Raw genomic sequence first — 115,343 nt, 5'->3', positions numbered from 1 at the left:
GCCAGGGACCCAACCTGGCCGATCTGATCGCCCAGCCGAATACCACTCGGGCCCAAGGTGATTCCGACACGGTGGACGTCCTCGGCTCCGCCTACGCGGCCACCGACGGCGATCCGGCCACCTCCTGGACGGCGCCGCAGCGGGTCGTGCAGCACCGGAGCGCGCCGACGCTGACGCTGGTCCTGCCCCGGCCCAGCGAAGTCGCCGGTTTGCGGCTGCTGCCCAGCCGCTCGACATTGCCCGCCCGGCCGACGGTGGTGGCGGTCAATCTCGGCGACGGTCCACAGATCCGGGAATTCAAGCCGACAGACAGTGGTGCCGCCCAGCCGCAGACCTTGTCGCTGAAACCCCGGGTAACCGACACCGTCACCGTCAGCCTGCTGGACTGGCAAGACGTCATCGACCGCAACGCACTGGGTTTCGACCAGCTCAAGCCGCCGGGGCTGGCCGAGGTCGCGGTGCTCGGCACCGACGGCAACCCGATCGCCCCCGCCGACGCGGCCCGCAACCGGTCGCGCGAGATCGTCGTCGACTGCGACCACGGCCCGGTCATCGCGGTCGCGGGCCGCTTCGTGCACACCTCGATCCGGACCACGGCCGGTGCGCTGCTGGACGGCGAGCCGGTTCCGGTCGGCGCCTGTGATCCCAATCCGATCGCGCTGCCGGTGGGTCAACAGGAATTGTTGGTCAGCCCCGGCGCCCAGTTCATCGTGGACGGGGCGCAGCTGTCGACCACGAACACCGCCGAATTGCCCAGCGCCGCTGGTCTTTCGCCGGTGCCTGCCGTGACAGGAGCCTGGAGTCCCGACCGTCGCGAGGTCCGGGCACCGGCATCGCCCAGCGAGCGGGTGCTGGTCATTCCCGAAAGCATCAATCCGGGCTGGGTGGCGCGCACCGGTACCGGGGCCCGACTGACGCCAGTGACCGTTAACGGGTGGCAGCAGGGCTGGGTGGTGCCCGCCGGCAATCCCGGCACGATCACGCTGACGTTCGCGTCCAATTCGCTGTACCGGGTCGGCCTGGCTGCGGGCCTGGCGTTGCTGCCGCTGTTGGCCATGCTGGCGTGGTGGCGTCGGCTTGGGCGGTCGGATGACCCGGCCGCACCACCGTGGTCGCCCGGGCCCTGGGCGGCGGTGCCGATGCTCGCGGCCGGGGCGGTGATCGCCGGTGTGGCGGGGCTCGTCGTGATCGGCGGCGCCCTAGGCCTGCGGTACGCGCTGCGCCATAGACAGCGGCTCCTCGACCGGGTCACCGTCGCTGCGAGTGCGGGCGGACTGATCCTGGCCGGGGCGGCGCTGTCCCGCCACCCCTGGCGGTCAGTCGACGGGTACGCCGGCCATTCCGCGAATGTTCAAGTGCTGGCGTTGATTTCGCTTGCCGCGGTCACCGTCTCGGTGATGACGCCCGATCTCTTGCGACGAGGCCGCGCGGGATAACTTGGGCCGGCCGCTTATCGGCTGGTTGACTGGATACGCGCAGTGGTGTGACAGTCACCATCCGAGGAGCTATGGCCATGGAATGGTTTTCTGCAGCCGACTACTGGTTGGGCAGATTCGTGCTCGAGCACGGCGTGGCGGCCATCTACCTGATCGCGTTCATCGCGGCCGCGCTGCAGTTCCGCGCCCTGATCGGCGAGCACGGAATCCTGCCGGTGCCGCGGTATTTGGCGCAGCAGTCGGTGTGGAGATCGCCGAGCATCTTTCATCTGGGCTATTCCGATCGGCTGTTCGCCGGCGTCGCGGGGTTCGGTGCGGCGCTGTCGGCAGCCGTCGTCGCCGGCGCCGCCGACCTGGTGCCGCTATGGGCCGCGATGGCGATGTGGCTGACGTTGTGGGCGCTTTACCTTTCGATCGTCAATGTCGGACAAGCGTGGTACTCGTTCGGCTGGGAATCCCTGCTGCTGGAAACCGGATTCCTGATGATCTTCCTCGGCAACGATCGCGTCACACCCCCGGTGCTGACGTTATGGATGGCGCGACTGCTGCTGTTCCGGGTCGAGTTCGGCGCCGGCCTGATCAAGATGCGCGGCGACCCGTGCTGGCGCGACCTGACCTGCCTGTACTACCACCACGAAACCCAACCGATGCCGGGGCCGCTGAGCTGGTTCTTCCATCATCTACCCAAGCCGCTGCATCGAATTGAGGTGGCGGGCAACCACTTCGCGCAGCTCGTGGTGCCGTTCGGGCTATTCGCACCGCAACCGGTGGCCAGTGCGGCCGCGGCGACCATCGTGGTCACCCAGCTCTGGCTGGTGGCCTCCGGCAATTTCGCCTGGCTCAACTGGGTGACGATCGTTCTGGCGTTCAGTGCCATCGACGACTCCGCGGCGGCGCTGCTGCTGCCGATTCCCGGACACCCCGCCCCGTCCCCGTCGCCGCTGTGGTTCGCCGGCCTGGTGGTGGCGGTCGCGGGCGGGGTGCTGTTCCTGACTTACTGGCCGGTGCGCAACATGATGTCGTCGCGCCAGCGAATGAACATGTCGTTCAACCCATTTCACTTGGTGAATACCTACGGCGCGTTCGGCAGCATCGGGCGTACCCGCCGGGAAGTGGTCATCGAAGGCACCGACGACCCGAGGATCACCCCGCAAACGGTCTGGAAGGAATACGAATTCAAGGGCAAGCCTGGCGCGCTGCGCCGGTTGCCACGCCAATGGGCCCCTTATCATCTGCGGCTGGACTGGCTGATGTGGTTCGCCGCGATCTCACCGGGCTACGCCCAGCCGTGGCTGACGCCGTTCTTGCGACGGCTGCTGACTGGCGATCGGGCCGCGCTGCGGCTGTTGCGGCACAACCCTTTCCCGGACTCGCCACCGCGGTATGTGCGGGCACAGCTCTACCAGTACCGCTTCACCACACCGGCGGAGTTGCGGCACGATCGGGCGTGGTGGCATCGCACACTGGTGGGTCAGTATGTCTCGCCGATGACGGAACCGGAGGCAACGTCACCACCCGCCGGCTGAACAGCGACCTCAGGTAAGCCTGCTGATGTCCGTAATGAGCTGGGAAACCACCGTGACCGTGGCGATACGCCGCCCCGTGTCGTCGTCGAGGTCCGCGCCCAGAACGGCGTTCGCCTTCGTCAGCTTCAGCACTCGGCCCGTCACCACATAGGAGTTCGCCGTCCCGGCGCGCAGGATCGTCACCGTCATACTCAGCGTCGGGCACGGACAACCCGTCACCAACGAGCCGCAATGCGTGGCCGTCTGATCCAGCATCTCGGCCATGGACCCGCCGCTGAGCTGGGTGAAATTGAAAGCGCCAGGACCCGGTTCGTACGACATGCGCAGCCAGCGCTCTTCGCGACAACCGTCGAGGTACCTCGCGTTCAGCGTCGCGAGGTTGGGGGCCAGGTACTGGTTCGCGTGGGCGACCCATTCCGCATCGGACAAGGCTGCTCCGGCTTCTCCGAACAGGCCCAGGTATCCAGTGACGTCCACGTCTCTCAGGTTAGGACGACTGGGCGTTGCGCCGCGGTGGGTGCGTTTGACGTATCGACTCCTGCGTGTTCTGTCCACGTTTGTGGCCGTATCGCCGGGCCCACCGCACCATCGACTCAGATGCGGGCGCGTCCCGCTAATCGAGAGGTCGGTCGATGACACGTACACATTCAGGTTCGCTGGTTGCCGGTGGGCTCAACTGGGATAGCTTGCCACTGCGGCTCTTCGCCGGGGGCAATGCCAAGTTCTGGGATCCCGCCGATATCGACTTGTCCCGCGACCGCGCGGACTGGGAACGGCTGACCGACGGCGAACGCGACCTGGCCCTGCAGTTGTGCGCTCAGTTCGTTGCCGGCGAGGAAGCGGTGACCGAGGACATTCAGCCGTTCCTGGCGGCCATGCGGGCCGAAGGCCGGCTCGGTGACGAGATGTATCTGACGCAGTTCGCTTTCGAGGAGGCCAAGCACACCCAGGTGTTCCGCATGTGGCTCGACGCCGTGGGGGAGACCGGAGATCTGCAGAGTTACCTCGACCCCCTGTCGGCCTACCGGAGGATCTTCTACCAAGAACTTCCGGATTGCCTCAACGCATTGTCGTGCGATCCCTCTCCGGTCGCCCAGATCCGGGCATCCGTGACCTACAACCATGTGGTCGAGGGCATGATGGCGCTGACCGGCTACCGCGCCTGGCACAAAATCTGTGCCGGCCGCAACATTCTTCCCGGCATGCAGGAGTTGATCCGGCGCATCGGCGACGATGAACGACGCCACATGGCGTGGGGCACCTTCACGTGCCGGCGCCATGTCGCGGCCGACGACGCCAATTGGACCGTCTTCGAAACCCGGATGAACGAACTCATCCCGCTGGTCCTGCAAGCCACCGAACAGAGTTATTCGATGTTCAGCGACCCCGTCCCGTTCGACCTGGACATGGAAGAGTCACGGCAGTACGCCTCCGACAGGGGCATGCGACGGTTCGGCACCATTTCCAGCGCCCGCGGGCGTCCGCTCGGCGAGATCGACGTCGATTACTCGCCGGTGCAGCTCGAGGATGCCTTCGCCGATGAGGACGAGAAGGCCATGGCCGCAACGGCATTAGCGAGATGAAAGCACTACGGATTGCGGCGGCAGCCGCGATAGCACTCGCGCCGTTCGCTGTGGTAGCAGCCACACCCGCTGTGGCACAGGCGGCGCCGTTTCCCGCCGCTGTAGCGGTCCCCAAGGGCTGCCAGCAATGCCCGTCTTTGGTTGCGCAATATCGTATTCAGGCGGGACCCGCTCTGCCGGAGCCCGCTGACGACCGCGACGCCGATGCAGATCCTACAAGTCGTTCCGCCGAGTCCTCCGCGCCCGAGCACGATTCCGTCAGGGCCGCTGACGAGGATCCGCCCCGACCCTGGTGGCACTCGGCGCTGCACTACGTGGTGTTGGTGACAGCAGTGGGCCTCGTCGCCTGGACCGTCGGATTGTCTACGCGTCGCGCCAGTGGTACACCTTCAATCCCGCCCCGGCCGGCACCTCGCCGGGCCGACAGCGGTGCGCTAGCCGTCAAATCCCCGCTCACGTTTCCGACGATCGATCATCGCGGCTCACAGGTAAAAAGACATCCGGGCTCAGAGGTAAAGAGACGGGTGCTAGTCGAGGCGGCCCATAGATGCGCCGTCCCCACCTGCCGGAACCCAACGACCGAGATAGCTCACATCGTGCCCGAGTCACAAAGCCATGACGACTCGTTCGAAAACCTCATCGCGCTATGCCCGGACTGCCAAAAGAAACAAATCGATCGGCAGTCGATCCGCATGTACAAGCGCAATCTCGGGATCTTGAACAGCCGCTACTCTGATTTCGAGCGCCGGGTTTTCGATCAGATCGCCGAGACGGACCGCAGATCATTCATCGTCGAGGCGGGATTTGAGATCCCGCTGCTCCACGCCGTCAATGATGGGCTTTTGAAACGAGTCGAACCATCGTCGATGGCGATCCAACGCGGTGAACCAACCCATTACAAATACGAAGTCGCCGATGCTGGGCTGGAATTCGTCAGCCGATACATCCAGGGTGAAGACATATCGTGAGGTCACGCGACCAAGTCACCTAATCCGCGGCCTCATCGGTCCCACATCGCCACCGCCGCAAACGTCAGCAGTGCCAAGTTCAATATGATCATTCCCGGTTCACGCCGACGCGCGTGCACCACTGCTGCACCTAACATCACAAGAATCAAGCCCGCTGTCCCAACCATTACCGCTAATCGGGACGAAATCTCGAGCACCGCCGGTAAGAACATCGCCAGACCGCCCGCAATCTCTGTTAATCCCACGAATATCACTGTGCCCGGGCTGAAGTCGTCGACCCAACTCGAACCCCACAGTGCCAGATGTTTTTTGGGGATGACCAACTTCATGGCTCCGGAGGCGGCGAAAAACACGCCCATCCCAGTACCCACGACCCACAAAGCCACGTTCACTTCCACGGTCGCGGCGGTCGTGCCGTTCATTCCCGGTCAAGGAGCCTGGTGACGGCCTGGTCACCCGCTCGGCGAGATCGACGTCACCACCCGCCGGCTGATGCGGTGCTGTCAGATCAGCCTGCTGAGATCGGTAATCAGCTGGGACACCACCGTGACCGTGGCGATTCGGCGGCCCGTGTCGTCGTCGAGGTCGGCGCCCAGGACGGCGTTCGTCTTCGTCAGCTTGAGAACTCGCCCGGTCGCCACATAGCTTTTCGCCGTTCCGGCCCGCAGGATCGTCACGGTCATGCTCAGCGTCGGGCAGGGGCAACCCGTCACCAGCGAGCCGCAGTGGGTGGCCGCCTGGTCCAGCATCTCGGCCATGGATCCACCGCTGAGCTGGGCGAAGTTGAAAGCACCGGGACCCGGTTCATACGACATGCGCAGCCATCGCTGCTCGCGATTGCCATCGAGGTATTTCGCGTTCAATGCCGAAAGGTTCGGTGTCAGGTGTTTGTTCGCGTGTGCAACCCATCGCGTATCGGACAGCGCCGCCCCGGGCTCGCCGAAAAGGCCAAGGTATCCGCTGACATCCATCTCTCTAAATCCCTCGCGTTAGGTCGTTGCGCTGGCCTACAAGTCGGAACTTACGATCAGCCGTGTCGGGCTGCGGCCAAGGACTCGCCGCCAGGGGATGTCGCGGGGATCCTCGGCCAGTCGAAACGGTGGAACCCTCGCGAGTACAGCTCGTAGGCACTCTTCGACAGCGAGCTTGGCGAGTGGGGTGCCCACGCAATAATGCGTGCCGGCACCGAAGTTCAGCAATCTGGGTGTTTCTTGCCGGATGAAGCGGTCGGGGTCGAAGCGGTCGGGATCTGCCCACGCCGACTCATCGCGGCAGGCCGCGGCAATGCAGAGCAACACCATTGAGCCGGCAGGGATCGTCGTGTCGTGCAACTCGATCGACACGTTCGCGGTGCGCGGAATAATGGGAATGCTGGGCTCGAGCCTCATCGTCTCCGCGGCCATCCTGGCCAGGCTGGCCGGGTCACGGTCGACCTCGCCGAGTTCCTCGCGGTGCGCAAGGGCGACCAAAATGCTGCACGGAATTTGACTTCCAGTCGTATCATGTCCTGCCACAAGCAGATTGGCGATCATGACGACCGTCTCCTGGTGAGATAGCCGGTCGCCGTCGGCCTCGGCGGCCAGCAGGTCGGTGATCAGATCTGATCCCGGACTCCGCCGTCGTCGCCACGTCAGTTCGTCGACATAGCTTTGTAGCTCCGTGATGGCAGCGGTCGCGTCCCCGACTTGTTCGGTTGTCATCACGTAGAAGACAGGGCTCAGGACATCTGCCCATCGCGCGAATCGCGAAACGTCGCCGTCCGGAACGCCAAGTAGACGACAGGTCAACCGGGCGGCCAACGCCGAGCAGGCCGCCACCAGGTCCCCACTGCGCCCGATCGACGCGATTGCCGCGGCGGCCATTTCGGCTGCCGTCCGCTGAAGGGCGGCGACAGACCGGGGCGTGGGCTCGGCCGGGCAGATCGGGAATGCCCAGGGCCCGAGCAACGGTGGCTGCCACGATGTCGGCTGCGCCGATCGGCGCCAGGTCCACATACCATGCCCCGTCGCCGAATTCACTACCCAGTTGCCGTAAAAGTTCCTGGGCCAAACGGGTTTTACCGATACCGCCGGCGCCCGTTAAGGTGACGAGCCGGTTGGTGGTCAGTAGCCGGTGTACCTCGGTCAGTTCCGTGGTCCGGCCGATGAAACTCGTGAGCTGCACGGGAACGTTATGGGATACTCCGCCAGTCGCCGTACGCAGCGGCGGGAACCGGTTGCGAAGATCCGGATGGCACAGTTGCACAATCCGCTCGGAGCGCGCCAGACCGCACAACTGGTGTCGGCCAAGGTCGGTCAGCCATGCGTCGTCGGGAAGGAGGTCGATGACGAGATCTGCTGCGGTGCCTGACAACACGGTCTGGCCCCCATGCGCCAAATCACGTACCCGCGCCGCCCGGTTGATCGTGGTGCCGACATAGTTGGCTTCATCGCGAAGCTGCACTTCACCCGTGTACGCCGATGCGTAACCGTATTGGGGCCAGCGGCGCCCGCTGCAACGCTAGCGCGCACGCGACTGCATCGCTGGCGCGCTCGAAGGCCGCCACAAAGCCGTCGCCCTCACCTTGTTCGATCGGGCGAAAGCCGCGATGCGAGCCGATCGCGTCCCGCACGGCACGATCGAGCGCGGCGACCGCGCCCGTCATCTCGTTCGCATCGGATTCCCACAGTCGGGTCGATGCCTCGACGTCTCCCAAAAGCAGCGTCACCGTACCGGTCGGGACCAACGCATTCACCCCAAGATCGCTGCACCCTGACGGGGGCGCGAGGATGGACTCGCCATTGACGCTCATGCTCCCCACGATGCGGGCGGCGCGCCTGCCCGAACATCAGCCGAAAGGCGTATATTCCGGTTTCCGCCCTCGGACAGCCGCCCGCCGCATCCTCTGTTCATAACATTTGCAGCCTGCTACTTCTGGTAGGACAGGGCTCCCGTTCCGGCGAGCTTGCCGCCCTCCACGATCAGGTACTCCGGGCGGATGGGCTTGCCGGCGAACCAGCTTTCCAGGATTTCCCTGGTGCCGGCGGCATACCGGGCTTGGGCCGACAACGTGGTTCCCGAAACATGGGGCGTCATCGCGTTATTCGGCATGGTCCGCCACGGGTGGTCGGCCGGTGGCGGTTGCGGGAACCAGACGTCGCCGGCGTAACCCGCGAGCTGACCGCTGCGCAATGCGGCCGCGATCGCCTCGGGCACGGTCTCCTCGCCGCGGGCGGTGTTGACGATATAGGAGCCGCGCCGCATCGTGCCCAGCAACCGCTCGTTGAACATCCGACGGGTGGCTTCGTAGAGCGGCGAGTGGATGGACACGATATCGACCGAGCGGACCAAAGACTCGACGTCGGGGTGGAACGTGACGTTGAGTTCCTTCTCGACTTCCGGCGACAGCCGTCGTGTGTCGGTGTAGTGCAGGTTGACGTCGAACGGTGCCAGCCGGCGCAACACCGCACGCCCGATCCGGCCGGCGGCAATCAGCCCGACGTCCATGCCTTCCAAGTCGTAGGCACGCTCCACGCAATCGGCGATGTTCCATCCGCCTTCGCTGGCCCACCGGTGCGACGGGACGAAGTTACGCACCAGCGTCAGGATCTGCATGACCGTGTGCTCGGCGACACTGATGCTGTTGCTGTAGGTCTCCTCGGCGACGGTGATGCCGTGCTCCTTCGCCGCCTCGAGGTCCACGTGGTCGGAGCCGATGCCCGCGGTCAGCGCCAGCTTGAGTTTGGGCGCCTTCGCGATGCGCTCCTTGGTCAGGTAGGCCGGCCAAAACGGCTGGGAAATCACGATATCGGCATCGACCAGCTCGCGCTCGAACTCCGAATCCGGCCCGTCCTTGTCCGACGTCACCACCAACTCGTGGCCGCCGTCTTCGAAGAACTTGCGCAACCCGAGCGCACCCGAGACGCAGCCGAGTAGCTCACCCGGGGTGAAGTCGATGTTTGCCGGGGTCGGCACGGTGCTGCCGTCGGGGTAGCTCCGGATCGTCGGGATGCTGTCCCGGGCGTATTTCGGCGGGTATCCATTGACGGGGTCCGGGTAGAGCACCATCACACATTTGGCCATCGGTTTCTCCTCTTCCTGGGTAACTGCATCCCAGCTTTCGCCGGCGGCATCGACGTGTCCAAGACGCGTTTCCGACCGGCCGATAGGCCGCGCCGATCAGGCCTGGTGAGATCGGCCGAACACGCCATCGGTGCTCGCGTCCCGCGCGGTCTGCACGAGCGCGCGGGTCACCACCGAGCCGGGTTCCGCCGCGTTGGTGACGAGCGCCATCGCGGCGGTGACCGACGGATCGTGCAGCCGCAGCACGGAAGCCCCGGCCGGCACGCCAAGTGCGCGAATCCAGGTGTGCGGCACGATGCTCGCCCAGCGGCCGGTGCCCACATGCGCGAATAGCGTTGCAACGGAGTCGGTTTCGAGTTGCGGGGACACCGCAAGACCCACGGTCTCCAGTGCGTCGTCGATGACGCGGCGCCCACGCATCCCGACGGCGAGTAGGCACAACGGCAATGCCAGCGCATCCGACCAGCTGATGGAATCGGACTTCCCGGCGAGCAGTTCACCACCCACGATGAGCACCTGCTGCTCCTGGTACAGCGGGGTGACCAGCAGTTCGTCGGTGTCGTGGCGGTCCGGATACAGAATCCCCGCGTCCAATTCAAACCGGCGAATTCGTTCGATGATCCCCGCCGAGCGCAGATTGGTCTCCAGCTGTACCCGCACCAACGGGTGCGCGGCACAAAACAGATCAGTCAGCAGCGCGACGGTGGTGGCGGCATTCGGAACCACACCCAACCGCAGCTCGCCGACGAGGCCGGTCTGCAATGCCGCGACTTCAAGGGTGAGAGCGTCGCGATCGGCCAGGATGCGCCGCGCCCAATGCACGAGCCGCTCGCCTTCGGGCGTGAGGCCTTCGAACTTCTGGCCGCGGCGGACCAGCGGGACCTTCAGCTCGTGTTCGAGCTTGCGAATGGCTTCCGACAGCGCCGGCTGCGATACATGACAGGTTTCCGCGGCGTGAGCGAAATGACGCTCCCGGGCAAGCGCTACGAAGTACTCCAGCTGGCGAAACAGCATGGACGTTACAGGGTTTCGTCCAGCTCGCCGAGCCGGTCGGTCAACCGCAGGTTTTCCGAGTAGTCGACCGGGCAGCAGATCAGCGAAACCCCGTCGTCGTCGAGTGCGGCGCGCAGCGTCGGCAACAGCTCGTCGGCACTGTTGATCTGATACCCTTTTGCGCCAAAGCTTTCGGCGTACTTCACGATGTCGGGGTTGCCGAACCTCACGTAGTAATTGGCACCGAGTTCGAGATCCATCTTCCATTCGATGAGGCCGTACCCGCCGTCCTCCCAGATCAATACCACCAGCGGTATCTTCTCCCGCACGGCGGTTTCGATTTCCTGGGAGTTCATCAGGAATGCGCCGTCGCCCACCACCGCCAGCACTTTGACGTCCGGTAGCGCCAGCTTCACCCCTAGCGCACCTGGCAAGGCAAACCCCATCGTGGACAACCCGTTTGAGATCAGGCACGTGTTGCGTTCGAAGGTCGGATACAGCCGCGCCATCCACATCTTGGTGGCCCCGGTGTCGACCAGCACCACGTCGGAGCGGCCCAGCGCCTCCCTGGTGTCGGCAACCACCCGCTGTGGGGCTAACGGAAATCTCGAATCTTGTTGTCCTCGAGCGAATTCCTCGGCCAACAACCCGGACCCGGGTACGTCGGCATCGTCGAAGCGGTGGCCGGAGAGTGCGTCGGCGAGCTCATTCAGCGAGCCGCTGATGTCGCCGATGATGCCGACGTCAACCGAGTAGTGCGCGTCGACCTCGGCCGGGAAGCGATGGATGTGGATGATCTTCTTGTCGGCCTGCGGATTGATCCGGACCGGGTCGAATTCCTGCAACTCGTAGCCGACCGCGATGACGACGTCGGCGTGGTCGAACCCGAAGTTGACGTAGTCGTGCCGCATGAACCCGATGGTCCCGATGCTGTTGGGGTGGTCGTCGGGCATCACACCCTTGCCGTGGAAGGTGTTGGCCACCCGGATCCCGAGTTGCTCGGAGAAGCGGACCAGGGCCGCGGTCGCGTCGCTGCGGGCGGCCCCGTGCCCGGCCAACATCACCGGCCGCTGCGCGTGGCGCAGGATGTCGACCGCCCGCGCCACCTGCCCGGGCGCCGGCGCGTCGGCGCGGACCACGTTGCGCGGCAATGGCCCCAGGTCGTAGTCGGTCTCGTCTTCGTCGATCTGTTCCGGCACGGCGAGATAGACCGCCGCGGGTCGTTCGGTCTCGGCGGTTTTGAACGCCTTGCGGACCATCTCCGGGATGGCGTGCGGAGTGGGTACGCTGGCCGACCACCGGGTGATCGGCGCGAACATCGACACCAGGTCGACGTACTGGTGAGATTCCTTGTATTCGCGGTCCTGACCGACCTGTGCCGAGATCGCGACCACCGGGGTGCTGTTGGTGGTGGCGTCGGCGACACCGAGTTGCATGTTGATCGCACCCGGGCCCAGCGTGGCGGACACCACGCCGGCACGTCCGGTGACGCGGCCGTACATCTCGGCCATGAAGGCCGCCGCCTGTTCGTGCCGGGTGAGCACATAGCGGATATCGGAGTGCGCCAGCGCCTGAGTAAACCGAATGTTCTCCTCACCCGGTATCCCGAAGACGACGGCAACCCCCTCGTTCTCCAGGCACTTGACGATCAATTGAGCCGCAGTGCTCATCCGCCACCTCCCTCTGGAACGATAGTGGCAGGCTAGATGTTGGACGTTTACGCAAGCACCAATTACGCAGATGAAGGAGGCCCACCGTGGCCATCGCCACTATCAACCCGGCCACCGGCGAGACAGTAAAGACCTTCACCCCCGCGACAGACGACGACGTCGATGCGGCGATCGCGCGCGCGCACGCCCGGTTCCTCGACTACCGCCGCAACACCACCTTCGCCCAGCGCGCCGAATGGGCCAACGCGACCGCTGACCTGCTGGAGGCCGAGGCCGACGAGGTCGGGGCGATGATGACCCTCGAGATGGGCAAGACCCTGAAATCGGCCAAGGCCGAAGCGATCAAGTGCGCCAAGGGTTTTCGCTACTACGCCGAGAATGCCGAGCGGCTGCTGGCCGACGAGCCGGCCGAGGCCGGCAAGGTCGGCGCGACGAAGGCATACATCCGTTACCAGCCGCTCGGGGTGGTGCTGGCGGTGATGCCGTGGAACTTCCCGCTCTGGCAGGCCGTGCGGTTCGCCGCACCGGCGTTGATGGCCGGCAACGTCGGCCTGCTCAAGCACGCGTCGAACGTGCCGCAGTCGGCGCTGTATCTCTCCGACGTCATCGCCCGCGGCGGATTCCCGGCCGACTGCTTCCAGACGCTGCTGGTGTCGTCCAGCGCCGTCGAGCGCATCCTGCGTGACCCCCGGGTCGCGGCGGCCACCCTCACCGGCAGTGAGCCGGCCGGTCAATCGGTCGCCGCCATCTGCGGCGACGAGATCAAGCCCACCGTGCTCGAGCTCGGCGGCAGCGACCCGTTCATCGTGATGCCGTCGGTGGACCTCGACGAGGCGGTCAAGACCGCCGTCACCGGGCGGGTGCAGAACAATGGCCAGTCCTGTATCGCCGCCAAGCGCTTCATCGTCCACACCGACATCTACGACGCGTTCGTCGACAAGTTCGTCGAGCGCATGCAGGCGCTGAAGGTCGGCGACCCGACCGACCCGGACACCGACGTGGGCCCGCTGGCCACCGAGTCGGGCCGCGACGAGATCGCCAAGCAGGTCGACGACGCCGTCGCGGCCGGCGCCAAGGTCCGCCTCGGCGGCGAGACTCCCGACCAGCCGGGATGGTTCTACCCGCCGACGGTGGTCACCGACATCACCAAGGACATGGCGCTCTACACCGAAGAGGTCTTCGGTCCGGTTGCCTCGATGTACCGCGCCGAGAACATCGACGAGGCCATCGAGATCGCCAACGCCACCACGTTCGGGCTGGGCTCCAACGCCTGGACCAATGACGAGGCCGAGCAGCAGCGCTTCATCGACGACATCGAGGCCGGCCAGGTCTTCATCAACGGGATGACGGTGTCCTACCCGCAGCTGGGATTCGGTGGCATCAAGCGCTCCGGCTACGGCCGCGAGTTGGCCGGCCTGGGCATCCGCGAATTCTGCAACGCCAAGACCGTCTGGGTCGGCTAGACGCCGCGGCGGGCCGCCGCCATCAAACGGACGCCAGGGCCAGCTCGTCCTCCTCGGCGAAGGTGTCCTCGAGCTGCAGCGGCGAGTAGTCGAGGTCGATCTCGCCGAGCGGACGCCCGCGGGCGCTCGAGATGGTGCCGAACCGTCGCATGCCTTTGTCTGAGGCGTACTGCATGAATTCGTCCACCGACAGGCCGAAGGGCATCGGGTCGTACAGGGCGAAACCCTCTTCGATCAGGCGCAGCCCGAGCGGCATCAGCTCGTTCATCCGCGTTTCGAAGACGTCCCAGTTGGCGTCGTCGGCGGCGACGTGGCGCCGGCACGTGAAGGTGCCCCAGGCCATGTGACGTCGCTCGTCGTCGCCGATGCGCCGGACCAGCTCCTGCATGCCGGGCAGGATGCCGCGGTCCACGCAGATCTTGTGCCAGCCGAAGTAACCGGTCAGCGCCAGCATGCCCTCGACCATGTGGTTGTAGGTGACCGACGCCCGGACCTGGGCGGCCGGCGACGGGTCGACCGACAACGCGCTCAGACAGTCCGGCAGCTCCTCGTAGAAAATCGTGCGGTAGGTCGGGACGTCGTCGAGGTAGTAATGCAGGTCCTCGGTGATGCCGACGGCGTCGAGCCACATCCGGAACACCTGGACGTGCTTGGCTTCCTCGAAGGCGAACTGCGTCAGGTACATCTCGTCGCCAAGCCGCCCCTCGGCCCGCATCGCGGCCATGAACGGCTGGATGTCCTGGGTCACGGATTCCTCGCCGGCGATGAACTCGGCGCACAACCGGGTCGCGTAACTGCGCTCGTCGTCGGTCAGGTGTTCCCAGTCCTCTCGATCCCGGGAGAAGTCGATGTCGGCCGGATTCCAGAATTTCGCATTGCCGCCCGCAAACAGCTTGAGCGGCAAGCTATCCCAGTTGAGACCGCCCTCGGCCATGGAGGCAATTCGGGTGCGGTGATTCATGTGACCTCCTCAGATCGCATTGGGGCTGGGTTATTGGAGGCATTCGGTGTGGCGAACGCGGCGATCAGCACCGCGACCAACCTGCGCACGGCCAGTGCCGGCTGCTCGGGGCTGGGCTCGTCGAGGCCGAGAATGGGGTCCAGGCCGCGCATGTACGGCGCCAGCGCCAGGTGCGGAAAGATCAGCAACAGCAGCGACAGCAGCGCGTCGGTGTCGGCGTCGGCGCGCAGATCGCCGCGGGTCTGAGCGCCGTGCACCAGTGGCCGCAGCACCTCCAGGTAGTGCCGGTGGATGACGCTGCGCACGCTGATGCGGGCGTCGGTGTCGACCTCCAGGGTCGCCGCGGCGTGCAGCGATCGTTCCCGCGGATGCTCGGCGAAGTAGGCGACCCAGCCGTCGAGCAGCTCGGTGAGAAATTCGAAGAACGGCCGGTTGGGGTCGAGCTCACGGATCAGGTCTTCCATGTAGCCGCGCACTCGCTGGCTGCCGATGTCGGCGATGAATGCGAACAAGTCGCGCTTGTCCGCGAAATACTGGAACAGGCTTCCCTTGGCGACCCCGGCCCGGCGCGCGATCACGTTCAGGCTGCCGCCGGAAAACCCGTGCGTCCCGAACTCGGCCTCGGCAGCGTCGATGATCGCCGTGCGCCGAGCGGGATCGACGCGTGCCCATGTCACTGTCGGCATGACTCACCTCGCTTCAATGACCATTGGTCATGTTACGGTGAGCTACGTCACAGTCAAGGGGGTTCGCACCTCGCGTGTGCGGCGGCCGCACGGTGGCGCTCGAGGGTGCGGCCAGCCGCCCGTTCGGCGGACGCTGCCGGTCTAGGGCCGCATCTGATAGGCACCGTTGATCGGCTGGATGTGTTCCTTCCACACCTGGTCGTAGCGCGCCTGGTCGAACACCGGCCGACGGATCATCCGCATCGCGAAGCGGGCCTGCGCGTCGGTCGTGGCGTGCTTGTCGCCCAGCTCGATGGCGTAGCTGTTGAAGTCGCGGACCAGCACGGCGAAGATCTCGTCGATCAACGCCTCGTCTAAGCCGGACGGCCCAGAAATCACCGCCTCTTCCAGGATCAACTGGGCGTAGGGCACCGTGGCAAACAGCTGACCCACCCCGAAGGCGAAGTCAATATCCTTCTGCTGCACCGCGTCCGGGGTGGCACTGGCCAGCATGTCCGCCAGCACGTCGATCTGCTCACGCAGCAGGGCGACGTTGGGCAGATGCGCATAGCTTTCGAACGGCGCGCGCCAATCGTGGAAACGCACCTTGCCCAATCCCCCGGTCGGACCCTGGTTGAACAGGAACGCGTCGTCGGCCGCGTCGTCGCGGCGGCCGATCACCGGCAGCTCGCCACTCGGCGCGAACAAGTAGTTGGGCATGAACTTGGCCAACAACCCGATGTTGATGTGAACGGTGCCTTCCAGCCTTGGCAGCAAACCGATCTCGCGGGCCATGGCCTCGAAGATGGTGTCCTTCTCGACGCCCTTGGCGGCGATGACATCCCATAGGGCGGTGATCACGCGCTCGCCTTCGCCGGTGATCTTGGCCTTGGTGAGCGGGCTGTAGAGCAGGTAGCGGCGGTCGGTCGCCGACGCGCTGCGCATGTAGTCGCAGGCGCGGGTGGCGACCAGCTTCATCGCGATCAGCCGCGCGTAGGCGTCGGTGAGCAGCCGCCGCACGTGGGTGAAGTCGGTGACGACCGTGCCGTACAGGTAGCGGTTGGACGCGTGGGTGACGGCCTCGTACATGGCGTGGGTACACATGCCGACCGCACCCCAGCCGAGGTTGTACTTGCACACGTTGACGGTGTTCAGCGCGGCGTGGAAGGCGCCGGCGCCGCGGTGCAGGATGTCGGCCTCGGTGACCGGATAGTCGCGCAGCGCGTAGTTGGCGACGTAGTTCTGCGAGTTGACGACGTTCTTGATCAGCTCGTAGCGGTCGTGCTGGGAGTCGGCAACGAAGAACACGTACTCGTCGGTATCGGCGATCTTGCCGAAGGTGGAGACCATCCGGGCGGCGTTGGCGTTGCCGATGTAGTACTTCTCGCCGTTGGCCGTCCAGCCGTGCTCGGACGGCGTCAGGATCATGTCGGTCTGGTAGACGTCGGCGCCGTGCGTCTGCTCCGACAATCCGAAGCCGAACACCTCACCGGATTCCAGCTGGGCCGCGGCCTTACGCTTGGCGTCCTCGTTGTCGCTCATCCAGATCGGGCCCAGGCCCAGGGCCGTGACCTGGAATGGATACCAGTAGTTCAACCCGTAGAAGCCGACGATCTCGGCGAACTCGCTGATTCGATAGGTATCCCAGCGACAGGCAGCGGCTGGGTCCGAGGCGCCGTACTCGGACGGGGTGAGCAGGGAGGCGAAGATGCGCTCCCGGCCGACGTGGTCCAGGAAGTCGGAGTACCAGACCCGGGCGTGGTCGTCGGCCTTCAGCCGGGCTTTGCCCCGGGACTCGAAGAAGTCGACGGTGGCGGCCATGATCTCCCCCGAGCGACGGTCTGGGTAGCGGCGTTGCAGGTGATTGGGATTGAGCAACATGGCGGGGCTCCGGTCAAACGGTTGGCGAAACGGACGCGGCCGACGGTACGCCATTAACCGGCCAGCTGGGCCTCATCCGCTGGTTGCCGGCGGAAATCCCGGATTGTCGCCGCAATTGCCTCTGTTGATTGACCACCGGCCCGGCCTAGCATCAGCGAGGTGTCCGAACTCAATACCGCGCGCGGATCCATCGATACCGCTGATCTCGGCGTGACGCTCATGCACGAGCACGTGTTCATCATGACCACGGAAATCGCCGAGAACTACCCCGATGCGTGGGGCGACGAAGACAAACGGGTGGCCGATGCGATCACCAGACTCAACGAGCTCAAGGCCCGCGGCGTGGACACCATCGTCGACCTCACCGTGATCGGCCTGGGCCGTTACATCCCGCGGATTGCCCGCGTCGCGGCGGCCACCGAGCTGAATATCGTTGTGGCGACCGGACTTTACACCTATAACGAGGTGCCGTTCCGGTTCCACTACGAGGGCCCGGGCGGCATGCTGGGCGGCCCGGAGATCATGGTCGACATGTTCGTCCGCGACATCGAGCAGGGCATCGCCGACACCGGCGTCAAGGCCGGAATCCTCAAGTGCGCCACCGACGAGCCGGGCATCACCCCGGGTGTCGAGCGGGTGCTGCGCGCCGTCGCCCAGGCGCACAAGCGCACCGGCGTGCCGATCTCCACGCACACCCATGCCGGGCTGCGCCGCGGCCTCGAGCAGCAACGCATCTTCGAGGAAGAGGGCGTCGACCTGACCCGCGTGGTCATCGGCCATTCCGGCGACAGCACCGACGTCGGCTACCTCGAGGAGCTCATCGCCGCGGGCTCGTATCTGGGGATGGACCGATTCGGCCTCGACGTGCTTTTACCGTTCGAGGAGCGGGTGGGCATCGTGGCGCGGATGTGCGAGCGGGGGCACGCCGACAAGATGGTGCTCTCGCACGACGCCAACTGCTACTTCGACGCGCTGCCCGAAGAGCTGATGCCGCAGATGGCACCGAACTGGCACTACCTGCACATCCACAACGACGTAATCCCGGCGCTCAAAGAGCGCGGGGTCACCGACGAGCAACTGCACACCATGCTGGTGGACAACCCGCGGCGCATCTTCGAGCGGCAGGGCGCTTATGAGTGAGCAGATCCCGCCCATCGGTACGCAGATTTCGGCGCTTGCCGAACTCGCCCCCGACGAGCCCGCGGTCACCTGCGACGGCGTGACCATCACCCGCGCCGAACTCGACCGGTCGACAAACCGGTTGGCCCGCGCCTATGCCGAGCGCGGCGTCGGCGTCGGCGACTACGTGACGATGGTGCTGCCCAACTCGATCGAGTGGATTCAGGCCGCGGTGGCGTGCTGGAAGCTTGGCGCGGTGCCCCAGCCACTGTCGGCACGGTTGCCGGCCGCCGAGCTGCAGGGGCTGCTGGAGTTACGTCCACCGGCCTTACTGGTCGGGCAGGAACACCCCGACATACCAAGTGTGCCAATTAATTTCGCCCCCAAGCCGGCGCTGTCGGACGCCGGTCTGCCCGAAGCGGTGTCGCCGGTATGGAAGGCGATGGGATCCGGCGGCAGCACCGGGCGGCCCAAGCTCATCGAATCCGGCGGCGACAGCCGGATACCGGCCGCGATCGGCTATCCGCTGGGCGCCCAGGAGGGCGACACCACGTTGGTGCCGGTGCCGCTATCCCACAACACCGGTTTCACCGCGGCGACGATCGCGTTGCTGATGCGCCACCACCTGGTGCTGATGAGCCGGTTCGACCCGCACGGGTTCCTGCGGCTGATCACCGACCATCGCGTCACGTTCCTGACGACGGTGCCGACGATCATGCAGCGGACGCTGCCGGTCTACCAGGCCGACCCTTCGGCCTACGACCTGTCGTCGATCCGGCGCTTCTGGCATCTGGCGGCGCCATGCCCGCCGGCCGTCAAGCAGGCGTGGATCGACCTGCTGGGTCCGGAGAAGGTCTGGGAACTCTACGGCGGCACCGAATTACAGGCGCTGACCTTCATCTCCGGTGACCAGTGGCTGACCCACCGCGGCTCGGTGGGCGTGGTCGTCGCCGGTGAGATGAAGGTGCTCGACGACGACGGCAATCCCTGTCCGCCCGGTGTGGTGGGCGAGATCTACATGCGGCCCAGTCCGGGCAGCGCGCCCACCTATCGCTACATCGGGGCCACGGCGAAAAACCGGGACGGGTGGGATTCGCTGGGAGATCTCGGCTATTTCGACGCCGACGGGTTTCTGTATCTGTCGGACCGGCGGGTCGACATGTTCACGGTGGGCGGCCGGAACGTCTATCCCGCGGAGATCGAGAGCGCGCTGTCGGCACACCCGGATGTGTTGTCCTGCTTGGTCGTTGGCGTGCCCGATCCGAACGCCGGCGATCTGGGCCAGGTGCCCTACGCGCTGGTGCAGACGATCGACGGCTCCACCCTGGACGCCGCGGGCGTGCAGCAGTTCCTGCGCGAACACGTCGCGGGCTACAAAGTGCCGCACACCGTCGAATTCGTCGACGCTCCGCTGCGCGACGACGCCGGCAAGGCGCGGCGCTCGGCGGTCAGGGCCGAGATCATGGCGCGGCAGGCAACCGCAGAAGCGGGCTAATCAGAAAGCACCAAGAATCCTCCAAGGCCCCGGCACAACCATCGGGGCCATGCAGATCGAGCCCTTGAGTACCGAGCTGATCGAACGCTATCTGCGATCGCGTCACTTGCGATTTTTCCGCGGCGACGACGGCGAAGAATTCCTGATGGTGCTGTCCAACATCGAGCGGGGCAAGCTGCACGTGAACCTGCGGATCAACGGATTGCGGCCCGACATCTTCGAGATCTCGGTCAGCCCCGCCGGGTACTACCAAGCCAGCGAGCGCCCGCGCCTGATGGAGCTGGTGAACGACTGGAATCGCGACAACCATTGGCCCAAGGCGTTTGTCCGCGAGACGGCGCAGCCGAGCCACGTCAGCCTGGTCGGTGAGAGTGCCTATCTGCTGACCGACGGCATCCATCTGGCGGCGTTGGGGAACTTCATCAAGTCCACCGTCGAGTACGGCGCCGACCTGATCGAGAAGATCGAGCGGGCCGTCTGCCTGCCGTCCGCGGGCGCGCTGGAACAGTGGATGGACCGCACCGGCTAGGGCGCTATCGCGTCCGCTTCGGCGTCGATCACCTCAGCCTCGGGCTGCTCGCGTTTCTCCCAGCGGCGCAACGCCTCCCGGCAGGGTGACTCGACCAGGGCATAGCTCACCGCCGCGATCGAAAAGCCGAAGATCAGCGTCAGCACCAGCACCGTCGGCATGTTGCCGGTGAACGGAAACGTCCCGACCACCGGGAACACCATCGCCAGGGCGGCCAGGTGCCAGATGAACAGGCCGTAGGACCAGCGACCCAGGGTGACCATGCCGGCATTGCCCAGCAGCCGGTGCGGGGTATCGGCCCGATCCAGCACCAACGGCGCGACCAACGCGAACGCGACCACCGAGCCCATCGAGGTCTTTACCGCGAACTGTGTCGCCGTACCCGGAATCAGCCCCTCCGGACCCGCCAGTGGAGAAGCGGCGACCAGAAACGCCAGCAACGCGATGACGGCCATCAGCACCCGGCCCGCTTTTTTCTGGACCACGCGCGCTGCCAGCCCGTTCGGGCTGTGCACCCACTCGGCCAGCAGCATGCCCGCGGCGAACCAGGAGAAGAACGCCGGCGGCCAGTTCAGCGGGTTGCCGGATCCCGTATGCAAAGGCACCCAGCCCCATGCCCAGCTGAGCACCCCCAGCGCGGCGATCACCGGCACCCGGGCGCCAACCGGAACGCGACGGGCCAGTAGCGCGAGAATCGGCAACGCCAGATAGAAACTGACCTCGACCGACAGGCTCCACATCTGAGTCAGGCCGCCGGTCAGGGTGAGCGGCACATAGATCTGGGTGAGCGTCAGGTTTGCCAGCCACACCGTCGGGCTGGCGTGATCCGCATCGGGCAGCAGGGTAAGAATCACGACGACGGCCACCAGATAGGCCGGCATGATGCGGACCACCCGCGACCGCAGGTAGTGGCCGGTCGGCGGCCTCCGGAATAAACCACGCCCCAGATCCCTCGCCGCTGCCGCATGGCCGCGCCACAGCAGGAACCCCGACAACGCGAAGAACACCGCGACAGCCAGGTCGAAACGGCCGAACAGCCGGCCGTCGACACCGGTGGAGTGCCCGGTCTGAAAAGCCACATGCGTAATGACCACGCCCATGGCCGCGCAGGCGCGCATACCCTCGACGGCGGGGAGGAAGCTGCGGACTCCACCCACCTGCTGGCTATCGGTCACGATCCCAGTCTGCCCGCGCTGTGTTGCCAGCCGAACCGGGTACTGCTGTTAGGGTCAAACGGATTTGCCTAGAGCATTTAGGAGGGCACGGCAACGTGAACCGAGCGGTTATGTTGCGGTTCGCCGCGTGCGGAATCATCGGACTCGGAGCCGCCCTGCTGATCGCCGCGCTGCTGCTGTCGACGTACACGAGCAGCAGGATCACCAAGATTCCGCTCAACCTCGACACCACGCTGGTCAGCGACGGCAGCGGGACCGCGCTCGACTCGGCGTCGCTGTCCAGTGACCACGTCGTCGTCAACCAGAATGTGCCGCTGGTTTCCCAGCAGCAGATCAGCGTCGAGTCGCCGGCCAACGCCGACGTGGTCACCCTGCAGGTCGGCACCTCGCTTCGGCGCACCGATAAGCAAAAGGACACCGGGCTGCTGCTCGCGATCGTCGACACCGTCACGCTCAACCGCAAGACCGCGATGGCCGTCTCCGACGACACCCACACCGGCGGCGCCGTCCAGAAGCCGCGCACCTTCAATGACGACAACCCGCCCACTACGATCCCGGTGCGGCACGACGGCCTGTCCTACCGATTCCCCTTCGACACCGAGAAGAAGACCTACCCGTACTTCGACGCGGTCGCGCAGAAGACCTACGACGTCAACTACGACAGCCAAGAGGACGTCAACGGCCTGAGCACCTACAAATTCACCCAGAACATCGGTTACAGCGCGGACGGCAAGCTGGTGGCACCGGTGAAATACCCGTCGCTGTACGCCGGCGACGAGGACGGCAAGGTGACGACGTCCGCGGCGATGTGGGGTTTGCAGGGTGTCGATCCGGCCGAGCAGATCACGATGACCCGTTACTACGCGGCGCAGCGGACCTTCTGGGTGGACCCGGTTTCGGGCACCATCGTCAAGGAGACCGAGCGTGCCAACCACTTCTTCGCCCGGGATCCGCTGAAGCCGGAGTTGACGCTGGCCGACTACAAGATCACCTCCAACGAAGACACCGTGGAGTCTCAGGTGAACGCGGCCCGCGACGAGCGTGACCGGCTCGCGTTGTGGTCGCGGGTTTTGCCGATCACGTTCACCGCGGTCGGCCTGATCGCGCTGATCTGCGGCGCCGTGCTGGCGTCGTTCAGCCTCCGGACCGAGAGCGCGCTGACCGATCCCGGCCTGGACCGCGGGGACGAGGAGTTCTTCGGCCGCAGCGGTCTCGAGGAACGGGTGCCCGGCGCCGAAGCCGAGACCGAGAAGCTGCCCACACAGCGTTCCGAACACGACGATCCGCCCGAGTCCGACTCGCCGCCCGGCGAGCCGCCCGAGCCGGGCCCATCCGAACCGAGTCCGCCCGGCCCGCCCGATCGGGACTAGCCCGCGGCGGAGCCGACGGTGAGCGCACCCTGGCGCCGAGCGGCGGTGCAGTGGTCTCTTCCCGGCTATGCCTTGGTCTTGGCGTTGCTGGTGGTCGCGCCGGTGCTGCGGCCGGGCTATCTGCTGTTGCGCGACGCCGTGTCCACGCCGCGCTCGTACCTGTCCGATACCGCGCTGGGCTTGACCATGCCGCCGCGAGCGACGCCGCAAGACTTCGCGGTGGCGCTGGCCTCGCACCTGATCGACGGCGGCGTCGTGGTGAAGGCGCTGCTCGTCGCCGGGCTGTGGCTGGCGGGCTGGGGTGCGGCGCGACTCGTCGCGGCCGCTCTGCCCTGTGCCGGTAGGTCCGGCCAGTGTGTCGCGATCACGCTGGCGATCTGGAATCCCTATGTCGCCGAACGACTTCTGCAGGGGCATTGGAGCCTGCTGGTCGGCTACGGCTGCCTGCCCTGGGTGGCGACGACGGTGCTGCGGCTGCGTTCGGGTCAAGCCGCCGACTTTTTCGCGTTGGTGTTCTGGATCGCCCTGGCCGGCCTGACCCCGACCGGGTTGATGCTGGCCGCGACGGTGGCGCTGGTCTGCGTGGCTGTACCCGGTGCGGGCCGGCCCCGCTGGCTGTGCGCCGTGGCGGCGTTGGGCGCGGCGCTGGTGGCGGCGCTGCCGTGGCTGACGGCCGCGGTGATGGGCTCGTCGCTGTCCACCCCCAAGGCGACCAGCACGCTGGGGGTTTTCGCGTTCGCGCCGCGCGCCGAGCCGGGCCTGGGCACGCTGGCCAGCCTGGCCAGCCTCGGCGGTATCTGGAACGGCGAAGCCGTACCCAGTTCGCGGGCAACACTTTTCGCGGTGGTGTCGGCGCTGGTGCTACTGGGTGTGGTTGCGGCCGGGTTGCCGACCGTGACGCGCCGCCCGGCAGTGGTCCCACTGCTGGTGCTGGCGGCGGTGTCGGTGGTGATACCGGCCGCGCTGGCCACCGGGCCCGGATTGCACGCACTGTCCGCGGTGATCGACGCCGCGCCCGGCCTTGGTGTGCTGCGCGACGGGCAGAAGTGGGTGGCGCTGGCGGTGCCGGGATACGCGGTCGCCGGTGCCGGCGCGGTGGTGTCGCTGCGCAGGTGGCTCCCGCCCTCGGCAGACTTCGCCACGGCGCTGGTCGGCTGTCTGGCGCTGATCGCGGTGTTGCCCGACTTGGCGTGGGGCGTGGGGGGCAAGGTCGCGCCGGTGCGTTACCCGCCGGGGTGGACGGCGGTGGCGACGACGATCAACGGTGCGCCCGCCCCGGTCGCGGTGTTGCCCGCGGGGTCGATGCGGCGCTTCGGCTGGTCGGGCCCGGCGCCGGTGCTGGATCCGCTGCCCCGCTGGCTGCGCGCCGACGTGCTGAGCACCGGCGACTTGGCGATTTCCGGGCAGGTCGTGCCCGGGGAGGGCACCCGCGCCCGGGCGGTCCAGAAGTTGCTGCTGTCCGGGCCCGAACCGTCCGCATTGGCCCCGGCCGGCGTGGGGTGGCTCGTCGTCGAATCGGATAGTGCCGGTGACATGGGCTCGGCCGCGGCCACCCTGGGCGCACTCACGCCGGTGTTCCGCGACCAGGAAATGACGCTGTACTGGATCGGCGGAAACACCGCCGGGGTGTCGCCGGGCCGGCGGCAGTCGACGGTGATCGCGCACCTGGCGTGGCTGAGCCTGCTGACCGTGGGCGGCAGCGGTGCACTGGTTGCCGGAGTTCGGCGCCGGGTTAGACCACGCCGCTGACGAACGTGCCGGCTTGCACGGCTTCCAGTACGGCGCGCATCGCGTCGGCGCTTTGGGTCCAGGAGAACTCGCCGCTGCGCGTCTGCGCCTTGGCGCCCAATTCGTCGCGCAGCACCGGATCGCACAGCAGTTGTTCGAGGCGATCCAGCAGCTCGGCGCGGTTGTCGACCAATATCCCGGTCACCCCGTCGACGATCGAGTCGGACAGGCCGCCCGAGGATCGGTAGCCGATCGTCGGCACCCGGTGCTGTGCGGCCTCGACGACCGCCAGCCCCCAGCCCTCCTTGCGCGACGGCAGCACATGCACCCAAGCTCCCTGCAGCACATGGTGTTTGGTCACGTCGTCGACATGGCCATGGAAGGTCACCGCATCGTCGATGCCCAGGCGCTGGACATGGTCGACCAGTCGCCGGCGCCACCAGCCGTCGCCCACGATGTCGAGATGCAGATCGCCCAGCCGCGGCCGCAGTGCGGCAACGGTTTCCAGGGCGTCCTCGATCTGCTTGTGCGGCACCAGCCGCGAGAGCACTACCACCCGCGGCACGGCCGAACGCGGCCCGGACAGCGACCGCTGCGGCGCCTCGTCGAGGCCGTTGCGCACCACCGCGATCCGCTCGTTGGCCACGCCCAGGGCGACCAGGTCACGCGCCGACGGCAGCGACACCGTCAGGTACTGATTGCGGCGGTGCAGCCGCGGCGAGAGCCACGACTCGACAAACCAGCCCAGCCGGCCCAGCACCGGCCCAGCGACCGGCCACTGCTCGCGGTGGCAGTGGTGGACCAGCACCAGCACGCGGCGGCCGTAGAGCAGCCGGGCGCAAAACGGCAAACCGTTCTGCGCGTCGACCACGACGTCGGGGCGCACTCGCCGCAGCGGACCGAGCCCCAACCGGGCGGCGGCGATCGCCAGCAACGCCAACACGTACACCGAATAGCGGCCGCCGGAACGGCTGATCCGCACACCGTCGACGACCTCGCGCCGCGGTGCGCCGGAGTAGCGGGCGGTGCGCAGGGTGACGGCGATGCCGGTCGCGGCCAGTTGCGTGCCGATGCGCTGTAAATAGGCTTCGCTGCCGCCGCCCTGCGGGTGGCCGGTGTCGCGCCAGCACAGCAGCAGGACGGATCGCAGGTCAGACATCTTGGTCAGCCTAGCGGGAGCGTCCGTAGGGTTGCCCGTTGTGGCGGTGACTGACGTGTTCGGGCGACGGGCCACGCTGTCGCGCTCGGTGCGGCTGCTGTCGGAGTTTCGCTACGAGCAGCGGGACCCCGCCCGGTTCTACGGCGCGCTGGCGGCCGATACCGTGGCGTTGATCGGCGATCTCTGGCTGGCCGCCCGCGGCCAACCGCTGACCGGCCGCCTCGTCCTCGACGTCGGGGGCGGGCCGGGATATTTCGCGGCGGCCTTCGCCGAGGCCGGTGCCCGCTACCTCGGTGTCGAACCCGACCCGAACGAAATGCACGCGGCCGGCCCCGCCCTGGCGCGACCGACTGACTCGTTTGTGCGGGCGTCGGGCATGGCGTTGCCCTTCGCCGACGACTCCGTGGACATCTGCCTGTCGTCCAACGTCGCCGAACACGTGCCGCGGCCGTGGCAGCTCGGCGCCGAGATGCTGCGGGTCACCAAGCCGGGCGGGCTGGCCGTGCTGTCCTACACCGTCTGGCTGGGCCCGTTCGGTGGGCACGAGATGGGGCTGACGCACTACCTGGGCGGCCAGCGCGCCGCCGCACGTTATGCCCGCAAACACGGCCACCGCGCGAAAAACGACTACGGCTCGTCGTTGTTCGCGGTATCGGCGGCGGAAGGGCTGAGCTGGGCCGAGAACACCGGGGCGCTGCTGGCCGCATTCCCGCGCTACCACCCGCGATGGGCGTGGCGGCTGACGTCGGTGCCGGTGCTGCGCGAGTTCCTGGTCAGCAATCTCGTGCTGGTGCTGTCGCCCCGAGAATGAAACATGTTCTCGTTTTGCTCCGGCTTGGGTAGGGTGGCGCCATGGGCGACATCAAGACCGAATACGACAAGCTTTTCATCGGCGGCAAATGGACCGAACCGTCGAGTTCCGAAGTCATCGAGGTGCGCTGTCCGGCGACCGGTGAGTACTTCGGCAAGACGCCGCTAGCCGTGGCCGCCGACGTCGACGCCGCGGTGGCCGCGGCCCGCGCCGCGTTCGACAGCGGCCCGTGGCCGACGACGCCGCCGAAAGAGCGGGCGGCCGTCATCGCCAACGTGGTCAAGCTGATGGAGGAGCGCAAGGAGTTGCTGAGCGCGCTGCTCGCCGGTGAGACCGGCCAGCCGCCGACCACTATCGAGACGATGCACTGGATGGGCTCGATGGGCTCGATGAACTTCTTCGCCGGCCCGGCCGTCGACCAGGTCAAGTGGCGCGAGATCCGCAACGGCTCCTACGGGCAGACCATCGTGCATCGCGAGCCGATCGGCGTCGTCGGCGCAATCGTCGCCTGGAACGTGCCGCTGTTCCTGGCGGTCAACAAGCTCGGTCCCGCGCTGCTGGCCGGGTGCACCGTCGTGCTCAAGCCGGCCGCCGAAACCCCCTTGACCACAAACGCTTTGGCGGAGATCTTCGCCGAGGCCGGCCTGCCCGAGGGCGTGCTGTCGGTGGTGCCGGGTGGTATCGAGACCGGCCAGGCCCTGACGTCCAACGCGGGAGTCGACCTGTTCACCTTCACCGGCAGCTCGGGTGTCGGCAAGGAGATCGGCCGGCGGGCCGCCGAGCTGCTCAAGCCGTGCACGCTGGAGCTGGGCGGGAAGTCGGCAGCGATCCTGCTCGAGGACGTCGACCTGGCGTCGGCGATCCCGATGCTGGTGTTCTCCGGAATCATGAACACCGGGCAGGCCTGCGTGGGCCAGACCCGCATCCTGGCGCCGCGCTCACGCTACGACGAAATCGTCGATGCGGTAAGCACATTCGTGCAGGCGCTGCCGGTGGGGCCGCCGTCGGACCCGGCCGCTCAGATCGGGTCGCTGATCTCGGAGAAGCAGCGTGCCCGGGTGGAGGGCTACATCGCCAAGGGCATCGAGGAGGGCGCCCGGCTAGTGTGCGGCGGCGGCCGTCCCGAAGGCCTGGACAACGGCTTCTTCGTCCAGCCCACGGTGTTCGCCGACGTCGACAACAAGATGACGATCGCCCAGGAGGAGATCTTCGGGCCGGTACTCGCGGTCATCCCCTACGACACCGTGGACGACGCGATCAAGATCGCCAACGACTCGGCGTATGGCCTGGCCGGCAGCGTGTGGACGACCGATATCCCCAAGGGCATCGAGATTTCGGAGCAGATTCGCACCGGGACCTACGCGATCAACTGGTACGCCTTCGACCCCGGGGCTCCGTTCGGCGGCTACAAGAACTCCGGCATCGGCCGCGAGAACGGGCCCGAAGGTGTCGAGCACTTCACCCAGCAGAAGAGCGTGCTGATGCCGATGGGCTACACCGTCGACGCCTGAGTTCTCTGCGCCGAGCGTCCGGCTGGCCGTACGCTCGGGCTCGAATGCCCGGCTGGCCGGGCATTCGACGGGCTAACGGCCCTGGAAGTGGGCCTCGCGCCGCTCGACGAACGACTGCACGCCCTCGGCGGCGTCCTCGCTGGCGAACAGCTCGGCGACGGCGGGCCGCAGGCGTTCGATCGCGGCCGCCTCACCCTGGGTGCGGGCCAGGTGTGCCGACGCCAGCGTGGCCCGCACCCCCAGCGGCGCCGCGCGTTCGGCGATCGTGTGCGCGATGTCGCGTGCTCGGGCCAGGGCCGCGGCCGCATCGTCGGCCACCTCCTGGACCAGCCCGATGCGGTGCGCTTCGGCCGCGTCGAACTCGTCGCCCGTAAGTAGCCAGCGCATCGCGTTGCCCCAGCCGGCCTCGCGCGGCAGCCGGATCGTCGCGCCGCCGAACGGGTAGATTCCCCGCCGCACCTCGAGCTGGGTGAATCTGGCGTCTGCGGCGGCGACCCGGATGTCGGCGGCCAACAGCAACTCGATGCCCAGCGTCATGCACCAACCGTGCGCGACGGCGACCAGCGGTGTGGTCCAGGTGTCCTCGAGCCGCCACGGGTCCCGGCCGTCGTCGGGGAAGGGGTTCTCCCCCGAGGCGATGCCGGGGCCGACGTCGGCGAGATCCAAACCCGCGGTCAAGTGGTCGCCGTGCGCGAACAACACGCCGGCCCGCACCGAGGTGTCGGACTCCAGCACCGCGTACGCGCGGGACAGATCGGCGAGCATCGCGCGGTCGAACGCGTTGCGTTTGTGCGGTCGATTCAGACCGATCAGCAAAACGTGTCCGTCGCGCTCCAGGGATACGGTGTCCAGGACGGGAAGGATCTGACCGGCGGGGCTGTTGGACATCTGTGCCATCGTCACAGTGAAGCCCACAACCCCAAATTATGCAATAAGGCATAATCTTTACGGTTTACTCAGTGTTGAGTTAGACAACAACAATGACCTACGTCACACAACTGCCTGGTCTGCGCGTTTAGTACGCCTAACAAGTTGCCTAGTAGACCAATGCCTTATATGATTCTCAGCATAATCATGAGCCGCCGGCTTCGGCGCATGAACGCAGCACAAAGGCCGGGAGAAATATCATGTGGATCATCGAACTCAACGTCGCCGGCTATCACTACACCCGCCAGGTACCCGACCTGAAACGTCCGTCTTTCCGGTTCAGCCCGCGTAATATGCACTGGCCGGTATCGCGGCATTCGCACGCTGCATGACGTCCGCCCCAGGAGGTACGACAGTGCCGACCACCACCGACGTTGCGCCGGAAGCCGCGTCGACGAAGCGCGGCGGCACCCGCACCAGGATGCTCGTCAGCGCCGCCGAAGTGATGCGTGAGCGCGGGGCCGCCGGCGTCACCATCGACGCCGTGCTGGCGCGCAGCGGCGCCCCGCGCGGTTCGGTCTACTACCACTTTCCCGACGGGCGCAATCAGATCCTGAGCGAGGCGCTGCGGTATTCGGGGGATTCCATCACCGCCACGATCGACGCCGCCGCCGACCACGGCGCCAGGGCATTGCTGCGCGAGTTCATCGAACTCTGGGAGCGGCTGCTGACCGATGGCGACTTCCTCGCCGGCTGCCCGGTGGTCGCCGCCGCGATCAGCTCGGACGAAAACGATCAGGACCTGACCATCGAAGCCGGCGTGATCCTGGGCCGGTGGTGCACGGCATTGACCCAGGCATTCATGAAGGACGGGTTCGACGACGACGACGCGGCCTCGCTGGCGGTGACGTCGATCTCGGCGCTAGAGGGCGCGATCGTGCTGGCTCGCTCGAGTCGCTGCGTGCGCCCGCTCAGCCAGGTTGGCGAACAGCTCGAATTCCTGATCAAGGCAAGGGAATTCGTTACCCGCAATGGGATTCCCAAGCAGGACGGCTCGTAGCTCGGCCGGGAAATCTCAGTCGCTTGCCGGAAGCGGCTTGACCTCTTTGAGCGCAAGTGCGGTCGCACCGATGCTGAGGCTCCCCGCGCCCGGCTTGGTCACCAGCACCTCGGCGCCTGTCTCGTCGACATAACGCTTGCCCATCACGGTGCCGTCGGAGAAGGCCGGGTCGAGCTCCCCCGAGCGCTCGCCGCCGATCGGCACCATCGGCACACCACCGCAGCGCAGGTCGTCGAGGCTATCGGAGCTCCTGACGACGATGACCTGCGTGTCGCACACCTGGCTGGTGAGGCGGGTTCCGTTCTTGATCATGATCTTTCGTCCTCTGCTTACTGCTCGACCGGTGCGGCCTGCAACCCTGCTAAGTCTTCGATGATTTCCCGCCGCAGCACCTTGCCCGTGGGTGTGGTCGGCAGCTCGTCGCGAAACACTACGCGGTCGGGGGTACGAGAACCGCGCAAAGTCTTGCGGACGTGCTCCCGTAATTCCTCGGGATCGGGATCGGAGCCGGGCCGCGGTACCACCACGGCCACGATGGCTTGTCCCCACTGCGGGTCTTCGACGCCGACGACGGCGACGTCACGCACGTGCGGATGCTCGACCAGCACCTCCTCCAGCTCGGCGGGCGCGATGTTCTCGCCGCCGCGGATGATGGTGTCGTCACTGCGTCCGCCGATGAACAGGTAGCCTTCTTCATCCAGCATCGCGATGTCTTTGGTTGGGAACCAACCGTTTTCGTCGAGCACCGAGCCGAGTCCGGTATAGCGGCCGGAGACCTGCTCGCCGCGCACGAAGAGCTCGCCGGTCTGACCGGGCGGCAGCGCCTTGCCCTCGTCATCGCGGATCTCGACCTCGATGCCGGGCACCGGGCGACCGACCGAGCCCAGCCGCTTGACCGCGGCGGAGTCGGCCGCGGCCAATGCCGCTTGCGCCGCGCGGTGGTCGTCGGGAGTCAACACCGCGATCGTCGAGCTCGTCTCGGTCAGCCCATAGGCGTTGACGAAGCCCACGCCCGGCAACAGCTCGAGCGCCCGGCGCACCAACGGGAGGCTGACCTTCGAGCCGCCGTAGGCCAGGTTGCGCAGCGACGTCAGGTCGCGGGAAGCGTCGTCACCCGCCTCGAGCACGCTGACGACACGATCCAGCATGGTGGGCACCAGCGTCGCGGTGGTCACATGCTCGGCGCCGATCAGCCGCACCCATTCGCCTGCGTCGAAGTTCGGCAGGTAGACCATCTTGCGGCCGGCGTACAGATTCGACAGCGCGGCGCCGACCCCGGCGATGTGATACGGCGGCACGCAGATCAGGGCCGCGTCCTGCGCACCGGCCGAGTCGAATTCGACGGTTCCGGTGACATAGCTGGTCAGGTTGTTGTGCGAGAGTTCGACGGCCTTGGGCTGCGACGTGGTGCCCGAGGTGAACAGCACGATCGCGACCGACTCCGGGTCGGCAAACACGGGAATGTCTGAAGCGGGTTCGGCGCCGCGGGCGGCCGCCAGGAAGTCGTCGGAAAGCATTACCTGTTTCGACGAATCGCCCAGCATGTCCCGGTAGCGGCTGTCGACGACGACCACAGGTTCGGGCAGCCGCTCGATCAGCGTCTGAATGCCCTCGGCGGACAGCCGGTAGTTGAGCGGGGTGAAGGGCAGACCGGCGCGCGCCGCCGCGAAGATCAGCACCGGCAGCATCGCGCCGCCAATGCCCACGTAGGCCACGTGCTGAGCGCCCGACTCCGCGATGACACCCGCGCCGCCATCGGCCAGATCACTGAGCTGCTGCGTCGTCAACCGCAGGTCACCCGAGACCACGGCGGTGCGATCGGGGTTGCTCGACGCAGCCATCTCAAGAAGCAAAGAAATGCTCACGCTTGAAGTTTCTCCGGTATCGACACGTTACAAAGCTGGCCAGAAGTGTCATGCTCGACTGTAGTTTAGATCACGCCAGGATCCTCCAGCCCAGCGCCGTCGTCCTAGGCGATCGCCTGTGTGCGCCGACACGGTTTATCCGCAGCTGGCGATGGGTTACACCACGGCGAACTTCTAGTGGGGGAAACACGTGGAATCGACATCGACAGCTGTCCGGCTGCGCGCGGGATTGCCCGGCATGATGCTCGCCGAATTCTTCGGCACGTTCGTGCTGCTTCTGCTGGGCCTTGGCACCTGCGCGCTCAACGTCGTCGGCTTGTCCGGGTCGGGCCGGCAAAGCGTCGCGTTCGGCCCGGCGAACTGGCTGATCATCGTCTTCGGCTGGGCGTTCGCCGTGACGCTCGCGACCTACATCGCCGGCGGCATCAGCGGCGCGCACCTGAACCCGGCGATCACGCTGGCCTTCGCGATCGCGCGTAAGTTCAGCTGGCGCAACGTCGTCCCGTACTCGGTCGCACAGTTGGTGGGGGCGTTCAGTGCGGCAGCGGTGGTGTACGGCGTCTACCGCCCCGCGATCGACTACTACAACGCGGCCAATCACCTCGCCAGGCCCGATTCGCCGGACACCTATTCCATCTTCGCGACGTCCCCGGCCGTGTATTTTCACGGCGGCTACCTGGGACCGCTCGTCGACCAGCTCGTCGGTACCGCCATCCTGATGGCGCTGATCGCCGCATTGATCGACCACCGCAACCAGGCCCCGGCGGGCAACACCGCGCCGCTGACCATCGGCCTCATCGTCGCCGTGATCGGCTGCTCCTTCGGCACCAATGCCGGCTACGCGCTCAACCCGGCCCGCGATCTGGGACCGCGCTTGTTCACCTACTTGATGGGGTGGGGGAAGCTGGCCTTTTCGGGTGATTACGGCAGCACGACGCAGTATTGGTGGATCCCGATCGTCGGTCCGCTGATCGGCTCGGTCGTCGGCATCTTCCTGTACGACTTCTTCATCGGCCGCGCGCTCGATGCGCGCGCGACGCTGCTACTGACCCCGGAGCCGGGTCTGGCGCCGTTGCCCACCACCGATGGTGCGTCAAAGGTGGCCGGTCCCGTCACCGCCGAGGACAGTGCCGGCGCCGAGGACCACGCCGCCTAGTCGTGCCTAGGTGCCCGTCCACTGGGGCGCGCGCTTCTCGGCGAACGCGATCGCGCCTTCCTTGGCGTCGCTGGATCCGAACACCGGCGCCAGCAGCTTGCCCTGCTTGGCGAAAAAGTCATCGGGGCTCCAGCCGCGCGACTCGACGATGATCTGCTTGGTGACGGCCACCGCGAGCGGCCCATTGGCGGCGATCTTCTCGGCCAGCGTGATGGCCGCGTCCAGTGCCGTTCCGGGCTCGGCCAACACGTTCACCATCCCCAGCGCGTGGGCACGCTCCGCGCTCAGGTTTTCACCGGTCAGCGCCAGCTCCATCGCGATCGCCGACGGGATGCGCTGCGGCAGCCGCAGCAGTCCTCCGCCACCGGCGACCAGGCCGCGCCTCACCTCGGGGATGCCGAAGGCGGAGTCCTTGGACGCCACGATCAGATCGGTGGCCAGCGCCAGCTCGGTGCCACCGGCCAGGGCGTAGCCCTCGACCGCCGCGATCAGTGGTTTGGTCGGCGGACGCTCGGTGAAGCCCATGCCGCGGCCCTCGACGATCGGAAACTCTCCGCGCGCAAACGCTTTGAGGTCCATGCCCGCGCAGAACGACCCACCGGCGCCGGTCAGGATGCCCACGGAAAGACCCGCGTCGCCGTCGAGCCGGTCGACCGCCTCGGCCAGGCCCTTGGCTACCGCGAGGTTGACCGCGTTCTTGGCCTTCGGACGATTGATCGTGATGATCAGGATCCGATCCCGTTGTTCGACCAGAACCTCGGGCTCGTTGGCTTCTTCGTTTCCAGTGCTCACGGTGCTACGAAGCTCCTTTGCAGTCGGTGCAAACCAGTGGCTGTTTGAAAACTGATGGTAGCCGCCGATGGAAATGGCATTGGCACCAGGAAAGAGTCGCGTTACCGCGAAGCGGCGTCGCCGCACGGGGGTGGCCGGTCAGGCCGGCGCCATCGCGGCTTCGACGGGCGTCAGCTCCTCGGAAAGTCCTGCCGCCCTGCGTAATTCGATGAAGTCGGCGACCATGGCCTCGGTCACCTCATGCGGGTCTTTGACGGTGGCGCCGTCGGACAGCACCGAGATGTTGAGCTGATCGGCGTAACTCCACACGGTGATGTTGAGGCCGCTGCCGGCGGTCAGCGGCCCCACCGAATAGATTTCGGTGACCTGGGCACCGCCGACCCGGCCGCGCTCGCGTGGCCCGGGCACATTCGAGATCGGAATGTTGAGCACCTTGTTCTGGCCGTCGCGGCTGGACGCCCACCGGAAAAACGACTCGGTGGCCAGCGGCGGCATGTAGTTCGACCACCGGCTGATCAGTTCGGGACCGACCAGGTGGAACGCCTCCTTGGCGGAGTTGGCGTTGTCGTGGCAGACCTGCAGCCGGGCCAACGGGTCATCGAGATCGGCCGGCAGCGCCACCATCATCCCGGTGAAGTAGTTGCCCGAGATCCGTTCCGGGGAGAAGTCGAAACTCGCCGGGACGGAGGCCAGCAGCGGCTCGGCGGTGCCGTCATAGCGCAACAGCAAGGTACGCAATGCTCCGGTGGAGATGGCCAGCACCACGTCGTTGATCTTGACACCTCGCTTTTTGCCGGTCTCCTTGACATCGGCGAGCGCCAGGGTGGCGGTGGCGAAACGGCGGTCCGGGGTGAGTCGGTGGTTGAGGAAGGTGGGTGGCGGGGTGAAGGGCATGGTCAGCTCCGGCGAGAGCTTTCGCGAACTGCGCCGGACCCGGCCAACCCCCTGCGCGGTATAGCGGATGGTGCCCGGCAGTTTCGCGAACTGCCGGAGGTGATCGGTGAACGCCGAGCGCACCAATTGCGGTTTGCTGGGCGCGGGGTCGGTGAGCTGGGGGCCGCTCTCGGGGGTGGGCAGCAGGTCCATCCCCCGGGCCATCAGATTGGCCGATGCGACGCCGTCGGCGAGCGCGTGGTGGATCTTGCCGACTACCGCGACCCGGTTGTTGGCCAGGCCCTCGACGAAGTACATCTCCCACAACGGGCGGTCGCGGTCCAGCGGGGTGCTGGCGATGCGTCCGATCGCGTCGTCCAGCTCACGGCGACCGCCGGGCTCGGGCAGCCGCATCGGTCGGATGTGGTAGTCGAGGTCCACCTCGCAGTGTTCCCGCCACATCGGATGGTGGAACTTCCACGGGATGTCGACAAGCTGATAGGTGAAGGGCTCGAGTTTGTTCAGTCTGGCCCCGATGACCTGGCGAAACGAGTCGAGGTCGAAGCCGCGGCGATCCGGGTCGAGCTCGATCACGGCGACCTTGATGGTGTGCATGTGCACGTTCGGGGTCTCGCTGTACAGCAGTACCGAGTCCCAGCCGCTCAGCCGTTTCATCGCTGCCCCTTCCCCTCAGCAGCGACCTTACTCAGCGGCGAAGCTAGATAACCTCTTTTGACCTGATCTGCAATTTGCTGCGGTAGATCTGGTTGAGGAACAGCGAAGTCGCGTGCGCCGCCACGCCGGCGCGCTCGCCGTCGATCATGTCGAAACCGTGCCCCGCCCCGGGCAACTCCACGTAGCCGACCATCGAATGCGAGACCGCGCGCAGCCGCTCGACGAAGCTGCGCGCCTGCTCGACGGGGATGACGCTGTCCTTACTGCCGTGAATCACCAAGAACGGCGGCGCATTCCGGCGCACGCGCGCGATAGGCGATGCGTCGCGGTACACCTCGGGGTGGCGGGCGATGGACTTTTTGACCACCACGCGCTCCAGGAATTCGACGAAGCGGTCCCGCTCGGGGGTGGAGCGGTCCTCCCAGTCGTAGCGACCGTAGATACCGACCACCGCGTCGACCGAGCTGTCCGCACCCTCGGGCAGCTTGCGCTCGAACTGCGGGTCGTCGGGGGTGAGTCCGGCAAGGGCGGACAGGTGGCCACCCGCCGAACAGCCTGCGACCGCAACGAAATCGCGGTCGCCACCGAACTTGTCGACGTTGGCGCGGGCCCAGGCGATAGCGGTCTTGACGTCGGTGATGTGGCGCGGCCAGCGGTGGTAAGGCGCGACGCGGTAGTCGATCGCCAGGCACACCCAGCCCTGCTCGGCCAGTCGCGACATCAGGGCGGTGCCCTGCATCATGCTGCGGCCATGCACCCAGGCGCCGCCGGGAACGAAGATCAGCACCGGCGCGGGCTGGGCCGGCAGATCCTTGCGCCGCCAGACGTCGAGCACCTGCGCCGGGTGATCCCCGTAGTGGACCGCCCTGCGGTACAGATAGCGACGCTGCCGCAACGCTTCCCAGATCGGCGGTGTCCTGCCGGGCACCGGCCATTCGAGATCCAGGTCCGCGGCCGATACGACACCGCGCAAGGCGGCGACGGAGACCTCGTGTGTGCTTTCCCGGTCCCGTCGACGGACATCGTTGATCCCCGGCGTCAGCCAGTCCTTCTTCAGAGCCGCGAAAGCCTCTGGTGCGTGTCGCGCGCCCCAGACGCCCATCGCGGTCACGCCGCCCAGCGGTTCCAGGTGCTTGCCCACCACCGGTAGCGAAGCCCCGGCAACACTTAATGCCAGCGCATAGTCCGCGGGACGGGCCCGCAGCAACCATTTAACACACGGGGCCATGCGCGGTACCTTCGCCGTCATGTAGGCGACTGTACCCCCATCGCGTCAGGGGAAACTGACGTTTGCGTAGAAGTCCGGGAGACGAGGCAGAATCCGCCGGACAAATGTTTGCTACATTACCGGATTTGCTGTTCTAGACACGATGTTGGCCTTCGCTGAGCGCGGCGGCCCGGTGCGGCGCGGCCCGCCGGATCGCGTAGCAGATAGCGCTCGCCCCGAACATCGCCGCGGACAGCAGCAACCACCTGCCCAGAAAGGGCTGCTGGGTTTGGCCGGTCGCCGCCTGGTAGGTCGGCCCGCCCTGCTCGATGATGCCGGGCCCGAAGATCAGCAACGTCAGTCCAGCCCCTAAAGCCGGTACTCGAATATAGTTGCGCGCCAGTATTTTTGGATGTCCACCTGCCGGCCGCCGGCGCACCGACAGCACCCGGTCGGCGAGCGCATAGAGCGGGAAGAACAGCAGATCGTGGATGACCACGGCGGCGGCGAACCAGACGGCGATCGACTGCCACCAAACGCCGGGGTTCCACAACGTCGCCGGCCTGAAGGTGACCAGGATGTAGCCCAACAGCGCGAAACCGGCCAGCATCGTCAGCAGATGCAGCGGATTCGAACCGTAAACCGTGGCGAAACGCATTGAGAATCTTTGCATCTCAACCGCCTTCGAATTCGATGGCGGCCACCCATTTGGTGTTGTGCACACCCGGCAGCGCGGGAACGACGATGCGGGCCGGATAGCCGTGGTCCAGGGACAGATCGGCGCCGTTGACCCGCAACGCCAGCAGCGCGTCGGAATCGCCAATCTGATTGGCTTGCAACGTCGCTTGCGCAAACGCACCGCCGCGCTGCAGCGATACCACCCGTGCCGAGCGCGGCGCGGGTACGCCCGCTGCGCGAGCCAGGTCGGCCAGCCGTACTCCGCTCCAGGTCTGCACCGTCGACCATCCTTCGACACAGGCGATCGGCAGGCGCGCGGTGCTTTGCCGCATACCGGCCAGCGCGGCGCGGTCCAGCATGACATCGGCGGGACCGCCGCGCAGGACCAACGACCAACTCGCACCGACACTTTCGCGCGTGATCCCCGCGGCGACGGCGGTCTTGTTGACCGGGAAGGCACCCCGGCCCCGCCCCCGCGGCAGCAGCAGAGCGGCACCACGGGCGGCGCCGCCGACGGTCTGTCCGACGGTGAGAGCCGCGATCAGCACCACACCACTGCCGACCAACGCCAGGGCGCCGCGCCTGCTCATCGTCGGTTCGGCCGGGTCCATCGCCACCAGGCCATCGGGATCGGGGGGCTGGGGACGGGTGTTGGCGCGTCCGGTGCGCACCACGTCGCGCAGCGACAACGACCGCAACCCGGAAACCATGCGCGGCAACTTGACCGCGACGTGCATCAGGAATCCGGTGATGAAGACCCACGCTCCGAAGTAGTGCGCGTCGTAGAAGCTGAACCCGAAAATGTAGTCGTACTGGATGTTGAGCACCCCGGTGACGATCTCGAACAGGATCCCGCCGACGAGCATCGCCAACGACAATCGCTCCAGCAGCTGGGCGATCGAGCGCGCCGGCGGCCAGACGAACAGTCGCGGGATGACCGACCACAACTTGGCCAGCACCACCGGGATGATGACCAGCCCGAGCCCCACATGAATGCCCTGAGTCAGCCGGTACAGCCACGACGGGCGGGTGGGCCAGACGAAGAAAGGCAGTCGCAGCCAACCGACATTCGCGGGGAAGGCCTGACCGAACTGCGGCGCATAGGCGATATAGGAAAGCAGCCCCGTGATCGTGATGACCGGCAGTGCCGCCAACAGCACCAGCCCGAACACCGATGTCAGCCACGGACCGCGCAGCGGGCTGCGAAACCGGGCAAGCAAGCCGATCACGGCGCGGCCAGGCTCGCGATCACCCGGCCGCTGATCAGGCTGACGCTGGTCAGCGTCAGACCGACTTGCGTCGCAAGGGCTGCGGCGCTGTCTACGCCGACCGATGCCCACCGGAACCACGGCCCGACATCGCAGCCCGATTCCAGGCGCACCCAGCGCGCGCGGATGCCGACGGCGTCGGCCTCGAACTCGGCCACGCAGCGACCGCCGCAGCGCAACAGTTCGGCGGCGCGCTCCAGGATCCGTCGCGGATCACCGCCGAGGCCGACATTGCCGTCGACCAAAAGCACCGTCTGCCACCGGCCCATTCCGGGCAGCGGCTCGAATACGTCACTCAGCAGGGCCGGTGCGCCGCCGCGGCCGGCCAACCGGATCGCGGTCGCGGACCGGTCGATGCCAAGCGCCGGTATCCCACGCTCAAATAGTCGTGCGACCAACCGACCCGGCCCGCAGCCGAGCTCGATCGTCGGCCCGCTGCACATCCGTGTGACGGCCTCGTCGAAGACCTCGTCGAGTGCGTCGCCGCCATCTGCGGAGCGTCGGGCACCTAACCAGCGGTGCGCCGGCAGCACCCGAACCTCGCCGTCGTCATGCCGAATCCAACATCGCTCGCCACCGAGTGCCCGATCGTAGAGATGACCCAGCAATTCACGCCCCTCGCCTTATGCCTGACCAGACGACCCCAGCCCGCTCAGTCCCGTGGGGACGGCGCGGCATCTCCGATAAGCAGAGCTCCACTCGTTACGCCAGCCTTTTGATCATTCGGATCGATACCCCGATCCTGGGTCGGCTAATCCGGCCGGTCAAGGTCGGCCGACCGCAGCGGTGCATTGGTTCATCGGAGTGATTCGGAGCCGCCGCAGGCCCGGACGGCTATGGCGGATGCGGCCGCCGACGCGAGCGTTCGGTGCGTTTGGTGTCAGCCGGCGCCGTCGAACAAGAACTGGTCGAGCAACGCGTTCACGCGGGCCGGATCCTCCAGCGCCACAAGGTGGGCGACTCCGTCGAGAACAGTGAAGGACGAATGGGGAATGGAGCCGGCCATGGCCCGAGTTTCGGCGACCGGGAAGGTGGCGTCTTCGGCGCCGGCTACCACTAGCACCGGGGCGGCGATGCGACCGAGGAGTTCGTGCTGATCCGGTCGGGCGGGTACCACGCTGCGGACCGCCCAGCTGGCTGAATCGAGGTCCAGACCGCGCAGGCTCGCACGGACGGTCTCGACGACGTCGGGTCGGGTGCGCAGTGTCGTGGGCCCGAGGAAGCCACGGATCACCGACCGCGTCAGCGGCGGCCGCACACCCCCGAGGATGCGCGCCAACCGCAACATGGCCGCATACTTCACCTTCTGGGGGACGCCGGCTTTCGATGCGGTGCAATTCATCAGCACGGCACGCTCGAGACGGCCTGGATGCTGAGCGGCGAACGTGGCCCCGATCATCCCGCCCCAGGAATTGCCGACGAAGTGCGCCTTGTCGATGCCGAGCCCGTCCAACAGGTCGACGACGCAGCGCGCGCATTCGGGAAAGCTGAACATCGCGGTGAGCCGCTCGCTGCCACCGTGGCCAGGAGGGTCGATGAGCACCAGCCGGTGGTGCGCACCGAAACGGGCTGCTTGGCCGGCCCACAAGTCGCCGGTCATCAACAGGCTGGGCCACATCAGTACCGCGGGCCCGCCTCCTGAACTGACCTGAACACGGATCTTGCCGAGGACGGTGTCGACAAACCGCGGAACCAGCGTGGTCACTTCGCCTCCATATCCATCGACAAGCCTAGGCACCCGCCGCGGCGCTGGCCTCGCCGTACTGGTCGGCGACAACACCTGCTTTCCCTTCGGCAATACTGATCCGGTGCCGAACAGCGACGTTCACCCAGATTTGCGCCGAGTTTCCCGCATCGCCCCACGGCGACTGCTCACACCCCGGACTTTGCCGATCATCCGCTCTTTGCTCGCCTTGAGAGCTCGTCGCGCATCCGGCAATGCCGAGGTCATCACCCTGGGTTCCGGAGCCGGCGTTCGGCTGTTCCGGCCCGTCGGCGTCACCGAACCGATGCCGGCGCTGCTGTGGATACACGGTGGCGGCTACGTGATGGGCAACGCGCAGCAGGACGATCGGGTGTGTCGCGGGTTCAGCAGCAGGTTGGGCGTCACCGTGGCGTCCGTGGACTACCGGTTAGCGCCCGAACATCCCTATCCCGCGCCGCTCGAAGACTGCTACACGGCATTGACCTGGTTGGCCGGGCTTCCCGCGGTGGACGGGGAACGCATCGCGATCGCGGGCGCCAGTGCCGGCGGCGGTCTGGCCGCGGCACTGGCGTTGCTGGCGCGCGACCGCGGCGAGGTCGCGCCCCTTTTCCAGCTGTTGGCCTACCCGATGCTCGACGATCGCAGTTCCCTGACCGCCGAGAATCCGAACTATCGACTGTGGAACACCCGTAGTAATCAGTTCGGCTGGACGGCGTATCTGGGTGACGCCGATCCACAGGTCGCCGTCCCATCCCGCCGCGACGACCTCAGCGGGTTGGCGCCCGCGTGGATTGGCGTAGGCACCAACGACCTGTTCCACGACGAAGACCTCGCCTACGCCGAGCGCCTGCGCGCGGCCGGCGTGCCGTGCGAGGTCGAGATCATCCCCGGCGCCTTCCACGGCTTCGACCTGGTAGCACCGAAAGTGCAAGTGTCACAGCGCTTTTTCGACAGTCAATGCGAGATCTTAAGGGCCGCGCTGGCCGCGCCGGCACGCTAGTTCGCCATGTAGGCGATTGCGCCGCCGATAATGGTGGCGGCCACCAGCCCGGCGTCCAGCTCGGCCAGCACCGCCGCGGGTGGCTCGGTCAACACGCATAGGTCACCCGGCTGTCCACGGTCGACGGCCCTGGTGCGGCTCGGCTGATCGGCGCGGCCCAGAAACATCGTCAAAGCTTCTGTCGCCGAGACGCGTTCGTCAACGCCCAGCACGGCTCCGACCTCAGTGGTGCGATGCACCGCGGCTCGCATCGCCGCCCACGGGTCACCGCGACCGAATGGCATGTCTGTCGACAGTGCCACGCGCACTTTGGCTTTCCGCAGTGACGCGACCCGCCACAGCGCGGGGTGCTCGGCGGCGGGAACCTCGGCGAGGTACTGATCGCCGCGCTCGGCGATGAAGTTGGGCTGGGTCACCACCGTGAGGCCATTGGACTCGGACAGGTCGGCGAGGTCGGCCAGATTGTCGTCGTCGACGACCGCGGCATGCTCGATGCGGTCCCGCGGATGGCTACCGGCGGCGCGCAGGGCCGCAATGGTCACCACCAGTTGGGCCGCGGTCACGCAGTGCACGGCAACGGGTTGTCCGTCGGCGTGTTGATCGGCGATCCAGCCGATCAGCGCATCCACATCCAGACGGTCGTCGTGCAGGATTATCTTGCCGGGGGCCAGGAAGGACAGCTGCGGCCGGAACTCGCCACGCCGATGCGCCACCAACAGTGACACCATGTCGTCGGCGTCGAGATCCGGTGTGGCGTCGGTGACTCCGGTGACGCCGACCGCGGTGAAGCGCCGACCGAGTTCGGTGAGGTCGGTGTGCTCACGCGGCAAAGCCGCGGACCAACGGTCGGTGGCACGCAGCCGTCCGTCGGGGTGTTCGGTCATGCCAAGCAGGCGCAGTGCCGGCGAATTAAGGATCCACAAGGCGCCGCTGCGGTGCTGGACGCGAACCGGAATGTCGGGCAGCACCGCGTCGAGCGCGGCACGGTCCAACTCGCCGGCGACGGATTGGTGGTAGCCGATCGCCCGGATCCATCCGTCGGCACTCGGCGCGGCATTCGACAGTGCCTGTGCCAGTTGATCTTTAGTTCGTACGCGGGGCGGGCCAAGCATGAGCGAGTCCAACGCGGAAGCGGCCGACCGCAGGTGCACATGGTGGTCGTGCAGGCCGGGTAGCACCGTTCCGCCGCGCGCGTCGAGCACGGTCTCTCCGCGCCTGCGTGCCAGGCGTTCGCCCATCTCGTCGATCTGCGCGCCGACCCGGATGTCGGTCAGCGTGCCGTCCAGCAAGGTTGCTCGCTGAATCAGCACGATGGAAGCCGTCTTTCGGCGACCAAGTGGCGAACGGCGTCGTTGTCGGCGCCCAACTCGGCGGCCTGGCGATGCGACGGCGGAGCCTGCGGCGGCGACGCCGCGCATGCTGGGATCGGCGCCGTGGCGGGCAGGGCGGCGTAGCCCGCGGCGATTCCCGCCATCGACACGTGGATCAGCTCGCCGCCACCCCGGGCGAGCGATTCGGCCACGGCCGATGCCGCCTCCAGACCCGTGAGCGGGTCGGCGATGGCGTCCCCGCAGAACACCGGCGCTGCAAAGCCTGCGCCGCCGCCGGCACCGACCAGGCCGCCGGCTACCGCTGCATCGTCACCGAACGCTGGCCGTGTCGAGCCTGGACCATACCCGTTGATACGCAGCCAGATTCGGCCCGGCCGCGGCGCGATGTGCTCCGGGCCCAGCCGGCGCCGGGCCAGCGCCGCGGGCCGCGAGCCCTCGATCACGATGTCGGCGACCGAGAGCAACTCGCGCAGCTCTTCGACCTGGCCGTCGAAATCGACACAGTAGGAGAGCTTTTCACCGTTCAGCCAGTCGAAGAATCTGCGATTGCCTGCCCGGGTGCCGTCCGGCCGCCGTGGGCTTTCCACTTTGACGACGGTGGCCCCGGCACGGGCCAGCAGCTGCCCGCACAGCGGGCCGGCCCACATCGATGACAGGTCGGCCACCAACAGGCCCGCATAGGCGCGGGCCGCGGCCGACGGACCCGTTCGGTCTACCCGCGGCGGCGTGGCCGCAACCTCGCCCAGCCGGGCCGCCGGCATATCGAGCAGACCGGCCCGCTCGATGATCGCGGATACGGGACGTGTTGCGGCCCAATGCCCCAGCATCGGCCAGGGGTCGGCAGGCACCCCCTCGACCTCCAGCAGCGCGGGGACGGCAGCGACGTCGTCGGGGCGCGACAGGGTGAGCGCGCACCAGCCGTCTCGGGCCGAGAGCAGCCGGGTGCCACCCCCGGCCGAAATCCGACCGCCCCGGGTCAATCCCAACAATCCGGCCCGCCCGACCAGCAGGGCACACGCGTCAACGGTGATACCGAGATGACGGCTAACCGTCGCGGCGACCTGTTCGGCGCGGGCCAGCACCTCGGCGCGGGAGAAGTCGGGCCGCCCGTCGGGCAGGCCGGTCAGGTAGGCCAGCCCGCTGCTCCCCCACCGGGACGCCGCGTTGCTCACCTGGATCATTGTCCTCTGGGTCAAAAGTGCAGCGCGCTGAATCGCCAGTCCAGCACCGCCCGGTCGGGTGCGTCGACACCGACCGCGTAGACCAACGACCGCAACCCCAGCACGCCGCCGTCGCCGGTGGGCTCGGCCGACTCGACGTGCAGCTCGCTGTACAAAGTGTCACCCTCATAGACGGGCCCGGTGTGATCGCAAGACTCCCAGCCCAGCACCGTCCCCAGATTCGGCAGCAGCCTGTTGACCTGAGCGAGCGCCAGCCCGATGGTGTGCCCGCCATACACCAGCCGCCGCCCGCCGGCCCGCGAATCATGGTGCACCGCAGCGATGTTCAGGGTGATCCTGGCCAGTTCGGGCGCACTGCTGACGACGTCGCCGGTGCTGTGCAGCACCGCGGGAGCCATGGCGGTATCGAAATGCGGTCCGGGAACTCGCTTTCGAAAGACCTCGCCGTCCCAGTGTGCGGCCGGCGCAACGGCGGGGGGCGTCGCCTCGGCGCCGACCGTGGCGAGATCGTCGGCGGGCGCGTCATCGGGATTGAAGTGCGGACTCGCGGGCAACATGGCGCAGCGGTAGAAATCGAGAACCAATTGGTCGGCCTGGTCGATCGTGGTCATCCGCAGCGCCGCAAGTCCCGTCGGCGGGCGGCCGGGCTTGACCGAGTTGGCGCGCAGCCCAACGACTTCGGTCCGGGTGTAGAGCGAATCACCGATAGCCGGGAATCGATGGAACGTCAGGCCGCGGTAGAACAGGTTGGCTTTGACTCGCGCAGTGGCCAGCGTGCTCTGCCCGATCGCGACATCGCAGACCAGACCCGGATGCGCAAGCGGCCCCGGAGTGCCGGTCACCGCGGCACACAGGTCCGCGTCCAGGGCCAGTCGCAACCGGTCCCCCACGATGGCCTGATGAGCGGCGGCCATTCCCGCGGAGAGCGTCGCCACCGGCGCCCAGTCAAAGACCTGGCCCATCGAGAGATCGTCGAAGTACGGCCCACCTTCGCGGATCCCCGCATACCCGTTACTCGTCACAACGCCACATGCTGGCAGGCTGTCGAATCGGAACGCAACGCCGGAGGTGCTAAAAGGATGGGTCACAGGTGAGCGACGAAGAAGACATGCTGGTCGCCACGGTGCGGGAGTTCATCGACCGCGAGGTCAAACCGACGGTCCGCGAGGTCGAGCACGCCAACGCCTATCCCGAGGCGTGGATCGAACAGATGAAGCGGATCGGCATCTACGGCCTGGCCATCGGTGAGGAATACGGCGGCTCGCCGATCTCGATGCCGGGTTATGTGCGGGTCACCCAGGAGCTGGCCCGTGGCTGGATGAGCCTGGCCGGCGCGATGGGTGGGCACACCGTGGTCGCCAAGCTGCTGACACTGTTCGGCACCGAGGAACAGAAGCAGACCTACCTGCCGCCGATGGCCACCGGCGAGGTACGGGCCACCATGGCATTAACCGAGCCCGGCGGCGGCTCCGACCTGCAGAACATGTCGACCACCGCGCTGCCGGACGGCTCCGGGGGCTTGCTGATCAACGGCGCCAAAACCTGGATCAGCAACGCGCGCCATTCCGGACTGATCGCGCTGCTGTGCAAGACGGACCCGAATGCCACACCGCGCCATAAGGGCATCTCGATTGTGCTCGTCGAGCAGGGGCCGGGACTGACGATATCGCGAGATCTCCCCAAGCTGGGCTACAAGGGCGTCGAATCCTGCGAACTGTCCTTCGACAACTTTCCCGTGCCCACGAAGGCGGTCCTGGGAAACCTTGTGGGCGAGGGCTTTTCGCAAATGATGAAGGGACTCGAGACGGGCCGCATCCAAGTGGCGTCTCGAGCCCTGGGCGTGGCGACCGCGGCGCTCGAGGACGCGCTGGCGTACGCCCAGCAGCGGGAGAGTTTCGGCAAGCCCATTTGGAAGCATCAGGCCGTCGGCAACTACCTGGCCGACATGGCCACCAAGCTCACCGCCGCGCGCCAACTCACCCGGTACGCCGCCGAACGTTACGACAGCGGCGAGCGCTGCGACATGGAGGCCGGAATGGCCAAACTGTTCGCCTCCGAGATCGCGATGGAGATCGCCCTGAACGCGGTCCGCATCCACGGCGGCTACGGCTACTCCACCGAATACGACGTCGAGCGCTACTTTCGCGACGCGCCCCTGATGATCGTCGGCGAGGGTACGAATGAGATCCAGCGCAATGTGATTGCCGGACAGCTGGTGGCTCGGGGCGGGATCTGAGCGCAGCTGAATCTCACGCCCGGCCTTACGCTGGTGCGCTATATTTGCTTGACTTGCGCGCCAGCAAAGCGGCGCGGGAGTAAACGTGTTTGGACCGGAGGAACCCCCAGGAAGGCAGCTGCCATGAGTTATCCCCCAGGGCCGTACGAAGGTTCCCCCGAATGGCAGGGCCAGCAACCGGAATGGCAGGGTCAACCACAGCAGCCGGAGTGGCAGGGTCAACCGCAGCCGGGCTGGCAGCAACCGCCACAGCCAGGCGGTTGGCCGGGCCAGCAGCCGGTGGGTTGGCAGGGCCAGCAGGAACCGGATAACTACCTGGTCTGGGCGATTTTGTGCACGGTGCTGTGCTGCCTCCCGTTCGGGATCGTGTCGCTGGTCTACTCCAACAAGGTCGCCGGATTGTGGGCTCAAGGCCGGGCCGCCGAGGCGCAGGAGGCGTCCAGCAACGCCAAGAAGTGGGCGATCATCGGCGCCATCGCGGGTGCCGTCACGTATGCGATCATCGCCATCTTGTACATCGTCATCGCCGTGGTCGCGGTGTCGAGCATCCCGTCGACGACCACTACCACGTTCGGTGGCTACTGAGTAACCCGTTGCACAGCAATGGAAGTCGCGTCGACTAGCCCCCAGCGCAGCGCGGTATCGACGCCGACCGTACGGCCGGATAGCACCAGATAGGCAGTACGCCAGCGGCCGATCCGGCGCGTGACGCTGACGGTGCCGCCGGCACCCGGGATCAAACCCAGATTCAGTTCCGGTAGCCCGAAGAGCGAATCCTGCTGAGCCTCAACCCATCCACAAAATGCGGCCATCTCCAAACCGCTGCCCAGTACCCGGCCGTGTACTTGGGCGCGACATGACCGGCCGAGCCGGGCGGTCAGCGCGTCGAGCGCCAGCGCCGGGCTGTGACGGGTGCGGGCCAGATGCGCGCTCGTGGGATCGGCGAGGGTCCCGAATTCGGCGAGATCTCCACCACTGCAAAATGATGGGCCGTTGCCGCTCAACACAATCCCGCTCACCGACGGGTCCAGCTGCCCGACGGTCAGCGCCTCCAGTAGCGCACCGCGCGCATCGGTGGAAAACGCGTTGTGTCGTTGCGGCCGGTTGAACCTGATCCGGAGCGTGTCGCCGTCGCGCTCCGCCTGCACCGGGTCGGCGATCTCGGGCATCCGGGCCGGGCCGCGTTCGTCGAGCCAGCGCGCAAACTCCGGACCGGCCTGCAAGGTGGAGTAGGCCAGCGATTCGGTTACCACACCGGTCAGCGTCGAGCCACCGGCCGCCACGGCGCGCAGCACGTCGTCGCAGACGCTGCTGGCCTGTGGCCAGTGTTCACACCGCTTGCGCAGCTCGGCAAGCGTCTCGGCAACCGAATCGACGGTGATGACCCGCCGATCGGCGCAAGGGTCTTCGGTCAGTGTGAAAGTCGCTGCGTCCAACCAGAATTGGTGCTGGGCAAGCTCAGCAGCCGAGCCGATGCCGACGATCACACCCGGGGGCGACACCGGGCCGGCCTCCGGCGCGCTTGTTACGTCGACCACTCGGAGCATGGCTCACACCGAGTACTTCTCGATCAGCCCATTCTTGTAGAGCTTGCCGGTATCGGTGCGCGGCAGCTGCGCTTCGAATGCGATCGAGCGCGGACACTTGAAGTGCGACAAGCGGTCTCGCAGCCACGTCATCAGCTCCTCGCCGAACAGGTCGGTGGCGTCGGCCTCCTCGGCGGTCTGCACGGCAGCCACGACCCGCTGGCCCATCTCGGCGTCAGGCACCCCAAACACCGCCGCGTCCACCACCTTCGGGTGGGTGACCAGAAGGTTCTCTGCTTCTTGCGGGTAGATGTTCACCCCGCCGGAGATGATCATGTGGTGGCGCCGGTCGGTCAGATAGAGATAGCCCTCGTCGTCGAGGTAACCGATGTCTCCAACGGTCGCCCAACCGTGTTTGTCCCGGGATGCAGCGGTTTTCGTGGGGTCGTTGAGGTATTCGAACGAGTATCCGCCCTCGAAGTAGATCTCGCCGACGGTACCGGGCGGCAGCTCGTTGCCGTCCGGGTCGAGGATGTGTACGCCGCCCACCATGGGTTTGCCGACCGAACCCGGATGGGTCAGCCAGTCTTCGGCGAAGATCAGCGTCGACCCGTGTGCTTCCGAGGATGCGTAATACTCGTCGACGATCGGCCCCCACCAGTCGATCATCTGCTTCTTGATCTCGACGGGGCACGGTGCGGCGGCGTGCATCACCCGCTTGAGGCTGGACAGGTCGTACGAATCACGAACGGCTTGAGGCAGTTTCAGCATCCGGATGAACATGGCCGGCACGAACTGGCCGTGCGTTACCCGGTGCCGCTGGATCGCGTCCAGCGCCCCCTCGGCATCGAACTTCTCCATGACGACAGTGGTGATACCGCCGGCCTGGACGGTCATCGACCAGACCGACGGCGCGGTGTGATAGAGCGGCGCCGGACTGAGGTACACCGCGTCAGGGTCTAGCCAGAATCCAACCAGCTCTGACATCATGCCCGGCGCGTCCTGCGGCGGGACGTGCGGCAATTCGCGTTTGATTCCCTTGGGCCGGCCGGTTGTGCCCGACGAGTACTGCAGCAGGTCGCCCTCGATTTCGTCGTCGATGGGCGTGTCCGGTTGGCTCGCAACGCATTCCGGGTACCGCTCCCAGCCGGGGAGGTCGCCGTCCGCGATCAGCAGTAGCTCCGGCAATCCGTCCGGTAACTGCTCGGCCAGGCCCGTGAGGGTTTCCTGCAGCGCCGCCGAGCCTACGATCGCCTTGGCGTTGCTGTTGTCGATGATGTAGGCCGCCTCCGCCGCGGTCAGGTGAGTGTTGATCGGTACGTAGTACAAACCGCTGCGCCGGGCCGCCCACATGACCGCGTGGAAGTGCTGGTTGTTCTCCATCAGAATCGCGACGCTGTCGCCCTCGCGCAGACCGGCCTGACGGAACCGGTGCGCGAGCCGATTCGCGCGCGCCTCAAGGTCATCGAAGGTGACGACCGTTCCCGAGGGGTAGAGGACGATCGCCGGTTTGTTCGCGCCGAGATAGGGGCGGATCTGCATGCGCCGACTGTACCGCCGCCGAATTTGACGGGTGTTAAGTGGCCCGCAGACAGGCTAGGGCATCAGCCGTGCGGTGCCTCAGAGATCTTGCTGTCCGGCTTGCCCAACGTTTGGCAGTACGTCTGTGCGGACAGTCGCGTCGCGGAGATCTCCAAATTGGTCGGGTCTTGGCCGCTCTTGTCCTTCAGCATTTTGCTGACCTCGTCGTTCTGCTTCTTCTCGTCCTGGGTGGTGAAGTCCTTGCATTTGGTGTCACCGCCGGTGTTGATCACCTGCGACGCCGAGCATCCACTGAACAGAATTCCCGCCGCTGCAACCACAATCGTGAGCGCGGAGGTTGTCGTTGACTTCATTGTCGGCCTTCCAGGATTCCAGTGTTAGCTATCTATACACCGATGCTTGCGGTTCCAAACAACCGAACTGGAATCGGCGCCCTGTGTTTGCCGTACCACGGCCTGACGAAAAGCGAATCGGGCCGACGCGTCCTGCGCGCCAGCCCGATTCAACGTTTCCCGCGGGTTTTAGTCAAGCCCTAGTCGGACTCCGCCAGCCGCTGCTTGAGCGCCTCGAACTCGTCCTTGACGCCGGTGGGCAGCTTGTCGCCGACGAAATCGAACCACTCTTCGATCAGGGACAGTTCCTCGCGCCACTCGGCCGGGTTCACCGCCAACGCCTTGGACACGTCGCCGCCGTCGATGTCGAGCCCGTCCAGGTCCAGGTCGTCGGCCGTCGGCACAATGCCGATCGGGGTGTCCTGGCCACCGGCCTGATGCTCGATGCGGTCGACGATCCACTTCAGCACCCGGCTGTTCTCGCCGAAGCCCGGCCACAGGAAGCCGCCGTCTTCGTCGCGACGGAACCAGTTTACGAAGAACACCTTTGGCAGCTTGGACTCGTCGGAGTTCTTGCCCAGGTCGATCCAGTGCTGGAAGTAGTCACCGACGTGGTAGCCCAGGAACGGCAGCATGGCCATCGGGTCGCGGCGAACGGTACCGACCTTGCCCTCGGCGGCGGCGGTCTGCTCACTGCCCATCGTGGCGCCCATGAACACGCCGTGCTGCCAGTCGCGGGCCTGCGTCACCAGCGGCACCGTCGTCTTGCGGCGGGCGCCGAACAGAATTCCGGAAATCGGCACACCCTGCGGGTCGTCCCACTCGGGCGCCAGGATCGGGCACTGCGACATGGGGGTGCAGTACCGCGAATTCGGGTGCGCCGCTTTGGTATCCGACTCGCGCAGGATCCAGTCGTTGCCCTTCCAGTCGATCAGGTGATCGGGCTCGCCTTCGAGACCCTCCCACCACACGTCGTTGTCGTCGGTCAGCGCGACGTTGGTGAATACGGTGTTGCCCGCCTCCATGGTGCGCATCGCGTTCGGGTTGGACTTCCAGTTGGTGCCGGGCGCGACGCCGAAGAAACCGAACTCGGGATTGACCGCGTAGAGCCGGCCGTCCTTACCGAACCGCATCCAGGCGATGTCGTCACCGAGCGTTTCGGCGCGCCAGCCCGGGATGGTCGGCTGCAGCATCGCGAGGTTGGTCTTGCCGCACGCCGACGGGAAGGCGGCCGCGAAGTAGTAGGCCTTGTTCTCCGGGGAGATCAGCTTGAGGATCAGCATGTGCTCGGCGAGCCAGCCCTCGTCGCGCGCCATCGCCGAGGCGATACGCAGCGAGTAGCACTTCTTGCCCAACAGCGCGTTACCGCCGTAGCCCGAGCCGTAACTCATGATCTCGCGGGTCTCCGGGAAGTGGGTGATGTACTTGGTGTCATTGCACGGCCACGGCACGTCCTTCTGGCCCGGCTCCAGGGGGGCGCCCACCGAGTGCATCGCCTTGACGAAGAATCCGTCGTCGCCGATCTTCGCGAGGGCCGCCTTGCCCATCCGGGTCATCACCTTCATCGAGATGACGACGTACTCGGAGTCGGTGATCTCCACGCCCAGCTTGGGGTCGTCGGCACCGAGCGGACCCATGCAGAACGGCACCACCCACATGGTGCGACCGCGCATGCAGCCGCGGTACAGCTCGGTCATCGTGGACCGCATCTCGGACGGGTCCATCCAGTTGTTGGTCGGGCCGGCGTCGATCTCACGCTCGGAACAGATGAAGGTCCGGGACTCCACCCGCGCCACGTCGGACGGGTCCGACAGCGCCAGGTAGGAGTTGGGGCGCTTCTCCTCGTTCAGCTTCTTCAACGTGCCGGCCTCGACCAGCTGAGCGGCCAGCCGATTGAACTCCTCGTCGGAGCCGTCAGCGAACACAACCCGGTCGGGCTGGGTGAGCTCGGCAACCTCCTCTACCCACGCCAGCAGCCCCTGATGATTTGTGGGCGCGGTGTCCAGGCCGGGAATGGTCGCTGAGGTCATCGAACTCTCCTGAATTCATCGACGTACGTGTGGGCATATTGTGATTGCGTATGCAGTCGCCCACACAAATATTGACATGGTGGCGTTAGCTACAGGTTATCGCGATCCCCTTGCTGGGGAAGGCCCGGGCAGGTATAAGCCTTCTCACAACAACGATTCAGAAGGGCCTAAACGGCCAGAAATCGTCCTCATCCGCACTCCTCGACGCCAATTTGGGTGATTTCAGGTCCCGCCGGCGCCCGTGGCGGGGCCGTCGGGAGGGGGATACCCGGGTGTCCGAGTTCTGCACGCACCGCGTCGAGCGCGGCCTGGACCGTGGGCATCTCCCGGTCCCGGGCCGCTGCCGCCTGCGCCGCCGCGAGGGCGTGCTCGCGCAGCTCGGTGTCGATGACGCTGACCTGCTCCGACACCCGAGCGTTCTCGACCTCGTCGCGCGCCAGGAGCGCGGTGCTCAGCAGCGACTCGGCGGCCAGCACGCGGGTCGCGACCAATTCCTCGGTCGCCGACCGCAGCGACGACGTCAGCTCGCCGGCCCACCGGTCCAGCAACGAGCGGTCGTGGAGCAAGGCGCGCAGGTTGACCACCAGGACCGTGACCGCCAGACCGACGGCCACGCAGGCCGCGGCACCGGCGATCTCCACCGCGGGGTTCAGCCGCCGGGCCACGCCGGCCACCAGCCGGGACAGCGTCAGCGCGACGCCCACCCCGAACCCGACTCCCAGCAGCACCATCAGCCAGGTCTCCTGGCGCCGCGATTTCAACGGCGGGGGCGCGACGTCGACGGTCGGCAGCTGCTCGACGGGCGGTAGCTCCATCGGCACATCCAGCTCGCGCGCGACGTCGTCGAGCTGTGTGGTGGTGCTTTCGTACACCTCGCCGACTGTCTCCGCGGCCCGGGCCCGCGCGTGCGCCTCGAACCCGGCCATGCTTCGCCGGGGCAGGCGCGCGGCGTCGGATTGCAGTTCGCCGCGAACCGCCGAGCACCGGTTGAGCGCCAGGTGCGAGAGCTGGACCCGCGCCTGCTGGATCTGGCCGCGCAGCGTGATGGTGCGCTCGGATTTCGATTGACGGCGCTCGCGCAGGGCAGTGCCGCGCTCCTCGCGCAGCGCGTCGACGCGGGCCCGCCGGCCGGCACTGTCCGCGTCGCGGTCGAAGCGTTGCGCGGCGGTATTGAGCCGAGATTCCCAGGCCCGCAACCAATTTCGTCTCTCAATGTCCGAAACGCCAAGTTGCGCCGCGACGGCGTCGACCAGTTCGTCCAGCTGCGGATTACCCAGCTCGGGCGCGGCGGCCGCTCCGATCCACGGCACCTGCGTGTAGCGCGGCGCATGCGCGGCCAGCACGTCGCGGTCGGCGCTCAAGACGTCGCGCCAGGCGCGGTGCACGTCGATCTTGGACACCACCCCGACCACCACGTCGGTGTGCTCGCAGGCGGCGTCGAGCAGGGCACAGTCCGATCCCGTGAGCTCGGCGGCCGCGGAGACAACGAACACCACCGCCATCGGCGCCTCGCCGGGCCGCAGATCCGCTGACTCGACGAATTTGTACTCGGGCAGCCGCTCGCCCAGCGCGATCGCGACTCCGGTCACACCGGCCATCCACGGGCCGGTCACCAGCACGACGTCGCGGCGGCCGATGACGGGCGATTCCAGCCGCGGCCCGATCGCCGCCACGAGTTCATCGACCTGGGCCTGCGCCCCGCCGGACGCCGTATCGCTCACCATGGCTCCCGGGCCTGCGACCACAGCCGCAGCGATCCGCGGGCGATGTCCGCACCGCAGGCGCGGTGCAGGTCGTTGGCCGATGCGCGGGCGTAGCGCTGCCACCGCGTCGCCCGGCGCAGGTGTTCGTCCGGGTCGTCGCAGTCACCGACGTCGTGCCCCGCCGCCTCGACCACCTCCACGGCGGCGGCCATCCGCGCGATCACCGTGTCGTCGCGGGACAGGAACGCGGTGACCTGCCCGCCGACCGGAGCAGGGCCTACGGCCAGGGCCTGCAGCTCCGCGGTGGCCTCCAGCGCCCGCCGGTAGCGCACCTCGGAGCCCAGGGCCGCAATCCGGGCGATGACGGCATCGACACCGCTGATGCGGCGTAGCAGGGCCCGGAGCTGGGCCGGCGTGCCGCCCCGGCGGACCGCGGCAACGCCCAGCGCCGTGCCGAACAGGTCCAGGGTGTCCAGCAGCCGCAGCCGTGCCTGCCTCGGCACGGGGTTGTCGGCGGCAAGGAACGCCTCGAAGGAGCCGTCCAGGCCGGCGGGGTGAGCGACCAGCGTCCGCAATGCAGCCCAGGACGTGGTGTCCACTCCCTCGAGCGCGGTAACGGCCAGCAAAGCGATCATCGGTTCGACGGGCGCCCGGGTGACCTCGGCGAGCTGCGCGCACCTGGCCCGGGCGGCCGCGAGCGGGCCGTCGCCGGTGCGGCCGGAAAGCGAGCCGAGGAGGTCGGTCTTGTTGAGCACCGTCAGCACCGGGCCGCCGGCGGCCGCGATCACGTCGACGTCCTCGGGTTTGGCCACTTCAGCGACCACCCGGACAACGACGTCGGCCTCGCCCTCGGATGGCATCACCGTGATGTCCGCGGCGGTCCCGGCGTGAGCCAGGGCACGCGTCACGGTGCCGCGTCCCACTCCGGCGCGTCCACTCACCGCGGCCCGCAGCGGTGTGGCGGCCTTCTCGGCGATCGCCCTCACGCGCGGGTCCGCACATCCGGCAGCAAATTCCGCCAGCTCGTCGACGAAAACTTGATTCCCCCGTGCCTGCATTTCTTGCCTGCTCGATCCGATCGGCCGGCTCCCCAGCGCCGGCGTTGCTCCGGTCCCATGCCGGGCCGTCGCCGGCGCCAGGCCCGTTTGCCGGACAGCCGACTCCGCCCCACCGCATAGTGGCACTTGCGTCTTCGAGTTGCGAGCCACCGCTTATCTGTTACCAGTTGAAGGCAACTGTTGGGTATCAATCTGGTCCAGGGGCGGCTACATCGGAGGTTCATGGGCCACCATGGACAAATGCATGCGCAATCCGGAGTCGGGATGTGTCCGGATGCTCCGGTGGAGGTGGGGGCCGGCCTGGATACCGAAGAAGGCGTGACGCCAGCGTCGGAGCCGCAGCGTTCGAGCGTCCCGGAACGGGGCTATCTGCCGGCCACGAGTTTCCGCTCCAGGCGTTCGACCCTGTCCGGCGCCCAGCACGAGACCTGGGAGCGGCGCTGGCCGACCGTGGGCCGGTCCGAAATACCGCGCCGCTTCGAACCGCTGGACGCCCGTGCCTGGTTTGGCCGCGAAGCGCCGCTGGTGCTCGAAATCGGCTGCGGCAGCGGCATATCGACACTGGCGATGGCCCGCGAAGAACCTGAAATCGACGTGATAGCGGTGGAGGTCTACCGGCGGGGACTGGCCCAGCTGCTGTGCGCGATCGACCGCGAGCAGGTGAGCAATATCCGGCTGATCCGCGGCAATGGCATCGACGTGCTGCAGCACCTGATCGCGCCGGGTTCGCTGACCGGGTTTCGGCTGTTCTTCCCCGACCCGTGGCCGAAGGCACGGCACCACAAGCGCCGCTTCCTGCAGCCGGCCACGGTCGGCCTGATCGCGGACCGATTACTCCCCGGTGGTGTGCTGCACGCCGCGACGGACCACCCCGGTTATGCCGAGCAGATGGCGGAGGTCGGCGATGGCGAACCGCGGCTGAGTCGGGCCGATCCCGGCAGCCGGTTGCCGATCTCGATCGTGCGCCCGACCACCAAGTACGAGCGGAAAGCCCAAGAATTGGGCAGCTCCGTATCCGAGTTCATCTGGAAAAGACGATGAGTATGAGCCTCACAGAAGAAGCGACCGCCGCCGCTGAAACCGGCGAAACCGCCACGCCGTCCGGCGACGACCCGGGAAGCATCGATACGCCGCGGCGCGTGCTGCTGATCTGGGACGCGCCCAACCTCGATATGGGCCTGGGCTCGATCCTGGGCCGCCGCCCGACGGCGCTGGAACGCCCGCGCTTCGACGCTCTCGGTCGTTGGCTGCTGGCCCGCACTGCCGAGGTCAGCGCCGCCCGGCCGGGCGTCGTCGTCGAACCCGAGGCCACCGTGTTCACCAACATCGCCCCGGGCAGCGCCGACGTCGTTCGACCGTGGGTGGACGCCCTGCGTAACGTCGGATTTGCGGTCTTCGCCAAGCCGAAAATAGATGAAGACAGCGATGTCGACCGGGACATGCTCCAGCACATCGAACTGCGGCGTCAAGAAGGACTCGCGGCGCTGGTCGTAGCCTCCGCTGACGGTCAAGCGTTTCGTCAGCCGCTGGAAGAAATCGCACGCACCGGGGTCGGCGGCGCGACCCCCGTCCAAGTGATCGGATTTCGCGAACATGCGAGTTGGGCACTAGCGTCGGATACCTTGGACTTCGTTGACCTGGAAGACATCGAGGGCGTTTTCCGGGAACCGTTGCCGCGGATCGGCCTAGATTCGCTGCCCGATCGGGGGGCGTGGCTGCAGCCGTTCCGGCCGCTGTCCGCGCTACTGACCACGCGTGTGTGACACTGGAAAACCAATGCGCGGGTCGCTGTTAGTGATCCAGTAAGGAGCTTACGTGTTCGCCTGGTGGGGTCGAACCGTGTACCGCTACCGGTACATCGTGATCGGGGTCATGGTGGCTCTGTGCCTTGGCGGCGGCATCTTCGGGCTGAGCCTCGGTAAACACGTCACGCAGAGCGGGTTTTACGACGATGGCAGCCAGTCCGTCACGGCTTCGATTCTGGGCGACAAGACCTACGGCCGGGACCGCACCAGCCAGATCGTGGCGACCTTCACCGCTCCCGATGGCAAGTCCGTCGATGACCCGGCTTGGCGACAGCAAACCGTCGACGAATTGAACAAGTTCGTCAAGGACCATCCCAGCGAGGTGCTCGGTTGGGCCGGTTATCTGGCGTTGGCCCCCGGCGTCGAGGCCCCTAACGCCCAGATCAAGGGGATGGCGACCGAGGACAGGAAGCACACCTTCGTCACCGTTCCGCTGAAGGGCGATGACGACGACACCATCCTGAACAACTACAAGGCCATCGCCCCCGACCTACAGAAGCTCAACGGCGGCAAGATCGAACTCGCCGGCTTGGAGCCGATCGCCAATGCCCTGACCGGCACCATTGCCACCGACCAGAAGCTCCTGGAATTTTTCGGGCTACCGGTCGTCGCTGTGGTCCTGTTCTTCGTGTTCGGCGGGGTGATCGCCGCCGGCCTGCCCGTCATGGTGGGCGGGCTCAGCATCGCCGGGGCTACCGGCATCCTGCGGCTGGTCGCCATGTTCGGCCCGGTGCACTTTTTCGCCCAACCGGTGATCTCGCTAATCGGCTTCGGCATCGCGATCGACTACGGGCTGTTCATCGTGAGCCGATTCCGCGAGGAGATCGCCGAGGGCTACGACACCGAGGCCGCCGTGCGGCGCACGGTGATGACGGCGGGGCGCACCATCGCGTTCTCCGCGGTGCTGATCATCGCCTCCAGCGCCGCACTGCTCGTGCTGCCGCAGGGCTTCGTGCATTCGCTGACCTATGCGATCTTCGCCGCGGTCGGGCTCGCGGCAATACTGTCCATCACCCTGCTGCCGGCCTGCCTGGCGGTCCTGGGCACTAACGTCGACGCGCTCGGCGTGCGGACCCTCTTCCGGGTGTCCTTCCTTCGCAATTGGGAGGTATCGCGGGCCGTCATCAACTGGTTCGCCGAGCGGTTGCAGAAGACCAAGACCCGCGAAGAGGTCGAGGCCGGCTTCTGGGGCAAGCTCGTCAACCGCGTGATGAAACGGCCGCTGGTCTTCGCCATTCCGATCGCCGTCGGCATGATTTTGCTGTGGATTCCGCTGGGCAACCTGTCCCTTGGCGGTATGAGCGAGAAGTACCTGCCGCCGGACAATGCAGTGCGCCTGGCACAGGAGCACTTCGACAAACAGTTCCCCGGGTACCGGACCGAGCAGCTGACCGTGGTGATCGAGAGCAACAACCACAGCAAGGTCACCGACCAGCAGGTTGCCGACATCCGCAACAGGATCTCGGGGATCACCGGGTTTACCGACAAGACGTGGGAGGAGCGGCCCTGCCCGGACATCGCCGGCAACCCCTGCGCCCCCGGTCCGAACGGAACGACGCGGCCCAAGGACGACTCGGTGCGGGTGATCCAGAACGGCCTGGTCAACAAGAACGATGCCGCCAAGAAGATCCATGAGCTGCGGGCGATCAACCCACCGAAGGGCATCTCGCTGCTGGTCGGCGGTACGCCGGCCCTGGAGCAAGACAGCATCCAAGCCTTGATCGACAGGGCCCCGCTGATGGTGGTGGTCTTGCTCAGCGCCACCCTGGTGCTGATGTTCTTGGCGTTCGGATCGGTGGTGTTGCCGATCAAGGCAGTGCTGATGAGTGCGCTGACGCTTGGCTCCACCATGGGCATCCTGACCTGGATCTTCGTCGACGGGCACTTCTCGAAGTGGCTGAATTTCACGCCGACGCCCCTGATGGTCGTGCTGATCGCGCTGGTCGTGTGCGTGGGCTTCGGCCTGGCCACCGACTACGAGGTGTTCCTGGTGTCCCGGATGGTGGAAGCCCGCGAACGCGGCATGTCGACCGCCGAGGCCATCCGGATCGGGACGGCGACCACCGGACGTTTGATCACTGCCGCCGCGCTGATCCTGGCCGTGGTTGCCGGCTCGTTCGTGTTCTCCGATCTGGTGATGATGAAAACCCTGGCCTTCGGGCTGATGGCGGCGCTGCTGCTGGACGCGACCGTGGTCCGGATGTTCCTGGTGCCGTCGGTGATGAAGCTGTTGGGTGACGACTGCTGGTGGGCGCCGCGCTGGGCCCGTCGCCTGCAGAACAGCATCGGGCTGGGCGAGATCGACCTGCCCGACGAGCGCAAGCGGACCGGTGTCAATGGCCGGGCGATCCGGCCGCCGGTCGCGGCCAGCCTGGTCGCCGCGAAACCGCGTTCGCCGCACGACCCCACGCACCCCGGCGGGCCCCCGGAGCCGTCCCGCGCGATCCGTCCGGGTCCGTCGGACCCGTCTGAGCCACGGCCCACCCCCGAATTGCCGCCGGGTCCCAACGCCGCCCGCACCCAGTCCCGACCCAGCCAGCCGACGGAAGCCAAGACCACCCGCTTCTCGGCGCAGGCAAACCCCGAATCCAACCCGGCGCGACCGCCGGCGCCCACCACGCCGACGCCGCCCGCGCCACCGCCATCGGCCGGTCAGACCCGGGCCATGCCGGTCCCCGGCAACCACGAGAGCAAGGCCGACCCGGCCGACCCCACCACCGCGCTTCCGGCCATGCGGCCCGAAGGCACCGACGCCGACGCCGCCACCGAGAAGATGAACGCCCGCAGCCCGGGCGACAACGGCGATAATTCCCGTCCGCGACGTCGCGCCGGCGGCGGGTTGTCCGCGCAGGATCTGCTGCGCCGCGAGGGACGGTTGTAGATCCGCTCGAGTCCTTAGTCGGACCCCTGGTGCGGATGGTCCGGCTCTGCCTGCATAACCGCCGTATGCTCGGCGCCCTCGGACAGCTTTGCGGCTTCGGCCTCCGGATCCGGCGCGAGCAGCACCTGGATCGCGTTGTTGAGGAACGCCACCGTCGGGACCGCCAGCAGGGCACCGACGATCCCGGCGAGCACACCGCCGGTGGAGATCGCCAGCACCACCCCGAGCGGGTGAATCGAGACCGCGCGCCCCATCACCAGCGGCTGCAGCAGATGCGACTCGATTTGGTTGATCACGACCAGCAAGCCCAGCGTGAGCAGCGCGTAGACAATCCCCTTGGCCAGCAGTGCGACGACCACGGCCACCAACCCCGAGATTAGGGCACCGATCAGCGGGATGAAGGCACCGAGAAACACCAGCGACGCCAACGGCAGCGCGAGCGGCACGCCCATGATGGCCAATCCGGTCCCGACCCCGGCCGCATCGGTGAAGGCCACCAGGAAGGTGGCCCGGACGTAGGCGATCAGCGACCCGTATCCGGCGCGGCCAGCGTCCAGAACCCGCTCGCGAACGCCGATCGGGACGATCTTGGCCACGTATTGCCAGATGTTGCGGCCGCCGTAGAGGAAGAAAATCAAGGTGAACAGCACCAGGACCGCGGCCGTGAGCATTTCGGTGAGCGTGGCCGCGGTCGACAGCGCCCCGCTGGTCAGTTTCGACTGGTTGTTGTGCAGCGCCTGGATCGCGGCATTGCCCGCGTTGGTGATCTGTTCGCTGCGCAGATGCGCCGGCCCTTCGATCAGCCACCGTCGCGTGGACTCGATGCTGCGGGTGACCTGCTCGGTCAGATCGGGCAAACCCACGACGAATTGGGTGATGACGAATGTGAGGATGCCGCCCAGCAGCGCGAACCCGCCCAGCAACACCAGCGCGACGGCGCCGCCACGCGGCAAGCCCCGCCGGTCCAGCCAGTCCACGACCGGTACCAGCAGCGCGCTGATCATCAAAGCCAGCAGCACTGGGACGACGATGATCTCGAGCTTGGCCACCACCCAGAAGAAGGCGACCGCCGCGGCCAAGATGACCAGCAAACGCCACGCCCAGGCTGCGGTCTTGCGGACAAGGGGCTCGACCGAGGCGTCGTCTGAGTTTGCCAGCATCCGGCCAGCCTATCCGGCGGGCCCCTGTTGAGTGGTGACGCCAGCACGATCCGGTTACGACGGCGACACGCTCGGAGTTGCGACTCGATCGCGGTGCCACCAGCACGGTTACCCTAAATCACGTGTCGCACGACGCACCCATCCGCAACCTCCGCTTCCCGGGCGGCGGCGCATTCGCCCATCAGGGTGAGCCACTGGCCCCCGCGCGCGGGGGCCAGACGCCGCGGGGCAAGTACTGGTGGGTGCGATGGGTAGTGCTGGGCCTGGTCGCGATCGTGCTCGGCGTCGAGGTCGCACTGGGCTGGGATCAGCTGGCCAAGGCCTGGACGAGCCTGTTCCAGGCCAACTGGTGGTGGTTGCTCGCGGCGGTGGCCGCGGCGGCCGCGTCGATGCACAGCTTCGCCCAGATCCAGCGCACATTGCTGAAGTCCGCCGGGGTGCACGTGAAGCAGCTGCGGTCCGAGGCCGCCTTCTACGCCGCCAACTCGCTGAGCACCACGCTGCCCGGCGGCCCGGTGCTATCGGCGACGTTTTTGCTTCGCCAGCAACGTATTTGGGGCGCCTCGACCGTGGTGGCGTCCTGGCAGTTGGTGATGTCGGGCGTGCTGCAGGCGGTGGGTCTGGCCCTGCTCGGGTTGGGCGGCGCTTTCTTCCTGGGCGCCAAGAACAACCCCTTCTCGTTGTTGTTCACGCTCGGCGGCTTCATCGCGTTGCTGCTGCTTTCCCAGGCGGTGGCATCCCGGCCGGAACTGATCGAGGGCATCGGCACCCGCGTCTTGGCGTGGTTCAACTCGGTTCGCGGCAAGCCGATTGACACCGGGCTGGCGAAGTGGCGAGAGATCCTCATGCAGCTCGAATCGGTCAGCCTGGGGCGGCGCGACCTGGGGGTGGCGTTCAGCTGGTCGATGTTCAACTGGATTGCCGACGTCGCCTGCCTCGCGTTCGCCGCGTACGCGGCCGGCGACCACGCGTCCGTCGCCGGGCTGACCGTGGCCTACGCGGCCGCGCGTGCCGTCGGCACGATTCCGCTGATGCCGGGTGGGCTGTTGGTCGTCGAGGCGGTGCTGGTACCCGGCCTGGTGTCCAGCGGTATGTCGTTGCCCAACGCGATCTCGGCCATGCTGCTCTATCGGCTGATCAGCTGGCTGCTCATCTCCGCCGTCGGCTGGGTGGTGTTCTTCTTCGTGTTCCGCACCGAAAAGCCGGGCGGCTCCGACGACGACCCGCCGACCGGTCCGCTGCCCGTGCTCGAGCCGCAGCTGCGGCACTGGAACGATGTCACCGCCGACGACGCCGCGCTGCAGGGTCCGTTACCGCCACCCGAACCGGGGAAAGGCGCCGGCTAACCGACGTTGTTCTGCCGCGACGGGCCGGGAAGCGTGCCGCCCGCCCCCGGCGGGGCCGGCGCGGTCGCTGCGGGCGGGAACGGCGCCGGGGCCGGCGAATTCCCCAATCCTGCGCCGGCCGGCGCCGTCGCCGCCGACGAGGCCCCCGGCGCTGCATTCACCGGCAGCGTGCCCAGGCCAGCGGCGGGCGAGGCGGGCAACCCGCCCGGCAGGCCGGCGCCGCCACCGGGCGCCTGCTGCATCATCACCCCCATCGCCTGCGGGATGCCGATCGGCAACTTGCACTGCGTCGAAAGGCTGGTCAGCGGCTGCGCGACCCCAGCCATATCGGCAGCCACCTTGGGGTTGGCTTCGAAGTAGGACTTCAGCGAGGTGACCGACTGCGAGCCGCCCTGCTGCCGCAGCATCGTGGTCATCGTCTGGTTGGTTTCGGGATGGGAGTCCAGGTAGTCGCCCATCAACTTGGAGACCGAGCCGATCGTCCGGGCGACTTGGCTGGCCGCGCACGGGTCGGTGGCGCCGGTCGCCGGCGGGCCGGCCATCAGTGCAACGGCGGTGGCGGGCCCTGCGGCGGCGATCAACCCCGCAACGAGCGTGCGCCGTCTGGTCTTGAAGGGTGTCTTCATGCCTGAACTCCTCACGGTTTGCCGATGCTGCCGAGAGGCGGCGCAGTACAAACTGTTGCGATAGACCGGCCACATTCAGTGCGGAGCTCCCCAGCGCCCCGCGCGGCCCAGCGACATCCTGCCATCCGGGTCCATGCCCTGCCACCTGGTGTGACCCAGGTGCCACTTGATCACCGGTTCGCAACGAGTCGGCGGCGACTTGGCTACGGAGCCGTCTGCGCAGCTCACGAATTCGTTAAGCCGAACTAATGCACAGGCCTCTGCGGTATCGTCGCCAGCACGCGGAAGCGAGATACTCGGGGAGCCTGAAATCCAGCAGTTTATGATGCGCCTCAGCCGCAGCCTGCGCAGATACCGCTGGCTGGTCTTCGCAGGCTGGTTGCTGGCATTGGTCCCGGCGGTCTACTTGGCCCTGACGCAGTCCGGAAATCTCACCGGCGGTGGTTTCGAAGTGGCCGGCTCCCAGTCGTTGAAGGTCCACGACCAACTCGAGGAGCAGTACCACGACCTCGGAGCGTCGTCGTTGGCGCTGGTGGCAGCCCCGCGCCCGGATGCCAGCTATGAGGACATGAACAAGGCCGTGGCGCAGCTGCGGCAGATCGCCGGCGAATTCCCCGGCGTCACGGAGAAACCCAACCCCGTGCAGCGCCCGCCGCAACCCGACCGACCGTATGTGCTGACGCTGCGCCTCGACTCCCGCAACTCCGGCACCAGCGACATCGCCAAGCGGCTACGGCAAGAGGTGGGCGTCAAGGGCGACCAGTCCGGGCAGACCGCGGACGGCCGGGTGCGGCTTTACGTCATCGGTCAGGGCGCGCTGAGCGCGGCCGCGGCGGCGAACACCAAACATGACATCGCCGCGGCCGAACGCTGGAACCTGCCGATCATCCTGATCGTCTTGCTCGCGGTGTTCGGCTCGCTGGCCGCCGCGGCCATACCGCTGGCGCTGGGCGTCTGCACGGTCGTGGTGACCATGGGACTGGTCTACTTTCTGTCGGCCTACACCACGATGTCGGTGTTCGTGACCTCGACGGTGTCGATGTTCGGCATCGCGCTGGCCGTGGACTATTCGCTGTTTATCCTGATGCGGTTCCGGGAGGAGCTGCGGGCCGGGCGCCAGCATCGCGAAGCGGTCGACGCCGCGATGGCCACCTCCGGGCTGGCGGTGGTGCTGTCCGGATTGACGGTTGTCGCGTCGCTCACCGGGATCTACCTGATCAACACGCCGGCGCTGAAATCGATGGCTACCGGGGCGATCATGGCCGTCGCGGTCGCCATGCTGACATCGACGACCTTGACGCCCGCGGCGCTGGCCACGTTCGGCCGGGCGGCCGCCAAGAGGTCGGTGCTGCTGCACTGGTCGCGCCGCCCGGAAAGCACACAGTCCCGGTTCTGGAACCGCTGGGTCGGATCGGTGATGCGCCGGCCGTGGATATCATCGCTCGCCGCGGCTACGGTGCTGCTCGTCATGGCGGCACCGGCGGCCTCGATGGTGCTGGGCAACAGCTTGCTGCGCCAGTTCGACTCCTCGCACGAGATCCGCGCCGGGGTCGCCGGGGCATCCCAAGCCCTCGGACCCGGCGCGCTGGGCCCCATCCAGGTGCTGGTCAGCTTTCCCGACGGCGGCGCGTCCGCCCCCGAACACAGCCAGACGCTGGCCGCCGTCCGCGAGCGAATGACGCAGGCCCCCAACATCGTCTCGGTGACCCCGCCGCAATTCGCCGACGACAACAGCAGTGCTTTGCTGTCGGCGGTGTTGTCGGTCGATCCCGAGGACATGGGTGCCCGTCGCTCCGTCGACTGGATGCGCGCCCAGCTACCCACGGTTCCCAGTGAGGGAACGGCGCGCGTCGATGTCGGCGGCCCGACCGCGTTGATCAAGGATTTCGACGACCGGGTGTCGGCGACGGAGCCGCTGGTGTTGCTCTTCGTCGCGCTGATCGCCTTCGTGATGCTGTTGCTGTCGATCCACTCGGTGTTCTTGGCGCTCAAGGGCGTGCTGATGACGCTGCTGTCGGTTGCCGCCGCCTACGGGAGCCTGGTGATGGTGTTCCAGTGGGGCTGGTTGAAGGATCTCGGCTTCGCCCACATCATTTCGATCGACAGCACCGTTCCGCCGCTGGTGCTGGCGATGACGTTCGGCTTGTCGATGGACTACGAGATCTTCCTGCTCACCCGCATCCGGGAACGCTTCCTGCACACCGGGAACACCCGCGATGCGGTCGCCTACGGCGTGAGCACCAGCGCCCGCACGATCACCAGCGCCGCCCTGATCATGATCGCCGTGTTCATCGGTTTCGCGTTCGCCGGCATGCCACTGGTCGCCGAGATCGGGGTGGCGTGCGCGGTCGCGATCGCGGTCGACGCCACCGTGGTGCGGCTGGTGCTGGTCCCGGCGCTGATGGCGATGTTCGCCCAGTGGAACTGGTGGCTGCCGGGGTGGCTGCGCCGAGTCTTGCCGTCGGTCGACTTCGACAGGCCGCTGCCCGAGGTCGACCTCGGCGACGTCGTCGTCATTCCCGACGACATCTCGGCGCTGACCGCGCCCAGCGCAGACCTGCGGATGGTGCTCAAGTCGGCAGCGAAGCTCAAGCACCTGGCGCCCGACGCCATCACCGTGGCCGATCCGCTGGCCTTCACCGGTTGCGGGCGCAACTGCAAGGACACCGAGGAAACCCGCGGGCAGGGCCCGGGACAGATTCCGCACCAGGTCAACATCGGCGAGGACAGCGTCGCGATCACGGTGGGCGCCAACGGCAGCAACGGTCACCCCCGGGGTCAGTCCGGGGCCAAGAAGCTGGTCGACAACCTGGCGTCGCGCAACGGCATCGGCCGAGCCATGCCGTGGGGCGACCGGCCGGTGCATCCGGTCACCCTTTGGCGAGGGCGATTGTCGGTTGCCATCGACGCGCTCGAGGCCGGCGCTCGCACCTCGGACCGGCCGCACTACGCGCGTCGCAGCCCGGTGGAAACCACCCACGTGCAATTGCCCACCGGCGATCGGCTGCAGGTCCCGACCGGTGCCGAGACGCTGCGCCTCAAGGGCTACCTGATCATGTGTCGTAACAGCAGCCGCGATTTTGCCGAATTTGCTGACATGGTCGACACATTAGAACCGGAAACGGCTGCGGTGGTGCTCGCCGGAATGGACAGGTATTACTGTTGTCAACCGCCCAGGCCGCAATGCATCGCCTCCGAGTTGGTCCGCCAACTCGCGGATCCGAATCCTTCCGATTTGCCTGCCGACGATTTGTCGGAACCCGACGCCAAGGCAGACTGGGATGAGGTCAGGCAGCGCTGCCTGTCGGTGGCCGTCGCGATGCTGGAGGAGGCGAGGTGACGTTGGCAGCCGACCGACGACGCGTTCCGCCGCCCCAGCAGCCCGCGGAGCCTCGTTCCCACGACTTCGATCAGCCGGTCGAGTTCTGGCCGACCGCCGCGATCCGCTCGGCGCTGCAAGGCGGTGACATCGACACCTGGAAGCGGATAGCCGCCGCGCTGAAGCGCGACCCGTTCGGCCGCACCGCCCGCCAGGTCGAGGAAGTCCTCGAGGGCACGCGCCCGTATGGCATCTCCAAAGCGATGTGGGAGGTGCTGGAGCGGGCCCGCACCCACCTGGAGGCCAACGAACGCGCCGAGGTGGCTCGCCACGTGGCGCTGCTGATCGAGCGGTCCGGCCTGGCGCAGCAGGAATTCGCGGCCCGCATCGGGGTGGCATCCGAGGAGCTGGCCACCTACCTCGACGGCAGTGTCAGCCCGTCGGCCTCGCTGATGATCCGGATACGCCGACTGTCGGACCGGTTCGTGAAGGTGAAGTCGTCCCCCTCGGCCGACGCCGACTGATTCAGCGGGCGTTGATCGGCAGCACGTCGGTCACCAGCCAGCCGCCGCCCCGCTTGACCAGTGCCACCCGCAACGCCGGTGCCGCCCGACTGGGCGGCTGACCGGGAATGTTCTGAGTTACCCGCAGGATGACCGCAACACTGGCCGCCGCCGGTCCGATCGCCTCGACTCCGGCCGCCAGCGTCGAGGCCTGCGCCGTGACATTGCGCTTCGCGAGATCGCCGCTGGACTTCTGATACTCCTGCCTGAACGCGTCCGCGCGCTCCGGCACCATCATCGCCGCGGCCCGGTCGATCGAGTTGGCCGGGGCGCTCGGGGTGAACGACGCCATCGCCTCGGCCATCCCGGTGGCGACCTGGACCGCGTCGCGGGAATCGTTTTTGAAGTCGCGGTCGATGCTCGTCCAGTGCGTGTAGCCGGTCAGCACGGCGGCCGCCACGGCGGCCGTGCACAGGACGACAACGGCCAGCCGCAGCCCCGGTGCGTCGTCGTCGGTGCCGACGCTGACCGAGTCACGGCGCAGCAGCCAGAAATTGACCGCCACGCCCTCGGCGATGAGCACCAGCAGCACCGAGCACGCCGACACCCACCACAGCGGCCAGTCGAGGATGACGCCGATCATCAGCAGCGCGCCGACGGTGGCCAACGGCGCCAGGACGTCGAAGGCCAGCAGCCGCCACAGGTTCCTCATCGGATCGACTCCAGGTGAGAGATCATCAACTTTCCGTCGACGTTGGAGACGTCGAGGCGCAGACTCCAGTGCACCGTCTGCGGTTTGGCGCCGACGTTCTCGCTGACCGATGTCGCGACCAGCATCACCGAGTCCGTCCGGGTGGCGAATGGCGGCAGCTTGGTGGTGACCACCGGCCGCGCCACACCGGGTTGGGTGTCCAGGTCGTGGTGCACCGTCTCGATCGCCACCGACTCGATCCGCCCGCTGCTTTGCGACTGCAGCTTCTCGACCACCTGCCGATAGGGCTGCACCGTCGCGTCGAAGTCGGTGTTGAGCTCGCCGACCGTCCCGTCGTGCAGGTGCTGCAGACTGGCGTCGACGTTGGTGCTGTTCATGTTGATCAGCACGCCGGTCCAGTCGGACGCGGTCTGCATGACACGGCTCAGGTAGGTGCGTTCGGCTGCCTCGTCGCGGTGGTCGGACCAGATGATCGCGACGAGCACGATCGCGGCGACCGACAGCACGCCCAGCACCGCCGAGGCGATCCCGTAGGGGGAAAAGATCGCGGCATCCGCGTCGTCGGGTCCTGGGGCATCGGCTTCGCCGTCCGGCGCGCCCACGGGATCTTCGTCGGCCCCCGCCTCGGTCTGTTCGCCCTCCGGCATGGGCGCGAGGTTACCCCGCCGCCGCTTGCCGTCAGCGCAGCAGGAGCCCGGCACGCGGGAGATGGAAGGATGGTGGGGTGACTTATGCGGCCATCCGCTCGGGCCTCGACCTGAGCTACATCGACGAAAATGCCCGTCCCCAAGACGACCTGTTCGGTTACGTGAACGGTCGCTGGCTCGCCGACTACGAGATCCCGCCGGACCGGGCCACCGACGGCGCCTTCCGTACCCTGTTCGACCAGGCCGAGGAGCAGGTCCGCGACCTGATCATCGAAGCGAGCAACAGCGGCGCCGCACCCGGCAGCGACAAGCAGCGCATCGGCGACCTGTACGCCAGCTTCCTCGACGAGGACGCCGTCGAGCGCCGGGGCACCCAACCCCTGCTCGACGAGCTGGCCACCATCGACGGCGCCGCCGACTCGGCGGCCTTGGCCGCTGTCATCGGTGCGCTGCAGCGCACCGGGATGGGCGGCGGCGTGGGCGTCTATGTCGACACCGACTCCAAGAACTCGACCCGCTACCTGGTGCACGTCAACCAATCCGGCATCGGATTGCCCGACGAGTCCTACTATCGCGACGAGCGGCACGCCCAGGTGCTCGCGGCCTACCCGGGGCACATCGCGCGGATGTTCAGCCTGGTGTATGGCGGGGAGCCCGAAGACCACGCCGAGACCGCGGCCCGCATCGTGGCGCTGGAGACCAAACTTGCGGCCGCGCACTGGGATGTGGTCAAACGCCGCGACGCCGATCTGACCTACAACCTGCGTACCTTCGCGCAGTTGCAGACCGAAGCAGCGGGTTTCGACTGGGCCGGCTGGGTCACCGCGCTGGGCGGCACTCCGCAAACCATCGCGGAAGTCGTTGTGCGCCAGCCTGATTACCTCACCGCCTTTGCGGAGCTATGGGATGGCGAAGACCTCGACGACTGGAAGCGCTGGGCGCGCTGGCGGTTGATCCGCGCCCGCGCCTCGTGGCTGACCGACGCCCTGGTCGCGGCGGACTTCGACTTCTACGGCCGCTTGCTGACCGGGACGGAGCAAATCCGGGACCGCTGGAAGCGCGGGGTTTCGCTGGTCGAGAATTTGATGGGCGACTCCGTCGGAAAGCTTTACGTCCAACGGCATTTCCCACCGGACGCCAAGGCCCGCATCGACGCGCTGGTGGACAACCTGCAAGAGGCCTACCGGATCAGCATCAGCAACCTGGACTGGATGACGCCGCAGACCAGGGAGCGCGCGCTGACCAAGCTGCGTAAGTTCACCGCCAAGGTCGGCTACCCGGCGAAGTGGCGCGACTACTCCGCGCTGGTGGTCGACCGCGACGACCTGTACGGCAACTACCGGCGTGGGTATGCGGTCAATCACGACCGCGAACTGGCCAAACTGGGCGGACCGGTGGACCGTGACGAGTGGTTCATGACCCCGCAGACCGTCAACGCGTACTACAACCCGGGGATGAACGAGATCGTCTTCCCCGCAGCTATTTTGCAGCCACCGTTCTTCGACGCCCACGCCGACGATGCCGCAAACTACGGTGGGATCGGAGCGGTGATCGGACACGAGATCGGACACGGCTTCGACGATCAGGGCGCCAAGTACGACGGCGACGGCAACCTGGTCGACTGGTGGACCGACGACGACCGCAGCGAGTTCGGTTCCCGCACCAAGGCGCTGATCGAGCAGTACGAGTCCTACATCCCCCGCGAACTCGACGGCACCCACCACGTCAACGGTGCCTTCACCGTCGGTGAGAACATCGGCGACCTGGGTGGGCTGTCCATCGCCCTGCTGGCCTATCAGCTGTCGCTGGGCGGCGAGCCCGCTCCGGTGATCGACGGCCTGACCGGCGTGCAGCGGGTGTTCTATGGCTGGGCTCAGGTGTGGCGTACCAAATCCCGTGCGGCAGAAGCTATCCGGCGACTCGCCGTGGACCCGCACTCGCCGCCGGAGTTCCGGTGCAACGGTGTCATCCGTAACCTCGACGCCTTCTACGAGGCCTTCGACGTGTCCGAGGACGACGCCTTGTTCCTGGCGCCCCAGCGCCGGGTCAGGATCTGGAACTGACCCCGACAGGGGCCAACGCCTCGATGCGGGCCGGCACGTGCTTGTGCCACGGCGTTCCGGCGTAGGAGTCACGCCACCCGGTCGACGTCAGCGCATTCGGGGCGACACCCGGAACGACGGTGCGCCCGTCGGTGTCGATGTAGTCGAGCCCAAAACCGTTGGGCAGGGCGGCATGTCCGGGAAGCATGGTCTCGGTGATCTCGACGCTCGCCTCGGCGCTGCCCGCCGCGGTGGTGATGCGCACCCGACAGCCGTCGACGAGGCCGAGATCCTGGGCATCTTCGACACTGACGCGCAGAGCTCCGTCGGCGTCGCGTTTGCGCCAGGACGGGTCGCGGAATATGTCGTTGGCGGTGTAGGCGCGCCGCTCGCCCACCGACAACACGATGGGCAATTCCGACGTGGTCAGTTGCGGCCGCGCCGCGGCCAGCGCCCGCAAATCGCGTAGCATTTCCGGGATTTCCAGCGCGATCTTGTGGTCGGAGTGGCTGATCAGCGCGAAGTCGTCCTCGTAGTTGTGCGAGGTGAACGTGACGCCCGACGGGCTGTTCAAAATAGCGTCGAACAGCGCGTTGCCGTCCGCGTGCCCGGCCCGCCGCACCGCGTCGGGGTAAGTCATCGCGGTCTTCTGGGCCAGCCCCCACACCGCGGCGGCCCCGGCCATACCGTCGGGCAGCGTCGGCCCGAGTGTTTCGTACAGGACGTACGGAACCAGCCGCGCCATCGTCGGGTTGGCCGACACGGCCGTGAGAAACGCTTCGGCATACGCCTCGCGGCCCCGTTCGGCGGCCTCACGCAGCGGCCGCAGGTCCGCCTCGTCGACGACGCCGAGTGCGCGCACCAGCCGGGCCCAGATCTCCGGCTCGGGCAGCGTTCCCGGCAGCGGTTTGAGCAGCGGTCGGCGCAAGTGAAAGCCGTTGTGCGGGAACTCGAAATTGAAGAACGTGGCCTCGGTCTTCTCGTATTGGGAAGCCGCGGGCAACACGTAGTGGGCCAGGCGGGCCGTCTCGGTCATCGCGACGTCGACGACCACCATCAGTTCCAGCGACTGAAAGGCTTCCCGGCAGGCCGTCGAGTCGGCAAGCGAGTGCGCGGGGTTGCCGCTTTCGACGATCATCGCCCGGAATCGGTCGGGGTGGTCGGTGAGGATCTCCTCGGGCACGACGTTGGACGGCACCAGGCCGGCGATGATGGGAGCACCGGTGACGGGGGTGCGGCCCGAAACGGTGCTGAACAGTGACGCCAGCGACGAATGCAGGTGCTGGCCGCCCTTTTTCGCGAAGTTGCCGGTGAGAATCCAGAGCAGCTTGTTCAAGTAGGAACTCAGGGTGCTGTTCGGCGCCTGCTGGATTCCGAGGTCTTCGAACACCGAGACGCTCTGCGCGGTGCCGATACGCCGCGCCGCGGTACGCAGTAACTCTTCGTCCACCCCGCAGCGCCGCGCGTAGCCGGCGACCGAGACGTCGCGCAGCGCAGCGCGTACGGTGTCGACACCATGTACGTGCTCGGCGAGAAATGCTTCGTTGCAAAGGTCTTCCTGAACCAGGACCGCCGCCAGGGCGGCCAGGCACCACGCGTCGGTGCCCGGTCGCACCCGCAGGTGGAAGTCGGACATCTTCGCTGTGTCGGTGACGACGGGGTCGATCACGATCAACGATCGGTTGAGATCCTTGGCGATCTCGTTGAGTACCACCCGAGCCCGGGGAAAGCTCTGTGACATCCACGGGTTCTTCCCGACGAACACTGAGACTTCGGCGTGCTCGAACTCGCCTCGGGTATGCCCGCCGTACAGATGGCCGTCGACCCAGGCTTCGCCGGTCTTCTCCTGCGCCAACGCATTTGACCGATATTTCGACCCCAGGGCCTTGAGGAAGGCGCCGCTGTATGCCCCGCCCAGATGGTTGCCCTGCCCGCCGCCGCCGTAGTAGAAGATCTTGTCGCCGCCGTAGGTGTCACGGATGGACTTGAATCCCTCGGCGATCTCGACAATCGCGGTGTCCCAATCGATTTCTTCGTAGCTGCCGTCGGCACGGCGGCGCATCGGGGAGGTCAGCCGGGCGCGGTTGTTCTGGTAGTGGTCCAGCCGCAGCGCCTTGTTGCACGTGTAGCCCTGCGACGCCGGATGGTTCTTGTCGCCGCGGATTCGCGACAGCGTGCGATCTTCGACTTGTACGACGATGCCGCAGTTGCATTCACAGAGGATGCATGCGGTGGACTGCCAGTCTGCGGTCATCGCGAGACTTCCCTTCGTACTACTTTTGCGGAGCATTCTTCGAAGCGGCCAGCAGCGAATTGCGCAGCTGCCGGTGGATGAGATCCAGCGGCGCCACGTCGCGCCGCACTCGGGCCAGCACGATGGCACCCTCGAGCGCCGAGGTCGTCAGCACCGATAGTTCGCCGGCCTGCTCGGTCGGTATGCCGTCGGCAATGAGGCGCTGCGTGATCTGGCCGGTCCAGCGGTCGAACACCGCTGCCGCGCGCGCGATCACGGGGCCCATCCGTTCGCGGTCCTCGTTGTCCCCGGACTCCACGGAGACTGCCACGACCGGGCAGCCTGCACGGAAATCGCTGTCCAACAACTGGCGGCGGTACCTGGCGATCAGCGTGTCCAGCAATTCGAGGCCGCTGTCGGCCTCGGCGATGACGGCGGCGACGTGCTCGCCGGCGTAGTCGACCGCCTCGCAGAGTAGTTGGGTTCGCCCGCCCGGAAAGTGGTGATACGCCGACCCGCGCGGCGCGCCGCTGTGCTGCAGAACGTCCGAAATCGCGGTCGCGTGGGCGCCGCGTTCCCGGATCAACAGTGCGGCGGAAACCACCATCCGTTCGCGTGGACTGCGCATCGCCACCCCTCTCAGCTTATGTATGATGCTATACATAATCGTTGCGTCGGCGAAAGTTCTCGGGGCGGATTCGCGGTCCCGAGCGGGAACCCGCGGCTAGCCGAGCACTCCGGGCTGACCAGCGGCGACGGCCCAAAGGACCTCGAACAAGTTGTGCTGCATCTCGACGTATTCGAGGCTCTCGACTACCAGAGCAAAGTTCTCGCGCTTGGACGAAATCATCGCCGCCGACACGTCGCCGATGATCATCGACATCGTGAAGACGTATTCGGCGGGTACATAGCGGGTGCGGCGATAGTCGTCATGGCTGGTGGGCCAGCCACCGGGCAGATCCTTTTCGGGCGACCTCAGCACATGCAGCCACAACTGACGCTCACGGCGCCCGGCGATGTATTCCTGCATCGCCTCGACCCCCGGCACGCTCAACAAATCGCGCATCGACAGAACGCCGCGTAGCGGCGACGGCCAGTCCAAGGTCTCGAACAACGCCGTCCTGATGCCACTCGTGCCCTCTAGATACCGCACCCGGGGCGCGGTGCCGGCCTTGGCATGAAAGGCGCGCAGTTGTGGCACCACCGATTCCAGGACCCGGCGACGCTGACTCCATTCGTCCAGCAGACGTTGCGGATCAGCAGCTTGCACAATGGTTTTGGGGCGTCCGCTGGCTTTCGGATCATCGCGATGGCTGCCACCTTCGATCAGCGAGAGCAGCCCACGTTGGGCAAGCCGTTTGGCGATGTCGTAGGCGTTGGTGCGGCCGATCCGCGACGCCTCGGCGAGCTGGGCAATGGTTGCCGAGTCCATGTTGAGCGCAGCCAGATAGAACCGGGCCTCCTTCGGTTCCAGCCCGGCCTCAACGAGCTCTGCCCACATTGCTTCTGTCTCCCATCAGGGTCTGGGGAGCATCCCTCGGCGAAGCCACAGCGTTCGCCGCGGCAACCGTGTCAATGGGCGAGGGCCTTTTCCACGCCGACGCCGGTGAGAGATCGAACCTCCATTTCTGCTTGCTTGGCCGGGTCCTCGGGCCGGCGTCGCCCGAGGTAGGTCCCGGCGATGCCGAGCGCGAACGCCAGCGGAATGCTGACAATGCCCGGGTTCGCAAGCGGAAACCAGGCGAAGTCGGTGTGCGGGAACATCGCCGAGCGATTTCCGGAAACCGCGGGCGAGAAAACGATGAGCACCAGACAACTGAGCAGCCCGCCATAGATGCTGAACAAGGCGCCGACGGTGTTGAAGCTCTTCCAGAACAACGAATACAGCAGGGTTGGCAGGTTCGCCGAGGCGGCGACGGCAAATGCCAGAGCTACCAGGAACGCGACATTCTGGCCCATCGCAAGGATGCCGAGCACGATGGCCAGGATGCCGATCACCACGACCATGATCCGCGATACCCGAACCTGTTGCTCCTCGGAGGCCGCCCCGCGTTTGATCACGCCGGCGTAGATGTCGTGCGCGAACGACGTGGCCGCGGTGATCGCCAGGCCGGCCACCACCGCGAGGATCGTGGCGAATGCGACGGCGGCGATCACACCGAGGAATACGGTTCCGCCCAGCTTGAACGCGAGCAACGGCGCAGCGGAGTTCTCTTTTCCGGCGGTCGCGAGTATCACGTCGGGGCCGACCAACCAAGCCGCGCCGTAGCCGATGGCCAGTGAGAACAGGTAGAAAAGTCCGATCAAGCCGATCGCCCACGTGACAGAGCGGCGGGCCTGGATGGCGGTGGGAACCGTGTAGAAGCGCATCAGCACATGGGGCAAACCGGCGGTTCCCAGCACCAGGGCGATACCCAACGACAGGAAGTCCAGCTTGGTGATGTGAGTCGCGCCGTACTTGGCGCCCGGTTCCAGGATGTCGCGACCGGCGACGGCATCGTTGGTCGAATGGTCAACCACCGCTTGGGCATTGGCGAGCAGCTGGGAGAAATCGCCGCGCACCGCGATCACGACCAGTGCAAACATGATCGCCGCACCCGTCACCAGCAAAACGGCCTTCACCATCTGCACGTAAGTGGTGCCCTTCATCCCGCCGATGAGCACATACGCGATCATCAACACGCCGACAACGGCGACCACAGTCGACTGGCCAACCCGGCTTCGGACGTCGAGCAACAACGCGACGAGTCCACCGGCTCCGGCCATCTGGGCGAGCAGATAGAACAGCGAGACCGTCAGGGTCGACAAGGCGGCGGCCATGCGGACGGGACGCTGGCTGAGCCGGAAGCTCAACACATCGGCCATCGTGAAGCGACCCGTATTCCGCAGCATCTCCGCGACCAGGAGCAGGGCTACCAGCCACGCCACCAAAAAGCCGATCGAATAAAGGAATCCGTCGTAGCCGTAAATCGCGATGGCTCCGGACACACCAAGGAACGACGCAGCCGACAGGTAGTCACCGGCGATCGCTAATCCGTTTTGCGCGCCGGAGAACTCACCTCCGCCGGTGTAGAAATCGGTTGCCCTCTTGGTGGTTCGACCGGCCCGGATCACCAACGCCATCGAGCCCGCGACGAAGACAGCGAAGACAGCGATGTTGATCAGTGGATTTCCGACGTTGCCAGCAGCCGCAAGGGTAGCCGTCACTCGCCCGCTCCTTCGAGGTCGCTGCGGATCTTCGCGGCCCGCGGATCGAGCGTTCGGCCGGCGAACCTCACGTAGAGCACGGTGATCCCGAAGGTCGTGACGAATTGGCCGAAGCCAAGCACCACACCGAGATTGACGTTGTCGAACACCTTTATCGCCATGAACGCGTGCGCATACGTGGCGAGCAACATGTAGGCCAGATACCACGCGAGGAAGAACGCCGTCATCGGAAAGACAAATCGGCGCACTCGGTAGCGCAGCTCTTGGAACTCCGGGTCGGCTTGCACGCGCACGAAGTCATCGGGCTTCGGCATTGTTCTCGCCGCGTGCTGTTCTTCTGTCCCGTCGGAATCGAGGCCTACCGAACTCGAATTGTCCACTGAATGGCCATTATTAAGCGACTGCGGCACGGTGATAGGCGCGGTAGGACCGCCTTGTTGTTGGCCACTCGTTGTTGGCTGTGACACACCGAACCTCCGAATTCAGCGAAAAGCAGCGTGTCGAACAACGTCGACTTCAAGATGAGCCGCGCCTCGAATAGTGTTGTGCATCACTATAAGCGGCAATACACCGTCGGCAACTCCGCAGTGGAAGCCTTTTCCTCCTACGCTGTCGACTGATTTCGACAACCTCCTACCGCCACGATAGTTGTCGAGAAATGTCGACAATCATGTCGGAATCGATGGCAGGACAACCTGATTGACAGTCAATCAGCATTGAATAGAGTGGGATTCGCCGATCAACCAGAACCCGAAACATTGTCGATGGATCAGAACAATCTCGAGAAGGGCAACGACATGTCATCACTCGACCTCCCGAAGGTGGCCGTCGCCGCCGTCAACGCGGCGCCCGTCTTTCTCGACCTGCAGGCCAGCCTCGACAAGGTGGACGACCTCGTCGCAACCGCCGCTCGAGACGGTGCGCAGTTGGTCGTCTTCGGTGAGGCGTTTCTCGCCGGATTCCCGGTCTGGAATGCTGTTCTTGCTCCGATCGATCAACATGATTGGCACGAGCGGCTCGTTGCCGAGTCGATCGTGGTGCCCAGTCCCCAGACAGAGCGTCTCGGCCGCATTGCCCGTGCGCACGGGGTGACACTGTCCGTAGGGGTCAACGAACGCAACCCTGACAGCCTGGGCCAACTCTGGAACTCGAACCTGGTGTTCGACCCGAGCGGCCGGCTGGTGAATCACCGTCGCAAGCTCGTGGCCACCTGGTACGAACGCCTGACCTGGTCACACGGAGACGCTCACGACCTGCGGCCGGTCGAGCTCGGCGGATGGCACCTCGGCGCGCTCATCTGCGGCGAAAACACAAACACGCTGGCGAGATTCACCCTGCTCGCTCAGGGTGAACGGCTGCATATCGCGACCTACCCGCCGGCTTGGCCGTTCGACGGCCGGTCCGAGGACTTCGACTACGACCTCGCCGAGTTCATCCGGCTCCGCAGCGCCGCCCACGCGTTCGAGGGCAAGGTGTTCGTCGTTGTCGCGGCGACGACGCTGGACGCGACTGCCATCCGTGAGGTGGCACGCGGTGACGCCCGCATCGAAAAGGCCTTGACGGCAACACCTCCCGCCGCGATGGTGATCGGCCCCGACGGCCAGGTCGTCGCCGGACCGATGACCGAGCCGGAAGGAATACTGCACGCCGAGGTCGACCTACGCAAGGAAGTCATCGCCAAGCAGGCCCACGACATCGTCGGCACCTACAACCGTGCGGACATCTTCAGCCTGTCGGTCGACATGAGCCGGCCCGCGATTCTGCGTGCGAATCACTCTGTGAGCGAACCGAATCACGGATCAATCGAACAGCGGTCTTGGGCCCGGGCCGACGCACCCGTTTCGACCACCGACGACCACGTCGTCGTCACGAACAATCTGGGCCCGGGCTCGGCATAGCCGCCGTCTGACTAGTTCATCCAGTCGGCGGAGCCGTCGTTCTTCTTGTAGTTCCCACCGGTGGAGTTCTTCACGATGATCGGATCACCCGTCCCGAAGTTGTCGAAGAACCACTTCGCGTTGCTGGGGCTGATGTTGATGCAGCCGTGGCTGACGTCGCGCTTGCCCTGGTCGTCCACCGACCACGGGGCGCTGTGCACGAAGTCGCCGACGTTGTCGAACCGGACGGCCAGCTCGACGGTCACCTTGTAGCCGTACGTCGAGTTGACCGGGACCCCGTAGGTCGAGGAGTCCATCACCACCGAGGGCATCTTTTCTTGCACGTAGTACGTGCCGTTGGGGGTTTGGTGGTTGCCCGACGTCATGCCCATCGACATCGGGATGGTCTTCTCCACGGTGCCGTTGCGCGTGACGGTGAGTTGATGCGTGGCATCGTCGGCCGTGGCGATCAGCTGGTCTCCGGTCCGGAAGCTCGACCTGGTGCCGCCGGCGTCGATGTTCACCGCGGTGTTGGCGGGCCAGAAGTTCAGCGGGCGCCAGCGCAATTGGGTCGGGGTCATCCAGTAGAACTTGCCCGGCACCGGCGGGATCGACGAGACGTGCACGGCGGCTTGGGCCGCACCGGCGTCGTCGACCCGGCCGGGGAAGTTGATGATCACCGGCTGCCCCACGCCCACCATCGAGCCGGTTTTCGGGACGAACGAGGGAGTCCCGAACGGCGCCGTGCCGGTGAACGGGGTCGGGTCCTGCCCGTCGGCGGCCGGCATGGCCACCGGCGGAGCCCACGGCGGCGGAGGCGGAGCCTGCGGGTCACCCGGCGGAGGCGGCAACCCCGGCAACGGCGGCAGCTGGAAGGGCGGCGGCGCAGGAGCGGGGGGTGCGGCGACCACATTGGGGTCGGCGGGAACCGGGTCCGGATCCGCCACTGCGGGGCCGGTGCCCAGCACCAGCACAGCGGTGGCACCGGCTGCGTTCAGAGCCGCGAAGAGGCTTGCCCTCGTCCAGCCCGACATATGCATCCCCTCCAGTAAGTTACTGGACCCAGTGTGGCATAGCGGCGCGACCAGCTATCTAATCTGCGCCCGGCGCAGCGCCGCTCAGGCGGGCAATTAGGGGGTCTGAACTGCTACGTTATGAATCGCGTGAGCTTGGTGGAGCAACGTCCAGCATCCGCTTGTTGGCCGCAATGCCGGCCAGCGCGATGCCCATCAAACCCGCCGACGCGGTGAGCATCGTCGCCACGCTGTGCTCGTAGAACAACCCACCGGCCAGTGAGCCGGCCATGATGCCCACCTGGAACGCCGTCACGTACAGACCGGACGCCCCGTCGGGGTCGTCGGCCCCGTTGCGCATCGCGGCGGATTGCATCATCGGCGACACCGCGGTGGCCATGGCACCCCACAGCACGATCGCGGCGGTCCCGATCAGCGCGGTGGCCGCGGTGGTGCGGTCCCCGAACGACAGCGCGCTCAGCACCACGAACGCGGCGGTCAATCCCGCCATGCACAGGATGACGGCACCCCGGGGCCGACGGTCGAGCGGGCGCGCCACCAGGGACACCGACAGCAGGCCCGCCACGCCATAGGCGGCCAGCAACCAGGCCTGATTCGGCCCACGTACGCCGACGACGTCGCGGATGACCACCGAGATGTAGGTGTACGAGACGAAATGGCCGGTGACCGCGACCATCGCGAGCAAACTCACCGTGATCAACCGCGGATTGCGGTGGTGGCGCGACCGGGGGCCAACGCAGGCGAGCTGGCCCTCGGTGAGCACCATTTCGGGCAGCATCGCGCGGGCGGCGACCGTGACGATGACCGCCGCGGCCAAGACACATACGACCGCCAGCCGCCAGCCCCACATCAGGCTCAACGCCGCGGTGAGTGGGCTACCGATCACCAGGGCGAGGCTGGTCCCGACATAGATCGACGTCGTCGCGCGTCCCGCATGGCTGGCCGGTACCAGCCGGGTGGCGATCGGGGCGATCACCGCCCACAGCAGGCCGTGCGTGAATGCGCACAGCACCCGGCCGGCGGCCAGCACCGCGAAGTTGGGCGCCAACGCCGAGATCACCTGCGAAGCGGTCAGGCAGGTCAGGCTGAGCATCAGCGCGCGCCGGCGCGGCCAGTGCGCCGTCCAGCGCACCAGCGGCACCGTCGTCAGGGCGGCGACCAGGGCATACCAGGTCAGCAGGGTGCCGACGTAGACGACGCTGACGTGCAGATCGCGGGAGATCGCGGACAGCGCGCCGACCGGCAGGATCTCGGCCGTGACATAGATGAAGGCCGCCGCGGCCAGCACTGCGAGCTGCGCCGCGATCCGTGGTGTCCACGTTCGCGCCGCAGCTGCGGCTGTTCCGGTTTCGGCAGTCATGGCGTGGGATACGGTATCGGCCGGGCTCCCCAATTCCTGGGTTGTCGTGCCTAATGCGATCACACTGCCTTACCGTACGCACCGCAACAACGGGTTCGGCCAACTAAGCGACGCAACATCGTCTCAACTAGGTCACCGATCAGGAACGAACCAGACGCGCAATGGCGGCCGATGCTTCGGCCAGCTTGGCTTGGGCCCTTTCCGGGGCCTCTGGCCCCTCCTCGGCGACGGCTCGGGCCACGCAGTGGCCGAGGTGCTCGTCGAGCAGGTTCAGCGCCACCGACCGCAGCGCGCTGTTCACGGCGCTGATCTGAGTGAGGACGTCGATGCAGTACTTGTCTTCCTCGATCATCCGCGCGATGCCGCGCACCTGCCCCTCGATGCGCCGCAGCCGCTTGGCGTAATTGTCTTTCTGCTGCGAATATCCGTGTGGAGTCGTCATCTCGACCTCAAAACCCTCCCGGCTACGCACCCAACTTCTCCGGTGTGTCGACCCTCCACGATACCCTATACCCCAGCGGGGTATGACCGATGAAAATTGGCTTGTCAGGGCCGCGCATACTGGATCAATGGCCCTGCACACCGACGCGGCAACCGCCGACATCAAACCTCGCAGTCGTGACGTCACCGACGGTCTGGAGAAGACCGCCGCGCGAGGGATGTTGCGCGCCGTAGGCATGGACGACGAGGACTTCGCCAAGCCGCAGATCGGCGTGGCCTCGTCATGGAACGAGATCACGCCGTGCAACCTCTCGTTGGACCGGCTGGCCAAGGCGGTCAAAGAAGGGGTGTTCTCCGCCGGCGGCTACCCGTTGGAGTTTGGGACGATCTCGGTCTCCGACGGCATCTCGATGGGCCACGAGGGCATGCACTTCTCGCTGGTGTCCCGCGAGGTGATCGCCGACAGCGTAGAGACCGTGATGATGGCCGAGCGCCTCGACGGCTCGGTGCTGTTGGCCGGCTGCGACAAGTCGCTGCCCGGCATGCTGATGGCCGCCGCTCGCCTGGACCTGGCGTCGGTGTTCCTCTACGCGGGCTCGATCCTGCCGGGAGTTGCCAAGCTCTCCGACGGCAGCGAGCGCGAGGTGACGATCATCGACGCGTTCGAGGCCGTGGGCGCCTGCTCGCGTGGGTTGATGTCGCGCGTGGATGTCGACGCCATCGAGCGGGCGATCTGCCCCGGGGAGGGGGCGTGCGGCGGCATGTACACCGCCAACACGATGGCCAGTGCCGCCGAGGCGCTGGGCATGTCGCTGCCGGGCAGCGCGGCGCCTCCGGCCACCGACCGCCGCCGCGACGGGTTCGCCCGCCGCAGCGGCCAGGCTGTCATCGAACTGCTGCGCCGCGGGATCACCGCCCGTGACATCCTCACCAAAGAGGCGTTTGAGAACGCGATCGCGGTGGTGATGGCGTTCGGCGGTTCGACCAACGCGGTGCTGCACCTGCTGGCCATCGCGCACGAGGCCGAGGTGTCGTTGTCGCTCGACGACTTCAGCCGGATCGGCTCGAAGGTGCCGCACCTTGCCGACGTCAAGCCGTTCGGCCGGCACGTGATGTCGCATGTCGACCACGTCGGCGGCGTGCCGGTGGTGATGAAGGCATTGCTGGATGCGGGGCTGATGCACGGAGACTGCCTCACGGTGACGGGCAAGACGGTGGCCGAGAACCTGGCCGCCCTCGCGCCGCCGGACCCGGACGGCAAGGTGTTGCGGGCGCTGGATCACCCGATTCACGTGACCGGCGGGATCACCATTCTGCGCGGATCACTTGCACCCGACGGCGCGGTGGTCAAGTCCGCTGGGTTCGATTCCGACGTGTTCGAAGGCACCGCAAGGGTTTTCGACGGAGAGCGGGCCGCGCTGGACGCCCTCGAGGACGGCACCATCACCAAGGGCGACGCGGTGGTGATCCGGTACGAGGGCCCCAAGGGCGGGCCGGGCATGCGCGAGATGCTCGCCATCACGGGCGCCATCAAGGGCGCCGGGCTGGGCAAGGACGTGCTGCTGCTGACCGACGGCCGGTTCTCCGGTGGGACCACTGGCCTGTGCGTGGGACATATCGCGCCGGAGGCGGTCGACGCCGGACCCATCGCGTTCCTGCGCGACGGCGACCGGATTCGGCTCGACGTCAAGGGCGCGACGCTCGACGTGCTGGCCGATAAGGGCGAATTCGACTCGCGACGAAAGGATTTCACTCCTCCCCCGCCGCGCTACAAGACCGGCGTACTGGCCAAGTACGTCAAGCTGGTCAGCTCGGCGGCAATCGGCGCGGTCTGCGGCTAGTCCGGCCGCACTCGGCCCGGGCCGAATCGATCGGCCGGGCAGGTTGAATCGCTGCCCGGCTCAGCGGGTTTCGCCGCTACGTGTCGCTAACCGCGGCGCGGGTGCGCATGCCGAAGTAGGTGGCGTTGAGACCCACGAACGTCATCAACGCACCCGCGACGACATTCGACCAGACCATGGCAGCCGTCAGCGCGACGCCCGGAACGACCCACGGCGACACCATGACCCACCCGCCCAGCACCGGGAGCGTCCAGGTCATCCCGTGCGCGCGGTCCAGCATCGTCGCAAACCCATATGCGAGGAACGCCACCGCGATCCCGACGATGAAGTCGGACGTGGCAAGCGATGCCGTCCCGCTGAATCCGACGATCCACGGTGACGCGGCAACGAATAGGCCCGTCAGCAGGGCCAGACCGAAGGTGAAATGCGCACTCGTCGACTCGGCGACGCGTTCATAGCGTGCCCGCAGGGCCAACAGATCCGGGTGGTGATCGATTGATGAATGGACTGTACTCATATCGCAACCTTTCTGTTATGCAGCAAGCCCGTTATGCAACAAGCACTCTGGGCCCGCCGCCAACCATCCATCTTTTTCCAGATTACGCCCGATCACGCGGTGCCAGCAACGAAATTCGGTGCCGCCGAACAGCCCTGAACCGGCCCATTTCGCCGGCTTATACGGACTTCACCAACGCGATCGCGAAGCCGTCCCAGTGCTTGGCGCCGACCGTCTGAATCACAGCGGTGTCCAGCTGTGCATGGTCGCCCATCACCTGCAACGTCTCTCGTGTCGCGGCCACCTTGGCATCTTTGGACTCCGGCGACAGGATCTCGCCTTCGCGAATAACGTTGTCCACCACAATGAGTGTGCCGGGGCGGGCCAGCCTGACCGCCCACTGCAGATATTCGACATAGTGCTCTTTGTCCGCATCGATGAACACCAAATCGAACGGATCACCGGTCACGGTACGCAAGGTTTCCAGCGCCGCGCCGACCACCACCTGTACCCGATCGGCGACACCGGCCCGCTGCAGGTTCGCCCGAGCGACCTGGGCGTGGTTGGGCTCGTACTCCAATGTCACGACTTGTCCGTTCGGACCCACCCCGCGCGCCAGCCAAATGGTGCTGAAACCGCCGAGGGTGCCGATCTCGAGAACACGCCGCGCCGCAATAGCGCCGGCCAGCAGGGACAAAAACTTGCCCTGCTGCCACGACACGGCGATCTGAGGTAGCCCCGCCGCGTTACTGGCCTCCAGCGCGGCGGCCAACGCCGGATCGTCACCGATGACTGTGCTGTCCAAAAAGGCATCGACGTCTTGCGGGGTGGGTTTGTCGGTCATGCGGTCAACGCTAGCCGGGACCGGTTCACCTGGCCGCGGCACCTGGTCAGGCATCCGATCGAGAGCCGACACCGCGCCGATGCTTTACCAGGTACCCGTATGGGGTATACATTGCGTGTGGCGGTCCGCTCGGCGGGCAACCACGGGAAAGTAACCACCGGATTCCGCTGCATCTCACCGGAATCCCATAACGACAAGGGTGATTCACATGGTGCATTACGACGAGGGGACCCTGCTGACTTGCGGTCACGATGGATGCGGGTGTCGCGTCCGCATCGAGGTCGGATGCCACTGCTCCGGCGCAGACGAAGATTACCGCTGCACCTGCGGCGAAGCATTGGTGCCCGTCACGTAACGCCCGCCGGCCCGGTCGTTGCGTTCGGATCGCCAATCAGCACCCGAACGCACGACCGGTCAGCTCGGCCTCCGCCGTCAGCCGGAACGCGACCGCCGAGGCGCCGACCGCCACCGCGTGGCAGCCCGGCGTGATCCGCCAGCACCCGCCCTCATAACGGGCGAGCAGGCGCGGGTCGGCCGCTATCGTTACCCGGCGCGTCGCGCCCGGGTCCAGCTCGATCCGTTCGAATCCCAGCAACCGCAGCCGTTGCTCACCGCCGGCATCGGTCAGATACAGCTGCGGGACATCGGCCCCGCGACGATCGCCGGTGTTGATGACGGTGAAGCTCGCCGTCACGGTGTCACCGCCGGTGACCATCAAGTCACGGTACTCAAAGCTGGTGTAAGACAAGCCATGACCGAACGCGAACAACGGCGTCAGGCCCCGGCCGGCGAACCACCGGTACCCGACCTCGGCTCCTTCGAAATAATCGATCGTGGTCGGTGTCCCCCACGCGGCCCCGAAGCAAGTCAGCTCCGGGCGCGGCGTCTGGTCAAGTTCGACCGGAAACGTGATCGGCAGCCGTCCGGACGGATTCACTTGCCCGGCAACGATCTCCGCGATCGCTTGGCCACCGGCCTGGCCGGGATACCAGGCCTGGACGATGGCGTTCACCGAATCTCGCCACGGCATGACCACGGGGTTACCGGTCTGCAGCACCACCACGGTGTTCGGGTTTGCGGCCGCAACCGCCGCGATGACCGCGTCCTGGCCCCACGGCAGCGACAAGTCGGCGCTATCGAAGCCCTCGCCTTCGACGCGGACCGCGAACACGATCGCGACGTCGGTGCGCCGTGCGGCCAGCACCGCCTCCGCCGGGCTGAGTCCCGGATCAAACTCGATCTGCGCGTTGGGAAATTGCTTCCTGAGCTCGTCGAGTGGGCTGGACGGCAGCAGGTACAGATTTCGGGTACCTCCCGTCAGGCCCGGGCCGCCGATCGGGACCACGTGCGCGTAGCCACCCGGGGGTAGGACGGCACTCGACCCACAGCCCGTCGGCACCCCGAGTTGTGCGTAGCCGCCGATCACGGCGATGCGGGCACCGGCTGCCAGCGGCAGTAGCCCGCGATTCTGTAACAACACGATTCCCTGCCGCGCGATCTGCAACGCAACCTGGTTGTGCGCGTTCATATCCGGCTTCGGTGCTGGCCCACCCACATCGATACCGACCGCGAACATCGAACGCAGAATCCGTCGAACCATGTCGGAAAGACGCTCTTTGGACAACCTGCCGTCGGCGTAGGCGGACCGCAGCGGCTCGGTGAACGCCTCCGCACCCCAGAACACCGTGTCAATCTGGGCACCACACTCCTGGTCCAGGCCGTGCAGCGCGCACTCCCAGCTCGGTGTGGCGCCCCAGTCGGACATGACCCAACCACGGTATCCCCAAACATCTTTCAGCACGTCGTGGATCAACACCCGGTTCGCCGAGGCATAGTCACCATTGACCTTGTTGTAGGCCGTCATCACGGCGCCGGGCTGCGACCGCTCGATCGCGATCTCGAAGGCCAGCAAGTCGGATTCGCGGTGTGCGTCGGGGTCGATGACCGCGTTCAGCCAGTGCCGGTTGGTCTCGTTGCAGTTCAGCGAATAATGCTTGACCGTCGAGATGACACCCTGTCGCTGTATCCCGTTGACCGACTCGGCGGCGATGGTGGCGGTCAAAAGCGGGTCCTCCGAGACGTATTCGAAGTTTCGCCCATTGCGTGGGTCGCGCGCCAGGTTCATCGCGCCCGCCAGTTGCACGTTGAATCCGCGGCTGCGCGCCTCCCGGCCGATCACCTGGCCCGCGGTGCGGGCGAGGGCGGGATCGAAACCGGCGGCCAGCGCCAAGCCGGCCGGTAACGCGGTAGCGGTGTCACCCGGCCGGTAGCCGGGATTGGTGACTCCGAGACCGGCATCGCTCATCCGCAGCGCCGGGACGCCGAGCCGGGGGATCCCGGGCACGTATCCGGCACTCATCGGGGTGCCGGGCGGAATGCGGTCATCCGGCAGCGGCCACAGTTCCGATACCCCCATCACGGCGACCAGCAGCGAGAACCGCTCGTCGTCGGTCATCCGGCTTTCGACGTCGCGCGCCCGGACGTCCGGGTCCCCTAATCCGTCCACCGCACACCCTCTTTGGCGTAGACCACCCGCAACACGTGCCCCAGCTCCGGTCCCATCACCAGCTCCGCCAATGTGCAGATAGTGTCGACGAACTCCGGGCCGTGCGGGGGCTGTGCCTGGCACAGGTGATGCGCCACCTCGTGCAGCAGCACCAGCTCGCGCAGCGCCCAGTCGGCGGTGTCACGATCCGGAACCGCGATAACGCCTGCGCCGTCATAGTTTTCGTAGTGCGCCGCGGTTGCGGCCCGCCGTGGCCGCACCCTCGACGGCGACACTTCGGACCAGCGTTCCCGCACCGCCGGTAGCGCAAGCACCTGGTCAACATAGCGCTGCGCCGCCGCCACGGAGCCGAATCGCGCTTCCGGCGGAAGCGTCAACTGTGTGCCGAAAAACTCCACCACCGAAGAGCCGTGCTCAGCGGCGCGGTCGAACAGCGTACGGACGAACTCCTCGGCCGCATACACCTTGGAGCGTTGGGAATCCCGCTTCGGCGCATCCCCCGCGGTCACGTCCCCAGCGCGCTCCGCGCTCCGGGCAGCTCGGGACTGTTGCCGAGCCGCGCCCGCTTGCCGGCCCGGTCACCCGCACGCCGCGCCGCCGACGAATACCCCGCCGTCGCTCGGCTGGCCTGCCACGTGCCGCGCGCCCTGGACGCCCTGCGGTAATGGTCATGCAGCTCGACATCCTTGTCCCGCAGCGCGATAGCGGTACCGGGCCGGCGGCTGCGGTCCTTGGTCGCCTCGCGCCGGGTCTCCTCACGCGCCTCGCTCAGCCGCTGACCGACCCGGGCACCGAACGCCAGCTGGAAGTTGAGCCGGGCAGTGATCGTCGGGGTGGGCCGGTGCGCGCCCGAGGCGAGGTAGGCATCCGATGCCCGCACCATCTGAACGACCAGACTCGCGTACAGCGCGTGGCTGGCGTCGATGTCCTCGGCGAATCCGTAGGCGTAAACGAACGTCGAATTCGACGCCACGTCGCAGCGCACGTCGTTGGCCAATGCGATCAGCACAAAGAGCTGTACGTATGTCCGCAACCCCTTGGTGCCCGCCGTCCCGATCGTGACGGTCCGCTGGATCGGCGCTTGGGCCGCCGAGCGGTGGGACGCATGGGACCGGGCGACCGCCAAGTCGATGGACGCCGCCGTCGCCAACCGCTGCGCGGCGGTCATGAAGGCGTCCGCCTCATGCGTGTTGTCGGTGCCTTCGGCCTGACGCAGCAGCGCGGCGATGCGCGCCAACATCTTGTCATCAGCCATAGCGCCGCTCCTCTTCATCGCTGCGTCCACCCCGGCAAGCGGGACATGCCCCCACTGCATCGTCGCCGGCGCGGGTCATAGCGCCAAAATACGGGAGTGCCCTGACATCTGGCGGCAGCGCCTAGAGCCGGGCGGTGATCCACGAGACGACATCGTCGAGCACCTGATCGCGCTCGGGCTCGTTGAAGACCTCGTGGTAAAGCCCTGGGTAGACCTTCAGCGTTACGTCGGTCGATCCCACACATTCCACCAGCCGGCGACTACCCGCGACCGGCACCAGCCGGTCCTTTTCGCCGTGCACCACCAGCAGCGGCGCGGTCAGGGCCGGTGCCCGCCCCGGCATCGTCTCGCCGACCTCCAGCATCGCCCGCCCGACCCCGAACGGGACCTTGCCGTGGTAGACGAGCGGGTCGGCCTTGTAGGCCGCGACCACCGCGGGATCACGGGAGATGGCGTCGACGTCGAGCTCCTGTACCGGCACCCCGGGCAGCACGGCGCCGAGAACTTTGGCGGCGAAGGCCACCACCGCCGGAACCGAATCCTGAGCGGCGACCAACGGCCCGGACAGCACCATCAGGTCGTAGTTGTCCGGACGCTCGACGCCGTAGGCGAAGACGATTCCGCCGCCCATGCTGTGCCCGAGCACGATGCACTTGAGGCCGGGGTGCTCCCGCGTGGCGATACCGACCAGGGTGTCGAAGTCGGCGGTGTACTCGGAGACGTCGCGCACCAGCATGCGCTTGCCGCCGGAGCGGCCGTGGCCGCGATGGTCCAGCGCGTAGGTGACCAGCCCCGACTCGGCGAAGCGCTGGGCGACGTGGTCATAGCGGCGGGCATACTCGCCGAGACCGTGCGACAGCACCACCACGGCTCGCGGCGGGATATCCGGCGTCCAGACGTCGTACACGATGCGCACGCCGCCCAGGCCGTCGAAATTCCGTTCAGTGCGGGTCACGGAGCGTCCTAGTCATTAGGGGCAGCGTAATGGCTCCTGCGGCGCTATGGTCCGAGGCTCTGCGTAGGCTCATTCGGGTGAGCGTGCTCGCGGAGAACTCCGGCGACGCAGAACTCCCCGCCGTGGGCGGGGGCCACGGCGATTTCTCAGCCCATGCCGAGCCCTATCGTCGCGAATTGCTGGCGCACTGCTATCGGATGACCGGATCCTTGCACGACGCCGAGGACCTGGTGCAGGAGACGCTGCTGCGGGCCTGGAAGGCCTACGACCGGTTCGAAGGCAAGTCATCGATGCGAACCTGGCTGCACCGCATCGCCACCAACACCTGCCTGACCGCGCTGGAGGGGCGGCAGCGACGGCCGTTGCCCATCGGGCTCGGCGGCCCCAGCGCGGATCCGACTGCCGAGCTGGTGGAACGCCGCGAGGTGCCCTGGCTCGAACCGCTGCCCGACCTGACGCAGGATCCGGCCGACCCGTCGGTCATCGTGGGCTCCCGCGAATCGGTGCGGTTGGCATTTGTCGCTGCGCTGCAGCATCTCTCACCCCGGCAGCGGGCGGTGCTGCTGCTGCGCGACGTGCTGCAGTGGAAGGCGGCCGAAGTGGCCGACGCGGTCGGTACCACCACGACCGCCGTCAACAGCCTGCTGCAGCGGGCCCGCTCCCAGCTGGAAACCATCCAGCCCAGCTCGAGCGATCACCTGGCGCCGCCGGATTCGACCGAGGCGCAGGACCTGCTGGCCCGCTACATCGCGGCGTTCGAGTCCTACGACATCGACCGGCTGGTCGAACTGTTCACCGCCGAGGCGGTTTGGGAAATGCCGCCGTACACCGGTTGGTACCAAGGCGCGCAGGCGATCATCACCCTGATTCACCAGCAGTGTCCGGCCGAATTGCCGGGCGACATGCGGATGATCCCGCTGGTCGCCAACGGCCAGCCCGCCGCCGCGATGTACATGCGAGCCGGCCGGCAGCACGTGCCGTTTCAGCTGCATGTGCTGGATGTGCGCACCGACGGGGTGTCGCATGTGGTTGCATTCTCCGACGACGCGTTGTTCACGAAATTCGGGCTGCCCCGTTCCCTATGACGGGGCCCGAGCCAAGAAGGTGTCGCTCATGACGGAGTTGCCGGTCGTTACGCCTGCGCCCGGAAAACCCGCTCTGCTGTTGGGCGGCTTTGAGATCGGTGACCTGGGCTACATCGCCGAGGAGTTCTTCATCTCCGGCACGGCCTTGTCCTACGCCCCGGCAGCGAAGCTGGGGCCGGACGGCGCCTGGCAGGTGACACCGGCCGGCGAGCAGGACTACGCGACGCGAATCGTGGTGCTGACGCCGGCCGACAGCGCCCGGTTCAACGGGACGGTCCTGGTCGAGTGGCTCAACGTGAGCGGCGGCATCGATGCTCCGGCGGTGTGGATGATGGCGCATCGCGAAATCGTTCGGGCGGGCTACGCCTACGTCGCGGTATCGGCCCAGCAGGTCGGGGTGGACGGCGGCGCCAGCATGCTCGGCGTCGACATGTCGCTGAAAAGCCAGGATCCGGCCCGGTACGGCGCCTTGCACCACCCAGGCGATGCGTTCTGCTACGACATCTATTCCCAGACGGGCGCGCTCGTCAGGATCGGCGACGTGCTGAGTGGGCTCGATGCGAAACACGTTGTCGCCGTGGGCGAATCGCAATCTGCAATGTTTCTCACCACCTACGTCAACGCGGTCGATCCGCTCGCCGGAGTTTACGACGGCTTTCTGGTGCATTCCCGATTCGCTTCTGCCGCACCGCTGGACGGCGGGTCCATCTTCGACGAATTGCAGAACGGCACACCGGCAGCGGTCAATTTCCGTCCCGACCTGCGCGCCCCGCTCGTCACGATCATCACCGAAACCGACTTGCTGGGCGCCGTGCGGCACGGCTACTATTTCGCGCGGCAGCCGGACAACGAGCGGCTGCGGGTCTGGGAGATTCCCGGCGCCGCACACGCCGACAACTACACGATCCAGGTCGCGCCGATCGACACCGGCTCCGCGCCGCTGCAAGACATTGTCGCCGCCTACGCACCCACCAACATGCTGATGGGCCAGCAGCTCGGCCACTTCATCAACTTCGCGCCGCAACATCACTACGTCGTGCAGGCGGCCATCGCGGCCCTGAACACGTGGGTACGAACCGGCGAGCCCGCCCCGACCGCACCACCCATCGAGGTGCGCGGGGCGGGGGAAACAGAAGAGCCGCAACCGGTTCTGGATAGCAACGGTCTCGCCCAGGGCGGCATTCGGACTCCGTGGGTGGACGTGCCGATCGCCCGCACGTCTGGTTACGGCGGCGCAGTGGACACTGTCGAGAGCATCATGGCCGCGCTCTTCGGCTCGGGCGAACCCTTCGACGACGCAACCGTGCGCCGGCTCTACCCCGGCGGGGTGACGGAGTACCTGGAACGCTTTACCACCGCACTCGACACGGCAATAAACTCCGGGTTCATCCTGGCCGCCGACCGTGCCGAGATCCTCGAGCTGGCCGCCGCTACCTACAGCGGCCCGAGTTCAGCTTTCGGCGCCCAGCACGTCGCGCACCGCGGCGTCAACGGCACTTAGCAGCTCCGGATCGATGCCGGCGCGACCGCGAACAAGCACCGTGGCGCAGCTGGGGGGCGGCAGCCCCTCGGCGGGACACAGACCGTCGGGCAGCTTGCCGATCATCGGCAGCAACGCAAACCCGAGACCTGAGCGCACCGCCGCGTAAAGCCCGGACAGATCGCCACATTCGGCGGCGATCTCGTAATCGATGCCGGCTTTCTCGAGGATGGAGAAGGCCGGCTCGCGCAAGGTGCACGGCTCGGCATAGGTCACCAACGGCAGCGGCTCCCCTCGGCGAGCGGCGAAGGACCGTGCCGAAATCCATTTCAGCCCAACGACTCCCGATGAATTAACGCGATCCAGCCCCGACCCGTCGAGCATGATTGCCAGGTCCACCAGCCCCCGATCGATCGCGTCCGCCAGGGACACGTTGCGGTCAAGCCGGAAGCGCGGCCGCCGATCCGGAAGCCGCTCGCGCAGCACGCTGGTCAGGGCGGGCAGCATCACGTCGGCGCCGTGCTCGGTGGCACCGATCGTCAGCAGCTTGGGCTCGGTGGCGCCCAGGTCTTCGAGTGCCGTGTCGTGCGCCGCCAGGATGGTGCGGGCATGCCGCAGCACCCTCTGACCGATTTCGGTGAACAGGACGCCCCGCCCGGAGCGTTCCACAACCGGCTCGCCGACCACACTCTCCACTTTGCGCAGATGCTGACTGACCGCGGACTGGCTCAGATGCAGCGCGGCCGCCGCCCGGTGAAACCCGCCGCAGTCGGCGACCGCTACCAGGCTGCGCAGCGGTGCGATATCGAGGACCTGACCCATGACAACAGGTTAGATCGATCAGCATTAATGATCAATCGATTCGCCTTCTCACCCAGACTTTCCTCTGCTTTCCGCCTGACCGATAAGCGATCGTGATCGATTGTGATCGTCAATAATCGTTGGACGGCGCGGGTCGGTCTCGGCGACCATGGGCGGTATGGACTTGCCACGCATGCCATGGACCACCGCCTCGACGGTGACGCTGACGTACGCGATCGGTTTTCCCATCGGGGCCTTCGCCGTCGCCTCGATGTCCCCCATGGCCGTGTTGGTACTCCGATTCGCCTCCGCGGCAATCATTCTGACCGCCCTGGCCCTGGTGGCCAGGTCGGCCTGGCCACGCGGGGCGCAGTTCGGTCACGTCATCGTGGCCGGACTGTTCATCCAGGCCGTGCAGTTCTGCTGCGTCTACGAGGCGCTGCTGCTCGGGGCGCCCGCGGTGCTCTGCGCCGTGGTGATCGCGATGAATCCGGTCGCCACGGCGATCCTCGCCGCGATGTTCCTGCGCGAGCCGATCGGCCTGCAGCGGCTTACCGCTCTGGTTCTCGGCGTCGTCGCGGTGCTGGCCGCGTGTGCCAGGCGGTTGATGGGCGCGCACGGCATCGACCCGGTCATCGTGCTGCTTGTCCTGGGCCTGCTCGGCCTTTCGGCCGGCGGTGTGTACCAGCAGCGGTACTGCGTGGGCGTCGACTTCCGCGCGATGGGCGCGGTGCAGAACGCCGTCGCGCTCATTCCTGCGGCAGCGCTCGCGATGCTGACGCCCTTCGCTGTGCACGACGCCGTCAAAGCCGCCTTCGCCGTCACCGCGATGGTGCTGCTCAACGCGACGCTGGCGGTCAGTCTTTACCTGCGCGCCATCAGCATTCACGGTGCGGCGGCGGTGGCGATGCTCTTCGCCGTCATTCCGGCGGTGGCCGCGGTGCTGTGCTGGCTGGCGCTGGGGCAGCGCCCGGACGTCGGTGTCGCGATCGGCCTGCTGGTCGGCGGCCTGGCTTGCTGGCTGAACAGCCGGTCAGCCGGTAAGCGCCGAGTGGCGCAGCATTGCCCCACGCCGACGGCCGTGCCGGCTTCGCCGAGCCTGGCGGCGTGCCGTCAGAACTGAAAAAGGCGGCTATCCGGCGAAGGGCCGTCCACCGGGCGGACCAGGCCGGCCCCGGTAATCAGCGGCAGGTCGAGCGCGGACAGCAGTCCGGGCGCGGCCGCACACACCGCGGGAATCGCGTTGACCATGCGCGACGAGCCCGCGATACGCGCACCCAGATCGTGGTCGTGGTCCTCGGCCATCTCGAATTCGCACCGCATGCTCGGCGAGCCGTCGATCTCGACGCGATACACACCGCGACCCGACGCCAGTCCGAAGCCCAGGTCCTTGGGCGCAAGGCTGATGTGCGGCTGGGGCCAGTCCGGGGCGATGTCGTCACGCATGCGTGTCACGTGGTCGACGACGAAAGTCGGCTTGCCCCCGACGTAACCGGTCAGGGTGGAGCGCATCGCCGCGATGGTCCCGGCCGCGATGTGGCCGGTGGGCGTGTCGAACGATTCGGTGGTGGGAATGCGTTCGTTGCTCTCCTGGATGTCGTCGATCTTGACGCCCAGGCCGGCGGCGAGCTGGTGCAGCACCGGGCCCCAGCCGAAGGTGAATATCCCGGGTGTCGCCGCGAACGCGGTGAACTCCGGGGGCTTGCCGAATCCGAGGATCTCGTACACCGCGGCCTGGTCCGGGTAGGTGGCGTAGTTGAACATCTCGGTCACCCGCACCGATTCGATGACCCGCGATACGCCCGTAAGCACCAGGGGCAGAACGTCGTTGGCGAATCCGGAGTCGATGCCGGTGGTGAAGAACGACACCCCGCCGTCCAGCGCGGCTTGGCGCAGCGGATCGGTGAACGCCGCGTCGACGGCCTCGGGAAAGACCAGCGGCACGACCGAACACGACACCACGTTCTTACCGGCCCGCAGGATCGACACCATGTCCGCCACGGCCTCCAGCGGCCGCAGGTTGGCACCGGCGGCATACACCACCACGTCGGCGTCGCCGGCCAGCATCGGCGCCGGGTCCCGGGTGGCCAGCACGCCGACCGCCGCGATGCCGCACAGCTCTCCGGCGTCGCGACCGGCTTTGGCGTCGCTGTGCACGACGAGATCGGTCAGTTGCAGCTCGGGGTGGTCGATCACGCCTCGCAGGGCGATGACGCCCATCGAACCCGGCCCCCAGACTCCCACCTTCAGCACGGCTATCTCCTAATATTAGGACGATTATTCTTACATTTTGGACGGATGCTAGGGAGCTGGGCATGGGTACGTCAACCGGCAAGTCGCCGCCGACTGCGCGGGTGATGGACGTGCTTGCCACACTGGCGGATTCGCCGAGCGGGCGAACCTCGGCCGAGTTGGCGAAGACCTGCGGGATCAGCACCTCGACCTGCGCACTGGTGCTGGCCGAGCTGGAACGCCGGTCCTGGGTGACGCGGCGTGGGGATCGCCGTTTTTGCCTGGGCAGCGGATTGTTCGGACTGGTGCACGGGCTGCGGACGCAGTTCCCGCTGCTGGACCGCGGGCGCGATGCGCTGACCTTCCTGCACGACACTCTCGGCGGGGGCTGCTCGATGTCGAAGATCGGCAACCGGCACCTGACCACGGTCGACGCGGTCGGACACGGCACCGACGGCGAGCACGCCGTCGGTCAGCGATTCCCGATCGATCCGCCGTTCGGCTTGGTCGCGATGGCCTGGCGGGACGACGATAACGTCGCGGCCTGGCTGCAACGGGTGATGCCGCGGCTGACCCGCACCGAAATCGTGCAGCATCAACGGGTACTCGCCGATATCCGCGCCCGCGGCTACGGCGCCTGGCGCTTCGACGACACCCACCAATCGCTGCACAACCGCCTGGCGGGGGTGCTCGCTTCGCTGGAGCCGACCGCGCAGGTCACCCGCCAACTCACCACCCTGATGACAATGGTGACCCTGCAATCGATCACCGACTCACTGGAAACAGACTTGGCATCAACGGAATTCGTGGTCCTGCCGATCTTCGCGCAGAACGGCCAGCCGGAATATCAAATCGAGATCCATCTGGGAGGATCGGCGGAATTGACCCTGTCGGCACTCGACACCGCGCTCGAGCACGTGCAGGGGCTGCTCGGCGCCGGGGTGGCCGCCGCGATGTGATTACGCTGAGGCCATGGCTGCCAACTCCGAGATACGGCGCGCGGCTGACCGGGCTGTCACCACGACGCCGTGGCTGAAATCCCGACATTCGTTCTCGTTCGGTGACCACTACGAGCCGGATAACACCCACCACGGGTTGCTGGTGGTGAACAACGACGACATCGTCGCACCCGGGCACGGATTCGAGACACACCCGCACCGCGACATGGAGATCGTGACGTGGGTGCTGGAAGGCGAATTGACACACCAGGATTCCGCCGGCAATCACGGTGTGATCTATCCGGGCCTGGCGCAACGCATGTCGGCAGGCAGCGGCATCCTCCATTCAGAGAAGAACGATTCATCAACGCAGCCAGTGCATTTCGTTCAGATGTGGGTGATTCCCGACGAAACGGGCATCACCCCCGGCTACCAACAGCATGAGGTCGGCCACATCGGTGCCGAACTTGTGACCATCGCCTCGGGCATGCCCGGCCACGATGCCGCGATCTCGCTGCACAGTCGCAATGCGGCACTGCACGGCGCACGACTGCAACCCGGCGACACCGTCACCGCGCCGACCGCCCCCTACCTGCACGTCTACCTGCCACGCGGCCGGCTCGCCCTGGACGGGGCCGGCGAACTCGCCGCCGGCGATGCGGCCCGCTATACCGGCGCCGGTGGCCCGCGGCTGACGGCGAGCGAGCCGACGGACCTGCTGATCTGGGAGATGCACGCAAAGCTGGGCGGCTAGACCAATAGAGTGGGCATGACAGACAGGAGCCGGGATGTCGAAAGCCCAACCGCGACACGCGGTGCCGAACCCGAAGCGTAACGCAAAAGCACTGAGAACAGTGCAGTTCTGGGCGCTGCCCATCGGCGCCACACTCGCCCTCATGTCGGCCCTGTGCGCGCTGTATCTCGGCGGCATCTTGAATCCGACCACCAACTTGCGCCATTTCCCGATCGCCGTGGTGAACGAGGACGCCGGAACCGCGGGCCCGAAAATTGTCGACGGCCTGGTCTCCGCGCTGGACAAGAACAAGTTCGACGTCCGGGTGGTGTCCCACGACGAGGCCAAGCTGCTGCTGGACCGGGCGCAGGCGTACGGCGAGTTGGTGATTCCGCCGACGTTCTCGTCGAACTTGCGCGAGTTCGGCGCCAGCGCCGTCACGCCCACCAAGGCCGAGCGGCCCTCGGTCACGATCTTCACCAATCCGCGGGCCGGCACATTGGGTGCCGGTATCGCCGGTCAGACGCTCAGCCAAGCCATGGCTGTCGCTAATACCAAAGTGGGACAGTATCTTTCGTCGGAGGTCGCGCAACAGACCGGCGGGGCGCCGTTGACCGGCGCGTCGCAGTCGGGTCTGGCCAGCCCGATCGAGGTCAAGTCGGCCGTGTACAACCCGCTGCCCAACGGCACCGGCAACGGGCTGTCGGCGTTCTATTACGCGTTGTTGTTGCTGCTGGCCGGCTTCACCGGCAGCATCGTCGTGTCCACCCTGGTGGACTCGCTACTCGGCTATGTACCGGCCGAATGGGGTCCGGTGTATCGGTTTGCCGAGCAGGCCAACATCTCCCGCTTCCGCACCCTGTTGGTGAAGTGGGGAATCATGGTGGTGCTGGCGCTGCTGACATCCGGGGTCTATATCGCCATCGCCCATGGACTCGGCATGCCGATCACGCGCGGTTGGCAGTTGTGGGCGTACGGCGTCTTCGCGATCGTCGCGGTGGGGGTGACGTCGAGTTCGCTGATCGCGGTGCTGGGTTCGATGGGCTTGCTTTTCAGCATGCTGGTTTTCGTGATTCTCGGGTTGCCCTCTGCGGGCGCGACCGTCCCGCTGGAGGCGGTGCCACCGTTCTTCCGCTGGCTGGCCGAATTCGAGCCGATGCATCAAGTATTCCTGGGTGTGCGGTCGCTGGTGTATCTCAACGGCGCCGGGGCGGCGGGTCTGTCTCAGGCGTTGTTGATGACTTCGATCGGCCTGGTGATCGGCCTGTTGGTCGGTGGCATCGTCACGCGCATCTACGACCGCAGCGGATTCCACCGGATCCCCGGGGCCATCGGGGTGGCGATCGCCGAGGTGCACCAATCGCAACACAAAGCGCGCACGGGCGGTAAGCACGAAAGTTCCGGCGCAGCCACCGAAGCGGACCTCGCCGGCGCGGAGCCCAGCGCGGCGGATCCCGAAAGCGTAAGCAAGCAAACGTAATTCGGGTGCGGCCTTAGTGTCACACGTTTGTTATTTAAGTTGACAGTGTGGCTAATGTGACTGATGCTGTGTATGTTGCATCCACATCAGGGCCGAAAGGGCTGCCGTGCCGCCACGACGCGCCAGGTTGCGCCGACTGGCGGCCAGCCTCACCGCCATGGTCGGCTGCGTCCTGTTGACGGCCACGGCCGGGCCGCCCGTCGCGCACGCCGCCGACGCCCGCGAACTCCTGGCCAGCGCGATCGGCGCCACCCAGGGCTCGTATCTGGTCTACAACTTCGGTCCCGGCCACCCCACCCCGCTGCTCGACGCCGGCGGGCGCTGGTACGAGATGAACAACGGCGGCCACCTGATGATCATCAAGAACGCGTCGACACGCCTGGCGCCGCACCTGCTGGTCGACACGCACCGAGGTGACCAAGCGCGCTGCGAGAGCAACCCCGGGGCCCGCACCAGCGAGGGGTTGATGCAGGCCTCCGAGCTCTATACGCCGCTGCACGCGTGGCAGCGGATGGGGCAACCGACCATCGCGATCAACGCCAACTTCTTCGACGTGCGCGGACAGAAGGCCGGTTCGTGGCGTCAGACCGGCTGCAGCTCGCCGCTCGGCGCGTTCATGGACAACACCAACGGACAGGGCCGCGCCAACCAGGCGGTCACCGGCACCTTGGCCTACCCCGGCAAGCAAGGGCTTTCGGGCGGCGGTGAAAGCTGGTCATCGCTGACGACGATGATCCTGCCGACGGGCGGGGCGCCGTATGTGGTGTGGCCGCGAACCAAGAACGACTACGACGCCGCCACGCCGGTGGTGGAGGACTTGCTCAACAAGAACCAGAAGTTCGTCGCGGTCTCTGGGATCGGACTGCTGGGCCCCGGCAACACCCAGCAGCTGCACGACGGCGGCCCCAGCGCGGCGCGAACGGCCCTGGCCTACGTCAAACAGCGCGACGAAATGTACGTCTTCGAGGGCGGCAGCTACACACCGGACAATATGCAGGACCTGTTCCGCGGCCTGGGTAGCGATACCGCGATCCTGCTCGATGGCGGCAGCTCGTCAGCGATCGTGCTGCGCCGGGACACCGGCGGGATGTGGGCCGGTGCGGGTTCACCGCGTGGATCCTGCGACACCCGCCAGGTGCTCTGCGACTCCCACGAGCGCGCACTGCCCAGCTGGCTGGCTTTCAACTAACCGTCATCCGGCTCCGCCGTTGCCGCGACCGCGGGACCCGTAGCGGCAGGCCCGAACCGGAAGATCATCAGGCTGAGTGCCACCAGGGCCCCGATGAGGGTGAATACCGGGGCGACGACGAACCGTGACAACGTCGCACCCACAAAGGCGCCGGCGCACATCGTCAAAACGACAGTGAGACGCAGCTTTTCGCGAGCGCCCGTGCCACCGGACAGGCGGCTGTCCCAACCGAGACTGACGATCGTCGACGTCAATACCGTGGTGGACAGTTCTTGGATTCCGAACTGGCGCGCGCTCGAGTGCTGCAGACCGAACGTCACCGCGAGCATGCCGATAATGATCAATTTGGTGTTGTCGTGATAGTGCAGCACCCCCGTACCGGCCAGGATCGACAACGTCACCAGTAGCACGATTTCCGTGGTCAGCACCGTGGTGATCCACTGCCGAGGGCTCTCATCGAGACGGCGTGACAACCGGCCGCTGAGGATGGTGGTGGTGACGAAGGTGGGCAGCGCCACCGCCACCGCGGTCAGGTCGATGCTGGTGCGCGGGGCCAGCCAGAAGCCGAAGAAGACCACGTTGCCGGTCATGTTGGCGACGAATACGTGGCCGAGGACCAAGATACTGATCGAGTCGGCCAGGCCGGTGGCAAAGGTCAGCAGCAACAGGGCCGCGACGGTCGATCGCTCGGATACCGGCGACGCCTTGAAATCCACGGCTCGGAGTATATTTCGGCGGCCCCGGTTCGGCGGGGTTACGGGTGCGGCGTCAGATCCAGCGAGGTCACGGTCGTCATCCTGGTCACCAGCCAATGCCCGTTGGCGCGCTTCATGAACAGCCGATAGGACAGGTACTTCAGAGCCGGGATGTCTTTGGTCAGCGGGCTGGTGGAGGTCGTGTTGGTGTAGACGATGACGACCGCGTTCGGACCGTCCAGCGATTCGACCGCCGCACCGGTGACCTGGGTCCTGTTGCTGATTTTGGCTTGCTTGTTCGGCGCCACGATGGCGTCGACGAATTTGCGGTACTGGGCCTCGAAGTCACCGCTGAGGTAGGCCGACGCGCGGTCGGCGAGGCCGTCCATGTTCTCCGGTGTGTAAGTCCACAGCGTCGTGATCGCGTTCGCCGCGGTGCGTGCCACATTGAGCTTGGTCGCCGCCGCGGCACGGTCGGCCAGGTAGGGCTGGACGGTTGCGCCCGCGAATGCCGCGGAGCCGACGAACAGCAAGGCGGCCACCACCACGACGATGCCCATCCACTTTCCGGCCAGCAGTTTGCGTCGCGGGCGGGCGCCCTCTTCGGTCGCCACGGCGGAATCGTCGGTCTCCGCGTCCTGCGCTTGCGCGTCGCCGCCGGGCTGATCCGTCGCGTCGGCATCGGTCGCATCAGTGGCGTCTGCGTCGACTTCTGTTGTTGTGTCGGTATTTTCGTCGTCCGCAGCGGTGTCGCTGGAGGCCGCGGCGGCGGTCAGATCACCCGCAGCAGGCTGCTTATCTTCCACTGGTTCCCTTCCCGCGTAGCAGTTGCCGTCCAACGATTGGTGTTCTCGAATACCTGCTTTTGATCCGGCGACTTGGACGTGACTTCGGTCGCCACTATCACGGTGACGCTGCCATCGTCGTTCCACCGTTCCACCGCCGCGCCCAGGATGGTTCCGGTCGCAGGCTCCGCCCGGGCGACCTGCAGCAGGATCTCGTTGGCTTTGTCGTGATACTGCTTGGCGAAATCGCCTGTCGCCTGGTCCATTACCCGCATGACATAGTCGTTGGCGTGATAGGGGTCAAGGGAGGTGAACTGCGTCATGAAACCCGTCACGTAGTTGAGCACCTCGCGGTTTTTCGACTCGGCGTGCTCCCGGGATTGATGAGAGACCAGCATCAGGGTGCAGACCGTGATCGCCGCCGCCATCAGCACCGCGGCAACCGCACTGGCAACGGGTAACCCCCACGGCCGGCGCTGAGTCACCGAATCCGTCGTGACGAGCAGCGCGCCCTCGCCCGGCTCGAACTTGCGGCGGGGGCTCATTTTCCGTTCCCCGGCGGTTTCGGTTTGGTCAGTACGGCGAGGTTGTCAACCAGCCAATGACCGTTGCCGTCCTTGACGAAGTTCACCCGGACGGTTGCGGTGATGTAGCGCTCCTCGGGCGCCGCACCGCGCCGTCCCTGCATGAACAACAGCATCGTCGCCCGATCCGGCGACGCCGATTCGATCGAGCTGTCGGTTACCCAGTACTCGTTGATGACCGGGTTTCCCTTTTCGACGATGTCCTGCTGCGCCTTGAGCTGGCCTCGGTAGTTGGCGGTCGCCAGCGACTGGGCACGTGCGAAATCGTCGTGCAGCGTCTTCGGGTCGTACGTCAGCATCTGCGCGACGATCTTGGGTCCCTGGATCGCGATCTGGGCCCGCGTTTGATCGGTCGCCTGATCACGCGAGTACACCACCCCGTAGCTCACGACGGCGCCCGCCAGGCACAGCCCGGTCGCGGTGAGCAGCGTGATGGCCGTCCAGCGGCGGATCTCGGGCCGCGGCGTTTCCGAGCCCCGAACTTCGGTGCGCAGCAGCATGTCCGCGAAGGTGCGGCGCCGCGAATCCCACAGCGGCCATAGCCATCCCACCACCGATACGGTGTCGAGCAGGTGAGCCAGGTCCCGCAGCAGCAGGCCCCAGGAGCCGATGAACTCACCGTCGCGGCGTACCACCGCGATTCCGAACAGCGCGCGTCCCAGGCTCCGGCCGAGGATGGTCGGTAGCAGCAATCGGTTGACCAAGATCGCCAGAATGGCGATCCCGAGGACGCAGATGCTCAGCCACCACCACGCACCGCGCGCCGGTACCGTGAACGACACCAACGCCATCGTCGTAGCCACGGCGCCCGCGGGCAGGACGTCGACCGCGAATGCGGACGCGCGAATGTGCCAGGGCGCCAAGGCATTCTGCGATGGCACTCGGGTGGCCGTGGTCGCAGTGTCCTCGACCACCAGCGTCACTTCGTCACCTGGTCGAGCTTGGCGATGCGGTACTGGCCGTCGTCGAGCGCCATCTTCACCCGCAGCCGATAGCCGGTCTCGTTCTGCGATTGGTCGGCGGCCACCTTGACGCGCATCGCCACCAGCACGTCGATCGAGCCATCTTTGTTGTTGCGCTCGACCGCGGCCCGTACATCGGCGACCTGAACGTGGATGTTCGCGGACTGGTAGGCCTGCACGAGCATTCCGGTGTACACCAACGCCTGTTCACGGAAGCCACCCGTGCCGCACTCGACGATCTTCTGCTCGCTGGCGATCATCGCGCTGGTGTCGGGCGCCTGCGTTGCCGAGACACAGTCGATCGCCGCCTTGAGCGCCGCGTCGTTGTTGCGCGCGATTGCTTGGCTCTGGTGGTGGTACCGCAGCGCCAGGTAGCCGCCGGTGCCGACGGCACCGGCCAGCAGGACGAGGGCCGCGGCGATACCGGCCAGCCAAGCGCGGCCCAGCGCCGATGGGGGGCGCCCAGAGCCGTCGGCCTCGGCTACCGGATCCTCGGCCGCGCCGTCGGCTTCGTCGTGATCGCCGTCGACCTCCGACTGCTCGGCGGCTTCGGCAGTGGGCGGGTCCTCCGGCGGTTCCGGAGCTTCGGCTTCCGGGGCGGACTCGGGCTCGGGCTCGGCTTCGGATACTGACGAATCCTCGGCCGTCACCTCGGTGCTGATCCGGTCGGCTCCGACCGCGGATTCTGACGAATCCTCGGCCGTCACCTCGGTGCTGATCCGGTCGGCTCCGACCGCGGATTCTGACGAATCCTCGGCCGTCACCTCCGGGTTGGTCTCGTCGGTGACGTCGTCCGATTCCTCATGAATCTTCGGCCGTCTCCGACGCAGACGACTAAGCATCGACATCGGTGGTGGGTTCAGCCGGCTGGCGCCAGCATCTCCTTCCATCCGTCGTCTCCTGTTTTGGTCGAATTTTCGACGGAGTATTTGACCCCGTCGGGACCTACCAGTTCACCGCTCTGGGGACTGTATACCGCCGAGGGAGGTCCGCCAGGAGTGTAGACACACGGGTTGGGCTGCTGTCCGTTGCACTGCACGGTACCGGAGCCGGGCCGTGTCAAGGGGTCACTGGTCGGCGGCGGCGTGCCCGCGACCCGGTCCGAAGGTGCCGGGTTCAGACCGTTGTTGATCGACGGCGCCGGAATCACCATGCCCGGGCGCACCGACTGATCGCATCTCGCGCTCGGCGCCGGGCAGGTCAGGATCTGGTTCGGGTCGCCGAACCAGGGGTTCGTCCCGGCCGGAACGTACGGCCTGGGGTCCCGGCACTCCCGCGGTGTGGCCGCTCGCTTACCGGCGACGTCGGTACATGGGATGTTGCGCGATCCGCGCACGCTGTTGGCCGGCGTGTCCATCGGAATCTTGCAGTAGGTGCCCGACGGCAGCGGCTGCAGGCTGGTGTCGGCTGGAGACCGCCACTCCGGAGCCGGAATGAAGCCGGTCAGGCACGGCGGCGGCTGGTTGATCGACAGCGCCAGGTCGAGCGCGGCCTGGTTGGGGAACGGCGCGGCCACCGTCTGCGCGATCGAGGCACCCTGCGGCAGGAACACCAGCACCTGCTCCACCCCGGTGTGGTACCGCTTGAGTAGGTCGAACACGACCTCGAGATTCGCCAGCGTCTGCGGCAGCGACTCGCGCACATCGCTGAAAACCTCGCTGACCTGATCGGCGGTCGGCGCTGCTTGCGACAGAATGCTTTTCACGTTGCTGTCGCGCTGCGCGGCCTGCGCGGACAGCGTGTTCAGGTTGCGCGCCCAGCGCTCGATCGCGTCACGGGACTTCACTTGGCTGTCCAGGACCGGTCCGGAGTTCTGGATGATGTCGTTGACGTTCGTGATGTTGGTCCGGAAATCGCCGACGATCGCCTGCGTGGAATCGACCAGGCGCTGCAGCGCGGGTCCCAGGCCGCCGACGGACTCCGCCGTCTCGTCGAGCAGCTTGCTGATCTTGTCCTTGGGCAACGCCTCAAGCCCGCGGTTAGCGGTGTCGAGCGCGGGTCCGATCTCGGCCGGCACCGTGCCCTTGGTGATGGTTTGTCCTTCGGCGAAATACTTCCCGGGTTTCCCCGTCGAGACCAGGTCCAGGTACTGCTCACCGACCGCCGACACGGAGTGCACGTTCGCGACCGTGTCGACCGGGATTTTGTACTGGCTGTCGATGCTCATCGTCGCTTGGGCACCATGCTCGGTCGGCTCGACGTCGGTCACCTTGCCGATCGTGATTCCGCGGTAAGTCACGTTGGCCGTCGGGTACAGCCCACCCGATGCCGGCAAATCGGCCTTGAGCGAGTATCGGCCGATCCCCATCAGGCTGGGAACCTGCAGGTAGTAGACGCCGAGCACCAACAGCGAGACGACCGTCAGGACAAGGAACAGCCACAGCTGGCGTCTGATGAACGGAGTCAGCAATTCCTGTCCCCCCTTTCCACCAGCGGGCCGCCGGGCGCGTCATTCGGGTTCGGCGTGTAGCGGACGTCGGGGATCATCGTCTCCGGGTCGCGGCCGAAGGATTGCTCGAGTGCCCGCAACGCTCCCGACAATCCGGTTCCGGTGAGGAACGCGTTGTCGACCGAGCTGTAGGTCACGTCGAGCGTCAGCGAGATGTTCACGTAGTCACCGCGGAACATCTTCGGGACGGTGTCGATGTCGAACGGCTGGGTCAGGATCAGCTTCAGCGCGCCGATCAGATACGGGGAGGAGCGACCCAGTTCCTTGAGCGGGCATTGCAGCGCCTGCAGGTCGCTGTGCAGCGGTCCGCGGGCCTCCGACAGGTACTGGTCGGCGGCCTGGCTGAGCCGACCGACCGAGTCGACGGCGTTGATCAGCAGGTTTCTGGTGTCGGCGAAATGCTTGATCAGCGGCGGGAGGTCGGTCAACACTCGATCGAGGACATCCGCCCGACCGCCGACGTAGACCAGTAGCCGGTTGGTGGAGTCGATCGCGTGGGTGATGTCGTCACGCTGCTGGTTGAGCTGGGTGGTAAAGGTGTCCAGCTTGCCGAGGAAGGACCGGATCTGCTCCCCTCGCCCGTGAAAGATGTCGTAGACCTCGTTCTGCAGCACTTCCAGGTTCGGGATTCCGCCACCGCGCAGGATCAGCGACAGGCTGGCCAGCGTCTGTTCGGTGGTGGGATACGAGGTCGCATTCTTCAGCTGGATGGTGTCGCCATTCTTCAGCAGCTCCGGCGACGGGTTGGGCGGCGCGGCCAGCTCCACGTGCTGAGAACCCAGCAGCGAAGTCTGGCCGATCCTGGCGATCGCGTTCTTCGGCAGCTTGACAGTGCTCTTCACGCCGAGCGTCAGGGTAGCCACCCAGTTCTTGAGGTTGATGGCCTTGATCGAACCGACAAAGACGTCGGCAACCATCACCTTGCTGTTGCCGTTGATCGCCAGCGTGTCCGGCACCTGCACATAGATGGTGTAGGACCCCGGCCCGTCGCCCGGGCCGCCCGGAATCGCCACGTTGGAGATGCCCCGCCAGCCACACGAGCTCAGCACCAGGGCGATCACCAGCAACACCAGCCCCTGCCAGGCCCGGTGGCGGATCAGCGCGCGCGCCGCGCGCAACGCGGACTGCGCCGGTCGGTTCGGCGTGCGCCTCACTGTCCACCCCCGAAGTCAGCGGGCACCGGCGGACCGCCGGCATTGGGCGCCGGCGCGCCCACCGGCGCCGGTGTCGGCGCGACGGGACCCGGCAGCACGTTCGGACCCGGCGCCGGCGGCTGGATCGGCGTCGGAGCCCGTAACCCGATGGGCGGCAGGATCGGGTTCTCGTCGTAGGCGTTCGGCGGCCCCGGCGGGGTCTGCAGGTTCGACTGGACCGGTTCGATGTTCGGGCCGCCCATCAGTTCGGCGAGCGAGTCGGGAGTCATCAGACCCGAGGTGATCGGCCCGACTTGCTGGCCCTGCATGCCCGGCGCCACGATCCAGCCTTGCTGTGTGTTGCGGTGCGACGTCGGTGTATCCGGAACCCAGATCCCGGGAACGGTCGTGTCCTTGTAGCCGTTGGGCGGGTGCAGCCTATCTTCGGAGTACGCGACTTCTTTGGGCAACGTCTCGGCGGTGCTGAACAGGTTCAAACCGAACGGCAGGTAGTTGAACTTGATCGCGTCCAAGACGGGTGCCAGATACTGCGCGCACAGTTCGGCGGATTCCTGGTAGCCGAGCCGGCTGCCGGCCTGAATCGAGCTGCAGATGAACTGCATCGGGTTCGCGAAGTTGGTAATCGCCGGAATGGCGACCACCGAACCGTGCGTCGGGTGATAGATCTGGTTGATGTTGGCCGCGGCCGTCGGCAGGACGTGCAGCGCGGTCTCCAGCCCGTTCAGCGGCTCGGGCTGCAGCAGCGTGTTCGTCGCGGTGGCCAGGTTGTTGACGTCGGTGGCCAACACTTCGCGGTTCTTGTTCAGCCATGGCCGAACGGTGGTCAACAGGCTGTCGAACTGCTGCAGGGCGTTGGACAGGTCGCCGTCGGACTGGGCGAGCCGGCCGGTCACATCAGCCAGGTTCTGGTTCAGCGCGACAAACTGCGCGTCGTCCTGGTGCAGCGCGTTGACGAACAGCGCCAGGCTGCGCACCACCGCGAAGAAGTCGCCGCGGCCCTCGTTCAGGGCCGTCAACGCCGACGACAGGCTGTTGAGCGCGGTGTTGATCTGCTTGCTCTTGCCGGCCAGACCGTCGGCGAACGACGAGATGACCTCACCGAACGGCCCAGTCGGCTGCTCCTTGGTCGGGCCCAGCTTCGAGATGATGTTGGTGATGCTGTTGCGCAGTTCGTCCCACTCCACCGGAACCTGGGTGCGCTCTTCGGGAATCACGGCGTTGTCGCCCAGCACCGGTCCGCCCTTGTAAGGCGGCTCCAGCTGGATCGCGCGCGACGCCACCAGGGTGGGGTTGAGGATGACCGCCGAGGCGTTGGCGGGAACCTTGTACCTGTTCTCGTAGTGGAACGTCACCTTCATCTTGTCGCCGACCGGCTCGATGCTGTCGATCGAGCCGACCCGCAGGCCCATGATCTGGACCTTGTCCCCCTTGTACAGGGCGTTCGCCGCTGGGAAGTAGGCGACGACGGTGTTGTTCGTCAGTTTCTCGAAAAGCCGGTAACCGACGTAGCCGACGACCAGCGCCACGACCACCACCAGCGACGCGACGATTGCCGTCGTCCGGGAAAACCTCGGTAGCCGCACGTTGCGGACGTCAAAGATGGTGCTCAATTCTGGCTACCTCCCGTGACACCGCTACCACCCGATCCGCCGGGGTTGATGAACGGCGCCGGCAGTTGGTTCCCCGGTCCGGGCGGGGCCGGCGGACCCGGCGGGAAGCCCGGAGCGAAGGTCGACGGCGGGGGCACCGGGCCGGCCGGCGCGAGGTTCTCGGTGCGCGCACCCGGCGGAGCCTGCGTCGGCAGCGGCACCGGTGTGCCCGGAACGTTCGGCGGCGGGTCACCCGGGCGCCCGGCGATCGGGATGCCCGGGGTGGGCGGCAGACCGTCGGGGTTCGGTGGCGACGTCAAGACGTCGACCGGAGCGGGGAAGCCCGGGCCGCCGAACGGGCCGATGCTCGAACCCGCACAGGGCAGCGGATTCCACGGCCGCGGCAGACCCTCGTCGCCGACGGTGATGTTGCCGCCGGGGTTGGCCGGCGTGTACGAGCACGGCGATCCGGGTGGGATGGCCGGTCCGGGGTGCTCCGGGGTGCCCTCCAGCACCGGCGGCGCCGGCGGCGGCGCACCGTTGGGGAACCGGGCGCCGTTGGGGTCGGGCCACCGGTATTCGGGCAGGCCGGCACCGCGCCAGAAGTTCTCCGGGTCGATGCCGCGCTTCTTGAACGCCGCGTCGACCCATGGCTGGATGATCTGGTACAGCGCCAGGTTGTGCAGGACCACCTTGAAGAACGGTCCCGACGCGATGGCCTCATTCAACGACGGCAGGAAATGGCCGACCTCGGTCAGTCCCGCGGCGACGTCGTCTTTGCGCTCAACCAGGATCTGGCTGATCGTGCGCAACTGTTCCAGCACGTGGTTCAGGTTGGGGTTGTCGTTGATCAGGCCCTTCACCTGCTCCGAGAAAGCGGCGATGTTGCCCAATAACGCGTTGATCGCCTGCCCGCGTTCGTTGAACGCGGCCAGCAGCGTCTTGGCGTTGACCAGCAGTCGGTCGACCTGCTCGCTGCGATCGCCGAGGACGCTGGCCACCTGGTTGGCCTGGGCAAGCAGATGCTTGACTTCCGCGTCGCGTTTGCCGACCGTGTCGGAGAACTTGGCGACACCGTCGAGCGCCGCGCTCAGATGGGGGTAGGTCTGATCGATGGTCTGCGACAGCACATGCAATGACTCTTTGACCGTGTCGATGTCCCAGCCGGAAGCGGCCTTCGTGACGTCGAAGAACGCGTCATAGATCTGGTAGGGAGTCGTGCTCTGGCCCACCGGCAACGTGGCCCCGGGCCGTAGCGGCTGGGCGCCCCGCGCCTCGATCTCCATGACTTTCTTACCGAGGATGGTGTCGGTGCGGATCGCCAGCCGGCTCTCGGTGCCGATCGTGTTGGTACCGATCGAGAACTTGATCACGATGTGGTCGCCGTCGATATTGAGGGCCTCGACCTTGCCGACATCCATGCCGGCGATGCGGACCTTGTCGCCCGCGTTGATCCCGCCGGAGTCGGTGAACTGGCCGTAGTAGGCCGGCCTGGCGAACAGGATCGGCACACTGGTGAAGCTTTGCCCGACGCCGATGACCAGCAGCGTGACCACGATGCCCATCAGGCCGATCCGAAGCCGGTTCGGAGGTTCCAGCGTTCTCATTGCGGCGTGCACCTACCCGTCGGCTGCTGGAAGAGCCGGACCGTGCGGACCGGGCCGCCAGCCTGCAGGCCATTGAACTTCAACGTGATGTCGCAGGCGTAGAAGTTCACGAAGTCCCCGTAGGACCCGATGGCGCGCCCGATCATGTTCAGCGCGGTGGGCACCTTTTTGAAATAGTCCTGCAGTTGGTCTTGCTGGTCGATCAGCGGCTGCTGGATCCCATCCAGGTAGTTGATGGTCTTGTGCAGCAGCGCGCGATCCTCGCCCAGCAGATCGGCGACGGTGCCGGCGGCGTTGCTGATGTGCGCCGTCCCGCCGGCCAATTGGTCGCCGTGGTCCTTGAGTCCGGTGATCAGCACTTCGAGGTTGTTGATGGTCTGATCGAATTGCTGGCGGTGCCGGACCGTCGTGTCCAGGACGATGTTCAGGTTCTTGATCACCTCGCCGATCGCTTGGTCACGCTCGCCGATCTGGGTCGTCAGCTGTGCGGTGTTGTCGAGAATGTCGTTGATCGTGCCGCCCTGACCCTGGAACACGGTGACGAGCGCGGTCGCGATCGTGTTGACCTTCTCCGGGTCCAGCGCCCGAAACAGCGGTTTGAAACCACCGATCAGGGCGTCGAGGTCGAGCGCGGGCGCGGTGTGCGACAGCGGGATGAAGCCACCCGGCGGCAGGACCCTGTCGACGCCCTCGCCCTCACCCCGCTTGAGCTCCAGGTACCGGTTGCCGATGAGGTCGAGGTAGCGGATCTGCGCCGTTGTCGACTGATAGAGCGGAATCGAGCGGTCGACGTTGAACTTCACCCGCACCCGCTTGCCGCCGTCGGTCAGTTGCACCGAGTCGACCTTGCCGATCTCCACCCCGGAGGCCCGGACGAACTGGCCCTGCCGCAGGCCGCTGATGTTGCTGAACTCCGCCGAGTACGCGTTGGTGCGGTCAAACCGCATCTGACCGAACACCACGATGATCATCACAGTGAACAGCAGCAGCACCAGCGAGAAGATGCTGAGTCGGACGAGCGTACCGGTGATTTTCATGGGTTGATCGTGTTATCCCCTACCTGACGGCCCCAGACGTACTCGATCGCGTAGGGCGAACCGGTGTCGAGGTGGTTGTACGGCGCGATGCTGTTGCCGGAGTCCATCACCAACTCGGGTGCGGGCCAGAGGTCATGGGTGATGTGCTGCCAGCAACCCGGCGCACCGCCCGGTCCACCGCGGGCGTTCACCCGCGGCAGGTTCTCGGGATAGATGTAGGGGTTCGGCGCGCCGCCGACCACTCCGGCCAGGCCTCCGACCATGCTGGCGATCGTGGCCACCGCCGAGACCGGGTTGGCGAGCAGCCCGAGGCCGGACAGCGCCTCGGTGTGGGCGTTCAGCGAGTACCCGTTGCCGGCGAGGAATGAGGCGGCCTTGGGCTCGATGTCGTGGTAGTTGCGCAGGGTGCAGAAGATCGCCGGGCTGTAGGTGTCCAGCAGCTGCGCCGACGGCAGCAGGTCGGCGGCGCCGCGCGCCAGGTACGGGCCGCCCTTCTCGAAAATCTCCGCGCCGGTGTTGCCGAACCCGGCGGCCGACAACAGCGCCCGGTCCAGGTCCTTTTGCTGCTGGTTGATCGTGCGCGAGGTGACGACCGCGTTGTTGAGGAAATCGAACAGTTCCGGCGAGGCGTCGGCGTAGGTGTCGCCGAGGTCGGCCAACTGCTGGATGTCGTGGCGGATCTGCGGCATCCGCGGGTTGACGTCGTCGAGGACCGCGTTTCCGTTGACGATCGACTGCCCGAACTTGTCGCCCAGGCCGGCCAGCGATTGCGCGGCCGCGCTCAGCGTCAGGTTCAACTTGACCGGATCCACCTTCTCCGCGATCGAGGTGATGGTCTGGAACAACGTGTTGATCTCCGTCGTCACCGACCTCGCGTCGATCACCGACTGCGCGCTGAGCTTTTGCGTCGACGGGTTCTGCGGCGTCGTCAGCGACACGTACTTGCCGCCGAACACCGTGGTGGCTTTGATGTCGGCAGTCACGTTGACCGGGATCAGCGATAGGTACCGGGGATGGACGTCGAGGGTGAACTTGGCCGCCGGCTTACCGTCGCGGACGATCTCGGAGATGGTGTCCACCCGGCCGATCTCGACCCCGTTGTAGGTGACCTTGGAGCCCGGGTCCATCACCAGCCCGGCCCGTGACGCCAGCATCGTCAACTTGACTTTGGGGGTGAAGTCGCCACGGAACTGCCCGTAGACCAAGACGAAAATGACCGCGGCGATGACCAACAACCCGACACCCGCCAACTTGTAGGGCGGGGTCCGCGCTTCGTTGATCTTTCCGGGTCGGGTCATGGGCGCTACACCGTCAAGGCGAAGTTGGGGTTGACGCCGTACAGCGCCAACGCGGCGGATAACACGACAACCTGCACCGAGACCAGGGAGAAGCGCATCGAGCGACCGACGGCCTCGCCGACGCCGACGGGCCCGCCACCGGCGTTGTAGCCGTAGAAGCAGTGCGTGATCATCACGACCGCGGTGATGAGGATGGCCTCCAGGAACGACCAGAACACGTCATCGGGGCGAAGGAACGTCCGGAAGTAGTGGTCGTAGGTGCCGTTGGATTGCCCGTAGAGCACCGTCGTGGTGATCTGCGGCGACAGGAAGCACATGATCATCGCCATCGCGTAGATCGGGATGATCACCACCAGTCCGGCCATGAACCGCGTGGTCGCCAGGAACGAGATCGACTTGATGCCCATCACTTCCAGGGCGTCGATCTCTTCGCTGATCCGCATGGCGCCGAGTTCGGCGGTGGCGCCGGCGCCGACGGTGGCGGCCATCGCGATGCCGGTGACGACGGGGGCGGCGATGCGCACGTTGATCAGTGCGGCGAAGAAGCCGGTGAACGCCTCGACGCCGATGTTCCCCAGGGATGCGAATCCCTGGATGGCGACCAGGGAGCTACCGGACAGCGTGACGAAGCCGACGATGGCGACGGTGCCACCGACGACGGCCATGGCCCCGGTGCCCATGCCGATCTGGGCGATCAGCCGCAGCGTTTCCTTGCGGTAGTTGCGTATCGCGTGCGGCACGTGCGCGATACAGACCATCCCGAACCAGGCCATCCGGCCGATGTCGTCGAGCCCCCGGCCGGCGGCACCGCCGTAGCGGTTGAGGTTCTCGGCCGCCCGGGGGAACCGGGCGCGCAGTACGGCGACGTTGGTCATCTCAGTGTCCCGTTCCGAATCGGACGCCGATCGTGGTCAGAATGACGTTCACCGCGTACAGCGCGACGACGCAGAGCACCACGGTTTCGTTGACGGCGGTGCCCAGGCCCTTGGAACCGCCGCGCACGGTCAGGCCGCGGAAGCAGCCGACCAGGCCGGCGATCAGGCCGAAGATCGCGGCCTTGACGGTCGCGATGACGACCTCGGGCAGGCCGGTGATCGTGGTCAGCGTGGCCAGGTAAGCGCCGCCCGACACGTTTTGCAGATACACCCCGAACAGGTAGCCGCCCACCAATCCCACGGTGATGACCAGGCCGTTGAGCAGCGTGGCGACCAGGGTTGCGGCGATCACCCGGGGCACCACCAGCCGGTGGATCGGGTCGATGCCGAGCACTTCCATCGCGTCGATTTCCTCGCGGATGGTGCGCGCGCCCAGGTCGGCGCAGATTGCGGTCGATCCGGCACCGGCGACGACCAGCACCGTCGTCAACGGGCCGAGCTGGGTGACCGCGCCGATCGCCGCGCCGGCGCCGGACAGGTCCGCGGCACCGAACTGGGCCAGCAGCACGTTGAGGGTGAAGATCAGCAACACAGTCAGCGGTATGGAGACAAAGACAGTCGGCAGGAACGCGACACGCATGATGAACCAGCACTGCAGGATGAATTCCTGCCACTGGAATGGCCGACGGAACAACGCCCTACCGGTCAGGACACACATCCGAAAGAAGCCGCCGATCAGGGTCAGCGGCGACTCCAGTTGGTCGCGCAGGTAGCCGACCAAGTAGGGACCTCGGCCGCCGGTGGACGTCGACGTCACCACTGCCTCCTCACGTCGGCACCGGGTGCCTGGCGGCGCCGCGAATCGTGTCGCACGCCTCCCCCTTGCACGGACCCCGCATGTGTGATCACCGACTCCCTACTGGCAAGTAGTAACGGAGACCACAGGAATGTACCCGATGGCCAAGCAGGTGTGAACCGCATCCGCACAATTAACCCTTCGTCAACAGCTGGCAAACGTTACAGTTTCTGTCAGCCTTCCTCTCTCGCCGTGAAATCCCTTGAAGTAGCCTGACTTTGCGTTGTGTCCGCGTTCCCGTAGCGAAGCCGTAGCTCAGTCTTGAGGACCTTGCCGGCCGGGTTGCGGGGCAACGCCTCGACAATCTCAAGCGCCTTGGGATGCTTGTAGCGCGCCAGGCGCTCCGTCAGGAACTCGTCCAGGTCATCCAGGCGCGGCCCGTCGGCGGTGATCGCCGCGACCGCGATGGGCACCTCGCCCCACTTCTCGTGGGCCCGGCCGATGACCGCGACTTCGACGATGCCGGGATGGCCGGCGAGCACGTTCTCCACCTCGGCGCAATAGATGTTCTCACCGCCGGAGATGATCATGTCCTTCTTGCGGTCCACGACCCAGACGTAGCCCTCGTCGTCCATCCGGACGAGATCGCCGGAGTGGAACCAGCCGCCCGCGAACGCCTCCGCGGTGGCCTGCGGGTTGTTCCAGTAGCCGCTCATCAATGTCGGTGCCCGATAGACGATTTCGCCAACCTCACCGATCGGCACGTCGTTCATGTTTTCGTCGACCACCCGGGCGGCAACGGTCGGGATCACTTTGCCGACCGATCCGCGTTTCCGGATCGCGTCCTCGCCGAGCAGCATGCAGGTGACCGGAGACATCTCGGTCTGGCCGAAGGCGGCCAGGATCTGGGTGCCGGGGAACGTCGACGACATCTCCCGCAGCAGGGCGTCCGGAGCGGGGGCGGCACCCCACGACATGACTCGCAGCCGCAGATCACGGGGCCGGGCTTGCTGCTCGGCGCAGACCGCCTGCCACTGGGCCGGAACCAGGAAAATGCCCGTGACCTTCTCGGCCGCCAGCACGTCGAGCAGCTGGCCCGGGTCGAACGCACCGAGGGGGTAGATCACCGTGGGCAGGCCCAGCAGCAGGCCCCCCAACAGGTTGCCGACGCCGGCGATGTGGAACAGCGGGACGCCGACGAAGCCGACGTCGTTGCTGATGTCGGCACCATGTGTGTAGAGCCCGGTCATCGCCTGCCCGGTCAGATTGGTGTGGGTGAGCACCGCGCCCTTGGGACGCCCGGTGGTGCCCGAGGTGTACATGATCAGGGCCGGCGCGTCGTTCGGGACATCCACCGGCTCGACCGCGTCCGCGGGCTCATCGAGCAGGTCGTCGTAGCCGAGCACGCTGTCGTCGGGAGAGCCGCCGGCCACGACGACCGTGCCGAGCAGCGGCTGGATGTCGCGGACGCCGGTGGCCACCGGGGCAAGCACCGCTTCGGTGACCATCACCCGCGCCTCGCAGTCTTCGACCAGGAAGGCGATCTCGGACGGGGTGAGCCGGAAGTTCAGCGGAACCGCGATACCCCCGAGCATGGTGGTGGCCAGCATCGCCTCGACGAACTCGGTGCGGTTGAGCATCAGGATCATGACCCGGTCGCCGGAGCCGACCCCTCGACGGCGCAGCGCTGCGGCCAGCGCAGTGACCCGTCGCCGCAGGTCAGCCCAGGTCAGTGTCCGACCCATGAAACGCAGCGCGACGGCCTGCGGCTGCATCAACGCGTGCCGCTCGAGCTGGTTGACCCAGTTCTGCCGGCGGGCCAGATACGGCTGCTCGTGCGGGTGTGACGGCTGCGATGCTTGAGCCTCGTGGCTAGCAAGTTGCGCGGTCAACTAATACCTTCCCTTCACTCGCGCACCGCTTGCGACAGGTTGATATTTGATAAAACATAGTGTTGTGTGGGTCACACTATGGCTTTACTGCCCTGATGACAAGCCCCGATACGCCCTGAAAGCTCCCTGAAAACGCCTCCGAAAGCCCTGGCTACCGACGTGAACGTACCTCTATCTACGCGAGCCCACGGCAGGCGGCGGCAGCTGCGCCGGGCGCAGCTGTCGGACGAGGTCGCGGGCCATCTGCGGGCGGCGATCATGTCGGGGGCATTGCGACCGGGCACCTTCATACGCCTCGATGAGACCGCGGCCGAACTCGGGGTCAGCGTGACGCCGGTACGCGAGGCCCTGCTCAAGCTGCGCGGTGAGGGCATGGTGCAGCTGGAGCCGCACCGCGGCCATGTGGTGCTGCCGTTGACGCGCCAGGACATCGACGACATCTTCTGGCTACAGGCCACCATTGCCAGGGAACTGGCCGCGGCGGCCACCGATCACATCACCGAGACCGAGATCGACGAGCTGGAGCGGATCAACGATTCGCTCGTTGCGGCCGTCGGCTCCAGCGATCCCGAGACGATCGCGGGCATCGAGTTCGCGTTTCACCGCGTCTTCAACCAGGCCGCCGGGCGGATCAAGCTGGCCTGGTTCCTCCTCAACGCCGCACGGTATATGCCGGTGCTGGTCTACGCCGGGGATCCGCAGTGGGCTATCGCCGCGGTCGACAATCACCGGCAGTTGATCGCCGCGCTGCGCCGGCGCGACACGCCCGCGGTGATCGAGCACACCGTCTGGCAGTTCACCGACGCGGCGGAGCGGCTGACCGCAATGCTGGACGGGGCCGGAGTTTTCGGTTGACCGGGGTCGCTAGCCGGCGGCCAGGTGTTCGGCGCGCTTCTTGAGGTTGTCCGCGAGGTGGTCGAGCACGTTGTTCAGCATCATCTTCACCATCGGCGCGGGCACCGGCATCGACGGTTCGACGTCGATGTCCACCGTCAGCAGGCTCGAGGCGCCCATTTCCACCACGCTGAACAGCTGCTCCTGTTTCTTGAACAGCTCGCCCTGCTGCAGGACGGTCTGAATCTGGTTCGACCCCGGGTAGTAGATGGCCTGAATGAAGGTTCCCTCGAAGCCTTGGTAGGCGGCGTCCAGGCGAATCTGGCTGGGCCGGCCGTCGTCGTAGCGCGCGAGCACCCAGCAGCCCTTTGCCCCGTCGCTCCACTCCGGGTACCGCTCGAAGTCCGCGACGATGGCCATGATCGCCGCGGCGTTGGCGTCGACCTCGACGGTTTTACTCAAAACAGGCATTGGCGAAGCATAGCGGGGTACGCGAAAGCCCCAGCGCAGTGCGCTATCTCGGCCGGGCCGAGGTCTATTCGCCGACGCAGGCCGTCGACAGCAAGGTCCGGATGGGGTCGGGAATTCCGACGGGTTTGCGGCTGGCGCGGTCGACGTAGACGTGCACCCAATGCCCGAGCGCGGTCGTCGGCCGCGGCTGTTGTCCCTCGCTCGACTCGAACACACCCAACCGGTAGGTGACGCTGCTGCGGCCCAGCCGGGTCACGGCAAGGCCGACCTCGAGGCGTTGTGGGAATTGCAGTTCGGAGAAATAGCGGCAACCCGACTCCGCGACGACACCCAGCGCCGGCATGGTGGTCGGGTCAAGCCCGGTGCCGATCGTGATCCAGGCATTGATCGCGGTGTCGAACAGCTGGTAGTAGACCGCGTTGTTGAGATGGCCGAACATGTCGTTGTCGGCCCACCGGGTGCCCACCGGCCACAGCACCGGAAAGTCGCTGCTGGTGAGCTGCTCCGGTGCCGGCGGGATGATAGCCATGGTCGTATTCCAACATGTCTTGCCGCGGGCCCGGGCTAGGTGCCGTAGAAGGCGGTCGTCAGGGCATTGCCTTGCAGCGCGAACAGCCGCTCGGAGTCCGACCAGTCGGGCAGCAGCGAATCGAACCCGTGGCAGGTGCGCGCGAACACGTGCAGTTCGGTGGAGACTCCGGCGCGAAGTAACCGCAGCGCGTAGTCGATCGCTTCATCGCGGAACGGATCGATCTCCGCGCAGGTGACCAAAGTTGCTGGCATACCGTGTAATTCGGCGCGCCGCGCCGGCACGGTATCCGGTGACGCGGGCTGTCCGCCCAGGTAGTAGCGCCACATCAGTTCGGCTGCCTCGCTGTCGAAGGCCGGGCTGGTGCGAAACTCCGCCTTCGATGCGGTAGGGCGATCGTCGAGCACCGGCTGGTGCAACAGTTGGAACACGACGGGCGGCAGCGACCCGTCCACGCAACGCTGCACCAGGGATGCGGCCAGGGTGGCCCCGGCGCTGCTGCCCGCGACAGCCAGCCGCGTGGCATCGACATCCAATTCAGCCGCACGGCCGGCCACCCAATTCAGCA

102 protein-coding genes and 3 pseudogenes (2 of these 105 cut by a window edge) are annotated in these 115,343 nt (G+C 66.7%); 35 read left to right on the top strand and 70 right to left on the bottom strand.

Annotated elements, in window-relative coordinates; translation table 11 throughout:
- Positions 1–1,436 carry the 3' portion of an alpha-(1->3)-arabinofuranosyltransferase domain-containing protein gene (locus OK015_RS04070; protein WP_268129445.1) on the top strand. 2,809 nt of this gene lie to the left of the window's left edge, so 1,436 of the gene's 4,245 nt are visible here — the last part of the coding sequence; its start codon lies off the left edge, out of view; its stop codon occupies positions 1,434–1,436.
- 77 nt (positions 1,437–1,513) lie between these two features.
- Positions 1,514–2,962, top strand: coding sequence for a lipase maturation factor family protein (locus OK015_RS04065; RefSeq protein ID WP_268129444.1), 1,449 nt, complete (start codon positions 1,514–1,516; stop codon positions 2,960–2,962).
- A 9-nt stretch (positions 2,963–2,971) separates the two neighbouring features.
- On the opposite strand, the gene OK015_RS04060 is transcribed toward OK015_RS04065, so the two are convergent.
- Positions 2,972–3,439 carry a hypothetical protein gene (locus OK015_RS04060; RefSeq protein ID WP_268129442.1) on the bottom strand — a complete coding sequence of 156 codons (468 nt, stop codon included), beginning with the start codon at positions 3,437–3,439 and terminating at the stop codon, positions 2,972–2,974.
- A gap of 155 nt (positions 3,440–3,594) precedes the next feature.
- Here OK015_RS04060 and OK015_RS04055 point away from each other — a divergent pair, with 155 nt between their 5' ends.
- Both OK015_RS04055 and OK015_RS04050 read left to right on the top strand, forming a co-directional pair.
- Positions 3,595–4,545, top strand: coding sequence for a R2-like ligand-binding oxidase (locus OK015_RS04055; RefSeq protein ID WP_268129440.1), 951 nt, complete (start codon positions 3,595–3,597; stop codon positions 4,543–4,545).
- A gap of 596 nt (positions 4,546–5,141) precedes the next feature.
- Entirely contained in the window at positions 5,142–5,513 is a 372-nt protein-coding gene (locus OK015_RS04050; protein WP_268129439.1) for a hypothetical protein, read from the top strand.
- A gap of 32 nt (positions 5,514–5,545) precedes the next feature.
- Here the strand turns inward: OK015_RS04050 and OK015_RS04045 are convergent, their stop codons facing one another.
- The 7 genes and pseudogenes from OK015_RS04045 to OK015_RS04015 all read right to left on the bottom strand — a co-directional run bounded on the left by OK015_RS04045 (position 5,546) and on the right by OK015_RS04015 (position 12,238).
- A complete protein-coding gene (locus OK015_RS04045) occupies positions 5,546–5,935 on the bottom strand; it encodes a DoxX family protein (RefSeq protein WP_268129437.1) in 390 nt (129 codons plus the stop codon).
- Between the two features lie 81 nt (positions 5,936–6,016).
- Positions 6,017–6,484: a PaaI family thioesterase gene (locus OK015_RS04040; protein ID WP_268129435.1), complete on the bottom strand. Its 468-nt coding sequence runs from the start codon at positions 6,482–6,484 to the stop codon at positions 6,017–6,019.
- 36 nt (positions 6,485–6,520) lie between these two features.
- Positions 6,521–7,375 carry a cytochrome P450 gene (locus OK015_RS04035; RefSeq protein WP_268129433.1) on the bottom strand — a complete coding sequence of 285 codons (855 nt, stop codon included), beginning with the start codon at positions 7,373–7,375 and terminating at the stop codon, positions 6,521–6,523.
- A 43-nt stretch (positions 7,376–7,418) separates the two neighbouring features.
- A pseudogene (locus tag OK015_RS04030) lies at positions 7,419–8,304 on the bottom strand (LuxR family transcriptional regulator); the annotation flags it as partial.
- A 116-nt stretch (positions 8,305–8,420) separates the two neighbouring features.
- The gene (locus tag OK015_RS04025; RefSeq protein ID WP_268129431.1) at positions 8,421–9,575 is read right to left on the bottom strand and encodes an NAD-dependent formate dehydrogenase; all 1,155 of its coding nucleotides are present in this window, start codon (positions 9,573–9,575) and stop codon (positions 8,421–8,423) included.
- A 96-nt stretch (positions 9,576–9,671) separates the two neighbouring features.
- Entirely contained in the window at positions 9,672–10,589 is a 918-nt protein-coding gene (locus OK015_RS04020) for a LysR family transcriptional regulator (protein ID WP_268129430.1), read from the bottom strand.
- A 5-nt stretch (positions 10,590–10,594) separates the two neighbouring features.
- Entirely contained in the window at positions 10,595–12,238 is a 1,644-nt protein-coding gene (locus OK015_RS04015) for an acetolactate synthase large subunit (RefSeq protein WP_268129429.1), read from the bottom strand.
- 86 nt (positions 12,239–12,324) lie between these two features.
- Here OK015_RS04015 and OK015_RS04010 point away from each other — a divergent pair, with 86 nt between their 5' ends.
- Complete coding sequence (locus OK015_RS04010; RefSeq protein WP_268129427.1) at positions 12,325–13,701, top strand: NADP-dependent succinic semialdehyde dehydrogenase; 1,377 nt, start codon at positions 12,325–12,327, stop codon at positions 13,699–13,701.
- Positions 13,702–13,723: 22 nt separating this feature from the next.
- Here OK015_RS04010 and OK015_RS04005 read toward each other — a convergent pair whose 3' ends face one another.
- From OK015_RS04005 to OK015_RS03995, 3 genes are all read right to left on the bottom strand, one after another.
- Positions 13,724–14,662: a R2-like ligand-binding oxidase gene (locus OK015_RS04005; RefSeq protein WP_268129426.1), complete on the bottom strand. Its 939-nt coding sequence runs from the start codon at positions 14,660–14,662 to the stop codon at positions 13,724–13,726.
- The gene (locus tag OK015_RS04000; protein WP_268129425.1) at positions 14,659–15,348 is read right to left on the bottom strand and encodes a TetR/AcrR family transcriptional regulator; all 690 of its coding nucleotides are present in this window, start codon (positions 15,346–15,348) and stop codon (positions 14,659–14,661) included. The genes OK015_RS04005 and OK015_RS04000 overlap by 4 nt, the downstream gene beginning before the upstream one ends.
- Positions 15,349–15,489: 141 nt before the next feature.
- Positions 15,490–17,208 (bottom strand): acyl-CoA dehydrogenase family protein, encoded by a 1,719-nt coding sequence (locus tag OK015_RS03995; RefSeq protein ID WP_268129424.1) that lies wholly within the window; start codon positions 17,206–17,208, stop codon positions 15,490–15,492.
- A gap of 159 nt (positions 17,209–17,367) precedes the next feature.
- Here OK015_RS03995 and OK015_RS03990 point away from each other — a divergent pair, with 159 nt between their 5' ends.
- From OK015_RS03990 to OK015_RS03980, 3 genes are read left to right on the top strand one after another with little or no spacing between them, the layout of a single operon-like run.
- Positions 17,368–18,348, top strand: coding sequence for a phosphotriesterase-related protein (locus OK015_RS03990; RefSeq protein ID WP_268129423.1), 981 nt, complete (start codon positions 17,368–17,370; stop codon positions 18,346–18,348).
- Complete coding sequence (locus tag OK015_RS03985) at positions 18,341–19,822, top strand: AMP-binding protein (RefSeq protein ID WP_268129422.1); 1,482 nt, start codon at positions 18,341–18,343, stop codon at positions 19,820–19,822. Before OK015_RS03990 ends, OK015_RS03985 begins: the two co-directional genes overlap by 8 nt.
- Positions 19,823–19,871: 49 nt before the next feature.
- On the top strand, positions 19,872–20,351 hold the full coding sequence (locus tag OK015_RS03980; protein WP_268129420.1) for a YbjN domain-containing protein: 480 nt from the start codon (positions 19,872–19,874) through the stop codon (positions 20,349–20,351).
- On the opposite strand, the gene OK015_RS03975 is transcribed toward OK015_RS03980, so the two are convergent.
- Positions 20,348–21,469 (bottom strand): acyltransferase family protein, encoded by a 1,122-nt coding sequence (locus OK015_RS03975; protein WP_268132429.1) that lies wholly within the window; start codon positions 21,467–21,469, stop codon positions 20,348–20,350. The two genes, OK015_RS03980 and OK015_RS03975, sit on opposite strands and share 4 nt — an antisense overlap.
- Before the next feature lie 152 nt (positions 21,470–21,621).
- On the opposite strand from OK015_RS03975, the gene OK015_RS03970 reads away from it, so the two are divergent.
- Together OK015_RS03970 and OK015_RS03965 are read left to right on the top strand one after the other, a co-directional pair.
- Entirely contained in the window at positions 21,622–22,896 is a 1,275-nt protein-coding gene (locus OK015_RS03970; RefSeq protein WP_268129419.1) for a DUF3068 domain-containing protein, read from the top strand.
- Positions 22,897–22,941: 45 nt separating this feature from the next.
- Entirely contained in the window at positions 22,942–24,645 is a 1,704-nt protein-coding gene (locus tag OK015_RS03965) for a hypothetical protein (protein WP_268132427.1), read from the top strand.
- Here the strand turns inward: OK015_RS03965 and OK015_RS03960 are convergent.
- Positions 24,629–25,783 (bottom strand): glycosyltransferase family 4 protein, encoded by a 1,155-nt coding sequence (locus tag OK015_RS03960; protein ID WP_268129417.1) that lies wholly within the window; start codon positions 25,781–25,783, stop codon positions 24,629–24,631. The two genes, OK015_RS03965 and OK015_RS03960, sit on opposite strands and share 17 nt — an antisense overlap.
- A 40-nt stretch (positions 25,784–25,823) precedes the next feature.
- On the opposite strand from OK015_RS03960, the gene OK015_RS03955 reads away from it, so the two are divergent.
- Together OK015_RS03955 and OK015_RS03950 are read left to right on the top strand one after the other, a co-directional pair.
- Positions 25,824–26,594 carry a class I SAM-dependent methyltransferase gene (locus OK015_RS03955; protein WP_268129416.1) on the top strand — a complete coding sequence of 257 codons (771 nt, stop codon included), beginning with the start codon at positions 25,824–25,826 and terminating at the stop codon, positions 26,592–26,594.
- 41 nt (positions 26,595–26,635) lie between these two features.
- Positions 26,636–28,105: an aldehyde dehydrogenase gene (locus OK015_RS03950; RefSeq protein ID WP_268129414.1), complete on the top strand. Its 1,470-nt coding sequence runs from the start codon at positions 26,636–26,638 to the stop codon at positions 28,103–28,105.
- Positions 28,106–28,177: 72 nt separating this feature from the next.
- Here OK015_RS03950 and OK015_RS03945 read toward each other — a convergent pair whose 3' ends face one another.
- Complete coding sequence (locus tag OK015_RS03945) at positions 28,178–28,993, bottom strand: crotonase/enoyl-CoA hydratase family protein (protein ID WP_268129412.1); 816 nt, start codon at positions 28,991–28,993, stop codon at positions 28,178–28,180.
- A 394-nt stretch (positions 28,994–29,387) separates the two neighbouring features.
- Between OK015_RS03945 and OK015_RS03940 the strand changes: the two genes are divergently transcribed.
- Positions 29,388–30,032, top strand: coding sequence for a TetR/AcrR family transcriptional regulator (locus tag OK015_RS03940; RefSeq protein WP_442791199.1), 645 nt, complete (start codon positions 29,388–29,390; stop codon positions 30,030–30,032).
- A 15-nt stretch (positions 30,033–30,047) separates the two neighbouring features.
- Here OK015_RS03940 and OK015_RS03935 read toward each other — a convergent pair whose 3' ends face one another.
- Both OK015_RS03935 and OK015_RS03930 read right to left on the bottom strand, forming a co-directional pair.
- Positions 30,048–30,344 (bottom strand): hypothetical protein, encoded by a 297-nt coding sequence (locus OK015_RS03935; protein WP_268129410.1) that lies wholly within the window; start codon positions 30,342–30,344, stop codon positions 30,048–30,050.
- A 17-nt stretch (positions 30,345–30,361) separates the two neighbouring features.
- Complete coding sequence (locus OK015_RS03930) at positions 30,362–31,897, bottom strand: class I adenylate-forming enzyme family protein (protein WP_268129408.1); 1,536 nt, start codon at positions 31,895–31,897, stop codon at positions 30,362–30,364.
- Between the two features lie 190 nt (positions 31,898–32,087).
- On the opposite strand from OK015_RS03930, the gene OK015_RS03925 reads away from it, so the two are divergent.
- Positions 32,088–33,053: an MIP/aquaporin family protein gene (locus OK015_RS03925; protein WP_268129406.1), complete on the top strand. Its 966-nt coding sequence runs from the start codon at positions 32,088–32,090 to the stop codon at positions 33,051–33,053.
- Positions 33,054–33,059: 6 nt separating this feature from the next.
- Here the strand turns inward: OK015_RS03925 and OK015_RS03920 are convergent, their stop codons facing one another.
- The 7 genes from OK015_RS03920 to OK015_RS03890 all read right to left on the bottom strand — a co-directional run bounded on the left by OK015_RS03920 (position 33,060) and on the right by OK015_RS03890 (position 40,164).
- Entirely contained in the window at positions 33,060–33,845 is a 786-nt protein-coding gene (locus tag OK015_RS03920; RefSeq protein WP_268129405.1) for a crotonase/enoyl-CoA hydratase family protein, read from the bottom strand.
- Positions 33,846–33,983: 138 nt separating this feature from the next.
- Complete coding sequence (locus OK015_RS03915; protein WP_268129403.1) at positions 33,984–35,393, bottom strand: WS/DGAT/MGAT family O-acyltransferase; 1,410 nt, start codon at positions 35,391–35,393, stop codon at positions 33,984–33,986.
- A 43-nt stretch (positions 35,394–35,436) separates the two neighbouring features.
- Complete coding sequence (locus tag OK015_RS03910; RefSeq protein ID WP_268129401.1) at positions 35,437–36,642, bottom strand: alpha/beta hydrolase; 1,206 nt, start codon at positions 36,640–36,642, stop codon at positions 35,437–35,439.
- Positions 36,643–36,754: 112 nt separating this feature from the next.
- On the bottom strand, positions 36,755–37,273 hold the full coding sequence (locus OK015_RS03905) for a hypothetical protein (protein WP_442791198.1): 519 nt from the start codon (positions 37,271–37,273) through the stop codon (positions 36,755–36,757).
- 1 nt (position 37,274) lies between these two features.
- The gene (locus OK015_RS03900; protein WP_268129400.1) at positions 37,275–38,507 is read right to left on the bottom strand and encodes a molybdopterin-dependent oxidoreductase; all 1,233 of its coding nucleotides are present in this window, start codon (positions 38,505–38,507) and stop codon (positions 37,275–37,277) included.
- A complete protein-coding gene (locus OK015_RS03895) occupies positions 38,504–39,154 on the bottom strand; it encodes an SAM-dependent methyltransferase (RefSeq protein ID WP_268129398.1) in 651 nt (216 codons plus the stop codon). Before OK015_RS03895 ends, OK015_RS03900 begins: the two co-directional genes overlap by 4 nt.
- 272 nt (positions 39,155–39,426) lie before the next feature.
- Positions 39,427–40,164 (bottom strand): alpha/beta fold hydrolase, encoded by a 738-nt coding sequence (locus OK015_RS03890; protein WP_268132424.1) that lies wholly within the window; start codon positions 40,162–40,164, stop codon positions 39,427–39,429.
- Between the two features lie 190 nt (positions 40,165–40,354).
- On the opposite strand from OK015_RS03890, the gene OK015_RS03885 reads away from it, so the two are divergent.
- The gene (locus tag OK015_RS03885) at positions 40,355–41,251 is read left to right on the top strand and encodes an alpha/beta hydrolase (protein ID WP_268129396.1); all 897 of its coding nucleotides are present in this window, start codon (positions 40,355–40,357) and stop codon (positions 41,249–41,251) included.
- On the opposite strand, the gene OK015_RS03880 is transcribed toward OK015_RS03885, so the two are convergent.
- From OK015_RS03880 to OK015_RS03870, 3 genes are read right to left on the bottom strand one after another with little or no spacing between them, the layout of a single operon-like run.
- The gene (locus OK015_RS03880) at positions 41,248–42,561 is read right to left on the bottom strand and encodes an amidohydrolase family protein (protein ID WP_268129394.1); all 1,314 of its coding nucleotides are present in this window, start codon (positions 42,559–42,561) and stop codon (positions 41,248–41,250) included. The two genes, OK015_RS03885 and OK015_RS03880, sit on opposite strands and share 4 nt — an antisense overlap.
- On the bottom strand, positions 42,555–43,763 hold the full coding sequence (locus OK015_RS03875) for a CoA transferase (RefSeq protein WP_268129392.1): 1,209 nt from the start codon (positions 43,761–43,763) through the stop codon (positions 42,555–42,557). Before OK015_RS03875 ends, OK015_RS03880 begins: the two co-directional genes overlap by 7 nt.
- A gap of 11 nt (positions 43,764–43,774) precedes the next feature.
- A complete protein-coding gene (locus tag OK015_RS03870; RefSeq protein ID WP_268132422.1) occupies positions 43,775–44,725 on the bottom strand; it encodes a MaoC family dehydratase in 951 nt (316 codons plus the stop codon).
- A gap of 128 nt (positions 44,726–44,853) precedes the next feature.
- Between OK015_RS03870 and OK015_RS03865 the strand changes: the two genes are divergently transcribed.
- Both OK015_RS03865 and OK015_RS03860 read left to right on the top strand, forming a co-directional pair.
- Positions 44,854–45,999, top strand: coding sequence for an acyl-CoA dehydrogenase family protein (locus OK015_RS03865; protein WP_268129391.1), 1,146 nt, complete (start codon positions 44,854–44,856; stop codon positions 45,997–45,999).
- Positions 46,000–46,122: 123 nt separating this feature from the next.
- Complete coding sequence (locus OK015_RS03860) at positions 46,123–46,584, top strand: CD225/dispanin family protein (RefSeq protein WP_268129390.1); 462 nt, start codon at positions 46,123–46,125, stop codon at positions 46,582–46,584.
- Here OK015_RS03860 and OK015_RS03855 read toward each other — a convergent pair.
- From OK015_RS03855 to OK015_RS03830, 6 genes are all read right to left on the bottom strand, one after another.
- A complete protein-coding gene (locus OK015_RS03855) occupies positions 46,578–47,546 on the bottom strand; it encodes an enoyl-CoA hydratase/isomerase family protein (protein ID WP_268129388.1) in 969 nt (322 codons plus the stop codon). The genes OK015_RS03860 and OK015_RS03855 overlap by 7 nt on opposite strands.
- A gap of 3 nt (positions 47,547–47,549) precedes the next feature.
- Complete coding sequence (gene fadD4, locus OK015_RS03850; protein WP_268129387.1) at positions 47,550–49,067, bottom strand: fatty-acid--CoA ligase FadD4; 1,518 nt, start codon at positions 49,065–49,067, stop codon at positions 47,550–47,552.
- Between the two features lie 62 nt (positions 49,068–49,129).
- A complete protein-coding gene (locus OK015_RS03845; RefSeq protein WP_268129386.1) occupies positions 49,130–49,420 on the bottom strand; it encodes a hypothetical protein in 291 nt (96 codons plus the stop codon).
- Positions 49,421–49,599: 179 nt separating this feature from the next.
- Positions 49,600–51,429 (bottom strand): phosphoenolpyruvate carboxykinase (GTP), encoded by a 1,830-nt coding sequence (locus tag OK015_RS03840; protein ID WP_268129385.1) that lies wholly within the window; start codon positions 51,427–51,429, stop codon positions 49,600–49,602.
- 188 nt (positions 51,430–51,617) lie between these two features.
- Positions 51,618–53,153 (bottom strand): hypothetical protein, encoded by a 1,536-nt coding sequence (locus OK015_RS03835; protein ID WP_442791262.1) that lies wholly within the window; start codon positions 53,151–53,153, stop codon positions 51,618–51,620.
- Complete coding sequence (locus OK015_RS03830) at positions 53,147–54,190, bottom strand: hypothetical protein (protein ID WP_268129382.1); 1,044 nt, start codon at positions 54,188–54,190, stop codon at positions 53,147–53,149. The genes OK015_RS03835 and OK015_RS03830 overlap by 7 nt, the downstream gene beginning before the upstream one ends.
- Positions 54,191–54,412: 222 nt before the next feature.
- Between OK015_RS03830 and trmB the strand changes: the two genes are divergently transcribed.
- From trmB to OK015_RS03815, 3 genes are read left to right on the top strand one after another with little or no spacing between them, the layout of a single operon-like run.
- Complete coding sequence (gene trmB / locus OK015_RS03825; protein WP_268129381.1) at positions 54,413–55,231, top strand: tRNA (guanosine(46)-N7)-methyltransferase TrmB; 819 nt, start codon at positions 54,413–54,415, stop codon at positions 55,229–55,231.
- Positions 55,232–55,233: 2 nt separating this feature from the next.
- Positions 55,234–55,953, top strand: a complete 720-nt coding sequence (locus tag OK015_RS03820; protein WP_268129380.1) for an NYN domain-containing protein — start codon at positions 55,234–55,236, stop codon at positions 55,951–55,953.
- A gap of 52 nt (positions 55,954–56,005) precedes the next feature.
- Positions 56,006–58,876: an MMPL family transporter gene (locus OK015_RS03815; RefSeq protein WP_268129378.1), complete on the top strand. Its 2,871-nt coding sequence runs from the start codon at positions 56,006–56,008 to the stop codon at positions 58,874–58,876.
- Positions 58,877–58,890: 14 nt separating this feature from the next.
- Here the strand turns inward: OK015_RS03815 and OK015_RS03810 are convergent, their stop codons facing one another.
- Complete coding sequence (locus OK015_RS03810) at positions 58,891–60,036, bottom strand: AI-2E family transporter (RefSeq protein ID WP_268129376.1); 1,146 nt, start codon at positions 60,034–60,036, stop codon at positions 58,891–58,893.
- A 122-nt stretch (positions 60,037–60,158) separates the two neighbouring features.
- Here OK015_RS03810 and OK015_RS03805 point away from each other — a divergent pair, with 122 nt between their 5' ends.
- Positions 60,159–61,382, top strand: coding sequence for a lysylphosphatidylglycerol synthase transmembrane domain-containing protein (locus OK015_RS03805; protein WP_442791197.1), 1,224 nt, complete (start codon positions 60,159–60,161; stop codon positions 61,380–61,382).
- Here OK015_RS03805 and OK015_RS03800 read toward each other — a convergent pair.
- On the bottom strand, positions 61,379–62,008 hold the full coding sequence (locus OK015_RS03800; RefSeq protein WP_268129375.1) for a hemophore: 630 nt from the start codon (positions 62,006–62,008) through the stop codon (positions 61,379–61,381). The two genes, OK015_RS03805 and OK015_RS03800, sit on opposite strands and share 4 nt — an antisense overlap.
- A 322-nt stretch (positions 62,009–62,330) precedes the next feature.
- Here OK015_RS03800 and OK015_RS03795 point away from each other — a divergent pair, with 322 nt between their 5' ends.
- Both OK015_RS03795 and OK015_RS03790 read left to right on the top strand, forming a co-directional pair.
- Entirely contained in the window at positions 62,331–65,348 is a 3,018-nt protein-coding gene (locus OK015_RS03795; protein WP_268129373.1) for an MMPL family transporter, read from the top strand.
- Entirely contained in the window at positions 65,345–65,851 is a 507-nt protein-coding gene (locus tag OK015_RS03790) for an XRE family transcriptional regulator (protein ID WP_442791196.1), read from the top strand. Before OK015_RS03795 ends, OK015_RS03790 begins: the two co-directional genes overlap by 4 nt.
- A 1-nt stretch (position 65,852) precedes the next feature.
- Here OK015_RS03790 and OK015_RS03785 read toward each other — a convergent pair whose 3' ends face one another.
- Both OK015_RS03785 and OK015_RS03780 read right to left on the bottom strand, forming a co-directional pair.
- Complete coding sequence (locus OK015_RS03785) at positions 65,853–66,542, bottom strand: hypothetical protein (RefSeq protein ID WP_268129371.1); 690 nt, start codon at positions 66,540–66,542, stop codon at positions 65,853–65,855.
- Positions 66,539–67,189 carry a hypothetical protein gene (locus tag OK015_RS03780; protein WP_268129369.1) on the bottom strand — a complete coding sequence of 217 codons (651 nt, stop codon included), beginning with the start codon at positions 67,187–67,189 and terminating at the stop codon, positions 66,539–66,541. Before OK015_RS03780 ends, OK015_RS03785 begins: the two co-directional genes overlap by 4 nt.
- 77 nt (positions 67,190–67,266) lie before the next feature.
- Here OK015_RS03780 and OK015_RS03775 point away from each other — a divergent pair, with 77 nt between their 5' ends.
- The gene (locus OK015_RS03775; RefSeq protein WP_268129367.1) at positions 67,267–69,252 is read left to right on the top strand and encodes a M13 family metallopeptidase; all 1,986 of its coding nucleotides are present in this window, start codon (positions 67,267–67,269) and stop codon (positions 69,250–69,252) included.
- Here OK015_RS03775 and OK015_RS03770 read toward each other — a convergent pair.
- From OK015_RS03770 to OK015_RS03750, 5 genes are all read right to left on the bottom strand, one after another.
- On the bottom strand, positions 69,236–71,485 hold the full coding sequence (locus OK015_RS03770) for a molybdopterin-dependent oxidoreductase (protein WP_268129365.1): 2,250 nt from the start codon (positions 71,483–71,485) through the stop codon (positions 69,236–69,238). The two genes, OK015_RS03775 and OK015_RS03770, sit on opposite strands and share 17 nt — an antisense overlap.
- A 19-nt stretch (positions 71,486–71,504) precedes the next feature.
- Positions 71,505–72,092, bottom strand: a complete 588-nt coding sequence (locus OK015_RS03765) for a TetR/AcrR family transcriptional regulator (RefSeq protein WP_268129363.1) — start codon at positions 72,090–72,092, stop codon at positions 71,505–71,507.
- A 96-nt stretch (positions 72,093–72,188) separates the two neighbouring features.
- A complete protein-coding gene (locus OK015_RS03760) occupies positions 72,189–72,965 on the bottom strand; it encodes a TrmB family transcriptional regulator (RefSeq protein ID WP_268129361.1) in 777 nt (258 codons plus the stop codon).
- Between the two features lie 71 nt (positions 72,966–73,036).
- On the bottom strand, positions 73,037–74,671 hold the full coding sequence (locus tag OK015_RS03755; RefSeq protein WP_268129360.1) for a solute symporter family protein: 1,635 nt from the start codon (positions 74,669–74,671) through the stop codon (positions 73,037–73,039).
- Positions 74,668–74,985: a DUF485 domain-containing protein gene (locus OK015_RS03750; RefSeq protein WP_268129358.1), complete on the bottom strand. Its 318-nt coding sequence runs from the start codon at positions 74,983–74,985 to the stop codon at positions 74,668–74,670. The genes OK015_RS03755 and OK015_RS03750 overlap by 4 nt, the downstream gene beginning before the upstream one ends.
- Before the next feature lie 450 nt (positions 74,986–75,435).
- Here OK015_RS03750 and OK015_RS03745 point away from each other — a divergent pair, with 450 nt between their 5' ends.
- Entirely contained in the window at positions 75,436–76,569 is a 1,134-nt protein-coding gene (locus tag OK015_RS03745) for a carbon-nitrogen hydrolase family protein (protein WP_268129356.1), read from the top strand.
- Between the two features lie 11 nt (positions 76,570–76,580).
- Here OK015_RS03745 and OK015_RS03740 read toward each other — a convergent pair whose 3' ends face one another.
- From OK015_RS03740 to OK015_RS03730, 3 genes are all read right to left on the bottom strand, one after another.
- Positions 76,581–77,582, bottom strand: a complete 1,002-nt coding sequence (locus tag OK015_RS03740; protein WP_268129354.1) for a L,D-transpeptidase — start codon at positions 77,580–77,582, stop codon at positions 76,581–76,583.
- Between the two features lie 118 nt (positions 77,583–77,700).
- Positions 77,701–78,942 carry an MFS transporter gene (locus OK015_RS03735; RefSeq protein ID WP_268129353.1) on the bottom strand — a complete coding sequence of 414 codons (1,242 nt, stop codon included), beginning with the start codon at positions 78,940–78,942 and terminating at the stop codon, positions 77,701–77,703.
- A 139-nt stretch (positions 78,943–79,081) separates the two neighbouring features.
- Positions 79,082–79,384, bottom strand: a complete 303-nt coding sequence (locus OK015_RS03730; RefSeq protein WP_268129352.1) for a metal-sensitive transcriptional regulator — start codon at positions 79,382–79,384, stop codon at positions 79,082–79,084.
- 127 nt (positions 79,385–79,511) lie between these two features.
- Between OK015_RS03730 and ilvD the strand changes: the two genes are divergently transcribed.
- On the top strand, positions 79,512–81,224 hold the full coding sequence (ilvD, locus tag OK015_RS03725; RefSeq protein ID WP_268129351.1) for a dihydroxy-acid dehydratase: 1,713 nt from the start codon (positions 79,512–79,514) through the stop codon (positions 81,222–81,224).
- A gap of 76 nt (positions 81,225–81,300) precedes the next feature.
- Here ilvD and OK015_RS03720 read toward each other — a convergent pair whose 3' ends face one another.
- Positions 81,301–81,741, bottom strand: a complete 441-nt coding sequence (locus OK015_RS03720) for an SPW repeat protein (RefSeq protein ID WP_268129350.1) — start codon at positions 81,739–81,741, stop codon at positions 81,301–81,303.
- A 157-nt stretch (positions 81,742–81,898) separates the two neighbouring features.
- Positions 81,899–82,564, bottom strand: coding sequence for an O-methyltransferase (locus OK015_RS03715; RefSeq protein WP_268129349.1), 666 nt, complete (start codon positions 82,562–82,564; stop codon positions 81,899–81,901).
- A gap of 199 nt (positions 82,565–82,763) precedes the next feature.
- Here OK015_RS03715 and OK015_RS03710 point away from each other — a divergent pair, with 199 nt between their 5' ends.
- Complete coding sequence (locus OK015_RS03710; protein WP_326498515.1) at positions 82,764–82,919, top strand: metallothionein; 156 nt, start codon at positions 82,764–82,766, stop codon at positions 82,917–82,919.
- 36 nt (positions 82,920–82,955) lie between these two features.
- Here the strand turns inward: OK015_RS03710 and OK015_RS03705 are convergent, their stop codons facing one another.
- The 5 genes and pseudogenes from OK015_RS03705 to OK015_RS03690 all read right to left on the bottom strand — a co-directional run bounded on the left by OK015_RS03705 (position 82,956) and on the right by OK015_RS03690 (position 87,250).
- Positions 82,956–85,019, bottom strand: a complete 2,064-nt coding sequence (locus OK015_RS03705) for a beta-glucosidase (protein ID WP_268132419.1) — start codon at positions 85,017–85,019, stop codon at positions 82,956–82,958.
- Positions 85,020–85,057: 38 nt separating this feature from the next.
- The gene (locus OK015_RS03700) at positions 85,058–85,579 is read right to left on the bottom strand and encodes a TIGR04338 family metallohydrolase (protein ID WP_268129346.1); all 522 of its coding nucleotides are present in this window, start codon (positions 85,577–85,579) and stop codon (positions 85,058–85,060) included.
- Positions 85,576–86,325 (bottom strand): DUF2786 domain-containing protein, encoded by a 750-nt coding sequence (locus tag OK015_RS03695; RefSeq protein WP_268129344.1) that lies wholly within the window; start codon positions 86,323–86,325, stop codon positions 85,576–85,578. The genes OK015_RS03700 and OK015_RS03695 overlap by 4 nt, the downstream gene beginning before the upstream one ends.
- A pseudogene (locus OK015_RS29195) lies at positions 86,318–86,398 on the bottom strand (hypothetical protein); the annotation flags it as partial. The pseudogene OK015_RS29195 and the gene OK015_RS03695, both read right to left, overlap by 8 nt.
- Before the next feature lie 48 nt (positions 86,399–86,446).
- Positions 86,447–87,250, bottom strand: a complete 804-nt coding sequence (locus OK015_RS03690; RefSeq protein ID WP_268132417.1) for an alpha/beta hydrolase — start codon at positions 87,248–87,250, stop codon at positions 86,447–86,449.
- Here OK015_RS03690 and OK015_RS03685 point away from each other — a divergent pair.
- Positions 87,234–88,365, top strand: a pseudogene (locus OK015_RS03685) (sigma-70 family RNA polymerase sigma factor). The gene OK015_RS03690 and the pseudogene OK015_RS03685 sit on opposite strands and share 17 nt — an antisense overlap.
- 28 nt (positions 88,366–88,393) lie before the next feature.
- A complete protein-coding gene (locus OK015_RS03680; protein ID WP_268129342.1) occupies positions 88,394–89,866 on the top strand; it encodes an alpha/beta hydrolase domain-containing protein in 1,473 nt (490 codons plus the stop codon).
- Here OK015_RS03680 and OK015_RS03675 read toward each other — a convergent pair.
- Entirely contained in the window at positions 89,816–90,667 is an 852-nt protein-coding gene (locus OK015_RS03675; RefSeq protein ID WP_268129340.1) for a LysR family transcriptional regulator, read from the bottom strand. The two genes, OK015_RS03680 and OK015_RS03675, sit on opposite strands and share 51 nt — an antisense overlap.
- Before the next feature lie 172 nt (positions 90,668–90,839).
- Here OK015_RS03675 and OK015_RS03670 point away from each other — a divergent pair, with 172 nt between their 5' ends.
- The gene (locus OK015_RS03670) at positions 90,840–91,769 is read left to right on the top strand and encodes a DMT family transporter (protein WP_268132415.1); all 930 of its coding nucleotides are present in this window, start codon (positions 90,840–90,842) and stop codon (positions 91,767–91,769) included.
- On the opposite strand, the gene OK015_RS03665 is transcribed toward OK015_RS03670, so the two are convergent.
- Positions 91,760–92,899 carry an NAD(P)H-dependent amine dehydrogenase family protein gene (locus OK015_RS03665; RefSeq protein WP_268129338.1) on the bottom strand — a complete coding sequence of 380 codons (1,140 nt, stop codon included), beginning with the start codon at positions 92,897–92,899 and terminating at the stop codon, positions 91,760–91,762. The genes OK015_RS03670 and OK015_RS03665 overlap by 10 nt on opposite strands.
- Before the next feature lie 62 nt (positions 92,900–92,961).
- On the opposite strand from OK015_RS03665, the gene OK015_RS03660 reads away from it, so the two are divergent.
- The 4 genes from OK015_RS03660 to OK015_RS03645 all read left to right on the top strand — a co-directional run bounded on the left by OK015_RS03660 (position 92,962) and on the right by OK015_RS03645 (position 97,218).
- Positions 92,962–93,837, top strand: a complete 876-nt coding sequence (locus tag OK015_RS03660) for a MarR family transcriptional regulator (RefSeq protein ID WP_268129336.1) — start codon at positions 92,962–92,964, stop codon at positions 93,835–93,837.
- Between the two features lie 13 nt (positions 93,838–93,850).
- Positions 93,851–94,570 (top strand): pirin family protein, encoded by a 720-nt coding sequence (locus OK015_RS03655; protein WP_268129335.1) that lies wholly within the window; start codon positions 93,851–93,853, stop codon positions 94,568–94,570.
- Between the two features lie 34 nt (positions 94,571–94,604).
- Entirely contained in the window at positions 94,605–96,029 is a 1,425-nt protein-coding gene (locus tag OK015_RS03650; RefSeq protein WP_268129333.1) for a YhgE/Pip domain-containing protein, read from the top strand.
- A gap of 79 nt (positions 96,030–96,108) precedes the next feature.
- Positions 96,109–97,218 (top strand): phosphodiester glycosidase family protein, encoded by a 1,110-nt coding sequence (locus tag OK015_RS03645; RefSeq protein ID WP_268132414.1) that lies wholly within the window; start codon positions 96,109–96,111, stop codon positions 97,216–97,218.
- Here the strand turns inward: OK015_RS03645 and OK015_RS03640 are convergent.
- The 14 genes from OK015_RS03640 to fadD5 all read right to left on the bottom strand — a co-directional run bounded on the left by OK015_RS03640 (position 97,215) and on the right by fadD5 (position 112,941).
- The gene (locus tag OK015_RS03640) at positions 97,215–97,934 is read right to left on the bottom strand and encodes a YoaK family protein (RefSeq protein WP_268129331.1); all 720 of its coding nucleotides are present in this window, start codon (positions 97,932–97,934) and stop codon (positions 97,215–97,217) included. The genes OK015_RS03645 and OK015_RS03640 overlap by 4 nt on opposite strands.
- Before the next feature lie 38 nt (positions 97,935–97,972).
- Positions 97,973–98,719, bottom strand: a complete 747-nt coding sequence (locus OK015_RS03635; RefSeq protein ID WP_442791195.1) for a mammalian cell entry protein — start codon at positions 98,717–98,719, stop codon at positions 97,973–97,975.
- Entirely contained in the window at positions 98,686–99,243 is a 558-nt protein-coding gene (locus tag OK015_RS03630; protein WP_268129330.1) for a mammalian cell entry protein, read from the bottom strand. The genes OK015_RS03635 and OK015_RS03630 overlap by 34 nt, the downstream gene beginning before the upstream one ends.
- Positions 99,240–100,205, bottom strand: coding sequence for an RDD family protein (locus tag OK015_RS03625; RefSeq protein WP_268129328.1), 966 nt, complete (start codon positions 100,203–100,205; stop codon positions 99,240–99,242). Before OK015_RS03625 ends, OK015_RS03630 begins: the two co-directional genes overlap by 4 nt.
- The gene (locus OK015_RS03620) at positions 100,202–100,951 is read right to left on the bottom strand and encodes an Mce protein (protein WP_442791261.1); all 750 of its coding nucleotides are present in this window, start codon (positions 100,949–100,951) and stop codon (positions 100,202–100,204) included. Before OK015_RS03620 ends, OK015_RS03625 begins: the two co-directional genes overlap by 4 nt.
- A gap of 152 nt (positions 100,952–101,103) precedes the next feature.
- Complete coding sequence (locus OK015_RS03615; RefSeq protein WP_268129326.1) at positions 101,104–102,654, bottom strand: MCE family protein; 1,551 nt, start codon at positions 102,652–102,654, stop codon at positions 101,104–101,106.
- Positions 102,648–103,811, bottom strand: coding sequence for a virulence factor Mce family protein (locus OK015_RS03610; protein WP_268132411.1), 1,164 nt, complete (start codon positions 103,809–103,811; stop codon positions 102,648–102,650). The genes OK015_RS03615 and OK015_RS03610 overlap by 7 nt, the downstream gene beginning before the upstream one ends.
- Positions 103,812–103,843: 32 nt before the next feature.
- Positions 103,844–105,457, bottom strand: a complete 1,614-nt coding sequence (locus OK015_RS03605) for an MCE family protein (RefSeq protein ID WP_268129324.1) — start codon at positions 105,455–105,457, stop codon at positions 103,844–103,846.
- Positions 105,454–107,043: a virulence factor Mce family protein gene (locus OK015_RS03600; RefSeq protein ID WP_268129323.1), complete on the bottom strand. Its 1,590-nt coding sequence runs from the start codon at positions 107,041–107,043 to the stop codon at positions 105,454–105,456. Before OK015_RS03600 ends, OK015_RS03605 begins: the two co-directional genes overlap by 4 nt.
- Positions 107,040–108,080 (bottom strand): virulence factor Mce family protein, encoded by a 1,041-nt coding sequence (locus tag OK015_RS03595; protein ID WP_268129322.1) that lies wholly within the window; start codon positions 108,078–108,080, stop codon positions 107,040–107,042. The genes OK015_RS03600 and OK015_RS03595 overlap by 4 nt, the downstream gene beginning before the upstream one ends.
- Entirely contained in the window at positions 108,077–109,378 is a 1,302-nt protein-coding gene (locus OK015_RS03590; RefSeq protein WP_268129320.1) for an MCE family protein, read from the bottom strand. Before OK015_RS03590 ends, OK015_RS03595 begins: the two co-directional genes overlap by 4 nt.
- 5 nt (positions 109,379–109,383) lie before the next feature.
- Positions 109,384–110,253 carry an MlaE family ABC transporter permease gene (locus OK015_RS03585; RefSeq protein WP_268129318.1) on the bottom strand — a complete coding sequence of 290 codons (870 nt, stop codon included), beginning with the start codon at positions 110,251–110,253 and terminating at the stop codon, positions 109,384–109,386.
- Position 110,254: 1 nt separating this feature from the next.
- On the bottom strand, positions 110,255–111,073 hold the full coding sequence (locus OK015_RS03580; protein ID WP_442791194.1) for an MlaE family ABC transporter permease: 819 nt from the start codon (positions 111,071–111,073) through the stop codon (positions 110,255–110,257).
- A gap of 209 nt (positions 111,074–111,282) precedes the next feature.
- A complete protein-coding gene (gene fadD5 / locus OK015_RS03575; RefSeq protein ID WP_268129316.1) occupies positions 111,283–112,941 on the bottom strand; it encodes a fatty-acid--CoA ligase FadD5 in 1,659 nt (552 codons plus the stop codon).
- A 159-nt stretch (positions 112,942–113,100) separates the two neighbouring features.
- On the opposite strand from fadD5, the gene OK015_RS03570 reads away from it, so the two are divergent.
- Positions 113,101–113,796 carry a GntR family transcriptional regulator gene (locus OK015_RS03570; RefSeq protein WP_268129314.1) on the top strand — a complete coding sequence of 232 codons (696 nt, stop codon included), beginning with the start codon at positions 113,101–113,103 and terminating at the stop codon, positions 113,794–113,796.
- A 9-nt stretch (positions 113,797–113,805) separates the two neighbouring features.
- Here OK015_RS03570 and OK015_RS03565 read toward each other — a convergent pair whose 3' ends face one another.
- The 3 genes from OK015_RS03565 to OK015_RS03555 form a co-directional block, all read right to left on the bottom strand.
- Positions 113,806–114,246: an SRPBCC family protein gene (locus OK015_RS03565; protein WP_268129313.1), complete on the bottom strand. Its 441-nt coding sequence runs from the start codon at positions 114,244–114,246 to the stop codon at positions 113,806–113,808.
- A gap of 64 nt (positions 114,247–114,310) precedes the next feature.
- The gene (locus OK015_RS03560; protein WP_268129312.1) at positions 114,311–114,775 is read right to left on the bottom strand and encodes an acyl-CoA thioesterase; all 465 of its coding nucleotides are present in this window, start codon (positions 114,773–114,775) and stop codon (positions 114,311–114,313) included.
- Positions 114,776–114,810: 35 nt separating this feature from the next.
- Positions 114,811–115,343, bottom strand: partial view of an alpha/beta hydrolase gene (locus OK015_RS03555; protein WP_268129311.1) — the 3' portion only. The gene runs 394 nt beyond the window's last position; 533 of the gene's 927 nt are visible here — the last part of the coding sequence; its start codon lies off the right edge, out of view; the stop codon is at positions 114,811–114,813.

It is taken from the genome of Mycobacterium sp. Aquia_216 (assembly GCF_026723865.1).
Lineage (GTDB): Bacteria > Actinomycetota > Actinomycetes > Mycobacteriales > Mycobacteriaceae > Mycobacterium.
The sequence above is the reverse complement of the archived record's forward strand: the minus strand, read 5'-3'. Positions and strand labels throughout refer to the sequence as shown.

What these genes read in the sequence shown, in the direction of transcription:
- OK015_RS04065 (WP_268129444.1), top strand. Translation starts at nt 1,514, where the DNA reads ATGGAATGGTTTTCTGCAGCCGACTACTGGTTGGGCAGATTCGTGCTC.
- OK015_RS04055 (WP_268129440.1), top strand. Translation starts at nt 3,595, where the DNA reads ATGACACGTACACATTCAGGTTCGCTGGTTGCCGGTGGGCTCAACTGG.
- OK015_RS04045 (WP_268129437.1), bottom strand. Translation starts at nt 5,935, where the DNA reads ATGAACGGCACGACCGCCGCGACCGTGGAAGTGAACGTGGCTTTGTGG.
- OK015_RS04040 (WP_268129435.1), bottom strand. Translation starts at nt 6,484, where the DNA reads ATGGATGTCAGCGGATACCTTGGCCTTTTCGGCGAGCCCGGGGCGGCG.
- OK015_RS04035 (WP_268129433.1), bottom strand. Translation starts at nt 7,375, where the DNA reads ATGGCCGCCGCGGCAATCGCGTCGATCGGGCGCAGTGGGGACCTGGTG.
- OK015_RS04025 (WP_268129431.1), bottom strand. Translation starts at nt 9,575, where the DNA reads ATGGCCAAATGTGTGATGGTGCTCTACCCGGACCCCGTCAATGGATAC.
- OK015_RS04020 (WP_268129430.1), bottom strand. Translation starts at nt 10,589, where the DNA reads ATGCTGTTTCGCCAGCTGGAGTACTTCGTAGCGCTTGCCCGGGAGCGT.
- OK015_RS04015 (WP_268129429.1), bottom strand. Translation starts at nt 12,238, where the DNA reads ATGAGCACTGCGGCTCAATTGATCGTCAAGTGCCTGGAGAACGAGGGG.
- OK015_RS04005 (WP_268129426.1), bottom strand. Translation starts at nt 14,662, where the DNA reads ATGAATCACCGCACCCGAATTGCCTCCATGGCCGAGGGCGGTCTCAAC.
- OK015_RS04000 (WP_268129425.1), bottom strand. Translation starts at nt 15,348, where the DNA reads ATGCCGACAGTGACATGGGCACGCGTCGATCCCGCTCGGCGCACGGCG.
- OK015_RS03995 (WP_268129424.1), bottom strand. Translation starts at nt 17,208, where the DNA reads ATGTTGCTCAATCCCAATCACCTGCAACGCCGCTACCCAGACCGTCGC.
- OK015_RS03985 (WP_268129422.1), top strand. Translation starts at nt 18,341, where the DNA reads ATGAGTGAGCAGATCCCGCCCATCGGTACGCAGATTTCGGCGCTTGCC.
- OK015_RS03980 (WP_268129420.1), top strand. Translation starts at nt 19,872, where the DNA reads ATGCAGATCGAGCCCTTGAGTACCGAGCTGATCGAACGCTATCTGCGA.
- OK015_RS03975 (WP_268132429.1), bottom strand. Translation starts at nt 21,469, where the DNA reads ATGCGCGCCTGCGCGGCCATGGGCGTGGTCATTACGCATGTGGCTTTT.
- OK015_RS03960 (WP_268129417.1), bottom strand. Translation starts at nt 25,783, where the DNA reads ATGTCTGACCTGCGATCCGTCCTGCTGCTGTGCTGGCGCGACACCGGC.
- OK015_RS03950 (WP_268129414.1), top strand. Translation starts at nt 26,636, where the DNA reads ATGGGCGACATCAAGACCGAATACGACAAGCTTTTCATCGGCGGCAAA.
- OK015_RS03945 (WP_268129412.1), bottom strand. Translation starts at nt 28,993, where the DNA reads ATGTCCAACAGCCCCGCCGGTCAGATCCTTCCCGTCCTGGACACCGTA.
- OK015_RS03935 (WP_268129410.1), bottom strand. Translation starts at nt 30,344, where the DNA reads ATGATCAAGAACGGAACCCGCCTCACCAGCCAGGTGTGCGACACGCAG.
- OK015_RS03915 (WP_268129403.1), bottom strand. Translation starts at nt 35,393, where the DNA reads ATGAAACGGCTGAGCGGCTGGGACTCGGTACTGCTGTACAGCGAGACC.
- OK015_RS03910 (WP_268129401.1), bottom strand. Translation starts at nt 36,642, where the DNA reads ATGACGGCGAAGGTACCGCGCATGGCCCCGTGTGTTAAATGGTTGCTG.
- OK015_RS03905 (WP_442791198.1), bottom strand. Translation starts at nt 37,273, where the DNA reads ATGCAAAGATTCTCAATGCGTTTCGCCACGGTTTACGGTTCGAATCCG.
- OK015_RS03890 (WP_268132424.1), bottom strand. Translation starts at nt 40,164, where the DNA reads ATGTGGCCCAGCCTGTTGATGACCGGCGACTTGTGGGCCGGCCAAGCA.
- OK015_RS03875 (WP_268129392.1), bottom strand. Translation starts at nt 43,763, where the DNA reads ATGATCCAGGTGAGCAACGCGGCGTCCCGGTGGGGGAGCAGCGGGCTG.
- OK015_RS03870 (WP_268132422.1), bottom strand. Translation starts at nt 44,725, where the DNA reads ATGGGCCAGGTCTTTGACTGGGCGCCGGTGGCGACGCTCTCCGCGGGA.
- OK015_RS03860 (WP_268129390.1), top strand. Translation starts at nt 46,123, where the DNA reads ATGAGTTATCCCCCAGGGCCGTACGAAGGTTCCCCCGAATGGCAGGGC.
- OK015_RS03855 (WP_268129388.1), bottom strand. Translation starts at nt 47,546, where the DNA reads ATGCTCCGAGTGGTCGACGTAACAAGCGCGCCGGAGGCCGGCCCGGTG.
- fadD4 (WP_268129387.1), bottom strand. Translation starts at nt 49,067, where the DNA reads ATGCAGATCCGCCCCTATCTCGGCGCGAACAAACCGGCGATCGTCCTC.
- OK015_RS03845 (WP_268129386.1), bottom strand. Translation starts at nt 49,420, where the DNA reads ATGAAGTCAACGACAACCTCCGCGCTCACGATTGTGGTTGCAGCGGCG.
- OK015_RS03840 (WP_268129385.1), bottom strand. Translation starts at nt 51,429, where the DNA reads ATGACCTCAGCGACCATTCCCGGCCTGGACACCGCGCCCACAAATCAT.
- OK015_RS03835 (WP_442791262.1), bottom strand. Translation starts at nt 53,153, where the DNA reads ATGGTGAGCGATACGGCGTCCGGCGGGGCGCAGGCCCAGGTCGATGAA.
- OK015_RS03830 (WP_268129382.1), bottom strand. Translation starts at nt 54,190, where the DNA reads ATGCAGGCACGGGGGAATCAAGTTTTCGTCGACGAGCTGGCGGAATTT.
- trmB (WP_268129381.1), top strand. Translation starts at nt 54,413, where the DNA reads ATGGGCCACCATGGACAAATGCATGCGCAATCCGGAGTCGGGATGTGT.
- OK015_RS03820 (WP_268129380.1), top strand. Translation starts at nt 55,234, where the DNA reads ATGAGCCTCACAGAAGAAGCGACCGCCGCCGCTGAAACCGGCGAAACC.
- OK015_RS03810 (WP_268129376.1), bottom strand. Translation starts at nt 60,036, where the DNA reads ATGCTGGCAAACTCAGACGACGCCTCGGTCGAGCCCCTTGTCCGCAAG.
- OK015_RS03800 (WP_268129375.1), bottom strand. Translation starts at nt 62,008, where the DNA reads ATGAAGACACCCTTCAAGACCAGACGGCGCACGCTCGTTGCGGGGTTG.
- OK015_RS03795 (WP_268129373.1), top strand. Translation starts at nt 62,331, where the DNA reads ATGATGCGCCTCAGCCGCAGCCTGCGCAGATACCGCTGGCTGGTCTTC.
- OK015_RS03785 (WP_268129371.1), bottom strand. Translation starts at nt 66,542, where the DNA reads ATGAGGAACCTGTGGCGGCTGCTGGCCTTCGACGTCCTGGCGCCGTTG.
- OK015_RS03780 (WP_268129369.1), bottom strand. Translation starts at nt 67,189, where the DNA reads ATGCCGGAGGGCGAACAGACCGAGGCGGGGGCCGACGAAGATCCCGTG.
- OK015_RS03770 (WP_268129365.1), bottom strand. Translation starts at nt 71,485, where the DNA reads ATGACCGCAGACTGGCAGTCCACCGCATGCATCCTCTGTGAATGCAAC.
- OK015_RS03765 (WP_268129363.1), bottom strand. Translation starts at nt 72,092, where the DNA reads ATGCGCAGTCCACGCGAACGGATGGTGGTTTCCGCCGCACTGTTGATC.
- OK015_RS03760 (WP_268129361.1), bottom strand. Translation starts at nt 72,965, where the DNA reads ATGTGGGCAGAGCTCGTTGAGGCCGGGCTGGAACCGAAGGAGGCCCGG.
- OK015_RS03750 (WP_268129358.1), bottom strand. Translation starts at nt 74,985, where the DNA reads ATGCCGAAGCCCGATGACTTCGTGCGCGTGCAAGCCGACCCGGAGTTC.
- OK015_RS03745 (WP_268129356.1), top strand. Translation starts at nt 75,436, where the DNA reads ATGGATCAGAACAATCTCGAGAAGGGCAACGACATGTCATCACTCGAC.
- OK015_RS03740 (WP_268129354.1), bottom strand. Translation starts at nt 77,582, where the DNA reads ATGTCGGGCTGGACGAGGGCAAGCCTCTTCGCGGCTCTGAACGCAGCC.
- OK015_RS03735 (WP_268129353.1), bottom strand. Translation starts at nt 78,942, where the DNA reads ATGACTGCCGAAACCGGAACAGCCGCAGCTGCGGCGCGAACGTGGACA.
- OK015_RS03730 (WP_268129352.1), bottom strand. Translation starts at nt 79,384, where the DNA reads ATGACGACTCCACACGGATATTCGCAGCAGAAAGACAATTACGCCAAG.
- ilvD (WP_268129351.1), top strand. Translation starts at nt 79,512, where the DNA reads ATGGCCCTGCACACCGACGCGGCAACCGCCGACATCAAACCTCGCAGT.
- OK015_RS03720 (WP_268129350.1), bottom strand. Translation starts at nt 81,741, where the DNA reads ATGAGTACAGTCCATTCATCAATCGATCACCACCCGGATCTGTTGGCC.
- OK015_RS03715 (WP_268129349.1), bottom strand. Translation starts at nt 82,564, where the DNA reads ATGACCGACAAACCCACCCCGCAAGACGTCGATGCCTTTTTGGACAGC.
- OK015_RS03705 (WP_268132419.1), bottom strand. Translation starts at nt 85,019, where the DNA reads ATGACCGACGACGAGCGGTTCTCGCTGCTGGTCGCCGTGATGGGGGTA.
- OK015_RS03695 (WP_268129344.1), bottom strand. Translation starts at nt 86,325, where the DNA reads ATGGCTGATGACAAGATGTTGGCGCGCATCGCCGCGCTGCTGCGTCAG.
- OK015_RS03680 (WP_268129342.1), top strand. Translation starts at nt 88,394, where the DNA reads ATGACGGAGTTGCCGGTCGTTACGCCTGCGCCCGGAAAACCCGCTCTG.
- OK015_RS03675 (WP_268129340.1), bottom strand. Translation starts at nt 90,667, where the DNA reads ATGGGTCAGGTCCTCGATATCGCACCGCTGCGCAGCCTGGTAGCGGTC.
- OK015_RS03670 (WP_268132415.1), top strand. Translation starts at nt 90,840, where the DNA reads ATGCCATGGACCACCGCCTCGACGGTGACGCTGACGTACGCGATCGGT.
- OK015_RS03660 (WP_268129336.1), top strand. Translation starts at nt 92,962, where the DNA reads ATGGGTACGTCAACCGGCAAGTCGCCGCCGACTGCGCGGGTGATGGAC.
- OK015_RS03655 (WP_268129335.1), top strand. Translation starts at nt 93,851, where the DNA reads ATGGCTGCCAACTCCGAGATACGGCGCGCGGCTGACCGGGCTGTCACC.
- OK015_RS03650 (WP_268129333.1), top strand. Translation starts at nt 94,605, where the DNA reads ATGTCGAAAGCCCAACCGCGACACGCGGTGCCGAACCCGAAGCGTAAC.
- OK015_RS03630 (WP_268129330.1), bottom strand. Translation starts at nt 99,243, where the DNA reads ATGAGCCCCCGCCGCAAGTTCGAGCCGGGCGAGGGCGCGCTGCTCGTC.
- OK015_RS03600 (WP_268129323.1), bottom strand. Translation starts at nt 107,043, where the DNA reads ATGAGAACGCTGGAACCTCCGAACCGGCTTCGGATCGGCCTGATGGGC.
- OK015_RS03595 (WP_268129322.1), bottom strand. Translation starts at nt 108,080, where the DNA reads ATGAAAATCACCGGTACGCTCGTCCGACTCAGCATCTTCTCGCTGGTG.
- OK015_RS03590 (WP_268129320.1), bottom strand. Translation starts at nt 109,378, where the DNA reads ATGACCCGACCCGGAAAGATCAACGAAGCGCGGACCCCGCCCTACAAG.
- OK015_RS03585 (WP_268129318.1), bottom strand. Translation starts at nt 110,253, where the DNA reads ATGACCAACGTCGCCGTACTGCGCGCCCGGTTCCCCCGGGCGGCCGAG.
- OK015_RS03565 (WP_268129313.1), bottom strand. Translation starts at nt 114,246, where the DNA reads ATGCCTGTTTTGAGTAAAACCGTCGAGGTCGACGCCAACGCCGCGGCG.
- OK015_RS03560 (WP_268129312.1), bottom strand. Translation starts at nt 114,775, where the DNA reads ATGGCTATCATCCCGCCGGCACCGGAGCAGCTCACCAGCAGCGACTTT.